Origin of the sequence: Bacteroides xylanisolvens, assembly GCF_018289135.1 — a bacterium.
GTDB classification, from domain to species: Bacteria; Bacteroidota; Bacteroidia; order Bacteroidales; family Bacteroidaceae; genus Bacteroides; species Bacteroides xylanisolvens.
This window is the reverse complement of the sequence record NZ_CP072216.1, coordinates 1,211,098-1,326,440: the sequence shown is the minus strand read 5'-3', so window position 1 is coordinate 1,326,440 and position 115,343 is coordinate 1,211,098. Positions and strand designations below refer to the sequence as shown.

The 115,343-nt window shown below is 40.1% G+C and carries 73 protein-coding genes (2 of these 73 only partly in view); 25 read left to right on the top strand and 48 right to left on the bottom strand.

Translation table 11 applies throughout. From position 1 onward, the window contains the following. From INE92_RS05530 to INE92_RS05440, 19 genes are all read right to left on the bottom strand, one after another. Nucleotides 1-618: the 5' portion of a FecR family protein gene (locus tag INE92_RS05530; protein ID WP_008640446.1), read on the bottom strand. It extends 375 nt beyond the left edge of the window; only the first 618 of its 993 coding nucleotides appear in the window; the start codon lies at nt 616-618; the stop codon falls past the left edge of the window. Nucleotides 619-623: 5 nt separating this feature from the next. After that, nucleotides 624-1,244, bottom strand: a complete 621-nt coding sequence (locus INE92_RS05525; protein WP_004296070.1) for an RNA polymerase sigma factor — start codon at nt 1,242-1,244, stop codon at nt 624-626. Nucleotides 1,245-1,427: 183 nt separating this feature from the next. Next, nucleotides 1,428-3,632 (bottom strand): alpha-L-rhamnosidase-related protein, encoded by a 2,205-nt coding sequence (locus INE92_RS05520; protein WP_195436309.1) that lies wholly within the window; start codon nt 3,630-3,632, stop codon nt 1,428-1,430. Between the two features lie 162 nt (nt 3,633-3,794). Next, entirely contained in the window at nt 3,795-5,654 is a 1,860-nt protein-coding gene (locus INE92_RS05515) for a right-handed parallel beta-helix repeat-containing protein (protein ID WP_229096939.1), read from the bottom strand. Between the two features lie 35 nt (nt 5,655-5,689). Then, the gene (locus INE92_RS05510) at nt 5,690-7,786 is read right to left on the bottom strand and encodes an aceric acid hydrolase (RefSeq protein WP_149958475.1); all 2,097 of its coding nucleotides are present in this window, start codon (nt 7,784-7,786) and stop codon (nt 5,690-5,692) included. 140 nt (nt 7,787-7,926) lie between these two features. After that, nucleotides 7,927-8,661 (bottom strand): DUF5131 family protein, encoded by a 735-nt coding sequence (locus INE92_RS05505; RefSeq protein WP_149958473.1) that lies wholly within the window; start codon nt 8,659-8,661, stop codon nt 7,927-7,929. A gap of 421 nt (nt 8,662-9,082) precedes the next feature. Next, complete coding sequence (locus INE92_RS05500) at nt 9,083-11,032, bottom strand: protein-disulfide reductase DsbD family protein (protein WP_149958471.1); 1,950 nt, start codon at nt 11,030-11,032, stop codon at nt 9,083-9,085. 57 nt (nt 11,033-11,089) lie between these two features. Beyond that, nucleotides 11,090-11,581 carry a hypothetical protein gene (locus INE92_RS05495; RefSeq protein WP_008640454.1) on the bottom strand — a complete coding sequence of 164 codons (492 nt, stop codon included), beginning with the start codon at nt 11,579-11,581 and terminating at the stop codon, nt 11,090-11,092. A gap of 107 nt (nt 11,582-11,688) precedes the next feature. Continuing rightward, nucleotides 11,689-13,533, bottom strand: coding sequence for a S41 family peptidase (locus tag INE92_RS05490; protein ID WP_032849474.1), 1,845 nt, complete (start codon nt 13,531-13,533; stop codon nt 11,689-11,691). A gap of 29 nt (nt 13,534-13,562) precedes the next feature. Then, nucleotides 13,563-16,100: a PL29 family lyase N-terminal domain-containing protein gene (locus tag INE92_RS05485; protein ID WP_032849505.1), complete on the bottom strand. Its 2,538-nt coding sequence runs from the start codon at nt 16,098-16,100 to the stop codon at nt 13,563-13,565. A gap of 81 nt (nt 16,101-16,181) precedes the next feature. Next, nucleotides 16,182-18,407, bottom strand: a complete 2,226-nt coding sequence (locus INE92_RS05480; protein WP_008775748.1) for a hypothetical protein — start codon at nt 18,405-18,407, stop codon at nt 16,182-16,184. A 21-nt stretch (nt 18,408-18,428) separates the two neighbouring features. Further along, nucleotides 18,429-19,484: an Omp28-related outer membrane protein gene (locus INE92_RS05475; RefSeq protein ID WP_004313102.1), complete on the bottom strand. Its 1,056-nt coding sequence runs from the start codon at nt 19,482-19,484 to the stop codon at nt 18,429-18,431. Nucleotides 19,485-19,493: 9 nt separating this feature from the next. Next, nucleotides 19,494-20,612 (bottom strand): Omp28-related outer membrane protein, encoded by a 1,119-nt coding sequence (locus INE92_RS05470; RefSeq protein ID WP_008640461.1) that lies wholly within the window; start codon nt 20,610-20,612, stop codon nt 19,494-19,496. Nucleotides 20,613-20,617: 5 nt separating this feature from the next. After that, nucleotides 20,618-21,715, bottom strand: a complete 1,098-nt coding sequence (locus INE92_RS05465; RefSeq protein ID WP_008775750.1) for an Omp28-related outer membrane protein — start codon at nt 21,713-21,715, stop codon at nt 20,618-20,620. Between the two features lie 35 nt (nt 21,716-21,750). Continuing rightward, on the bottom strand, nt 21,751-23,355 hold the full coding sequence (locus tag INE92_RS05460; RefSeq protein ID WP_149958469.1) for a DUF6029 family protein: 1,605 nt from the start codon (nt 23,353-23,355) through the stop codon (nt 21,751-21,753). 33 nt (nt 23,356-23,388) lie between these two features. Further along, complete coding sequence (locus tag INE92_RS05455; RefSeq protein WP_008640464.1) at nt 23,389-23,877, bottom strand: TlpA family protein disulfide reductase; 489 nt, start codon at nt 23,875-23,877, stop codon at nt 23,389-23,391. Between the two features lie 34 nt (nt 23,878-23,911). After that, on the bottom strand, nt 23,912-24,805 hold the full coding sequence (locus INE92_RS05450; protein WP_212701980.1) for a Calx-beta domain-containing protein: 894 nt from the start codon (nt 24,803-24,805) through the stop codon (nt 23,912-23,914). Between the two features lie 37 nt (nt 24,806-24,842). Beyond that, complete coding sequence (locus INE92_RS05445) at nt 24,843-26,426, bottom strand: RagB/SusD family nutrient uptake outer membrane protein (RefSeq protein WP_229096942.1); 1,584 nt, start codon at nt 26,424-26,426, stop codon at nt 24,843-24,845. A gap of 20 nt (nt 26,427-26,446) precedes the next feature. After that, nucleotides 26,447-29,416 carry a SusC/RagA family TonB-linked outer membrane protein gene (locus tag INE92_RS05440; protein ID WP_149951759.1) on the bottom strand — a complete coding sequence of 990 codons (2,970 nt, stop codon included), beginning with the start codon at nt 29,414-29,416 and terminating at the stop codon, nt 26,447-26,449. Between the two features lie 936 nt (nt 29,417-30,352). Between INE92_RS05440 and INE92_RS05435 the strand changes: the two genes are divergently transcribed. The 7 genes from INE92_RS05435 to INE92_RS05405 all read left to right on the top strand — a co-directional run bounded on the left by INE92_RS05435 (nt 30,353) and on the right by INE92_RS05405 (nt 35,651). Further along, nucleotides 30,353-30,841, top strand: a complete 489-nt coding sequence (locus tag INE92_RS05435; protein WP_149944646.1) for a hypothetical protein — start codon at nt 30,353-30,355, stop codon at nt 30,839-30,841. A gap of 84 nt (nt 30,842-30,925) precedes the next feature. Beyond that, complete coding sequence (locus INE92_RS05430; protein ID WP_149944647.1) at nt 30,926-31,306, top strand: hypothetical protein; 381 nt, start codon at nt 30,926-30,928, stop codon at nt 31,304-31,306. A gap of 165 nt (nt 31,307-31,471) precedes the next feature. Beyond that, complete coding sequence (locus tag INE92_RS05425; protein ID WP_015531187.1) at nt 31,472-32,629, top strand: PDDEXK-like family protein; 1,158 nt, start codon at nt 31,472-31,474, stop codon at nt 32,627-32,629. Nucleotides 32,630-32,650: 21 nt separating this feature from the next. Continuing rightward, a complete protein-coding gene (locus INE92_RS05420) occupies nt 32,651-33,553 on the top strand; it encodes a helix-turn-helix transcriptional regulator (protein ID WP_015531188.1) in 903 nt (300 codons plus the stop codon). Nucleotides 33,554-33,621: 68 nt separating this feature from the next. After that, complete coding sequence (locus INE92_RS05415; RefSeq protein WP_015531189.1) at nt 33,622-34,746, top strand: hypothetical protein; 1,125 nt, start codon at nt 33,622-33,624, stop codon at nt 34,744-34,746. 171 nt (nt 34,747-34,917) lie between these two features. Further along, nucleotides 34,918-35,016 (top strand): DUF4372 domain-containing protein, encoded by a 99-nt coding sequence (locus tag INE92_RS27235; RefSeq protein ID WP_229096887.1) that lies wholly within the window; start codon nt 34,918-34,920, stop codon nt 35,014-35,016. Nucleotides 35,017-35,198: 182 nt separating this feature from the next. Continuing rightward, on the top strand, nt 35,199-35,651 hold the full coding sequence (locus INE92_RS05405) for a hypothetical protein (RefSeq protein WP_015531191.1): 453 nt from the start codon (nt 35,199-35,201) through the stop codon (nt 35,649-35,651). Nucleotides 35,652-35,698: 47 nt separating this feature from the next. On the opposite strand, the gene INE92_RS05400 is transcribed toward INE92_RS05405, so the two are convergent. From INE92_RS05400 to INE92_RS05385, 4 genes are all read right to left on the bottom strand, one after another. Then, nucleotides 35,699-36,103: an ASCH domain-containing protein gene (locus INE92_RS05400; protein ID WP_015531192.1), complete on the bottom strand. Its 405-nt coding sequence runs from the start codon at nt 36,101-36,103 to the stop codon at nt 35,699-35,701. After that, nucleotides 36,081-37,136 (bottom strand): hypothetical protein, encoded by a 1,056-nt coding sequence (locus tag INE92_RS05395; protein ID WP_015531193.1) that lies wholly within the window; start codon nt 37,134-37,136, stop codon nt 36,081-36,083. The genes INE92_RS05400 and INE92_RS05395 overlap by 23 nt, the downstream gene beginning before the upstream one ends. A 261-nt stretch (nt 37,137-37,397) precedes the next feature. Next, complete coding sequence (locus INE92_RS05390; protein ID WP_134993444.1) at nt 37,398-39,161, bottom strand: response regulator transcription factor; 1,764 nt, start codon at nt 39,159-39,161, stop codon at nt 37,398-37,400. A 374-nt stretch (nt 39,162-39,535) separates the two neighbouring features. Then, on the bottom strand, nt 39,536-40,153 hold the full coding sequence (locus tag INE92_RS05385; RefSeq protein ID WP_004308227.1) for a DNA polymerase ligase N-terminal domain-containing protein: 618 nt from the start codon (nt 40,151-40,153) through the stop codon (nt 39,536-39,538). A 221-nt stretch (nt 40,154-40,374) separates the two neighbouring features. Between INE92_RS05385 and INE92_RS05380 the strand changes: the two genes are divergently transcribed. The 5 genes from INE92_RS05380 (at nt 40,375) to INE92_RS05360 (ending at nt 50,537) form a co-directional block, all read left to right on the top strand. Beyond that, nucleotides 40,375-42,843: a glycoside hydrolase family 95 protein gene (locus tag INE92_RS05380; RefSeq protein WP_015531194.1), complete on the top strand. Its 2,469-nt coding sequence runs from the start codon at nt 40,375-40,377 to the stop codon at nt 42,841-42,843. A 13-nt stretch (nt 42,844-42,856) separates the two neighbouring features. Next, nucleotides 42,857-44,059, top strand: coding sequence for a glycoside hydrolase family 88/105 protein (locus INE92_RS05375; protein ID WP_008771002.1), 1,203 nt, complete (start codon nt 42,857-42,859; stop codon nt 44,057-44,059). Nucleotides 44,060-44,079: 20 nt separating this feature from the next. Further along, complete coding sequence (locus INE92_RS05370; protein ID WP_008775763.1) at nt 44,080-45,546, top strand: glycoside hydrolase family 140 protein; 1,467 nt, start codon at nt 44,080-44,082, stop codon at nt 45,544-45,546. A 129-nt stretch (nt 45,547-45,675) separates the two neighbouring features. Continuing rightward, complete coding sequence (locus INE92_RS05365; RefSeq protein WP_195435699.1) at nt 45,676-49,536, top strand: family 78 glycoside hydrolase catalytic domain; 3,861 nt, start codon at nt 45,676-45,678, stop codon at nt 49,534-49,536. Between the two features lie 113 nt (nt 49,537-49,649). Further along, entirely contained in the window at nt 49,650-50,537 is an 888-nt protein-coding gene (locus INE92_RS05360) for an SDR family NAD(P)-dependent oxidoreductase (RefSeq protein WP_015531198.1), read from the top strand. A 79-nt stretch (nt 50,538-50,616) separates the two neighbouring features. Here INE92_RS05360 and INE92_RS05355 read toward each other — a convergent pair whose 3' ends face one another. The 22 genes from INE92_RS05355 to INE92_RS05250 form a co-directional block, all read right to left on the bottom strand. Beyond that, on the bottom strand, nt 50,617-51,408 hold the full coding sequence (locus INE92_RS05355) for a patatin-like phospholipase family protein (RefSeq protein ID WP_004306221.1): 792 nt from the start codon (nt 51,406-51,408) through the stop codon (nt 50,617-50,619). 201 nt (nt 51,409-51,609) lie between these two features. Further along, nucleotides 51,610-53,574 (bottom strand): 6-O-methylesterase, encoded by a 1,965-nt coding sequence (locus tag INE92_RS05350; RefSeq protein ID WP_008640513.1) that lies wholly within the window; start codon nt 53,572-53,574, stop codon nt 51,610-51,612. An 83-nt stretch (nt 53,575-53,657) separates the two neighbouring features. Then, complete coding sequence (locus tag INE92_RS05345) at nt 53,658-55,025, bottom strand: glycoside hydrolase family 28 protein (protein WP_008775768.1); 1,368 nt, start codon at nt 55,023-55,025, stop codon at nt 53,658-53,660. A 200-nt stretch (nt 55,026-55,225) separates the two neighbouring features. Continuing rightward, nucleotides 55,226-58,060, bottom strand: coding sequence for a glycoside hydrolase family 78 protein (locus INE92_RS05340; RefSeq protein ID WP_015531201.1), 2,835 nt, complete (start codon nt 58,058-58,060; stop codon nt 55,226-55,228). 291 nt (nt 58,061-58,351) lie between these two features. Continuing rightward, on the bottom strand, nt 58,352-61,672 hold the full coding sequence (locus INE92_RS05335) for an MGH1-like glycoside hydrolase domain-containing protein (RefSeq protein ID WP_134993054.1): 3,321 nt from the start codon (nt 61,670-61,672) through the stop codon (nt 58,352-58,354). A 31-nt stretch (nt 61,673-61,703) separates the two neighbouring features. Further along, nucleotides 61,704-62,627, bottom strand: a complete 924-nt coding sequence (locus tag INE92_RS05330) for a glycoside hydrolase family 43 protein (RefSeq protein ID WP_015531202.1) — start codon at nt 62,625-62,627, stop codon at nt 61,704-61,706. Nucleotides 62,628-62,832: 205 nt separating this feature from the next. Further along, the gene (locus INE92_RS05325) at nt 62,833-63,501 is read right to left on the bottom strand and encodes a DUF3826 domain-containing protein (RefSeq protein ID WP_004300481.1); all 669 of its coding nucleotides are present in this window, start codon (nt 63,499-63,501) and stop codon (nt 62,833-62,835) included. Nucleotides 63,502-63,503: 2 nt separating this feature from the next. Then, nucleotides 63,504-65,243 (bottom strand): thrombospondin type 3 repeat-containing protein, encoded by a 1,740-nt coding sequence (locus INE92_RS05320; RefSeq protein WP_008770997.1) that lies wholly within the window; start codon nt 65,241-65,243, stop codon nt 63,504-63,506. A gap of 326 nt (nt 65,244-65,569) precedes the next feature. After that, on the bottom strand, nt 65,570-66,424 hold the full coding sequence (locus tag INE92_RS05315) for a DUF6261 family protein (protein WP_004311799.1): 855 nt from the start codon (nt 66,422-66,424) through the stop codon (nt 65,570-65,572). Nucleotides 66,425-66,871: 447 nt separating this feature from the next. After that, nucleotides 66,872-69,064 carry a RagB/SusD family nutrient uptake outer membrane protein gene (locus INE92_RS05310; protein WP_151939976.1) on the bottom strand — a complete coding sequence of 731 codons (2,193 nt, stop codon included), beginning with the start codon at nt 69,062-69,064 and terminating at the stop codon, nt 66,872-66,874. A 12-nt stretch (nt 69,065-69,076) separates the two neighbouring features. After that, nucleotides 69,077-72,463 carry a SusC/RagA family TonB-linked outer membrane protein gene (locus INE92_RS05305; RefSeq protein WP_195435702.1) on the bottom strand — a complete coding sequence of 1,129 codons (3,387 nt, stop codon included), beginning with the start codon at nt 72,461-72,463 and terminating at the stop codon, nt 69,077-69,079. 29 nt (nt 72,464-72,492) lie between these two features. Beyond that, complete coding sequence (locus INE92_RS05300) at nt 72,493-73,929, bottom strand: DUF4992 family lipoprotein (protein ID WP_008640536.1); 1,437 nt, start codon at nt 73,927-73,929, stop codon at nt 72,493-72,495. A gap of 170 nt (nt 73,930-74,099) precedes the next feature. Further along, the gene (locus INE92_RS05295) at nt 74,100-74,993 is read right to left on the bottom strand and encodes a sugar phosphate isomerase/epimerase family protein (protein ID WP_212701979.1); all 894 of its coding nucleotides are present in this window, start codon (nt 74,991-74,993) and stop codon (nt 74,100-74,102) included. A gap of 301 nt (nt 74,994-75,294) precedes the next feature. Then, nucleotides 75,295-77,568, bottom strand: a complete 2,274-nt coding sequence (locus tag INE92_RS05290) for a GH92 family glycosyl hydrolase (RefSeq protein WP_004313672.1) — start codon at nt 77,566-77,568, stop codon at nt 75,295-75,297. 7 nt (nt 77,569-77,575) lie between these two features. Further along, nucleotides 77,576-78,544: a 1,4-beta-mannosyl-N-acetylglucosamine phosphorylase gene (locus INE92_RS05285; RefSeq protein ID WP_004306232.1), complete on the bottom strand. Its 969-nt coding sequence runs from the start codon at nt 78,542-78,544 to the stop codon at nt 77,576-77,578. Nucleotides 78,545-78,560: 16 nt separating this feature from the next. Beyond that, a complete protein-coding gene (locus tag INE92_RS05280; RefSeq protein ID WP_009039639.1) occupies nt 78,561-79,889 on the bottom strand; it encodes an MFS transporter in 1,329 nt (442 codons plus the stop codon). Between the two features lie 97 nt (nt 79,890-79,986). After that, nucleotides 79,987-82,170, bottom strand: coding sequence for a DUF4838 domain-containing protein (locus tag INE92_RS05275; RefSeq protein WP_195435706.1), 2,184 nt, complete (start codon nt 82,168-82,170; stop codon nt 79,987-79,989). 177 nt (nt 82,171-82,347) lie between these two features. Beyond that, a complete protein-coding gene (locus tag INE92_RS05270) occupies nt 82,348-83,634 on the bottom strand; it encodes an IS1380-like element ISBf12 family transposase (protein ID WP_009040242.1) in 1,287 nt (428 codons plus the stop codon). Between the two features lie 288 nt (nt 83,635-83,922). Beyond that, complete coding sequence (locus tag INE92_RS05265) at nt 83,923-85,056, bottom strand: DUF1735 and LamG domain-containing protein (RefSeq protein WP_008022210.1); 1,134 nt, start codon at nt 85,054-85,056, stop codon at nt 83,923-83,925. A 31-nt stretch (nt 85,057-85,087) separates the two neighbouring features. Beyond that, nucleotides 85,088-86,224 (bottom strand): glycoside hydrolase family 18, encoded by a 1,137-nt coding sequence (locus INE92_RS05260; RefSeq protein WP_134993051.1) that lies wholly within the window; start codon nt 86,222-86,224, stop codon nt 85,088-85,090. A gap of 25 nt (nt 86,225-86,249) precedes the next feature. Next, on the bottom strand, nt 86,250-87,824 hold the full coding sequence (locus INE92_RS05255; RefSeq protein WP_015531208.1) for a SusD/RagB family nutrient-binding outer membrane lipoprotein: 1,575 nt from the start codon (nt 87,822-87,824) through the stop codon (nt 86,250-86,252). 11 nt (nt 87,825-87,835) lie between these two features. Then, entirely contained in the window at nt 87,836-91,147 is a 3,312-nt protein-coding gene (locus tag INE92_RS05250; protein WP_212701978.1) for a TonB-dependent receptor, read from the bottom strand. A gap of 377 nt (nt 91,148-91,524) precedes the next feature. Here INE92_RS05250 and INE92_RS05245 point away from each other — a divergent pair, with 377 nt between their 5' ends. The 6 genes from INE92_RS05245 (at nt 91,525) to INE92_RS05220 (ending at nt 101,112) form a co-directional block, all read left to right on the top strand. After that, on the top strand, nt 91,525-92,760 hold the full coding sequence (locus INE92_RS05245; protein ID WP_004314041.1) for a site-specific integrase: 1,236 nt from the start codon (nt 91,525-91,527) through the stop codon (nt 92,758-92,760). Nucleotides 92,761-93,384: 624 nt separating this feature from the next. Further along, nucleotides 93,385-96,189, top strand: a complete 2,805-nt coding sequence (locus tag INE92_RS05240; protein ID WP_151923315.1) for a SusC/RagA family TonB-linked outer membrane protein — start codon at nt 93,385-93,387, stop codon at nt 96,187-96,189. Nucleotides 96,190-96,206: 17 nt separating this feature from the next. After that, nucleotides 96,207-97,757, top strand: coding sequence for a SusD/RagB family nutrient-binding outer membrane lipoprotein (locus INE92_RS05235; RefSeq protein ID WP_004313625.1), 1,551 nt, complete (start codon nt 96,207-96,209; stop codon nt 97,755-97,757). 27 nt (nt 97,758-97,784) lie between these two features. Continuing rightward, complete coding sequence (locus INE92_RS05230) at nt 97,785-98,924, top strand: glycoside hydrolase family 18 (RefSeq protein WP_195435708.1); 1,140 nt, start codon at nt 97,785-97,787, stop codon at nt 98,922-98,924. Nucleotides 98,925-98,932: 8 nt separating this feature from the next. Then, nucleotides 98,933-100,132 carry a DUF1735 and LamG domain-containing protein gene (locus INE92_RS05225; RefSeq protein WP_009039644.1) on the top strand — a complete coding sequence of 400 codons (1,200 nt, stop codon included), beginning with the start codon at nt 98,933-98,935 and terminating at the stop codon, nt 100,130-100,132. Nucleotides 100,133-100,155: 23 nt separating this feature from the next. Beyond that, complete coding sequence (locus INE92_RS05220; protein WP_195435719.1) at nt 100,156-101,112, top strand: DUF4999 domain-containing protein; 957 nt, start codon at nt 100,156-100,158, stop codon at nt 101,110-101,112. Nucleotides 101,113-101,775: 663 nt separating this feature from the next. Here the strand turns inward: INE92_RS05220 and INE92_RS05215 are convergent. Further along, the gene (locus INE92_RS05215) at nt 101,776-102,768 is read right to left on the bottom strand and encodes a FecR family protein (RefSeq protein ID WP_120070481.1); all 993 of its coding nucleotides are present in this window, start codon (nt 102,766-102,768) and stop codon (nt 101,776-101,778) included. Nucleotides 102,769-102,932: 164 nt separating this feature from the next. Between INE92_RS05215 and INE92_RS05210 the strand changes: the two genes are divergently transcribed. The 7 genes from INE92_RS05210 (at nt 102,933) to INE92_RS05180 (ending at nt 113,319) form a co-directional block, all read left to right on the top strand. Then, on the top strand, nt 102,933-103,541 hold the full coding sequence (locus INE92_RS05210) for an RNA polymerase sigma-70 factor (RefSeq protein ID WP_008640553.1): 609 nt from the start codon (nt 102,933-102,935) through the stop codon (nt 103,539-103,541). Continuing rightward, nucleotides 103,538-104,164 (top strand): YhcH/YjgK/YiaL family protein, encoded by a 627-nt coding sequence (locus INE92_RS05205; protein WP_008640554.1) that lies wholly within the window; start codon nt 103,538-103,540, stop codon nt 104,162-104,164. Before INE92_RS05210 ends, INE92_RS05205 begins: the two co-directional genes overlap by 4 nt. 8 nt (nt 104,165-104,172) lie before the next feature. Then, entirely contained in the window at nt 104,173-107,343 is a 3,171-nt protein-coding gene (locus INE92_RS05200; protein ID WP_015531214.1) for a UvrD-helicase domain-containing protein, read from the top strand. Then, entirely contained in the window at nt 107,340-107,957 is a 618-nt protein-coding gene (locus INE92_RS05195) for a radical SAM protein (protein WP_008640556.1), read from the top strand. The genes INE92_RS05200 and INE92_RS05195 overlap by 4 nt, the downstream gene beginning before the upstream one ends. Before the next feature lie 4 nt (nt 107,958-107,961). Next, nucleotides 107,962-108,969, top strand: a complete 1,008-nt coding sequence (locus INE92_RS05190) for an energy transducer TonB (RefSeq protein WP_233476927.1) — start codon at nt 107,962-107,964, stop codon at nt 108,967-108,969. A 30-nt stretch (nt 108,970-108,999) separates the two neighbouring features. After that, nucleotides 109,000-111,879 carry a PD-(D/E)XK nuclease family protein gene (locus INE92_RS05185; RefSeq protein WP_015531216.1) on the top strand — a complete coding sequence of 960 codons (2,880 nt, stop codon included), beginning with the start codon at nt 109,000-109,002 and terminating at the stop codon, nt 111,877-111,879. Between the two features lie 153 nt (nt 111,880-112,032). Then, the gene (locus tag INE92_RS05180; RefSeq protein WP_009040242.1) at nt 112,033-113,319 is read left to right on the top strand and encodes an IS1380-like element ISBf12 family transposase; all 1,287 of its coding nucleotides are present in this window, start codon (nt 112,033-112,035) and stop codon (nt 113,317-113,319) included. Between the two features lie 254 nt (nt 113,320-113,573). On the opposite strand, the gene INE92_RS05175 is transcribed toward INE92_RS05180, so the two are convergent. Together INE92_RS05175 and INE92_RS05170 are read right to left on the bottom strand one after the other, a co-directional pair. After that, nucleotides 113,574-114,707 carry a hybrid sensor histidine kinase/response regulator gene (locus INE92_RS05175; RefSeq protein WP_004300451.1) on the bottom strand — a complete coding sequence of 378 codons (1,134 nt, stop codon included), beginning with the start codon at nt 114,705-114,707 and terminating at the stop codon, nt 113,574-113,576. 19 nt (nt 114,708-114,726) lie between these two features. Beyond that, nucleotides 114,727-115,343, bottom strand: the 3' portion of a protein-coding gene (locus INE92_RS05170) for a UDP-glucuronic acid decarboxylase family protein (RefSeq protein WP_004300450.1). Its footprint extends 313 nt past the window's final position; only the last 617 of its 930 coding nucleotides appear in the window; its start codon lies beyond the right edge, outside the window; its stop codon occupies nt 114,727-114,729.

The following is a 115,343-nucleotide window of genomic DNA, read 5'->3' as shown; positions in this document are numbered from 1 at the left end:
ACATACTACTATATCCTTATTCTCCGGGTAATCCTGTACATTGAAAGAAGTTCCCAATACATGAATTGCCGGTCCACTTAAATTGACTATAAAAGGACGGTTCTTATTTTTGGCTACTACGAAATAGGCTTCTCCTTCAAGATAAACTTCCCGGGTGTTCAAAGCAAACTTCTTCGGGTATCTTAGTTTCGAATCAGAATTGATATATACTTTTGTTCCGTCCTGAAACATGATTTGTATGCGTTCGCCTTTATCCACCACTACTTCTTCGTATTCGGAAGTGCCGAACAGGTCGACTTTTGAATTCAGTTGCATATAAAGTCCGACAATTAAGACAACAGGTATCAATACGGCTGCAACTCGGAAACAGATACGCTTCAACTTCTTGATACGAATGTTCTTCCGTATCTGTTCTAATATTTTCTTTGAAGGAATATCATGGTCTACATACAAGTCTGCAAACTCATTTTTTATCAGTTCGGAATCCTGTGTCATAGCAGCTTCAAGATAGTCGCTACCCTCTTCCGTGGCAAACCACTCTGCCACATATTTTGCATCTTCCGGGCTGGCAATTCCTGCCAGGACTTCTTCTATTTGTTTATCAGTAGGTCTATTCATTTTTATCACTTTATTAAATGGACACTCAGAAAGGTCATTAGTGTGGTGAATGCAACAATTATTAACATCTTACTTAGATGGATACGGAGAAGTTTCAACGCTTCCGAATAATGCGTCTTGATAGTATTTACGGATAGATTCATCCGTTCCGCAATTTCCTGATTTGTCAGTTCCTCTTGTACTTTCATCAAGCAAATATCCCGTTTTTGCGCAGGAAGCATATCCACTGCTTTATAAAAACTGGACATCAACTCTTTTTTCTCCAGTTTTTCTATCAGATTATCTTCGTAAGGCGAAGCGGCTTGTGCCATCTCATAGTTCTTTGCAATCGCGCTGTTTTCATTACGAATCAAGTTCAAGACATGATTTTTTGTCATCGTAAAGAGATAGTTCTTTAGGCTGATTCCCACACGTAGTTCTGAACGAAATTCCCACAAACGGCTAAAGACATGTTGCACTACATCTTCTGCCATATCAGAACTCATTAAATAACGATAGGCTAATACATATAATAGTTTATGATACCTTTCATAGGCTTGGGTGAAAGCTCCTTCATCACCTTGTTCAATCAAGGCGAAGAGTTTCTCATCATCTGTATCAGTATATTGGTCAATCTTGTTTTTCATTCTTCGGATTTTGTTTACTTGTTTCCAAAAGAACTAAATGTTTCTCTCTTTATGAAAAGCAAATGTAGCAAATTCCTTAGAAAACCTAGAGGTATTTACGAAAAAAGTCCCCGATTAACAATTCCTCTTTTGAAATGAGGAACCGTTAATCAAGGACTACTCCACTAACTAATTAACAATGTATTATAAATGATAGGTAACAATTCTTTCTTCGGGTGAATCGATCCAGAGGCGCCATACTCCTTCCGACACTTTCTCCGGTGTTCCGATATTTGCTTTAGGTGGACGACGGCTTTTGATGGTCAGATAGCCTTTCCCTTCTGTTGCTTTCACTTTCATCGTTTTGCTGTTCATATAGACATGGATATTGCCATTTGGAGTGGGGACAGTGCCTTCCATCCATTTCAATCCTCCCAACACAGGAGCAATAGCAAACTCTTTATATCCTTCTTTTACAGGTTTCACTCCCAGATAATATTTGCCCAACAGGTAGATAGGACTCGCTCCCCAGGCATGGCACAAACTCTTTCCATAAGGACGGCCATACATGGCAAGATGTTGCGTTCCGGTTTCTTCCGGGTTATATTTTTCCCAGAAGGAGGTAGCACCTTCCTTTAACATTCCTCCCCAATAGGCTTTCATTTCTTTCATTACAGCATCCTGTTCGCCAAGAGCACAAAGTGCTTCCAGTTCGTAAAAACGCATATAGGGAGTTGTTATTTTCAGAATACTGTCATTTAGCAAAACAGACTGTTTGATGGCTTGTTGCTTATCTTCATTCAAATATTGAAAGAAGACAGAAAACATATTCGCATAACGGGTGACCGCATCACTTTGCTGACCGTTGACGCAGTTATGTACAAATGCCTGTTTCTCGTTATTCCAGAAGGCAGGTTCTAACTTTGCTTTCAAAGCAGCAGCCAGTTTCTCGTATTTCTGTTTGCCATTGGCATCTCCAACCAATTCTGCACACAAAGCCATCGTTTCCAGACTTCTGCAAAATAAGATTTGTTCAAAAGAGAGTTCACCTTTCTTATCCAGATAGCCGTCTGCCCAGTCCACAAATACCCAGTCACCGGTCATACCTTCTACCATGCCATTCTTATTGGTACGTCCCAACACGTAATCCATCATTGTTTGCATACGTGGATACAGTTGGTTGACAAAATGGCGGTCGCCACTATACATATAATAGTCATATACGCTAAGGAACCAGTAGAAAGTATAGTCCATGATTGTATTACTGTGGCTGGTCACAGGGTCCTTGCCACGAAGTAACCAGATTGTACGTTTGACGGATTCGTTATCAAAGAAAAGATAATAATTCATCAAATAACTTTGGATGGCATCGCCACTCCATACCCAACGGTCACGTTTGATACCGTCAATGAAGAATTCGCGGGTAGTGAGATGCATGGTGTATGCACCAACTTCCCAAATACGATTCAGTTCTTCATCATTGCAACGAAAATTTCCGCGGTATTCTTCAGGAAGATATTCATATTGCATGGAGACTTCTCCAATCTGTACACCCGGCTCGTGAGTTACATAGACATAACGGAAGGCTTTGCTGTTCTCCAATGTATATTCGTTTTCAGAATTACTCAAAGGAGAAGTGCTGCGGATAGCAAGGTCGGTCACTTGTCCCGGTTCGAGCAAGAGTTTGTTCAATGTTTCGCAATATGCTTTATCTTTTGCTTCTTCCGGGCTTTCACCATAATAAATTTCTATTTTTCCTTTTCCGGAAAGATTCTTCAATGTGATAAATCCGAATGTTTCTTTTCCAAAATCATAAAGGATACCTCCTTCGGGCTGTTCTGTCTTCGTAACAGGTTGCTGCGGTTCACGCATCAGACTGAATTGGGAAGGACGTTGGGTAGCTCCGTCAAAGTTCCAGCATCCGGCATCCATATAGATAGTGGCAGATGTGTCACTCGCTTTTCCGCTCTCGTCAATCCATTCTTTATCTTCGTAAGTTACACGCCAGGAAGAGTCTGAATTCACTGTTTTTCCCTTCACATAAATAGTGGGAGGAGTTGCCTGATTCCAGACTTTAATGTTCAGATTATGTTTTCCGGCCGGAAGCAACATGGTTTCCGGCATACCGAACTGGAGCTTTCCATCCAGTTTGACGTTGTACTTTCCTTCGGCAGCAATAAAGATTTCTTCCGGCTCGGAAAGATTCAGTTGTTTGCTGAATTCTACGACAACATAATGACTGTCCGTTTTCCAAAAAGGAGGGAAAAATGCACCTCGTTCCGTACGACGGTTATTCATTTGATTTCCCAGCCAGATTTCGTAGTCTCCCGGATACCATATCCAGGTCTGGGCAAATGTGCTGCTTGCCAAAGACAAGGCACTAAGCAATATCATATATTTCTTTTTCATTTTTCTTTCTATTACTAACAAACTGAATCGTAAGAAATAATTCGTTCCACAGTGGTTGACGTTTAGTTCCACATCTGTTTCCCTTTAGTTCTACAATTGTTTTCCTTTAGTTCCATATCTGTGGAACGAATCACGTATTACAGTTAAATGACTTGTCAATACCTACTGGATATTTAGTAAATCCTTATATCCTGCTTCCAGTCCCGCACGTTCACGAATAACACTATCCACCTTCGGGCCATTGTTTTCCCATACATTTCCCGGGCCATTGGCATTTTGCAGATACTTCTCTCCTTCTGTCCAATTATCACGTACAGTAATAAAGGAAGAACCTTCATCCGTATAAAGATAGAACCAGTGATTAGGATCGTGTACATACCCCGGCTTATAAATACTATGCACGCAATTCTCCGTTACATAACTTTTCGGCTGCGAACCGAGTGTGTAAATACCTGCCACATCATACATGTGTTTCGCATAATGATGAATCAGATTGGCATGTACTCTGTTATTACGCATACAATTCACAGTTTGCGTCCATCCCCAACCAAGACTGATGCCACTATAAGGCACTTCGCTGATTTCATTATGCTCGATATTGATATCCTCCACATATCCCGCAGCAATGGCAAGGCATCCCCAATCTTCATTGCCTATTTCCGTGAAATAGCAATTATTGATTTGTTGCTGTGTGCATACTTCCCGACGATCAGCAGGGTCGTATGGCAAATGCGTTTCATGGGCAGCCGGAGAAAAACTACCGACTAACAGACCATTTCCGGCAATATCGTGGAAGAGACAGCCACGAACAACACCGCCTTGCACCGCTTCTTCATAATCCAATCCGGTTGATCCTAAATGCTCGAACCGGCAACGTTCGAAATCAATCTGCCTTGCAGCAACCACACGAACAGCAGCTGCGGGACGTCCCAACCATCCTTGGTTATCCAACGGATGATTCAAGTAGTTCCGTTGCATTTTCGGATCAATCCGGTAACCATCTGTCAGATACATACCTGCCTGAAGAGGTACATGTCCTTTTTCTGACGGACGCATCCATGTAGTATAGGAAAAAGTAATTTTCTCAAAACGAATATGACGCACAGGACGATCCAAGGTTCCTTCCACCCGTACTAATGTCTCAACAGCAGGCACGATCACTTCCGCCTCCTGCATCTTCTCTCCTTCCCGTGGATAATAATATACTTTACGGGCATCTATATCATGATACCATTCTCCGGGTACATCCTGCAATTCGCGGGCATTTGTCAGATAGAAAGCAGAATTATGTCCGTCCGTCGTCACCATCGGACGCGGCCAGGGATGCTCAAACTGAATCCGGCTTTCCGGTTGATGAAAACGTATTGCTGCGCTGTCTCCCTGCACTTCAACTGAACGAATCCGAAGATTGGCAACACACCACATCTGGTGTAATACCATCTCGGCATATTTAGCTTTCAAATTCCCTTTATTATCAATAAGTCTGCGAATGGAAACTACAGGTACATAAAGAATTTCATTCTTCTCATCCACACTGCAAATGCGATTCATCTTTTCGAAATCTTCCACATCACGGGCACGAACTGCCTTTTTTCCATTCACCCACAACTGGCGGAAATCCAATGGACGTCCATTAAATACCGGTACATCTGCTACCCAAACTTTCCCTTGCTTCTTCCAGCCATTTATGCTGATTCCTCCACTCAATATCACCTTTTCATCGCCTACCGAACGAATGATTGTGGGCGATTCTTTGGTTCCGCTATCTTCCGGACGGATAAAAACCGGTTCATGGAAGGCATACGTTCCACCTTCCATATAGATCGTGATTCCACCTTGAATACGGTTATCCTCTGTCCTGCGCCATTCTCGTGCTTGTCGCAAGGCAGAAGTCAGCGTGGCTTTAGGAGATTGACGAGTTCCGTTGTTGAAGTCACTGCCCTTGGGAGAAATCCATATCTCACCGGCCAATAGCCAGTGACTGCACAAGATACATATAGCCGTTAAAAATAACTTTTTCATGATTTTTTTCATTTCTGTATACTAAACAATCCGGATTATCTGGCAAGAGGCATCCATACAGTCATTTCTCCCTTTCCTCTGTTTCCCCAGGCATAATAAGGAATCAAGCGGATATTTACTGTCTTTTCAGCCTGAACAACTGGCCGGTAAAGCACTCCTTCCCACGAAGTTGCAGATGCCAGACGTGCCATTCCTTCAAGTGCAACAATCGGACTGCCTTCAATTGTGATTTTCTTCGGAGTTAGTTTTATATCAGTGGGAATCAATACGTTATCAATCTTTTCCCCGTTTGCAATATCCATACTTTCCAGACAGTAAACCAACGGCCCGCGCTTCACGACCACCTGATTACGAATCTCCTCTGCTAACGGATGAGCTTCGAGCAAACGGACAGGCATATCCATCACCAGCTCCACTACATCCCCCTTCTTCCATGTACGATTTACTTCCGCATACGAATTTGCCTTTGCATTGGTTTGCAGCGGCTGTCCATTCACTGTGAGCGTAGTCTTTTCGCACCATTCAGGAATACGTAAGAAGAGCGAGAAAGCACCTGCTTTACGAGGAACTCTATCCAACGTTACACGTACCTTTCCTTCCCAGGGATAATCCGTCTCTTGTGTTAATGTCAGTTCTCCTTTGTCTTTCCAAGTCGTAGTCAGCGTATTTGCACCATACAAGTTACAGTAAATGCCTTCCGGACTCAATGTGTAGGCGTAATTCTGTGCCTGACACAATGTACGCAATGTATTCGGCGGGCAACAGAAACAACTGATATATTCCGTCCGTTCTTTCGGCCAACGAAGCGTGTAAGGAAGATCGGCACTGATACGAAGCGGATTGGTATAGAAATATTTCTTTCCGTCCAGACTGATACCGCTCAATACGCTATTATAAAGACAAGTCTCTACAAGGTCAGCATATTTCGCATCCCCTGTCACTTCCAGCATACGCCAGTTGAAAAGCATATTTCCGATATTGGCACATGTTTCATTGTGCGCTGTACTATTCGGCAACTGATAAGGACGTCCGTAGCTCTGATGTACCTTCTGAATACTATCCGGCTCATAGCAAGTCCCGTCCGGTGATGTTCCATCATAAAGAGCACCGCAAGCTCCGGTCACATACATCTTCCGGGTGACAATATCATTCCAGATACTAGTCAGATTTTTCATCAACTGTTGTTCACCTGTCTCAGCATATACATCCGCTACTCCTGCATACAGATAATTTGCACGTACGGCATGACCCATTGCACGATATTGGTCGCGGAAAGGAATACGATCCTGATTATCATCCGTTCCGTTTTCCACCATACCGCGAATATCAATCAGGTTCTTCGAAAGTTCCAGATAACGGGGATTTCCTGTGGCACGATACATTTCGACCACTCCCATATAATGTGAAGGGCAAATGGCATTACGAGCCAGTTCGGCAGAAGCCGTTTCGTAAAAGTGGCAAAGAAAATCCGTTGCTTTTACGGCAGTATCAAAAAGAGTAGTCTTTCCGGTGGCACGACGATGCACAATACCCGCCATCATCAGGTGTCCCAGGTTATATGTCTCAAAGTTCAGCCGATTAGCAAAAGCTCCTTTTTCATTCTCGTCACCTACTTTCGTTCCGATGACCGTTTGTTTATGCTGATCCCCTAATGCATGAGAGTCAATACCTTTATTCAGTTCTTCGATAACAACAGGCGTATGTATATAACCATCTGCACGTTGGGCTTTTACGACACAAGTAATAAAGTTATCCATTAACTTATCCAGTTCCGGATCTTTGTTGACAGCATAGACAGAAGCCACTCCTTCCATCCATTTATACATATCTCCGTCATGGAACGGAGGTCCCCAATGTTCACCCTTACACACACCAGCGGCAATCTCAAAATTACGGAAACCGTGAGAGATCTCCGGCGTGTTCCAAGTGTTCCACATACTTTGCAGGGAAGTCCGGCTAAATACCTGAAAGCGATCTCCCCAGAATCCATCTGTCCAATGTACGGCACTGATTCCGGTATTCGCCATCTTCGCAAAACGGCTCTGACTCATATCCGTCAATCCATTGCTTTGCGCAAGTGCTCCCGTAACGGAGGCGGAAGCTAAAAGAAGTAACAGTTTTATCTGTTTCATTAATATGGATAATTTAAAATTTACACAATATCTTTATAAAAAGACGTGATTATCCGTATTTTGTACTCAATAAAACGAAAGCGAAGATTGCTAAGCAACCCTCGCTTTCAGTAAAAAAGATCTGTATTAATCTTTATTTCTTATTTATCAGGTGTATAATTCAACTCCGCCTTTCTCGCCTGCGAATGTTGAAATTGTCGTGCAACCTTATACTCATGTCCGTCTTTTAATAAATAACTCCCTGTCTGCTTAAACCAAAAACCGACATTCGCATCTATACATTGCTGCCGGATATCCAATACCCACTCGTAATCACATACTCGGACTTCTTTGCCTGACTCTCCTCCTGCCACTACCTGTTCCACCCACTCTCCCAGCTCACCTCTGAAATCAATCCGACTAAGAAGCGGCTCGCAGATAATGATTTTATGTTTAATAGGGATTTCTTTATAAATAGGTAAACGATAATCCACTCTATCTTGGTTCTCCATCGTGCAGCAGATGGTCACATTGTCATAGCCATCTCCCCAATCGGGAGGCAGACACTGTTGCAACCGGTCTATCCGCTTAGTGATAAAGAGGAAACGAAGATCCTGCCGTATCCGCATCATCTCCCACGCTTCGGCACGCCATTCATCCGCATCTTCAATGAGAAAATCTGAAGTAAAACAGGTATATACCAAATTTCCCGAAGGTATCTTATACATACCATTCTTTTTACGCTGCAAGGGCAAATCGAACTTTTCTGTCTTTGTCACCACCGAACTGTCTTTTCCATATTTACCATCCGTCCGGTATACATAGCAATGTCGGCAGCCTTCACTTAATTTGTGACAGCCGTGCCATAGATTCCACATTGAAGCTTTTTCACCCATCTTTTTTTTTCTTCAAAAATATATTTAATATTACATATACATAACTATAAAAAGAGTGCACCTTATTCTTTATCAGAAAAAAGGTGCACCAAAACACAAACAAAACAAACAATAGAGCGACCTTCACAGGCAGCCGATCCACGAGGGATCTTTATCTTAATCTGCCCATCTTGACAAGGGCAACATTCACATTTTCAGATCATGTAATTCAGAGCATCACAGCAGAAATTTTCGCCCTCATGCTGCTTATATGTCAGACACAAATATTATTATACAATTTGCTCTATTAAACCCGATGTCACTTTACAAAGATAACACTATTCTATGTATTTCTATGAAAATGCCCAAAAAGAATTATTCTTTTTCTCATTCCAAACTTTAGCTATAAGCCATAACATACAAGCTGAATGTCTAATATCCATCATTTCACATATCGCTCCAGCCCTTCCTGCAGGAACTCTATATATTTTGGAATATCTTCATTGTATGCATAAGATTTATTCAACGGATTACCGTCATTATCCAGCAATACATAAAAAGGTTGGGCATTTGCTCCAAACTTCACCCGTTGCAGATAGCTCCATTTATCGCCTACTGTTCGTAAAGTGCGTTCCGTTCCATTCTCTACAACATTTATAGGCTCATTCAATGGAGTTTTATCATCCACATACAAAGAGATAAGTACATACTTATCATTGATGATACCACCCACTTTACTATCTGTCCACACAGCCGCCTCCATCTTACGACAATTCACACAACCATATCCGGTAAAATCGATCATCACAGGCATTCCTTGTTGTCGTGCATACTCCATACCTATTTCATAATCCTTGAATTTGGGGTGGACCTCATTCGAATATAAATTAAAGTCTTGTGTCATCACAGGAGGAGCAAATGCACTAACAGCTTTCAAAGGTGCCCCCCAAAGTCCGGGAATCATATATACAGCAAATGCTAAAGAAACAAGCGCAAGAAAGAAGCGCCCCACGCCTACCCTGTTTTCATCACCGTCATGCGGAAACTTGATCTTTCCCAATAGATATAACCCCATCAGTCCGAAAATCACAATCCATAACGCAAGGAAAGTTTCCCTATCCAGGATTCTCCAGCCATAGGCTAAGTCCGCAACCGACAAAAATTTCAAAGCAAAAGCCAGTTCCAGAAAACCCAATGTCACTTTAATTACATTCATCCACCCTCCTGACTTAGGCATTGATTTCAGCCACGAAGGAAAAAGAGCAAACAGTGTGAATGGTAAAGCCAAAGCGATGGCAAAACCTAACATTCCGATAGCAGGAGCAATCACGCTACCTGTCGTAGAAACCTGTACGAGCAGAAAGCCGATAATCGGCCCTGTGCAAGAGAAAGACACTAGAGATAACGTAAATGCCATCAGAAAAATGCTTAATAGGCCACTCGTCGCTTCCGCTTTGCTGTCCACTGCATTGCTCCATTTAGAAGGTAAAGTAAGTTCAAATGCCCCAAAGAAAGAAGCTGCAAAAACAACCAACATCAGGAAGAAAAGGATGTTGAATACGGCGTTTGTTGATAAAGCGTTCAATGCACTGGCACCAAATATTAAAGTAATTGCTAATCCCAGTGTTACATAAATCACGACAATTGAAGCACCATAAGTCCATGCATCCCGAATCCCTTTCTTCTTATCCTTGTTTCTTTTCAGGAAAAAACTCACAGTCATAGGAATAATCGGCCATACGCAGGGAGTGAACAAAGCCAATAATCCGCCAAGAAATCCAGTGACAAAGACATACAACCAAGATTTATCCTCTTGAGAATGTTCTTCACCTAACACCTGCAATTCATTGATTACCGGTTTCCAAAGATCACTTTCCGATTGCTTCTCTACCACATTTACCGGAGCCTCTTCTTTCCCTTTTGCAACTATTAAATCTGCTTCTGCTTTTTTCCCATATTTAAAAGGAATTTGAGTCGGAGGTAAACAGCTCTCATCGTTACAAGCTCCAAACTCCAGAAACCCATCCATAAAGTAATCATTTCCTGTAAATTTCACTTTTTGGATAAACTGTACCGTATCTTCAAAATAGCGCACATTCATCTCGAACATCTTATCATAGATGCTGATTTCTTTTCCAATAGGTTGCAATTTACCCATTGTTTCTACATGATTACTCGCATTGATGTTAAAAGTAGCGGAAATAGGCCCATCATCCCCTAGCCCGGTCGAATACACATGCCATCCTTTCTCTATCGAAGCAGTAAACACGATTTCCGCTTCCGTTTCAGATGTCATTTTCAACTCATTTTTGAACTTTACAGGCTCTTTGATTTGTGCTTGTATATTCCCGATTGTGTACCAACCTACTAATAAAAATAAAATAATTCTCATTTTCTAAGTTCTAAATTATAATCTATTATACAACAAATTTATTTCACTGTTCATATTCTATTGTGGTCGTTGGTCCCTTATATCTTTCAGCATCTCTATATATTCTGGAGAAGGATTCTTATTAGAAGTATCTGCATTTGATGGCGGGGGTATCACTTTGATGAATAAGAAGATACAGAATATTACCCAAATAAGATTTATTGCTAAAAAAATCCAAACTTGTTTCATACGTTGTCGTTGTTTTTCTTTAGTTTCATTACGATATTTATCAGCAATAGACAAATATCGTCCATCGCTAACAAATAATCTATGAGCAGCAAAAGTGAATATAACAGCCAAAAGTATACCTAACTCTTCATTGTTTTGTACTTCCAATGAATGTAATACTCCAACTATTGGGCCAACAAAAACAAAAGTAAACAATGAGGTCGGTAGTAATAACCCTGCTACTTCTGGCGACCGCTTTTCTCCCCACAATCTAAGCTGCCATATATATGTTCGATAAAACAGATATTCATATATCTCATATATTTGTTTAAGTATATTCATTCTCAATACATTTATGAAGCAAAATGGGGATGCTCTCACTAACACCTTATCGAGAAGCATCCCCTTTAACTTAAGAGAAAATTTATTTCACAAGAGATTTAGTCTTACTAATATAAGTTTTCTACTTCCGGCTTGTTGTAAATGAGCGAGCCAAAAGTTCCTATTGAGCGTTTCACAGACACAGACGGTAATCTTTGAATTTCATCCATTTGTGGACGTTCCATTTTCATCTTTCCACTGCGAACTTTAGCTTTGCCTGTATTGGGATCCACTCCTTGAATATCACACAAAGCATACCATAATGGTAAATTGAAATCGAAGTTATCCCAATCTCCAAAAGCATACGGAAACGCATTATCAATATCATCCGTATAGTCTGCATTTTGATTATTCAGCATTACATCTGGCTCAATTCCATCGGCATAATCCCCCCAATCCTTTGCATTGAACGAACGGAAAGTAATCGGAGCAAATTCGTAATAAGAGTTACCATATTTATACTCTTGCACCTCCATACCAACATTTTTTCCTTCAGTACGACTACCAAATAGTTTTACAGGGAAATCAATTCCTCTTAATCCACTAATTACCAATTCACTGGAAGAAGCTGTCTCTTCCGAGCAGATAATCCGTATGGAATTCAAACCTAAATCATCTCCATCACCAAACCGAATATACTCATCTGCACCAGAACTACGTTGCATCCTCATGAAAACATCAGAACGATGTGAAGAACCTGCAATAGAAGCTGATAAATAGCGTGACAATTCAACCGCACCTCCGTAATTATAACGTAAATCCAAGATTAAATCGGTAATACCTTCCGTTTTGAACTGCTGTATCATATATTTTAACTCTTCCGCATAATTCAAATCAAAACCTTGATAAACAAGGTAAGCCACATTCAAATTACCTTCTTTTTCTTTTATAAACATAGAATAAAGTACCGGATTGTTATTATAAGTACCTGTCGTCAAAATAACACTTCCATCTACCAATTCATATTTTTGCAAATCTTCATTAGGCACATAGCGTCTATATCCAATATTGAATGATTCTCCTCCACTTGCATAATATAATGCATTCATGTATTGCTGGTAGTTGTTTTTATTCAAAGTTACCCCATTCACAGCAACAATTACATCACCGCGTCTTAATCCAGCTTTTGCTGCAGGAGAATCAACAAATACATATCCAATAGACAAACCGATTGTCGTTCTATCTGCCATATAGGAAGAGAAAAATGTTCCTAATCCTGTTCCTACCATGCTTGTAGCACGAGTTGTGGCACGAGTATCGCTAGAACCCACTTTTTCAATATATGAATAAATATAACGTTGACCGGCATTCACAGAATATGCACGGGAAATTCCTCCATCTTCTGTATTTGTTTTCATCTTCAGAAGGTAGGTAGATAAAAAGTTATCATACGAAACATTTTTGCAATCAACTTCCAGTGTATTATACTCATCCTTGAATAGATAATGTTCCTTCAAATAGTTATGCATAAATTCGTTTAAAGCAATATCCGCAGAAGATACGTCACCAGATCCTGATTGTGTTATAGTACATACAACTTCAGGTGTTTTATATCCCTCAACTTGCACAAGTACTGTCAGTATTCGTTCCTGTCCGGCTTCATTTTTATCAACTTTTACCCTAAATCCTCCTTTACCGGCAGCAGAATTACCACTGGTATTAGTAATAGCCGCCCAGTCCGATCCTGTAGAGTATTGTAAAGAAGGAGTCCATTTTCCAGAAGCAGTAAACGAGATCTCAACAGTCTCCCCATAAAGTGAAACAGTCTTTTCCATTTCACTGCTAATTGCAGTGATTCCATTATCCGTACCGCCAACTTCTCCTCCGTCATCACTATCCGAACAATTACTGAAAGCAATCAGACACAAAGCAAGCAATACTACACTATAAAAGCTATTAAATAAGTTTTTCATCTATTATTTTATTAAATTAGAAATTAAAATTATTGCGTCGGAGCATCTACTACAGTTTTAGAAACCTCGTAAAAACGTCCTTCTTCATCTATCCAGGTAACATTGATATTAGTTGGCAATGTTCCATAAGTACTTCCCGAATAAGTTGTTGTTTGTTTTACACCATTTTGCATCACATACCTGATTTGTTCATCATACATACCAGTCAGGTAATCTGCTGGCCCTGCAAATACATAAAAGACTTTGCAGGCAGACTTCGGTTTCACAGTATAAGAAACGGTGTAGAATTTGTCTTTTTCTATCTTGTCAATTGTTACTTCCGGAACACTGGCATTCCACAAATCGGCGTCCCTTTCTTTTCGCACATAAGTCGGCTTTGCACTTGTATATTCCTTCTTTGTCACAGTCGAAGAAGGATTACCATCAGCATCAACTGCTATCATGAACAGTACATATTCTGAATTAAATGCAATATCCTCAATCACCAGTTGATGATTCTTCAGTTCAGCAGCAACAATTTCAGTAACATTACCATTCATAATTAATGCTTGCTTTACTGTTTCTTCATTTCCCCAATACGGATAGCTTTTGAAATCACTCAATTTCATGTGGACATAACGGAATTTCACCGGATTTCCGGTCGGGGTCAGTGTTAGTGTTGTAGACACGGTTCCTGCCTCTATTGCCACATCCACCGAAATAGAAGAATTATAGGATATTTCCTTGGAATCAGCTTGCACTTTGACTAATGACCCGAGTTGTCCTTTCTCATTCAATGCTACTGCAACCAAAAAGCCTTTTGTTCCCGGTTCTAAAGAAGCTCTTTCAAAGTTTTTTGCCTCTTTGGAAGAATCTCCGTTTGTAATAAGATAGGAAATAACCTCTTTGTCAGTGCTATAATTTGCCAAAGTCTGTTCTTTCATATAAGAATAATAGAACTTATAACAGTCAGTTCCCGGAGTAATGGTCGCACTAACACTTGAAACTGTAGCAACAATATTACCGATATTTATGGTTGCCGTTCCGTCATACGTTAACGCAGGAACGGGAATCTCCACCGCTACTAGTTCTTCTGTTTTATACCCCTTTTCTTCTTTATAAGGGATAGCCCAAAGTACGTATGTTGTTCCTGGTATTACTTTCGGAAGAAAATCCAACACTTTTCCCTCCAATGGCCCATTATAATCCGAATACTGTTTAGTTCCGCCACCATAAGCCAAATCGTCAATAACCCCTTCTGGTGAATAATTGGACTTATCTACAATCCCTGTGTAAAAAACGTCACAGCCCTTTCTAATTGCAGAAACCGTTGCACCTTCAAAAGTAATATCCGAAACCTTCAGTTCTACAGTTGCAGCAGTCTTAATCACGCTGGCAATCACATCATCAGGCAAATATGCACTACCAGCCTCAGATGAAGGTACTGCCCAAATCATATACGTCTTTCCAGCTTCGGGATCCTTACCTATCAGTTCAGCCAACGGCATTTTATCAAGAGCCTCTGTCTTCATATACATACGGGCAGTATATCCGTTTACTAATTCTGCTACAGCCTCTGCACTATATTCATTGATTTCCAATACTCCCAAATAATACATTTCTATGCCATTCATCAAAGTAGTAGAAACTGTCTGCCCCACAGTAGATATAACTATAGGAGCATCCCCTATGATTACGGGAATCTCTGCGATAATACTCTGTCCGTTGGATGCAACAGCCATTATAGCTACTTTGCCACTCGTCTCTGCATACTGATTTTCTGCCACAGGAGCAGTAATAGTCAGCCCTTTTCCTGTCAGGGAAGCTTGCCAACCATCAGGTTTTGTTACGGTATACTTCGAAATTCCACTCATTTCAACTGAAATCAATTTCTCCTCACCGTTCGTAAAGTATTGCTTTCCGGACAATATATCACATTTCAGTTCCTTAGATTTCGACAACTTTAATATTGTGCCATCTTTCAGAGTAAAATACGCATAATCATCATCCTGACTAACTCCACTAAAAAGAGAGGTATCTCCCGTTCCTTCTCCGGACGCGTAAACACCGGTAAGTTCCCAAGTCTTGCCACCGTCCGTAGAAATCTCCCACTCTTTCGTATTCGTATTAATGCGAATTTTAGGAGCGGCAGCCGTTACAGGCATCATTTTTCCTTCTCCATCTTTCAAGAATGTCTTTTTACCGTCTGTACTAGTTATTCCCCAATAATAGATACCATCCTCTTCGTTCTTTATCACGGTTATTTGCGGAGCATCCTCCCCATTTTCACCATTACGAATAGTTACTTCTGTCTTATCTGAAAACTTAATTGTATAACTTCCGTCTTCATTCTCCAATACAGAAGCGATTGATTTATTTTGAGATAAAGCATCTGTCAGTGTCTTCAATGTGGAAATATCCGTCTGTACACTTTGTAACGAAGCTTCCAACTTATCCATGCGGTCTTCCAGACCGGAAATTGAGTTTTTTAAATCATCGTCATTATAACATGACGACAACATTACCACACATACTGCCAGGAAACATACATATTTCCCCATACTACATAAAAAATATTTTCTTCTCATATCCATGATAATTTAGATGATTAGAGAAAACCGCACGACAGACTTTCACGCTATCGTGCGGAATAATTGCGCCAATACTATTTATTTGGCGTGAGGATGTTTACCCAGTTTTTTCAAATCAAGATAAATAGTACTTCCGCTCATCATCGCACCAGGAGCACTCTTATCTACTTTCTCCTTAATAATCGTATTTGCAGGAATCTGTCTATCTTTCTTTATAACTTGTGGTTTTGTTGTTCCTATCATACCCTTTACTGATTTCGGAGCATCCGGGAACAATACAGAAGGATCAGTAATGATACCTTTATCTTTATCATAGAATACAGTATAAAGATCACCAATAACTTCATTGCCATCACTATCTGCCCCAATTGGTACACATAAAGCAACTAAACGTTTGGCTTCACTTGTCTTATCGTATGATTGAGTCGTTGAATTTACTGTTGTCAAGCCATAATCCAAACAATGTTCCTTCCATACATCCATACACTCCTGATAGGTATAATCACCACTTGCAGAATACGTATCTTCAAGAATTGTATGATAAACTTTAGCCACATCCTTTATAATGGAAAACTGGACAGTGAAATTATTCATTTCACTCATATATGCACGTAATTCCATAGTTGGATTCGGACCTGCCACAATTGCTTCAGTAGTAGCTTTTACAATCTTCACATCCGTCAACACACCATTCCAGTCTTCAGCCATATATGCGAACGTATATTCAGTAGCCGGGTCCAATCCTGTCCAAGTAAAGCTTTCCACTCCTCCTGTTGCATCAGCAGGCCATACATTAGAGTCTTCAGACAGTAAATAATTGATTAATTCCGCTTTATTAGCATCTTCCAGTAAATCCGGTGTCATAATATACTGATGATAGAATACAGCCGTTTTCTGATTATAAGAATAATTCAGTTTCAGACTTGTACGTCCCGGATCAGTGATCGTTATATCAATATCAGCTTCAGATGCATCCGGAGTATCAGTAATACGCGCTTTGGTAGAAAATGAAGCATGCTTTACTTCTTTGGATAACTGCCCATACTCATTACGCCCAATGTAAGCCACGACATAAGGAGCATCAGGAAGCAAATCAAATTGGAATTCTGTACCTTTATAGGAACCTTTTTGAGCGAAATTCGTATTTTTCACACCCCATCCCTCCTGGTCTAAAGTTCGTGCCAAAGTGGTCATGGTTGCTTCATCTGCATTTTCATAAGGAGCCCAGTCAGAAGCTTTAAATATACGATAAAACATGGCAACGCAATTGTCTTTCATTTCCACATTCAAATCAACCATGGAAGCACCAATCCTACTAATTTGTAGATTACATTCCGGCAATTCTGCATTCGGGTCTATTTCTTTCAAATGAAAGTCCTGACGGACATATTCACCCGGAGTCTTGTTCTCATCCAGCCCGATGCTGGTAGCGGTTATCATTCTTTTCGCATCTGCTGTATAACCAAAATCCACCGTATAATACAATTCCTCTTGAGGAACCTGTGCATCTTCCGCTTTTTGAATCCAGTGTCTCATAAAGTCTATATACATCGACTTTCCATACGTATTTATAAATGCATCAATAGGTTCTGAATCTCCACAGAACTGATAGAAATACTTACTGTCCGTATTGGGGAGATATTGTATACCAACTGCATGATAACTTGTAGTAACATCAATATCCACACGAGGAGTGCCTATCACACTCTGAACCGGCGTCTTCAAATAACAAATTTTCATGTCTGCAGGCGTCTGTCCGCCCTCATCATTGCAGCCTACCGTTATAATCAAATATTCCGCTCCCGGCACTATTTCTGATTGGGAATATTTAGAATTTACCCAGTCAAATTCAGTATTCGGGTAACTGTCTCCCAATGTTTGCCTATTGAATGTATAAGCACCCGCCCCCTCAGAATTATAGATAGCCTCCATTATCAAATCTTCCACCTCTTCCTCTGTTGCTTGTACTCCTGTCCCTACACTTTCGAATAAGTAATTGTACATACGACATAAAGGATATACATCCAACCGATAAGATTGGACTTTAGAACCCGGAGTACACTCAAATACAAAATTATGTTCAGTGTTACTGGTAACTTTTATACCTACTCCACGTTCGCCACCGTCCACTTCATTCTCAACCCATCTTATTGGTGTCGGATTTGGAGGAAGCGGAACATCCGGATTCACTGGTACATCAGGTTCTACACCCGGTTCATCACTATCCGAACACGAAAGGACCATAGGACTTATCACAAAGATAAATCCCAACATGAGTAATAAACTAAATAAATTCTTCTTCATAATTAAAAGTGATAAATGTGATTAATCATTTACATATTCATAATCGGCATCGCCATCAATAGCCTTGCAGACAGCCAAATTATTTACATATCCGTTTTCATCGGTAACCAATGCATAAAAAGAAAGATTCTCCGCATTCCATCCTTCTTCCATTATAACAGTATAACTTATGCTTTTCTCTTTACCGGCTGCTATATGTCCCAATTTATCGCCATCAACGGTAGCAGACAGTAATTTACGTACCACATGGTTATGTGTGTAATCACGATAAACTCCCCCGTCATTTTGTTGATATTTCAATCCGTTTTCTACCGCATATAAAATCAAACGATATTCAGCGCCTTTTTCCGATTTAACGCTTACCGTCACATCAGCCTGTCCGTTATATTGTGACTGGATGGCCACTCCGCAAGACGCGGGATACTCTTCCAAAGACTTATTAAATACAGCTCGCATGACACTATAATTTTCAGACAATCCCATTGCCTCACGCATATCGACCACACATGAAGGATAACCGGAGATAGCAAACTTTCTGGAAAGGATCGAAGACTGTTCGATTGTCATCGGATCGGCACTTGTCCCATCGACATGGAATGACATCAGATAAACAATTCCCTCATAACTCGAACTTATCAGATAGTTCAGGCGTGTCATTCCTGCCGGACACATAGCACACCAAGTTCCGGTAAACTCCATTGCACAAATGCGTCTTACAAACTTAGAAGGTGTACCCGGTGCGGCACTCGCAACAACCGTTACCAATTTGGATACATAGTTGCCATAAGATGCCTCAAAAGCGTAGGTTCCGGCTTTAGAAGTAGAAAAGGTATTTCCATCCAAAGTTTGTCCGTCCATCACGGAACGGATGATTGCATCAGCAGTTACATCTATTCCCGCATGCATTACCGTAAAGGTTATAATATCCTTTCCGTCCGCAGTCAACGTATTTTTATCGACACTCAAAATCACTTCCGTCTGCTCCGAATCATCGGAATTGCCTGAACAAGAAATCCAGCATATTCCCACACAGCACATACAGACCAGCAATATTATTTTATAGACATTTATACACATAACTCTTCTTTATTCGTTATACAAGTAATCTGCTGATTCTCCAAGTTTACACTCATTTACATTGTTACACGTATAAGTCTTTCCTCCATCCAAAGTTGTCAGCATCGACACTATCACACGCATATTATCCACATTCCATCCCGGTTCCAACTGATAAGATCGTTGCATGGTAGATTCCACTCCCGCATTTACTTCCCCATTAAAACGGTCGCCGTTCAATGATGTGGACACCACTGCGCGCACCACATTATTATGCGTATAATCATTCGCGCCATTCGTTTGAAAGTATTTGATTCCATCCTCTACCAGATAAATCAAACAACGATAAGTGTTTGTTACGTTGGAAGTTAATTTGCCAGTAATCTTCACTGTACGGTCAGAAGCATTATACACAGACTCAACAGCTACCCCACAAGAAGCCGGATAGTTACTTAATTCTTTCTGAAGCTCTTCTTCAATCTGGCTCTTGATACTGATCATTTCTTTAGTACCCTTACGCAGATTGTAAAAGAAACGGGGCAGTCCCGAGAAATTACCGAGAATATTAGTCCGGTAATTATTGGTAGCTGCTGTACTCATGGGATCCGTCATTCCTCCGAAATCCATGTGGAAAGAAGCGATAGCCAATCGCCCCGGTTGTTCAGTCTGAATTGCTTTCAATGTAGTGCTAAGCGCCGGACAGGCCTGGCACCCGACAGAAGTAAACTGCATCCCCAGTAATTTATGATAATAGCTGGTTCCTCCTGATACGGGAGCAACCTGAACGGTCACTTCATTTTCACTGACCATTGCTTTTCCTTCATAATAGCGGGCTTTAAAGACATACGTACCCGGCACTGAAGTGCTGAAAGCACGAACACCATAATCCAGGTTTTCCTCTCCCGATTCCTTTACCAAAATCAGGTTCATTGTGCTTTCTTCACTTACATCTTTTGTACCCAGTTTGACCGTGAAGGTCACTTTTTCTACTCCATCTGCCTGTATAGCCGTCTTATCAGCTGTAATACGCAAAATGCCGTCATCCGTCCCTCCATTCTCCGTTTCGTCCGAATTGCCGGAACAGGATGACAGCATTGCTAAACAAAGGATCATTACAATTGGTAGAATTGTCGAGTATATTTTTTTCATAAGCCTCAATCATTATAGAGATAGTCTATGCTACCATTGATAGAACATTCGGTTATATTATCCACCATATATGCGTCATCCACTTTACGCAATGCATAAACCACTACACGCGATGTGGCAGGATTCAGGTTCTTTGCATTAGAAATGCTGAAAGTTGCGGCAGTGTGCTCCTCGTTTGCCTTCACAGTAAACCGTCCGTCGGTTGACATCGACAGGTAATTGTTGGAAATAGCTCTTACTGTATAATCGTACGAGGTCTCATTTCCTCCGGATGCCGTCAAACCATCAGTCACCAAGACATAAACAAGGTCATATTCTCCTCCCAAGCTCGACTTCAGTGCGGCATCCACCGTAATCTCACCCATAGAAGAATTATAAGATGTATTTACCTTAATTCCGCAGGTTGCCGGATATTGTCGGATTTGACTTTGTAAAGTCTGTTTGATAGCACTCACGTTCCTGTCTATCGACATGACTTTCAAATCATAGATACAGGTAGGAAAACCGGACGCTCCAAAACGGCCCATGATTGTGCTTGTCTGTGACAAATGGAACGGGTCAGTGGCGGAACTGCTGGAAGAATGAAAAGCCATTTTTACCATACGTCCCGGCATCAGTTCTTCCACTTTCTTTAATGCCGAAGTCATGGCTGGACAATAGGTACACCAAGTTCCCGTCATTTTGAAGACACCTACTTTACGATAGAAAAGTTCATAATTCTTACGATTCTGTGCGGTTACGGAAACTTCATCCGACTCCCAGTCCAGGTAATATGCCTTAAACTTATGTGTCCCGTTCTCTACTGCCGAGAACGTATTGGTCCGTCTCTCCAAATAATCACCGGTAGTTACATCTTCAAAATATACATTCTTCATATATTCGGAAGTCGTCAGTACTTTTCCATTGGCATCAGTCACCGTAAAAGTCGCCATATCTGTTCCATTGGCTTCAATCTTGGCTTTATCCACAGTCAAAGTAATAGGTCCTGTCACTTCGCCGTTATCCGGCTCTTCACCATTGTCGTCAGAATTGCCGCTGCACGCTGTAAAACATCCGCACAAGCATATCAGACTTGACATAAAAAACATTGTAAATTTTCTCATATTCTATATTCTAATTAATAAATGTTTCGATGAACTCAAAATGAAGTAGTTATAGTCAGGTTAGCACCTGTATATTTAGGAATCGTCCGGCAAACTCCACCAGAGCAGACGTACCCTTCCTTGTTACGACCATAACTCAAGGCTATACGCGTACGTGATTTGGCATAACTGGCTCCCACATTGTAATAATGGATTTTATCCTTGCCGTGATTATACATATCACTTCCGTAAATGCTCCATGCCGGAGCAAAATTTATCTCCAACAGAGCTGCCATCCAGTCCTTCTGATCTTCTTTTGTAGTTAGATATTGCAACTCCATGCGAGTTGAAAAAGAAGGCGTGAACTTATATTGTAAATCTGCTACAAAAATATTCGACAGATTAGTCGTTTTATTCGCTCCGTACGAAGGGCTATATTCTTGCATGGAATAAAGCAAGTTCATTTTGAATGACTTTGTCCATTGCTTTTCCACATCAACACTAAAGTCACGAAATGCCAAGTTACCTATCTGGGCTGTTCCTTCTTTTTCTAAAGCATAATAGGTAGAAAAGTTAGCATGTAATTTCAAACCGCGTTTACCTCCAATGACTGTTCCTCTTTTGAAATGATAAAAGATATCCAATTGTCCGCCCATCTCACCGCTAACTGCATTTGTCACATCTCCTATTTGTGGAGTATGAGGATGCAAGTTGGTCAACATATAGGTATATTGCGTACTCATAGCCGGGACATAATTCAACAGATTCGAAGTCGAACCATTACCGGCAATAATCTCACTATTCATCCATTCCAAACGGCGCCCAGTCAGATTTACCCCCAACCCATTGCCGCTATATCCCAGCTCCAGCAATTGCGCATTGGCACGTTTCCTTGCATAAAGTTTGTCATCATGGATGAAATTATAATATTTATTGCCACCGTCCACATATTCACCTTTCGCTGTAAATCCGGAGCGTTCAAAATTTACCCGTCCCGAGAAGCCATTCGAATAAGGTTTTCCCCCTTCTTCTTCGAGGTCGATATTGATTTTCTCATACCGGTTCAATGCCCCTCCTTCGATACTCAAGGATGTATTTTGCCAACCAAGCATTTCAGATAAGGAGAAACTTACATCTACGCCACGTACTTGTGTATCGGAAAAGTCCATACCAAAACGTGGAGTTCCCCAAATGGCCTTCAACCTTACAATATTCTTGTAATTGTAGGTAAAACGTGCTCCCATCACCGCATTATTCAAACCAAGCATACGGTCCTCCCAACTACGGAATAGCAGTCCACTCCCAAACTGCTCATAAAATGTACCCGCTGTTACGGAAAAATCCTTGTCGGCCCAAGATACGTAATAGTTGGTTAGTTTTGCTTTCTCCAATTCTGTCGGGTATCCCACCAGTACCGGTTCATAGGCTTCCAACTGTACACCTACGGCAAACTTACCTTGATAGTAATCCAGTTTCAGATAATTGTTCGAACCGAAATGATCTTCCGGAGATTCTGCTTTTGTCTTACTATCATCCTTGTAGTAAATCGTATTCGTTTCAAAGCTCCCTGTCAGATAACCTTTTTTGTTATCTTGCTGCGCATAGGTTAGAGTAGACGCTAACGCTACTAAAGCCAACACCTGAATTCTTATTCTAGTCATGTCATTGCGTTTATCTATGAATAATAACAGTTTCTATTTCTGTAGTTTTTTTATCGCTTTCAGTAGTTCCAGCTCACTTCCCGGCGCATACCCGGTGTGTGAATAGACAATCTTCCCATCTGCATCCACTACATATACCTGTGGAGTCAGGCTCACATTCATAGCTCGCATGAATTCCTGATTTTTATCATACAACATGATAAAATCATCCCATCCATGTCCCTCTGCCAATGCACGCGCTTTAGCAGTAGAACGGCTGTCATCTGTCGAAACAGCTACAACACGGAATTTGGCTTCTTCCAACCAATCGGGCAATTGTTCATTTATAGCGTCCAATTCACGAATACAAGGTTTACAGGTTGTTGCCCAAAAAGAAATAATCATAGGTGTTTTGTGATTAACCAGGGAGGAGGTATTTACCTGTGCTCCTTTCGCATTTTCAACCTTGACTGATGGTATTTGTGCCATGGTACAAGTTAGAAAAGCGAACAACAACGTAATGCAGACAATTAATGCTCTCATAAGTTCTTTTATTTGTTATGTTAATAATCTTGTTTTATCTGATGTGTTCCATCTTACAGCCAAATAGCCTGAATTTCTGTATTTGTATCAAGCCGTCCTTATACATATCGCCTATCAAATTGGCATTCTCGAAAGTGACAGTTTTAGTTTCAACATCATATTCTCCGCGATATACGTCAGAAGTACTTCCGTCCAAAGCCAGTCTCCTGAAACGAATAGTATACGGGCCATAAGAAGCGACATCTTCACCCGGCACAATGGACAGGTAGGTTTTCTGCGCCTCCGAATCATATTCATAATGCAACCGCCAACTAAATTCCCATTCAATATCATTATCCGGATCAAATCCATTCTTATTCGAGCAGACCAGATAGTGTTCGTATGCCTCCGTGCCTTCTTCCGCTGTATTTACTCTAACGGAGAATCCCACTGGCACATTGGAAACATTGGTGGCAGAGGCCGTTCCGGTAAATACCCAAGTTCTTGAAAGCGTTTCATAAAAACTGGAATCATTGTCTTTGATAGTCACCGTCAGTCGCTTGTTCTCACCAATAGACGCCCCTTTCACATCGGCAATTTCAACATCAAAAGAACGGTCGTCATTAACAAGCTTGTCATCAACGGTCTTAAACTCAAAATTCATTGTTTCCTGCCCGGCAGGAATAAGTAACGTTTTGGTTGTGACAATATAGTTTTCATCCTCTTTGGCATTATGATCTTTTAATTCGAACGTCACACGGATAGTTCCGGTATGTTCGCCCGTCACAACAACAGGCACAGTACACAAACCGGCAGATTCTTTCACCGTCATTGCAGTTTCCTGCAAGTTTACCGTAGCCGCTCCGGAATTAAACTGTTCCTCATCGTCCGAACAGGCGGCGATCAGAACGGCACATAGAAGAAGGGTGTATATTTTCAGATAGTTCATTTTACTCAAGTGTTTGATAATTTACGTTATTCATTGATTAATATCCCGGATTTTGCTGACCTGCCAATTGAGGGTTGGCATCCATTTCTGTTTTAGGAATAGGCCAAAGCATCCGCTGGTCATCCATAGGTTTATCCAGTCCGTCAGTACTTGCTTGTCCCGGGAAAAGCACCAGTCCTTTGCTTTGCGGTTTTCCACGCTTCACACCTTTCCCCCAACGTTTCAGGTCCATCAACCGGTATCCTTCACCTACAAGCTCACGTTCCCGTTCGTTCATGATTTCATTTAATAAAGCTTCTTGATCGTAGGTTGCATCAGTCCATCCCTTGATTCGCGCTTTTTTTAATGCATTCAAAGCGTCATTACCCTTTTTCACTGCAGCTGCCGTTCCAATCTTTGCATTAGCTTCAGTGGCAATCAGATACATTTCAGCAATTCGGAATGGTTTCGGCTGATTCAAATAGCGTGTTTCGCTTCCTAATGCATTGTAATATTCATTGCCCGGATATTTATTAAAGAAATAGATGTCTGCCGCATTACCTGACGATACGGTTAAGTGATATTTTCCGAAATAAGTCTTTAGCCGGATATCTTTTTCATTGTATAAGTCAATCAGTGTTTGTGTAGGAATATAATCCTTCTTTGTAGTCGGATAACCGATAAAAATAGTCCCCAGAGGTACACCGGCATCGTCGGCACTAGTCATGGCAATCTGCCAGATGGTTTCCGTTCCCTTGTCATTCTTCCATACACTTTCAAAATCTGTTGCTGTGTTCGATAATGGATATCTGTTCGAATTAACCAGGTCACCTGCATATTTGGCTGCATTTTCATAGTCGTCCATTTGCAGGGCAACACGCGCTTTCAAGGCAGTCACTACATCTACCGTGATATAATTCCCACAATTCTTGGGAGCCGTGTTGACTGTCACGTATGCACCATTAATATACCTGTCATAATCAGCAATGCCATTTTTTGCAGTCTCTATACGTTCTTCGGCTTCTTCGAGGTCCTCCAATATCTGTTTGTAAGTATCTTCCAATGAAGATCGTCCCGGATATTGGGTAGCAGAAAGTTTAGGCTCATATTTTACCTGAAGCGGCAGTCCCGGAGTACTTGCTGCGGTAGCTACATCGTAATCGCGGCAAAATAAAGTAGCTAGATAAAAGTAGCAGTATGCTCTTGTAAAATACGCTTCCCCCTCATACACATTGATCTGTTGTCTCTGGGTTTCAGTCAATTCGATTTCCGGATTCTCATCGATCTTACCGACCCCGTCAATAAAGAAGTTGACACGTCCGATAGCGGCATAGTAGTTCGACCAGATTGTTTCTACGGTAGAGTTGGTGCTCTCGAAAGTCCAACGGTGCAACTCACCATATTTATTAGAGAAATCCGCCACTGCATTAAAGGCATCTGCCTGAACTTCCGGAGCTAATACATAGCTTCCTCCTGTCAGTCCTAAATATACGGAATAGATACCGGCACGTGCTTCTTCAAAACCGACTATGGTCGTTAACGCTTCTTCTGTAGGAACAGCATCGTATGGCATTTTATCCATATCACAAGAAGTCACCCCAAGTGTCAGTATAGTCAATGCTATCATAGATATTTTCTTCATATTCACCATTCTTTATGTTTTTAGAAAGTTAGTTCGACTCCGAAAGAATATTGTTTCGTATTGGGATAGTTACCCAATTGGATATTACTGTCTACTTCCGGGTCATATCCTTTATATTTAGTCACTGTGAGTAAATTACGTCCTACAAAGTAGATTCTGGCGTTACTGATTACTCCTGTTTTCTGAATCAGTTTGGCCGGAAGGGTGTACCCGACAGTCAGGTTTTTCATACGCATAAATGAAGCATTTTCCAGTAAATGCGTATCAAACTGCATCGGGGAGTCGGGAGTGGCAATTCTGGTTATATCTCCCGGCTTCTGCCACATGGTAAGCATTTCTACAGTTTGATTGTCCGAACCTGCAAAAGTGGGATTCTCTGTAAAAAAGCGCTCATTATTCAACATATACTGGCCTAGCATAAAAGAGAAGTCGGCACTAACAGAAATCCCTTTCCATCCGAACTGGGTGCCAAAGCCACCGGACCATGGTGCATAGCGTTGTTTGCCGACAAAAACTGCATCTTCTTCGGAGTAACTCTTAGTCAGATTTCCATTTTTGTCGTACCACATATTATATCCGTCACGCGGATCGACTCCTGCCCATTTCACATAGTAATATTCTCCCCAAGGTTTGCCGACCTTCATTTTTAAACCAGTATCGGGTAAGGTATATTCATCCAATCCGTTAAACAGTTTAGTTATTTCATTCTTATTATAATTCAGGTTTCCGGAGACACTCCATGAGAAATCTCTCGTTTTCAGAATATCCACTCCCAGAGTAATATCGAAACCACGATTACGCATACTTGCTACATTTTCCACACTACTACCATGTCCGGTAGTGTATGACAATGGATAACCCATCAACATATCGTCCGTCTGACGGTTATAAAATTCCAGTTCTACAGAAAAGCGGTCAAACACTCTTGTACTGATGCCTACATTCAGTGTTTTCATGCTTTCCCATGTCAGGTTATCATTTCCGACGGTAGAAGGAGCAATACCCGGTTGTCCGTTATACAGCAAACCGGAGCCGACCAATGCCAACGCATTATAGGCGCTGATACCGGAATTACCAGTTGTTCCATAGCTCACTTTCAACTGTAAACTGTTCAACCATGAAACGTTCTGCAGGAAATTCTCTTTTTTCATATCCCACATGGCTCCCAAAGAATAAAAGTTTGCCCACTGGTTGTTTTTGGCAAACAGAGAAGAACCGTCCCGCCGTGCTGCCAAATCGACATAATAGCGATCAGCGAAACTATAACTGATTGTGCCGAAATAAGAATTGAAAACCTTGTCATACATCGAATGTATCGGCACTTCTGACTCTGCTCCAGCTGCCATCAGCATCATTCGTGAATCTACCATTTTTTTAGAAGTTGCCGAGAAATTCTCATTCTTTGTGATAATGGACTCCTGACCGGCCAACACGGTAAAAAGATGCTTGTCTGACAGACTGAACTTATATTCCGCCGTATTGGTGAAAGTAAATGAATAATAACGTTCGAAAGATTCGGACGCCACCCCTGCCCCTTCAAAGGGGCCTTCCGGATAGGCTTTATGGGAGTTACGATAATCAAAGGCATCTACTGCCTGCGAGGTACGTATATTCAATCCTTTTATTGGGTTTATATTAAAGAAGGTATTGCCATTGATACGTACCGTACTCCGGTCATTCGGTTGAAGTTCTGCCAAGTAATACGGATTATAATATCCCATATCGTCAAAATAGTCCAATCGTTTTCCATAGCCTGCAAAGTTGCCTTCTTCGTCTGTCAATATCTCGTTTATTGTTTGGTCAGGACGATAAATACGGGCAGCATACGCTTTATTATAAACGCTATTAGCTTCCGTTCCGAAAGTTGTCGTGTTATATTTCTGATAGGAAAGGTTCACGTTAATCCCGGCTTTCAGCCAGTCGGTCACCTTTACTTCCACATTACTGCGCAAAGTCTCACGGCGCAATGAGGAATCATCCATAATCCCCTCTGTATCATAATGTCCAAATGAAATATAATAGTTGATACCTTCGGAACCACCGACCACATTTACATCATATTGTTGTGTAGGAGCTGCATCTCCGAAGAAGACATCCGCCCAATCTGTAGATATACCATTATCTATATAGAACTTTTTCCGTTTTTGAAATGTAGTATCGTATGCTTTTCCCGGGTCCAGCATTTCCTGCAGGTTAAGCCATTGTTCGGTATTCATCATCTCTATGTTATCCCCAGTCATTCTCGACCAGCCATATTGCGCATTGATACTAACACGGGCTTTCTGTCCCATTTTTCCTTTCTTGCTAGTCATTATTACTACCCCGTTAGCAGCACGAGAACCATATATAGCTGTTGAGGAAGCATCTTTCAATACGGTCATGCTTTCGATGTCGTTCGGATTTAATGCTGTAAATGCTCCGGATGATATAGGTGAACCGTCGAGAATAAAGAGAGGTTCTGTATTTGAATTGATCGAGCTGACTCCACGCAATCGCATTACAACACTTCCACTTGGTTCTCCACTGGGAGTAAATACTTGTAAACCGGCAACTTGTCCTTGTAATGCATCTCCGGCATTAGCAACCGGTCTATTGGCTATCTTGCTATTATTTACCGTTGTTACCGAACCGACTACTGACCCTAGTTTCTTTGCTGATCCGTAACCTACCACAACAACTTCATCCATCAGTTGTGTATCAGACTTTAAGATAACTCTAACAGTCGGCTGAACAGAAACCGACTCCGTTTTCATACCGATATAAGAGATTTGCAATATTTTTGCTGAATTTGGCACATTCAATAATGTGAAATGCCCGTCTATGTCTGTTATTGTACCTAAGTTAGTGCCTTTTACAACAATTGAAGCCCCTACAACAGGTTGTTTGTCATCATCGGAAATAACTATCCCCGTGACTTTCTGCGTTTGAGCTGTTATCAGCCCGATACCTATAAAAAGGTATCCAAATAGCAGCGCTAATTTTTTCTTCATAAATCTCTTTTTAAATTATTAAATAGCCCTAAAACATTTAAACTCACTTTTTACACTTAGATAAGTTCTATCAGAACTTAATTATAATCCATTGTTTTTGTAGTGTTTTTACATCAAATATGTAATTCTGGAAAGAAATGTTGCTTGATTTTACTTTTTCAATCAATTTAGATGACTATTCCATAAAAAAAATATGTCTTTTCGTTGTTTTTTGCAAAAAGAATATATACTTTTGTTCCATTATATAATACCAAACCGGAACTGTTAATAAATACAATCCGAAAAAGAGATATAATTTGTATTTTAAGAACTATATATTTATTTTAATAAGAATAGAATATAAAAAAGCACTAAGTTCTGATAGAACTTAGTGCTTTTTCGTTTTATGGAGCTACTATTAGCCATTTTACTTGGATTTCCTTCCTATTCTACTTTTCAGTTACATTATAATTATATTTTAAATCTCCCTCAAACATAAAATAAAATCAGAAATATAAAAGAGGCTCATTTAAACTATGTTAAATAGACTTCATCTAAAATTTCTTCATATATGACACTCTGTATATTTCTTTATATAGATAAAAACAAGTAAATATACAACAGTACTATTTATTTACATCAAAAACAAACAAGTTATTTTATGATTTCAAAATTTCGAGAGATTTATTCTAGCTTTATCTCTTGATTTTAAGGAGCACCTCGTTGCATTAAAACCAACGAGGTGTTTCTCGGTGTGCAACGGGTCGTTCCTTTAAAAGGAACGACCCGTTGGTTTAAAACCAAAACCCACTTATGTAACTATCTGAAAAGCAAATCATTACAAAAGCGTTCTCCCGGCCTTTCTTTTTAAGTAAAATTTTCAACAAAAGAAAACGGATACCAATATCAAACACGGTACTCCACTGATAAATATTTTACAAATCAAATCTAAAAACAATGGTTACAGTTACTTTTCAGATCAAGCCCTATCTAGCGGCTTACATGTACATGCGCTACAAAAATCACCTCGACGTACCTCCAGACCGCTCTTCTTCCTCACTTTCCGCGATCCATCTTCTCGACACCCAGCCCATCTACCACTTTCTCCACCAGCTATCCATTCCCCACCCTCCCAACGCCTCATGGCACGAAACCGGAAATATTACCTTCACCCTCCCCCATCCCAGAAACGGCAAAAATCCAAATGTATATAATTATATAGGTCATAACAGTGCACTTATCATTGAAAAAGCAATGGAAGTAGAAATGAGGGCCGAACTTTATGAATTTCTACTGGAAAATAAATACTGCCACGGCATCATGTTCAAAAAATCAATGGAAACTTTTGTCGAACATTATAATATGGTAGGGTTAGTGGAAGAAGAAAGTTTGATGAGGGCATTTCAGAGGTGGAGAAAGATGGTGAAGGAGGAGAAAAATAGGTGATTCTTTTATAGGGTGTCACATAAAATGAGACACCCTGCTTTTACTTTTGCACCAAACTTCATTAATAATCAAAACAAAAGTAGTATGGCAATAAAAAAAGTATCAAATGAGTTTATGGCTAAGGTCCTTAACGATGTAGCTTGGAAAGCCTTGTCTAACACAAGTAATAAAATCCTTTTTCATGAGGAATGTATTGAGCATTTTAAAAATTATTGGGATTGGTCAGAACTTTCAAGTAATACTGATCTAAAGTTGAACTATTATCTTATTGACAAGTTTATCGATTTATGGGATTGGAGTGAAATAATCAATCGATATTATGATGATGCGTCACTCTATACTATCGACTTTCTTGAAAAATATGTTGATAGAATACCCACCAACAACTTGCAAAATTCATATTTATGGTATTCCATCGTAAAAAGACGGATGAAAGAATTGGCTTTTGAGATTGTTTCACAATAATTATTCACTACGTGAACAAAGAGGAAAAATTGTCTTGCTAAAGCTACCAGTAGCTATAAACGTTGAAAATATTTCAACGTTATATAAATATCAATTAAATCAAAATTATAATATAGAAAACGAGGCAATCTTTTCGTATTTTTGTATTAACAAAATAGTTTAAATATGGAATTGAATGATCTTTTAATGGAAATAAGCAAGATTTGCCTTATTGAGCAAGAGCGAATGAAGCATAAGCAGCGAAAAGGCGATTGTTTTAACGTTTTCAACACTCTTGGATTACGGTCTAACGAAGTTAGATTGCATTCCGCATTCCTTGCAGAATTGTTAAATCCTGACGGAAATCATGGCCTAAAAGATGCTATGCTTAAAGAATTTCTTGCAGCCATTGGCTTAAAACGAGATTATATATCTAATTGCAATACCAATATAGTCGAACGATATATTGGTGAGCGGACAGAAACTACTGGTGGACGGATCGATATAATCTTGGAAGATGGTGAATATGCTATTATCATTGAGAATAAAATATATGCTATTGATCAATACCATCAATTACTGCGATACAATAACTATGGTAAACAACGTTTTCCGAAAGGCTTTAAGTTGATTTATCTTACACTTGATGGTCATGAGGCAAGCAAAGATTCATTAGGAGACAATGAGATTGACTATCACTGTATCTCGTACAAAGGACATATCCTAAATTGGTTATCAAAGTGTGTGATGTTAGCATACGACAAACCTCTGGTACGAGAGACAATTTCCCAATATATTACACTTATTAAACAAATCACAGGACAAGATATGAATAAAGATAGTAGTGATAAAATCGTAGATTTAGCCATCAATAATATGGAAGCAGTAGTTGCCTTGATGGATAACAGAGCTGAAATAAGTAGCAAATTAAGAACAGAATTCATTTTTAAACCGTTAAAAGAATTCGCAGTTAAAATGGGGATGGAATTTAAGCTCATCAAAGAAGGAGACGAAAGTCCGGCTCTAAAATTCAAAATGCCCCAATGGTCCCATTACATAGTCATTACAAGAGATGATGGAAGAGATTCGGATTGGAAGAACCTTTATATCGGTATTTCACAAAGTTCACTGCTGGGGGCTAAAGAATTACCAATACGGCAATTATCATGTTTTTCAGAATGTAGTAATACGTACTGGCCTTATGGATGGGAATGGATTCTATACACCGATTGGCATTCCACCAGTAGCTACTTACCAATACGCATAGGAGAGGTCTCAAATTGGATTATCTCCAAAATCAGACAAATCATAGAAGAGATAGAAGATAAAGGTTTGCCTATGTAACAATCCGAGAAACTACAATTTATGTCACTCATACAAAAATATATTTGGGTCATAGAAACCATTTACCGGACCCGTCAAATCTCATTAAAAGAACTCAGTGAGAAATGGATGGACACGGAAATGAGTGGCGGCTCATCTATATCGCGCCAAACATTCGACCGCTGGAAAACAGGTATTTTAGATATATTTGGGATAATTATCGATTGTAATCTGAAAGCGGGTTACAAATACTTCATATATAATCCTGAAGTGTTAAGAGAAGGCGAACTAAACAAATGGTTGCTCGATTCATTCTCCACTATCAATACCCTATCACAAAGTATTACACTAAAAAATAGAATTCTCGTAGAAGAAATCCCCTCAAGTAAAGATTTCTTAAAAGACATAATCGGGGCCATGCGAGATAATAAGATAATAGAGCTGACTTACAAAGGCTTCCAGCGGCATCATGCCTGCACCTTTCCTATCGAGCCTTATTGTTTGAAGATGTTCCAGAAACGATGGTATATATTGACCCATAGTATCAATGATGATGAAATACGACTGTACGCTATGGACAGAATAGAGAGCGCCAGTGTGACCGATACATGCTTCACTTTGCCAAAGGACTTTGATGCTAAATCCTATTTCGCTTCTTTCTTTGGAATTGTGCTTGATAAGGATATTAAGGAAGAAAAAATCGTGTTACGTGCTGACAGATATCATCAACATTATCTTCGCACACTTCCACTTCACCCTTCACAACGGGAAATATACACTTCTGATGAATATGCAGATTTCGAATTGCATCTTCGACCGACATACGACTTCTGTATGGAGTTACTAAAAGTTGGCGCAATGATTGAAGTATTAGAACCCCAATCACTTCGTCATCAACTTCATGGCTGTATTAAGGATATGTGGAAAATATATGAAAACGATTAATGAAAGTCATTTAAGTGTTGATAGTTAGTACCAAAGATTGCATTTTAATTCTTATAAAATAAATAATAATGAAAGTATACACTCACTTCTATCTAATGGATGAGAACACTGCTATAGGTTTTCGATGGAGGACATTGTTACAATATGGTAATTCATGGGAGGTTATCGGATCAGTGGTAATGAAAAATCCAGGTGGTGCCAAATTTAAATCCCCCACCCACCAAGCAATTGACGATGCCGAAACGTTAAGACAACTCCGGCACTTTGACGAAAGTAAAGACAAGTGGTATGAATTTGGTAGTGATACCACAATTGACTGTGTAGGCGATCTCTTTGCTTTCTACTATGATCTGCCAAGCCGTGAAGATTTGAACGGTGTGATACAAATTTTTAATCTCTTCTATATCAAAGAAGCAGATTTAAGTAAGGCTTTGGTATATTCAGAAGCAACCAGCAATACATTTCGTTTTGCAGATGAAGAAAATGTGACCAATTACGACATAGAGCACCTTGTTCCTCCAGTCTACCTTGGCTTTGGAAATTTGGCTTGGCATAAAAGATATAACCAAAAGGCTGAACAGTTTTTCAATGCCGCTATTAATAAGTGTGGAATGAAATATCTTGACCCTATATTCCAACACAATAATTTTACGCATCCACTTTATCTCATGCGTTATGCAAAGAATAAACCCAAGTATATAAGGTATCGGATGAAGTTCAAACAGAATACGTTGATACCAACAGGCGTGGAAAATGCTATCTCTGATGCAAGATCAACCTTAAGCAAACATATACCTAATATGGAAAGAGCTAAAAGGCAAGAGCAGAGACAAAAGATCGCAGATGAAGTTTTCAACCATTTGAAAAATCAAAAAGGGTATCAGGTGGTAGCAATAAAAGGTAAGAACGGTATTTCACTGTGTAATGGTGCTGTACGGCTTGTTATTAATAGTAACAAAAATGAAGCCGTACATCTATTTGTTAACTGTGGGACCAAAGGCATGAGTAAAGAAAGCATGAAATCTTTTTTCAACAAAATGGAAAATTCGTTTGGATTCCAGCGAGCATATGATATACAAAAATACGAAAATAGAATGCATCTTTCATTTGCAAAATTGACAAGCCAAAATCCACTTGAGAAGATAGAACAAATAGTATCATTTGTAGAAACATCGTTATCTAATGAAAAATAAATATCTTTTTCTCGATTTTGACGGTATACTCAATTCTAATAAAAATTATCGAACATTGCAGATGTTGGGTATACCTACACGAGATGAATATGGTACTATCTTTGATCCCCAATATGTAGAATGTTTGCGTGACATTATAGATATATTTGCTGGAACCTGTTATTTGCAAAAATGTTCGGTCAACTCAATAATCGTGAAAGTCTCCGTTACTTGATTTTAGCTTTGGAAACACATCAAAGAAAGCGTTATCATTTTGGGGTTGGGGCGTGAACTCATAGCCAAAACTACGCTTGTATCTGCCAATCAAAATCGAGATTAATCATGAGCCGAATGCATACATATAGAGCGTATGACTCATGCAAGGAACTTTATTGGATTAATCTTACAGGATCTTTCCTTGTCGTTAGAACGAAGTCAGACCTGAAGTGCAAGTCTGTAAATGAAAACGTAGAATGTCGGAAAATATCCCTTCTAATGTCATAAATAGATATTTCTCTAAAGAAACTGACATTTCTAATGACATAAGAAGAGCATTATTAACAATAGGGGTTAATGGAAAATATGAGTACTATGAATATTGGTGGTCTTTTTGGTACGTTAGCAATGCAAATAAGAGATGTTTAATTGATAAATTTAGGGAGCTTGAATATTATATTTATAGCGATTGTAAACTATACTTCAAAGAATTGGTATTAAAACTAATAGATAATTCTCTAAGAGATATTATTGAAAATTTTGTTCCACCCCATAATATGCCAAATTGGAAAATACAACTGATAAAAGACCCAGCGTTACTTGATAAAAACACTTCTCATTATATAGCAATTCCTGAAGATAACTCATACTGCTACTTATTAAAAAGTAAACGTCCAAGGGATATTGATGGGAGTATTAAAATAAAATAACAGAATAGGCAAACCAGGATTATCTAAAAAGACAATCCTGGTTAAATTTAGTAGTTCGAAAATAGGAGAGCAGACTCATTTGGATCAATATACTTAAACGATTGGGGAGCAGCAAAAGCCTTAAATAATTCGAATGGATTAATTGGTTCTTCATAAAGACGTGGAGAACTGATTTTCAAGGCATACCCATGTGTACGACCTTCAAAGTATTGGTCAAAAAAATCCTTAGTGATACCTGAATCCTTATGAGTCTGGTCCCATAGTGTACTAGGGGTATCATTTAGAATATTCTCTACTGTAAATTCCCCAACAATCATCCCAACAGGCTTTGTTGAATAGACCACTACTTTATCTACACTCCTTGTGAAAATAACTTTTCTATATTCATATTTTTTCTTTCCTGTAAAAATTTCCTGTACAAATTCAGGTTTAATCGATAATAAGACTTTCATTTATTTTTCCTCTTGATATTATATTCTTAAATTGTTCATCATTTATTTGCATAAATCCCCAATAGTCACCAGCCGAAAGGCCGACCTGTTCAATAAGTTCACCACGGGTAACTCTTCTATCAAATGCAATATTATAAGTCATTTTTATAAGAGTCATCCCATATTCTGTATACCATTTCCGTAGCTCATTTTCATTAAATATACTATAAGCGTTTGCATATTTGATAAATTCCTCTGTAGATTTAAAATCAGAAGCCTTTTTTATTTCTTCTACAATACAGATAGAAGACACAACACTACGATAATATGCAGCCCCTTTTTCGTCTTTCATTCGATAGATTAAAAGAATATCTCCTCTTGACAATTGATCAATATTCCTCATTTTACACAAATAAATCTTATGTATGCTATTTGTGTAAGCAATGTCTCGCACAAGAAAAGATTTATCACGTTCCTCATTATCTAAAATTGAATCAGGAAAGAGCGGAGTATGATATTCAGGTTTTATTGATAGAATAAACTTTCGTACTTTTGAAGTATGAATATAAGGATAATCATACAACAAATCTCCTGAATATACTTTCATAGACTTTACAAATACAAACTCCGGTTCATCCTCATGACCTTTAGTTCCATATACAAGGAATCCATATCTCTTTAACAACCTTATAAGCCCTTCATGTTTCCTGTATATCGTCACATATATTTCATCCGCATCAATATGAAGAGCAGCTACCACTATTTTTTTTACAAATTGTTCTCCCAACTTAGTATTATGAGCTTCTATTTTAAAAGTTCCAACTTTTAGTCTATTAGCTGCAGGCATTGGCGGACATACATCTGTTATATCTTCTAATTCCTGTTTTAAATATAGAAAAGCTTGCAACATCCCTTCATTATTCTTTTGAATAAAAGCCTTTGCATTATCTTTCTTTTTCTTATTATACCACTTAGAAAATTCGGGATAATCTTCCTTTAAAGAATTAAAAAAGGGATCAGATAAACTGATATTGCAAAAACTTTGTTGCTCCATAGCTTTTCTTTATTACTTATACGTTTGTTCTATTATTCTTGTTATGCGATACAAATTAACGAAAAAACTTCTAGAAGTAAAAGGAGAAGATAATAAATCTTCTAAATGAATAACATCCAAAATCTAGAATACCTTTAAAATATTTGATAAAAAAGACTTTATCTGTTTTAGAGGTGATAGTGAAGCAAGATGATAGAAAATGAACATAGTACATATTTTAGTTTATATCATTTAAACTGAAAATATGTACTATATATTCTTTTACCCTATAATACTTTTAATGTAATCCGTAGGACATACATGATAGAAGTCTTTGAACTTCTTTCCAAAATATTTAGCATCACAATATCCCAGCATTCCTGCAATTTCCGAAACAGTGTACTGTTGGGAGGCTAGCAGTTTAAGTGCCCTGTCCATTTTGAACGAATAGATATAATTTTCCGGAGGATTCCCGGTTATCTCTCGTATCCTGCTATAAAAAGCAGTACGGCTCATTCCTATATCAATACTTAATTTATCTATTGTATATTTATCAGTAGAGAGGTTCTTTTCCAGGATTTTATTGACTTTATCCATAAATATCTGATCCGTATTTTCTGTTTCCATTTCTTCTTTGGTGGGGACCATTGGAAAAACAGCATCTGACAAAAACAATTTGACCCGTTCACGCAAAACCATGCGGTTTTCTACAAGCATACGTATGTTTGCCCTTAGCCTGCAAATGCTTTCTGTTCGTAATTCCAGACGATCCGCCCCACTTCCTAAATGGGACAAATAACTTTCGTTATCAAAGGCCCTTATCAAAAGGACAACCGGTATATACCCTATCATTTTATCTGTTTTGATCCGGAAACTAAGTGCATCTCCATTTGTTCCGTTTACATTATCGTCAATAATGATAGCATCAGGATTTTGGCGGACTACTGTATCCTTCAGCAAATCAGGATCTTTCAAAACTGAAATCTGAAAATACCGCGATAAAGCTTTCCTTAAATAATTCCTGAATGCCCCGTCCGCCATTACCAATAAGATATGGGATGTATCTTTTGTTTTAGCATTCGGGGTATCATCTTTATCACTTTCAGAAGATTTTTTAGCCTTATTCTTCGTATTTGTTGAAGAATGTTTGATAACCGAACATTCCTGATTCCGGCAATGACAATCTGTTGGAATGACAATTTGGAAAGCAAATGATTTGCCATGTCTATATCCGTTTATTTTTCCACCATGCAGGCGAATGATTTTTCTTACAGTCCACAAATCACTATACCCATATATAGGAAATATGACCGGAATAAAAGGAAACATTTTCCCTACTCTTTTGTCTGCTATCTCACAATTAGTAATCTGCAACTGCCAGGAATCTGTTGTATGTGTTATATTGATTGATATGCAACAACCTAAATCGGAACCCAAAATTAGTTTGCTTATAAGATGCTGAAGCGCTGCCGTCATAATGTTTTCATTGATTCTGCAACTGACGCAATCCGAACATTCGCTGACAGTCAGTTGTATACGGCGCGAATCAGCATAAGGTCGACATTGATTGACAATAGAAGTAATATAAGAAGAGAGTTCCAAATTTGCCGTTGATGTCTTAGGAAGTATTTTTTTGTTTACCTTATTGAGGGTTACAATATTCTGATTGCAATATATGATGTATTCGGTATATCCCAATGCCTCTTCTACTTGTTGGGAAAGCGATTCGGGAAGATTACCGGTTTTAAGTTCTTCCAATTGATTTCGTAACAATATCAACGGGGTATACGTAGTATGGAGCATGTTCATAGCTATCTTAAGTTTTTCATGTGACAACAACTGAACATTATACTCTACCGCAAGATACGCAAACAAAACAATAAATAGCCCAATGCCGAAACTCTCTACAGGAACTGCATAACCAAGCAATGACAAATCAGGCAAAATTACGCCAATAGCTTGTTTACTGTTTACTAAATTGGCTCCACTATCTATAGAAAGTAAAGCGCGAAAGTTTAATAATAAACTCAGGTAACAATCATTCATACTTATATAGGATTTGATTAATACTTACATTTTCAGCAAAACACGTTTGATGACCTTTTAACGTGTCTAAATCCGGCACAAGTATAAACTTTTCAACATCCACATATGAGGTGGATTCTAACAAAAACAATGGGTATTTTCTATCAAAAGTGGTAACAATATCGTTTGTTACCGAAATCTCAAGGGATAGATTCTAAAATCATCATTTCATTTGGTAAAACATAGTAATTGTAAAATATTTTATCACAAAACAATACAACCACACGAACATATAGTTCCACTTAATCATTAAAATAATGAAATAAGTAGAATTATCAAGCCGCGTATATAATTTGAAAATAATAGACTTCTGATAAGTACTGTCAGATCATAGTTTACAGGAATACCTCATCATAAGACGGAATAATCTTTGCATCGTAAACGTGAGTGGCCGCAAATACATCGTCTTTCTTTATCAACAACCAGTCTTTATCCTGATCATCCATATTGGTATGTATAAGGACAAATAGCCCTTTGAGTTTATGCCCGTGTAACTTGAATTCAAGTATTCCATTTTTAATAGCAGCGGAAATGTTACGATTATTACCAACGTAAGCATAGGTTCCACTATCCCATATTTCCACCGTACCTGCTCCATAGTTACCTTCCGGTATAACTCCTTCAAAGTGCGCATAACTCAAGGGGTGGTCTTCTACTTCTATGGCCAACCTCTTATCTTTTGGATTCATGGAAGGTCCTTTAGGCACCACCCAACTTTTTAATACTCCATCCACTTCCAAACGAAAATCGAAATGAAAATGACTGGCATCATGCTTCTGAACAACAAAAACAGGCATTCGATTGGGAGTTTCCACCGTATCCGCCATCGGTTCCGGTGTTTTACCGAATTGCCTTTTTGCCCGGTACTCTTTGAGGTTAATCATAGAGGCTTCAACCGCCTGCTTTTCTACCATTTTGATGTTTTTTCCTTCATCGGGAGAATTCTTTGCCATAATCTGTATTTTTTAGGTGAATAAAAAAACGAATGATTCAATGTGACAACAATCAGTATATCTGTTTGTTTGTCGAAATTCATCTATTTTAATGGCTTTAGAACTGCATTTAAGTTTGCTAACTTATTTTTAGTCTTCTCCCTTTCTTACTGCCTGCATAGTGGGTACAAAAATCCCTTTCAATCGTCCTTTTATAAAAGTATAAAAGCAATTGGAAGGAAATGAATAAAAAGAGATTAATCGGATATCTGTTCGTCACGATGTCTGTTGGTTGTATTCAGGCGCAGGAACAGAAGTCTTCTGTACCCGAATACAAGCTATGGTACGACTGTCCCGCACAGGTATGGACCGAGGCATTACCCCTTGGGAATGGTCGTTTGGGGGCCATGGTATATGGAACACCAGGCACAGAACAAATACAACTAAACGAAGAAAGCATTTGGGCGGGACGTCCCAATAATAACGCCAATCCGGATGCACTGGAATATATTCCGAAAGTGCGTGAGCTGGTCTTTGCCGGAAAATATCTTGAAGCACAGACACTGGCCACAGAGAAGGTGATGGCAAAGACTAATTCAGGAATGCCATACCAAAGTTTTGGTGACCTGCGAATCGCTTTTCCAGGTCATACACGTTATTCCAATTATTACAGGGAATTAAGTCTGGATTCCGCACGTGCAATCGTACGTTATGAAGTAGACGGAGTGCAGTATCAACGCGAAACGATTACTTCATTTACCGATCAGGTAGTAATGGTACGACTGACCGCCAATCGTCCCGGACAAATTACTTTCAATGCACAACTCACTTCCCCTCACCAGGATGTTATGATCGCTTCTGAAGAGGGAAACTGTGTGACACTCTCGGGAGTCTCTTCCTTGCATGAAGGATTGAAAGGAAAAGTAGAATTTCAAGGCAGATTGACTGCTAAAAATAAAGGTGGGAAAATAGCTTGTGCCGATGGAATACTTTCTGTTGAGAAAGCCGACGAAGCGGTTATCTATGTATCCATTGCAACTAATTTCAACAACTATCAAGACATCACCGGTAATCAGACAGAGCGGGCAAAGAATTATTTGGCGAAAGCAATGGTTCATCCGTTCATTGAATCGAAGAAGAATCATGTTGATTTTTACCGACAATATCTGACACGCGTTTCTCTTGATTTGGGACGAGACCAATATGCGAATGTAACCACCGATAAGCGTGTGGAGAATTTCAAAAACACCAATGACACACATCTGGTTGCCACCTATTTTCAATTCGGACGTTATTTGTTGATCTGTTCTTCCCAACCGGGAGGACAACCCGCCAATTTACAAGGAATTTGGAATGACAAATTATTCCCTTCCTGGGATAGCAAATATACTTGTAACATCAATTTGGAAATGAATTACTGGCCTTCGGAAGTAACGAATCTAAGTGAACTGAATGAACCGTTATTCCGTCTGATAAAAGAAGTGAGTGACACAGGTAAAGAGACGGCTAAGATTATGTATGGAGCCAACGGATGGGTGTTGCATCATAACACGGATATATGGCGTATTACAGGAGCAGTTGACAAAGCTCCTTCGGGTATGTGGCCCAGTGGTGGCGCATGGCTTTGCCGACATCTTTGGGAGCGTTATCTATACACCGGAGATGTGGAATTCCTGCGTTCTGTCTATCCGATACTGAAAGAGTCCGGACGTTTCTTTGATGAAATTATGGTGAAAGAACCCGTACACAACTGGCTGGTAGTCTGCCCCAGTAATTCACCGGAGAATGTACATTCGGGAAGTAACGGGAAAGCTACTACAGCTGCCGGATGCACCATGGACAACCAATTGATTTTCGATCTTTGGACAGCAATTATATCTGCTTCTCAAATACTGGATACAGATCAGGAGTTTGCCTCTCATCTGACACAACGTCTCAAAGAAATGGCTCCCATGCAGGTGGGACATTGGGGGCAATTACAAGAGTGGATGTTCGACTGGGATGATCCGAAGGACGTACACCGTCACATTTCTCATTTGTACGGACTCTTCCCCAGCAATCAGATTTCCCCTTACCGTACTCCTGAACTATTTGATGCAGCACGTACTTCTCTGATTCATCGTGGCGACCCGTCGACCGGGTGGAGCATGGGATGGAAAGTTTGCCTTTGGGCACGCCTGCTTGATGGCGACCACGCCTACAAGCTGATAACTGACCAGCTGACTCTCGTACGCAATGAAAAGAAAAAAGGAGGCACCTACCCTAACCTGTTCGATGCGCACCCACCATTTCAGATTGATGGAAACTTTGGTTGTGCCGCGGGTATTGCAGAGATGTTGATGCAAAGTTACGATGGTTTTATATATTTGCTTCCTGCGCTGCCTACCGTTTGGACAGAAGGTTCTATCAAAGGAATTATTGCCCGTGGAGGTTTCGAACTTGATTTGAGTTGGAAAAACGGGAGAGTCAGCCGGCTGGTTGTCAAATCTCATAAGGGAGGAAATTGTCGTCTACGTTCGCTCAATCCATTAACCGGGAATGGCTTGAAGCGTGCCAAAGGTGAAAATCCGAACCCTCTTTATGCAGTCCCCACCATTCCGGAGCCATTGATTAACGAAAAGGCCAACTTGAACAAAGTGGAAATTGCAGAGACATACCTCTATGACCTACCTACCAAAGCAGGAAAAGAATATGTATTGATTGGAAAATAATAACTCGACCGATATGAACAAAAACTTATTGAAACTGATTGTCGCCTGTGGAACTGCTTGTTTCCTAGCTTGCGCAGCACCTCAAAAAACAGAAACGGAAAAATGGAGTGAACGCATGGCACGCTCCGAAATGAAACGTTTCCCCGAACCCTGGATGATTGAAAAAGCTAAAAAACCACGCTGGGGATATACCCACGGATTAGTAGTGAAATCCATGTTGGAAGAATGGAAACATACCGGGGACAGCGTATATTATGAGTATGCCAAGATATATGCAGATAGTCTGATCGATGCTGACGGACATATCAAAACCATGAAATATCTTTCATTCAATATTGATAATGTCAACGGTGGAAAGATTCTTTTCGATCTTTACGCACAGACTGGAGACGAACGCTACAAAATAGCCATGGATACTTTGCGTAAGCAAATGGCAGAGCAACCCCGTACCAGTGAGGGAGGATTCTGGCATAAATTGAGATATCCTCATCAAATGTGGCTGGACGGAATTTTTATGGCTTCTCCTTATCTGGTTCAATATGGTGCTACTTTTAATGAGCCCGCTTTATTTGACGAAGCAACAAAACAGATTCTTTTGATAAATAGCAAGACTTATGATCCTGCAACAGGGCTTTTTTATCACGGATGGGATGAAAGTCGCGAACAGAAATGGTCAAATCCTGAAACAGGTTGCTCTCCTAATTTTTGGAGTCGCAGTATCGGATGGTATGGAGCTGCTATTGTAGATGTACTGGACTTCCTGCCACAGGAAACAGCCGGACGCGACAGCATTATACAAATTCTGCAGGGATTGGCAAAAGCGATTGTGAAATACCAAGATCCTTCATCCGGAACCTGGTATCAGGTAACCGATCAGGGAGCACGTGAAGGTAATTATTTGGAATCATCTGCCACTGCCCTGTTTATCTATACGCTTGCCAAAGCTATCAATAAAGGATATATTGGCAACGAATATATCGAACCGACACAAAAAGCCTTTGACGGAATGGTAAAGACATTTACCCGTTTGGAAGAGGATGGCAGCTATACAATTACCAATTGCTGTGCTGTTGCAGGATTGGGCGGAGATTCAAAAAGATATCGTGACGGCTCATTTGAGTATTATATCAGTGAACCGATTATAGAAAATGATCCGAAATCGGTAGGTTCATTCATCTTGGCTGCTATTGAGTATGAGAAAATGACTAAAAAATAAACTAAAAACGATAAAATACAATGAGAAAATTCAAGATTATTCCCCTTTTGTTGCTGCTATTGACAATGGCAACTTCGGCTGCAGCACAGAAGAAAACACAAAAGACGTATATCCCCTGGGACAACGGCAAACTCATAGTTTCCGAAGAGGGACGTTACCTGAAACACGAAAACGGTGCTCCTTTCTTTTGGTTAGGAGAAACCGGTTGGCTATTGCCCGAACGCTTGAACCGGGATGAAGCCGAATATTACCTGGAACAATGCAAACGTCGCGGATACAACGTGATTCAGGTTCAAACGTTGAACAATGTTCCGTCTATGAATATCTACGGACAATATTCGATGATTGACGGATACAACTTCAAAAACATCAATCAAAAAGGCGTATACGGTTATTGGGATCACATGGATTACATCATCCGTACAGCAGCAAAGAAGGGACAATATATCGGCATGGTCTGCATTTGGGGAAGCCCGGTGAACCGGGGCGAGATGACTGTAGAACAGGCAAAAGCATACGGCAAGTTTTTGGCAGAGCGTTATAAGGACGAACCGAATATTATCTGGTTTATTGGTGGAGATATCCGTGGCGACGTGAAAACTGCTGAATGGGAAGCTTTGGCAACCTCTATCAAAGCTATCGACAAAAATCACCTGATGACATTCCATCCACGTGGAAGAACAACTTCCGCAACTTGGTTCAATAATGCTCCTTGGTTGGATTTCAACATGTTTCAAAGCGGACATCGTCGCTATGGACAACGTTTCGGAGATGGTGACTACCCTATCGAAGAAAATACGGAAGAGGATAACTGGCGTTTTGTAGAACGCAGCCTGGCCATGAAACCCATGAAGCCTGTGATTGACGGTGAACCGATCTATGAAGAAATACCTCATGGTCTGCACGATGAAAACGAACTGTTGTGGAAGGATTATGACGTACGTCGTTATGCTTATTGGTCTGTATTTGCAGGTTCTTTCGGACATACTTACGGTCATAATTCCATCATGCAATTTATCAAACCGGGTGTAGGTGGTGCTTATGGTGCAAAGAAGCCTTGGTATGATGCTTTGAATGATCCGGGCTACAATCAGATGAAGTATCTGAAAAACCTGATGTTGACTTTCCCGTTCTTTGAACGCATACCCGATCAGTCTATCATCACAGGACAGAATGGAGAACGTTATGACCGCGCTATCGCTACACGTGGAAATGATTATCTGATGGTATACAACTATACCGGACGTCCGATGGAAGTTGATTTCAGCAAGATTAGCGGCGCAAAAAAGAATGCCTGGTGGTACACCACGAAAGATGGTAAACTGGAATACATCGGAGAATTTGATAACGGAGTGCACAAATTCCAGCACGACAGTGGTTATTGCAGTGGAAACGATCATATTCTGATTGTAGTGGATAGTAGTAAGAACTATGTGGAGAAGGCCTGGACAGAATTACCAAATGCACAACAAAAATGGGCTAAATAATTTTGTATTATTAGGCACAGATTACACGGATTTTACGGTTTTCAGAATGACAGATAGGTAAAACAACAGCGTTAATCCGTGCAATCCGTGCCTAATTTTATTATATAAACGAATTATGAAAACATACTTATGAATAAAAGAATAGTATCATTTTTCTTTCTTCTGCTCTTTGCAGGTTCACTATACGCAGCCATAGGTATCACTGACCTGCGAACGGAGCAGTTGAAAAATCCGGCAGGTATCGATGTGCGCCAACCCCGATTGAGCTGGCGCATCGAATCGGATGAACAGAATGTGATACAAACTGCGTATCACATTCTTGTCGCATCTTCCCCGGAGCTATTGGAACAAGGAAAAGGAGATATTTGGGATTCAGGAAAGATTGAATCTGACGCTTCCCAATGGATCACTTATCAGGGAAAAACATTAAAATGTAATGCTCCCTACTATTGGAAAGTGAAAATAGACACCAACAAAGGTGCAACGAATTGGAGTGTTCCGGCTTTCTGGATCACCGGACTATTTAATGAAGCGGACTGGCAAGGACAATGGATCGGCTTGGACAGGGCCGCTCCCGGAGACAGCGAAACACGATGGAGCCGTTTGGCAGCCCGTTATCTCCGTAAAGAGTTTGCAGTAAAGAAAAGTGTGAAACGTGCCACAGTACATATCGCCGGAATGGGATTGTACGAGTTGTTTATCAACGGACAACGCATCGGCAATCAAGTACTGGCACCTGCTCCTACCGACTACCGGAAAACAATTCTGTACAACACATACGATGTTACTTCACTGCTTCAAACAGAAAATGCTATTGGAGTAACTCTCGGAAATGGTCGCTTCTATACGATGCGTCAGAACTATAAACCGTATAAGATACCGACTTTCGGTTATCCTAAACTCCGGTTGAATCTGATTGTGGAATATGCAGACGGCAGCAAAGAAACGATTGCTACAAACACTTCATGGAAATTGACTACTGAAGGTCCTATCCGTAGCAATAATGAATATGATGGCGAAGAATATGATGCCCGTAAAGAGCTAGGAGCCTGGACTCAAACCGGATATGATGACAAAAACTGGATGCCGGCCCAACGTGTCAGTATTCCTTCAGGAACATTGCGCGCACAAATGATGCCGGGCATGAAAGTTACAGAAACCCTGAAGCCCGTTTCTATTAAAAAGCTTGGTAACAAATATATCCTGGATATCGGTCAGAATATGGCGGGCTGGGTACGTTTCCGGATAAAAGGACAGGCTGGCGATAGCATCCGTCTCCGTTTTGCAGAAAGTCTGCAAGACAATGGCGAACTTTATACAAGAAACTTCAGGGATGCCCGTTCTACAGATGTATATGTTGTCAGCGGACGCGAAACAAAAGATGCTACCTGGGCACCTCGTTTTATTTATCATGGATTCCGTTATGTAGAAGTCAGCGGTTATCCGAATGCGAAGGCAGAAGATTTCGTTGCCGAAGTAGTAGAAGATGAAATGGAGCATATCGGTACTTTCAACTGTTCTGACGAAACTCTGAATAAGATTATCCGTAATGCATTTTGGGGAATCCGGAGCAACTATAAAGGGATGCCGGTTGACTGTCCGCAACGGAATGAACGCCAACCATGGTTGGGTGACCGTACCATGGGCTGTTGGGGAGAAAGCATGCTTTTCGATAATTACGCCATGTATACCAAATGGACGCGTGACATCCGTGAAGCACAACGGGAAGACGGCTGTATTCCTGATGTAGCCCCAGCATACTGGAACTACTACTCGGACAATGTGACTTGGCCTGCCGCTTTACCAATGGCCTGCGACATGCTTTTCACAAACTTTGGAGATAAACGTCCGATCGAAGAGAATTATCCGGCTATCAAGAAGTGGGTATCTCATATCCGTGAATACTACATGACAGAGGATCTTATCATCACCAAAGATAAATATGGTGACTGGTGCGTTCCACCCGAATCACTGGAGTTAATTCATAGCAAGGACCCTTCCCGCAAGACTGACGGAGCTCTGATCGCAACCGCTTATTATCTGAAAGTATTACAACTGATGCACCGCTTTGCAAGCCTGCAAGGGCTGAAAGCTGACGCAGAAGAATGGGAAGATTTGGAACATCGCATGAAAGACGCATTCAATGCCCGTTTTCTTCACGTAAAGGAAGGTACCTCTCCCGTACCGGGACATACCTTATATCCGGATAGTATTTTCTATGGTAACAACACAGTTACTGCCAATATCTTGCCACTTGCTTTTGGTCTAGTGCCAAAGAACTATATCAATGAAGTAGCTAAAAATGCCGTAACTTCCATTATTACAACCAACAAGGGACATATAAGTACCGGAGTGATCGGCGTACAATGGTTATTGCGTGAATTGAGCCGTCGCGGCCATGCCAATGTAGCTTATCTACTGGCTACCAATAAAACATATCCTTCCTGGGGATATATGGTTGAAAAAGGTGCTACCACTATTTGGGAGTTATGGAACGGTGATACGGCAAATCCTGAAATGAATAGCGGTAATCACGTGATGCTTTTAGGTGATTTATTACCGTGGTGCTTCAATAACTTGGCAGGTATCCGTGCGGACCGCTGGAAGTCCGGTTACAAGCATATCGTCTTCCAGCCGGCTTTTGAAATTCAGGAGTTGAGTAACGTGGATGCATCGTACATAAGTATCTACGGAAAAATAACCAGCCGATGGACAAAGACTCCCACACATTTGGAATGGGATATCGAACTTCCCGCCAATACGACGGGGGAAGTACATCTTCCGGATGGACGGAAAGAAAAAATCGGATCAGGAAAATATCATTTCAGTGTAGACATTCCCACCCGGAATACGGCTATTCTGACTGATGAATTTCTGTACGAAAACGCTTCTTTCCCCGAATGTCACGGAGCTACGATAGTAGAGCTGAAAAATGGTGATCTCGTAGCCTCTTTCTTCGGAGGAACCAAAGAGCGCAATCCGGATTGTTGCATCTGGGTATGTCGTAAACCTAAAGGCTCTAAAGAATGGACCGCCCCCAAACTTGCTGCCGACGGTGTGTTTTCACTCAAAGACTCACAAGCAGTATTAGCTGGAATCGATTCAACCTGTACCCCGGTGAAAGATGCAAAAGGAACACTTATTGCCCGCAGAAAAGCTTGCTGGAACCCAGTTCTTTTCCAGATTCCCGGAGGTGACCTGATTCTGTTTTATAAAATAGGTTTGAAAGTGAGCGACTGGACAGGATGGCTTGTCCGTTCACGCGACGGAGGAAAAACCTGGAGCAAACGCGAAGCGCTTCCGAAAGGTTTTCTTGGACCTATTAAGAATAAACCGGAATATATCAATGGGCGTATCATCTGCCCTTCCAGTACGGAAGGAAGTAACGGATGGCGTGTCCATTTCGAGATTTCCGATGATAAAGGCAAGACCTGGAAGATGGTCGGACCACTGGATGCCGAGTTATCTGTCCCCACCCAAAATCGTAAAAAGGGAGGTGTGAATGTGGATGACCAGGAAGGCGGAGAAGCGATCGAAGGAGAAGGAGCCAAACCTGTTTATGCAATACAACCCAGTATTTTGAAGCATAAGGATGGAAGATTACAGATACTCTGTCGTACACGTAACGCACAGGTAGCAACTGCGTGGAGCAGTGATAATGGTGACACATGGAGTAAAGTTACGTTGCTGGATGTCCCGAATAATAATTCCGGTACGGATGCCGTGACAATGAAAGACGGTAGACATATCCTTATCTACAATAATTTCTCTACATTGCCCGGAACTCCGAAAGGTCCGCGTACTCCGCTCTGTGTGGCCGTTTCAGAAGATGGTATCAATTGGCAGCCTGTTCTTACATTAGAAGATAGTCCGATCAGCCAATACTCTTACCCTAGCATTATTCAGGGGAAAGACGGGAAGCTGCATGCCATTTATACATGGCGCCGTCAACGAATTAAATATGCAGAGATAGATCCGACGAAGTTTTAAATATTGAACGATCATCTGAATGAAATCGACCGCTCCTTTGCCCGCAAAAGAGCGGTCGATTCTTGTATTTATCCATTTTATACTTTACATTTGCCAATAAATAAAAAATAACGATGGCAGATAATTACATAGAAAGACAACAGGAACAATACGAAGCCCGAAAAGCTGCTTGGAAACAAGCACAAAAATATGGTAAGAAGAAACTAACAGCAGTACGTCCGGCTGAATCGAAGTCTCACACTTCAACGGTTTCAAAACCGGAGGATTCAAAAAGAAGAGTATTTATAACAGGCGGAGCGGAAGGAATAGGCAAAGCAATAGTAGAAGCTTTTTGCCTAGCTGGAAATCAAGTTGCCTTTTGTGATATAAACGAAACATCGGGACAGGAGACTGCGAAGGCAACCGGGGCTATGTTCCATAAGGTCGACGTAAGTGATAAAAACGCACTTGAAAGTTGTATGCAAACCATTCTTGCCGAATGGAACGATATTGATATTATTGTCAACAACGTCGGTATCAGCAAATTTTCTTCTATCACAGAAACAAGTGTAGAGGATTTCGACAAAATTCTTTCTATTAACCTGCGTCCTGTATTCATCACTTCCCGGCTGCTTGCCATCCATCGTAAAAAGCAGCCCTCTCCCAACCCATACGGCCGAATTATAAATATCTGCTCTACACGTTATCTGATGAGTGAACCGGGAAGTGAAGGGTATGCAGCATCGAAAGGTGGTATCTATTCTTTGACTCATGCATTGGCTTTGTCTTTATCCGAATGGAATATCACCGTAAATTCCATTGCTCCGGGATGGATACAGACTCATGATTATGATCAACTCCAACCGGAAGACCATTCACAGCATCCTTCACGCCGGGTAGGCAAACCGGAAGATATTGCCCGCATGTGTCTGTTTCTCTGCGAGGAAAACAATGATTTCATCAATGGAGAAAACATCACTATTGACGGGGGAATGACGAAAAAGATGATTTATATTGAATAAAAATCTATCACTTTAATGAATACTATCGTATTTGTTAAGGTCTTTTGGGCACGATAACAAATACGATAGTATCCACTATTTATTGCATTAATATTCTTCGAGCAACTTCCACTCCAGTTTTCACTATCGAAGCAGCATGATGGAACTCCAACATATCATACGTATCGCCGGAAATTTGAATTAAGATATCCGGCTGACAACGTTCTATCTGATAACGGGTGATTTGCTGCATCATCATCCTGGAAGATTCTGTCAACAGATTATAAGGAGATACTTTCTTTTTCTTTCCGGTATCAATGGGTGCATTCACATCGACAGCTATCAGAATGTCTCCTTCAGTGCGTTGCACATGACTCAATGGAAGAGGATTCAGAATACCTCCATCAATCAATACCATACCGTCTTTTCTTAATGGGCGGAAAAGCATAGGGATAGAAATAGACGCACGGATAGCTTCATGTAAGCTCCCTCTGTCAAACCTGACTTCCTGATCGCGGACAATATCCGTAGCCATCGCTACATAAGGGACAGGCAGGTCTTCAATATTCATGTCCGGAATAATTTGTTTCAGTTCTTTAATAAAACGGTCACCTTTCACTAATCCATCCCGGCTTAAGGTAAGATCCGCCAATTCCCACATCTTGCGTTTGTCCCAACTATACAGCCATTCTTTACATTCTTCCATTTTTCCTGAAGCATACATTGCTCCCACCATTGCTCCCATGGAACTTCCTGCAATGGAAGTAATCTCAAAGTTGTGACGAAGTAATTCTTCAATTACTCCTATATGTGCTATTCCACGTGCTCCACCCATGGAAAGGACTAATGCTACTTTTTGCTTATCCATATCATATACATTTCTGTTAGCCATCTACAAAATAACACATTTTCTGCGAAAAAGATGTTTAGTAATCGTGAAGAAATAAATTATAGCAGTGTTTTAGGGGAACTAAAGCATAGCTTTAGATATGATAAAGCTATACTTTGTCAGTTGCAAAGCATAGCTCTATTATATTCTTCTATTATCCCGGAGATTTTCCGGTTATGTAGGAGGTTAAGGGTTTACCCTCATTTATTTCTTTCCTTGAGCCTTCTTTTCTGCGTTTCGCTTATTCACGTAATCTTTGAACATCTGCCGCCAGTTGCGACCATGCTCATTGAAATACTGTTCGCATTTGGTTTTATAAATTTCGAAGATAGCAGAAATCTGCTTCATATTCTTGTAGTCAATAGCCTGTTCGCGAGCCAGTTTCAACTGTTCCAGAACAAAAGTCGTTTCCTCCTCCGTCATATTGGGCACGATGGCCTGATAACCTTTCAAGGTAAAAGCAACTTTACCTACCGTGTATTTATCCAGGATTTGTTCAATCTGTTCTTCCGTCAATACTCTGTGTAAATCTTTCATTAGCCTTTCATGCACTTCTTTCGGCATAGCAGAATCTGCAATCATTTCACGGTCGAGCTTGGAAAGCGGTTTGCCTGTCAGAGGATTGATACCCTCGGGGATTGTTGTATAAGGGTGCTCATTGTGCCAGTCACGCACTTTACGAAGATGATTATAAATGGCAGTTACTGCAAAACCTGCTTTTTTATCATCGTTCAACTCTAAAGAAGCTACCCAGTCGATGGCTTTCTTTTCGAGAGAAGCATCTGATTTTAAATTAGCAAAAGCCTTCTTGTCAAAATAAGCAGCTACCTTGTCAAAAGAACGGATGGCGCCTTCAGGAAGCAAAGCTCCTTTTTCACCAAAACTATACATAGCGGATTCCGGTTCAATGGTGACCTTGCTTTCATCCAACATCTTTTTATCCAATTTGAATACTTCTGCGAAGAAGTCATAAACAGCATTCCGCTTATTCGGGCCAAAGTCATGTTTCTCTTTGGGAAGATGTACATTCGTTACTTTATCTTTTGCCTGGTAGAATCCGTAAATTCGTTGCAGATAAGGAAATTCAAGAGTAGGAACACTGGCCGTCCAGTCGCCGCCATCCGATACGATCAGTTGTGGACGAGGAGCAAAAGTAGCGGCTAATTCCGCATTACAGGTTCCTCCTGCAGATAGTTGAATAGGCATTCCGCTTTCGCAGGGACAACCACCGTCGAAGTGAGAAGCCAGGCTCACCACCGGAGCTGAAGCGGTGAAACGATCATCTAATACGCTCAACAATACAGTATGGGTACCTCCACCCGAACCGCCATTCGTACCGATACGGCTGGTATCAATGTCCTTACGGGAAGCAAGCATGTAGTCAAGAATCAGTAAGCCGTTCATTGCCTGAATAGTGTGCGCCGCACTACTACGGTGTGCCGCACTGCCCACTTGCAAAGCCGACTCTCCCCATCCGAACAAATCATAGTCTACACAAACAGCTCCCATACGTGCTAAAGTTCCCATACGTTGTTGTTGGTCTTCCCGATAACGTCCGCCACCAAAATGTCCGTTAGGGCAGATTATCAACGCATGTTTTCCTTTCGATTGGGGCGTATAGATAGAACCGCAAACGTATAACCCGGGAAGTGTTTCAAGCGCGAAATTCTGCACGGTATAGCCATCAAACTTACGTATCTTTGAAAGAATAGGTTTGGATTTGACACATTGAGCCAACAAAGGATCGATACCTAAACGCTGACGTACCTCTTTTTTCAGAGAATCGGCACGAAGTTGAAAGGACTGTTGGTCTGTATAGAGTGTATTCAGATAAGCCAGCATCTTCTCTCCGTCTGCATCTGTACGACGTGGATACTCGTATGCTTTCAGCTTATACATATTTCCTTTCTGCTTAACAAATTTATAATCGAAAGGTGCCAATACATTCGTCAAGGATTCTTCCACGGAATAAGGACGAATACGGAAATCGGCATAAGGCAGCACTTTTCCCACCGTATCAATGTCATATTTCAAACGGACTCCGAAACGGTTCTGTATATCCGTCAGTACTTCATTCAAGGGACGGGCAAATTCTGTCTCGTATGTTTGCGTCTGGGCTTCGGCCGAAAGAGATGCGGCAAGAAGCATAGTAAAAAGGATTCGTTTCATTTATTTTTAATTTATGTAAGTTGTTTTTTCACCACAGATTACACAGATTTTCACAGATTTATTATTCTTATAATTTAGTCGAATTAAAAATCTGTGTTAATCTGTAGTATCTGTTGTGTGCTTTTAATTACTTCACCATTGACGATTACGTCATCCATCGTGATACGTTCACAATTTTCGAAGATACATTTCTGTTTCCCTCCCTGAATATGAATATCACGCAAAACAATGTCAGATATCGGCGCTTCTTCCAAGCCCACTATTTTGATCGGAGTCTTTACGTTTGTCACAGTCATTCCGCTGATATGTACGTTACGGAATATCGGAGTGCGTTCACTCTTAGGTTCGGCAGGCATTTTACTGTATTTCAAATTCAATACGACAGCTTCCTGTTTAATGTTGCTCATTACGACGTTGCTGACACGAATATCTTCAACGACTCCTCCCCTTCCACGGGTTGACTTAATACGAATTCCACGATCTGTTCCGTCAAACACGCAATTGGAAATAGTAACTTTACGCACACTCCCACTCATCTCGCTGCCGATAACAACACCTCCATGACCGGAAAGCATGGTACAGTTGGTGATAGTGATATTCTCGCAAGGTACTCCCAAACGACGGGCCTGCGCATCTCTTCCCGACTTGATTGTGATGCAATCGTCTCCTACTGATATATGGCAGTCGCTGATATGTACGTTGCGGCAGGATTCCGGATTCACTCCGTCCGTATTTGGTGAGGGCGCATTATCTATGGTGATCCCCTTTATGGTTACATTGTCGCAAAACTCCGGATTGACCGTCCAGAAGGGAGAATTTATGATTTTCACTCCTTCAATCTTTACTTTCTTACAACGAACGGGCTGAATGAACGGAGGACGGAAAAAGCGACGTTGCAATGTATTTACATAATCCTTGTTCGTTTCAGCATAAATTGCTGTCGTATCATTTGCTGCATCCCACATTGGCTGATATTTATTCACATCACGCATGCCATTGTCTTTCAAATCAATCATGACACGAAAGAACTCCATCCACCATTTCTTTCCTTGTCCGTCCAAAGTTCCTTCTCCTTTGATCGTAATATTCTCGGCATCTACCGCATAAATCAAAGGCTGGAAACTTTTCATCATCACTCCTTCATGACGAACCTCGACAAAAGGAAGATAGTCATCAAAGTTATCGGAAAAGAGCAAGGTAGCTCCGGCTTCCAACTCCAGTGTAATATTACTTTTCAGATGGATACTCCCCGTCAGGTAAGTTCCGGCAGGAAAGAAAAGAGTACCTCCGCCACCACGGTTCAGACGGTCAATCGTTGAATTGATTAGCTTTGTATTAAGAGTCTTGCCATTTGCTTTTGCACCGGCCTTCAGCATATCTACACGCTCGGCACGAAGAACTGTGGTTGCACAGAAGCAAAGAAAGACAAAAAGAGTTGTTCGTAAATTCATAATCGATATTATTAAAGTATATTTCATCGTTTCCTTCTAAAAAATCATGCTAATAGAATCTTTTTTTCTTCCCAATGTTTGAAGACAATCATTGAGATGTTTTTTTCAAACATGCTACATGATTAAAATAAAGATGCTGCATGATTTTTTATACGAATACATTGTTTTTTAATTCTACAAATATATACAAAAAGGTTCTTTTATTTTGCACAAACCAATTGATATGTTCCGCTCTGTATTTCTTTCGGTTCTTTTCCGCCCGGGAGATAAACAACAGCGGTAGTATTCACCGGAACAGACACGTTTAAAGTGAAAGTCCCATTCTCACAAGTCCAGTCCACATTAATGGTACCGTATAAAGTTTCATACGACGCTTTGACATATTTCAAATCTCCCACAGGTTGGGGAGCGATGATGAACTTCTGATAACCTTGTTTTGGAGTGGTAGAAGGACGAATACCGACCAGTGAATTAAAGAACCATTCATCAATCTGTCCCATCATAAAGTGATTCCAGGAAGAACCTTGACGGGGGTCCCATTGCTCGGTCAAAGTTGTAGCGCCGAATTTTAACTGGAAACCATATCCGGGAGCTTCTTCATGATTGAACATTTTATAAATAAGTTCATGTTCTCCATTACGCGCCAATGTCTGAATCAGATAACGGTTTCCCACATCACCGGTAGTCAAACGGTTGCCATGTGCTTCCACATCTTTTATCAGATTCGCGAATACTTTCTCATTCAAATCTGCATCCGGTCGGTAGTTATCTTGTTCATCTGCATCCTGCGTCATTTGGAGGAACAACGGAAGCGCATTACTGCATTGGCTTCCTGTACCATATTGTGCCGTATCTTTATGAAGAAAACATTTATTAAATGCAACCATTATCTCCTGTGCCAACGAAGTGTAATAACGAATGTCAAAGTCATTACCCACCATTTTCGCGGCTTGTACCAAATACATGACTGTCATGTAATAATGCGCAGTAGCCACCAAAGGAACGGGTGTATTCCGTGAGAATCCCGCACGAAAATCTCCGTAATCATACCAGTCTCCCAATCCGAAAGAAAGAATACCTGTATCTGCACGAGTCTTGAGATAATCCACGTAACGACGCATATTCGGATAATATTTCTTAATCAATGAATCGTCTCCATAAGTCTCATAGTACATAAAAGGGAAAATAACCAAAGACCCACCCCACTCCGGAGATTCGGCAAAAGCATCCATACCCGGACCTTCAAAAATCACGTATTCCGGAGCAGTTGTCGGCATGGCTCCGTTGGAATGTTGTGCATCTGCCATATTCTGCATAATCTGCGGAGCGTATGCTGTCAAATCATAGTTATACAACAAACCCGGACCATTCAGATGTACCTGTTCCAGCCACCCAAGTTTCTCACGATGCGGACAATCCGTAAACACAGACTGCATATTGCTGCGAACCGCTTTCTCGATCAATCGATGGGCAGCATTAAATATCCGGTTGGATGATTCGAAAGTGGAAACTTTCTTGGCTGAATTATATACGAAACAGGATTGAATATTCTTTAATACAGGCAATTTCTGCGGATTCTTCTGTCCTTTTAAGACAGCACCCTCTACCTGAATATATCTAAAACCGTAATAAGAGAAACGAGGGTGCCAGATTTCATCGCCTTCCCCTTTCAGAATGTATTCGTAATAGTGTTGACGCCCTGTCTGACGCTGATTGCAAGCACCTTCCTCTGTCAATGCTTCGGCTACAATCAAAGTTACTTTCTGACCACGTTTGCCACGTACTTTTATTTCCGGAAAGCCAGCCAAATTCTGTCCCATATCCAACACAAAAGCAGAAGGATCGACTGTTCTCTTAGTTGATACAGAAGCTGATGCAACTTGGTCCGCATTTAGTTTGGTTACCTTTTGAATATCATACCGTTCCATGATTTTCACTGGAGCCGCCATCTGTGGACGAAGTATTCCTTTAGGAGCTTCCTGTATGACTACCGGACGCCAATGACTGTCATCAAAGCCAATCTGATTCCATCCTTTCTGTTCACGACGCGCATCATAATCTTCTCCTCCATATATGCAATTGAAGGTTACCGGACTAAAATCATATTTCCAATTATTATCGGAATGAACCGTCGTACATGTTCCATCTTCGTAGTTAATAACCAGCTCAAATAAAAGTGTGGGAGGACCAAAGCTGATCTGTAATTTGCGATAACGCCCCCCCTGCACATTATAGAATCCATTCCCCAATAAGATTCCTACGACATTTTCACCACGCCGCAATTGTTCCGTCACATCGTATGTGTTATAGTAAACAGTTTTATCATAATCACTCCACAATGGGGCAAACTCACTGTTACCCATCTTTTTGCCATTCAAAGAAAACTCATAGAATCCCAGACCACAAACGTATGCCGTTGCCTCCACTATTTTCTTGCCCGGTTTACGGTTTGCACCCCCTTCTTTCGCATCTCCTACCTGGAATGTTCTTCTCAAACAAATACTTTTCTTTGCCAAAGTGTCCACTGCTTCCCAAGCAGCTTTCACTTCCGGTTTCTTCAGCTCTCCACCGTGGAACTTACGCCCTTCCGGTAAATGAGCATTTTGTCGGGTAATAGCTCCAATCCACTGCCCCGAAGATAACCTTTCGGGTACTGCCCGGAATTTCGCTTCATTGCTCCACTCGGAAGGTGTATCTGTTTCATCCCAAACACGAACGCGCCAACTATAATTAAATGAGTTATCAGGACGTATATCTGCCCCCTTTGTAGAAACTAACTGGCTCTGCGAAGAATAAACCTTCCCACTATTCCAAACGGAACGCCCTGTAAAAGCTTCCCGAATATCAATCTCATAGGCAGATTGTCGTGTCCCATTTTCCGGCGATTCCATCACCCAGCCCAAACGGGGTGAACCTTCGACCACTACCAGTCCCTCCTGCATCTCACAGGTAAGACGACTGATGGTTATATTCTTCGCCTGTACAAAACAAGACAAACAAATTAGCAATGAAAGAAGAATCTTTTTGAATTTCATTTTTCAAGTATCTTTTATTTGTTCGATAAATGAGAATTTATCGGTTAAATGGGAATTTTGCAGTTAGGCTGAAAGCCTTACAATTATATATTTATTGGGGTGCCCTGAAAGGGCTTAATTATATAGCGTAGGGCAACGCCCTACGAAAAAAACACACCAGCCACAAGCCCTGAAAGGGCGGAACCATATACAATTATGCCCTTTCAGGGCGCAAATTCAGATTGTCGCTTTTACGTAGGGCGTTGCCCTACGCTATATAATTAAACCCTTTCAGGGCACTCCGCAAAATTATCATTTAAGTGCATTTTCACAAACGATTTTTGTCAATGTATTCGCCTGCCCTACTTCCTTACCATCTACAAAAATGCGCAATCCTTTTCCGCAATGATAGCGATCACCATTCTTATCCCAAAGAATCGTCAGATTATGACCATGATATAATACATTATCCAGGCAGAACCAATCCCACTTGTCGGCAGGAATTAAGGGGTTCACTTCAATCGTATTATCCAAACGTGGACGAAGTCCGATCAATCCTGTAATTATCAGGTCGTTGAAAGTGGAATGGTTATAATAACGGCTACGTTCCTGATCTCCTTTCAGCCAATAACCGGTCACCTCATCCAAATATTCACCAATATAGGGACGACCACGATGATACTGTGATTCCACATACAATTCCATCTGACGGAAATATACACTGTCAGACAATACAGTCTGCGGATAATTATTCATAAAGTTAGCCATTGCTGTCAATGTCTGTGCGGAAGCAAACGGCCAGATAGCACCGTCCCATTCACATTTGCCTACTCCACGTGTACGGAACTCCGGATGACGACGTTCTGCAGTTGTCAATCCATAAGGAGCAGAGAAGCCTTTTTCATCCATAATTTCTTTCCAGGCAATTTCATACTTTTGGGTGGTATCCGGCAGGTTGAAATACCAAGGAATATATCCGATTGCTTCACGCACATTCGCGGAAGAGTCCGTACGCATCGTCTCAAAAAACTGATGACGTGTATTCCACAATTCATTTTCTACCAGATTTTTCAAAGTATCTGCTCTCATGCCATATTTCATAGCCATCCCCTCATCACCGGAAAGAATTCCTATACATGAAAGTGCTTTAGCATTGCCATACATATAACTATTGATTGTCGGCCGGGCATATTTCTTCCTCCGTCCGCCACTGATTGATTCTTCCATACCATCCTGTACGTCACCCTGCCAATACAATCCGTTCTTCAAACGGTTCGTACGTTCCCAACGCTGGTATTCGGTTTCCAGATCTTTCTTCATATCCAGCAGATAGTCCTTATCACCATCTACCATGTAACGAGCCAAAACAGCATCTGCGTTCCATGAGCTGAACTTATCCATTTTCTTCATCGGACCGCCATCATTGCCACGATACCATGTATGAATAATCTGATCCAAATATTTCGGATCACGCAACCAACGGCTTTCATAAATGTGATGTCCAATAGCACAAGCAATCAAATTATATTTATCAGAATAAGAACGCTGAACGAGAAACTCGGTCATGCCATAGCCAACAGGAGTCTCCTTGATATGCTTACGCAATGACCACCAACGATAATAATACATTTCTTCAAAGTTATGTTGCGGACACTCGAACAAAGGAATATTTTCCTCCATCCATTCCGAAGCCTTTTCATTGGGAATTGCCTGAACAATATTTTCGTCTTCCATACCGTTGAAATAGTCTGCATAATGACTGAAGTCAGCATACTTTAAAAAAGCAGAAGACGCATCTTTATCTGCAGAAGATGTTTTCACATTGGCAATGCCATATTCAGCCAATAGATCTTGCGCACCTGCATTCGGCAGATCATAAGTCTGGTCGGCAGGAGTATCTACAGTCGGGAATGTACGAGGTACGCCAGTACGGAATACGATTCGCTCCACAGCAGCCACGGGCGCATAGAACATACGCAGCCCTACTCTCTTGCCATCTACATATACTTGAATATTACGATCAACAGTAGAAAGGACTGCTTCTACATGATAAACCTTTCCTGCTTCATATTTCATCATATTTGCAAACCGGGAGCCGCCTTTCAATCGGAAAATGCCATCATCAGTAAGTTCCATACGAGAACAGGCTATTCCATTCTCATCCAGAAATTCAATCTGGAGTGTGCCTTTATTATTCTGGCCGGCTTTCAAATCAAATGATACTTTCAATTCTTTAGAAGCCGGAATTTTACGTTCCACTTTGGCATAATCAAACGGATCTTTATCCTGCAACTTCAACCATTGATCCTCCAAAGAAACAGGGGCCCAAACCGGGGAATAAATATTCCAGTCAGTCAGTTCCGCAATTGATTTATTTTTAGAGAAATCATCATCCGCATGTGCTGAAGCATTTATTTCCACCGGGACAGGAATACGGGAAATCCACATATCTTCCTTGTTCACACTGTAAGAAACCCACAAATCACCATCGGCAGGTACTCCATTACCTTCCTGAATACCACGCGGATATTGAGGACCGTATGATTTATAATTTCCTCCATAACGCATGGGAGTGATTTCACCATGCACCAGATTCAATGTTGTATATTCCAATCCATCTTTACTCAAAGATATAGCCAGCGGCCAACGAAATTCCGACGGATTATATACAGTAGCGTATGTACCATCACTTAAACGCTGTCCCCAAATTTTCGCGTTGCTATTGACGAAACCTTTTGCACGAAGCACAGGCTCTGCCCAAGTATGTCCGCCATCCTCACTGATAGAGGTAAGCGCATGTTTCCAAAGACTGGCAATACGTCCATCCGGCAATGTATAACAATTGAATGCTTTGTATCCTTTCTTCAGCGGGAGAATAGGATCTTCACGGTCGGCTTCTTCCACCCACTGCATCATATACAGCGGATTGTCAAGAATTTCCTGGCAAGCCTTCACAAACTCACGATCCTTGCTTTTCTTAAAATACGGATAATCAGTATTCTTTTCATTAAATCCATGATTATAATAAATGAAATAGATCGGTCCGTAAGAACCGTCTTTCTTTATTTCACGAACCACCCGGCCAATACCGTTTCCATCATTGGGATCATCTTTTTTATCCAAAGCAACTCCATAATTTCCCATTGTAATCAGCTTGCCGGATTTAGAAACATAGAATCCGACACGCTGGTGCATAATGGCAATCAGATCTTTGGCCTGCACACCCGGACGAGACTCTTTGGTGTATCCATCGGGAACTTGATAAGGAGGAAACACAATTTCCGGATTTGTCCAGCGATATCCATCCTTCGATGTCATCAGAAAAGTCTGTGAAGGCGGTACGTGTTCGTCAGAAGGATCTGCCAGGTATTGATAGAAAAACTGTCCATTCCAATAAGCCAGCATCGGCTGATGATTATACGTCCATCCATTGCCGTTCGAAGCATCGGGATGTTCACGATTGGCACGTACCAACTGAATGTTATGTACTCCGACTACCGGAGACAGTTGTCCGTCGTGACAAGCAGGGTTCGATAATTCTTTTCCTGTATAATGAATTCTATCTTGTGCAAAGGCTGTAGTAGTCAACCAACCGGCAGCCAGTACAAAAAGAATTTTAGCAGAGTTGTTCATGATTTATTCTGATTTAAAATTGTTTCCGGATTTATTTCTTTTCTTCCAGCAATGCTTTTACGACTGATTCCGGAGCCGTAAATATGGTTCCATGCTTATGCCCCACAGGGATGCTTACCTCTTCTGTTACATCTGTAAAGTTCCGGAAATCCTTCGTACGCATAGCGCCATATATTTTTTTCTTATATACATCAAAATAGATTAGATAATCGTCTCCCACTTTCTCTACAGACGGTCCTTCTACAAAGGATTCAGTGAAAGGCTGGGATGCGGGCGAATAAGGACCGGTCATAGAATCGGAAAAAGCGATTTTCAGATTACGTTCCGGTCGGGTGTTATCCTTGAGCACCATTACATAGTCATTCTTTGCCCGTTTCACGATAACGGCATCAATGGTGCTGAATCCCGGATCGTACAAAAGTTTTGCTTTCGAAACGGTTTTAAAATCTTTTGTAGTGATATAGTATAAACGATGATTATTATTCTCTTCTTCTATCCCCTTTTCGAAACGTCCGGGGACACAGGAAGCCCATACGACCATGAACTGATCGTTCTCGTCGTCATAGAAAATTTCCGGAGCCCATACATTAATGGTAGTCGGTTCGTTTACCATTACAGGAATCATCTGTTGTTCCGACCAATGGATCAAATCTTTAGAATGTGCGTAGCCAAATCCTAAATCACCTTTCCAACTTGTAGTCCAGACCAAATGGTAGGTTCCATCCGGAGTACGTACCATCGAGGGATCCCGCATGAGCTGGTGCTGTCCCAGTTCCGGCTTTAGCCAAACTCCCGGAATACTGTCCCAGTGAATTCCGTCCTCACTATATAAGTATCTTAACCCCTCATCAGCCGGTTCATGAAACGAAGTGAACATGTAGTAGTCTTTGTTCCCCCCACAAGAAGCCAGAAACAGAAGACTTATTGCGGCTAATGTATTTCTTAACTTTTTCATTTCTATATTCTATATTTGTATCTTTTATACAGAGGAGACGATGGAAAGCGCCGTTTGTACTCAAATATACTAGAAGAATCAATAGATTCAAAATTTATATACGATAAAAGGGCGACTCTCCGAGCCACCCTTTCCACCATCAAACAAACTAACCATTTACAATGGGAAAGAATTTCACTTCTTTTTATAGTATCTTATTTTTTAATTATATAGAACCTCCACGGGCTTTTATACGTTTATACCATTCCTCTCGTTCTTTCTTCAGGTCATATCCACGTTTAGCCAGATAGTTGTTGATACGTCCTTTGTATTTTCCGAAAGCAGCGTGTTTCTTATTCGAATTTTCTGCATCCAACGCAAATTCACGAGCCTCTATCAACCAAGCATAGATTTGAGCTTTTTCTTCTTCTTTCAAAGTAGGAATCATGTCCAGATGTGAGTCATAAGTCACTTTTACTACTCCATAAGTCATGCCATCCTTAACGGCTTCTATTTGCTTTTCATCAAGAAAGAGAGATAAATTGGCAGGAAAAGCGAAATGTGAACGATATAGCGCCGCATCTTTTTCATTTTCCGCAGCTTTCAAAGCTTCATTTTTAGCCTCACCAGTCAACCCGGATTCTTTTACTTTCTTGACTTTCGCATCCCGCACCTCATAAATATCATTTAATTCGAAGTAACGATTGGCTATGACATTGCGAACATCTTCGGCTATTTTCGCATCTGTAAGTCCGAGTTTATCAACGATCTTTTGTGATCGGCCGACAATAGACTTTACATATTCAGGATCACGATTCTCTTTATTTAAGTCGACTGCCTGCGCAGACATCCAACCGGAAATAAAAAGCAATGATAGTATCAGTATCTTTTTCATAATTACATTAATTTTCCTTTTTCAGCCAATGTATCGTAGTTGTTCTTCATATCTCTCCAATCTACTTTATGCTTTGTGCTGATACCGTTGATATATTTTTCAATATTCGTATATCCGTCACCAGTACAGTCTTTATTGGCATCACTCGGATCGTTCGGATTTAATCCGTTAGCAATTTCCCATTCGTCCGGCATACCATCTTTGTCTGTATCAACATAAGGAGTACCTTTGTATTCAGGATACCCCCCCATCTGGCGAACATCAGTAATAATACCCTGCTTATAAGAATCTTTCGGCAAACGACGATACTTGAACTGTCCGTCTTCCCCCATTGACTTAGGAGACAAACCTGTCAAGTCACCATAAGCGTCTTTAGGAAGTTTCTTTTCATAATAAGGAATACCTGTTCTTACTTCTTCAATCACACGTTCGTCAACAATATCACGACAAGGAATATTCGCACCTACATGTTTCAATACATAGTCATAAGCATCTTTAGCCCCCATGATATTGATATACGGCATCTCGAACGGCTGGTAGCTACGCATGTATTCAGTATATCCGTCAGTGTTCGGTTGAGTTTCAATCTGAATACCGCCATTCCAGTTGTCTTTAGTTATTTCAGGATAGCCTTCCATTATATTTCCGTCGGCATATACTCGCCCATATTCTTTATGATCCAGCTTACTACGTCCTGCTTCCGGTTTCAAGATACGATGTCCTACATTGGAATCCTTAGGAGTAGCAGGTCCCGGTTTGTAGTAGTTGTTAATCATATTGAACATCGCGGTATAATCACCACCATCAGAAGAACGGTGCACCCAATTGAATACTACATTATTAACGAAATTGAATATGCCATTCCAGCCGATAGAAGGATTACGTCCGGAGTTACTAGCCCAAAGGTTACGGGCAAATGCACAGTTCTCACCACCTAACGTACTACCAAACGCATGATTGTATGTATCTAACGCTTTTGCCGAGATAGTATTTTGAATAGTTACGTTTACAGTAGGAAGTTTCAAGTCTTTGCTTTCATATTGTCCTTCACTCGGGTCGTACATGTGGCGATAGAAAGAAATGTTTTCATCCAATCCCCACGTACAGGAGCAGTGGTCGATCATTATATTACCAACAGGGTTACCTCCGAAAGAGTCATCACGATGCCATACTTTCGTTTCTCCACGACGGAAACGCATGTGACGTACAACAACATCATGTGTATCTACCCAAAATGACTCGCCGGCAATACAAACACCGTCTCCCGGAGCTGTTTGCCCTGCAATGGTTACATAGGGAGCACGGACGATAATCGGAGATTCCAGACGGATGATACCGGCAACATTAAATACGATAATACGTGCACCACCAGTTTCACATGCTTCACGGAAAGAGCCCGGTCCACGATCATTCAGATTTGTGACAGTTATCACTTTACCTCCACGACCACCGAAACTGTACATACCACCACCTTCAGCACCTGGGAATGAAGGGATATCAGCCTGTGGCAAATCGTACGGACGACCAGCCCAAGGAATATATGGACGTCCTTCTCTAGCTTCTTTTTGTACTATCGGCAACGCTTTTGCCCATGCTTCATCAGAGCGTTTCCGCTCTTCAGTCATCATTTTTGTATAGTTTTCTTTGGCTTCGCCAGATATTTGTGGGTATTGCGCCCATGCAACGGTCGGAGTCAACATTGTTGCAGCAAAAACTGCTAAAAGTACCTGTTTCTTCTTCATTTTTATTTGGTTTTGTGAAGTTGTTAATTCAAAAATACAATAATAAGACGAAAGAAGAAAAGATTTGTAATCAGTGATGATGATCTTTTATCAAATGCGGGGGAGAGAAACGACTTTCCAGTCTCCAATGGTCCGTGTAGTACTATCGAGAATCACTTTGCTGAAAAGTGTCTTTTTCTGCCGGTCATTTCTCTATCGGAAGAAAAAACGACGAAGGAAGGAATGTGTCACACACGAAATCCGAATAACCGGAATAGCTTGGTGTAAAAGAAAAGAGGGAATCTTAAGATTCCCTCTTTTCACATTTTCTCTTCTATTAGCTGCCGTCAGAGAGCCGGATCGGGAGCTTCGCCACTGTCGCTGCCACCGGAAGGAGGAGTTACTCCACCGCCTTCATCAGGATCGGGAGCTTCACCTTCACCAGGCGTTATCGTTCCGTTGCCTCCGGAAGGCTTTGAGGGAGCCGTAATACCTTTACGACGATTATAAGCAGCTTTTGTTTCGGCTATGACTTGGTTGAGAGCAGTAAGAAACGCTGAAGCTTCCGTTATGGAGGGAGTCAGTATATTGACAGCGGTTATGTGCATCACCAAGTCATCGTAGAGTGAATCAAGCTGCGCACGCACAGTCTTTGAGTCCGCAACCGATTCTGCTGTACGAGTAACGGAACGGGCGTCTGTCAGTGCCGAATAGTTTTTATTGGCGGTTTCGAGTGCCGTTAATATGGCATCCAAATTGAGTGCCGTAACGGCGGTTTTCACGGCTTCCTTGCGGAAATCAAGCAGTAGTCCGCTGATGGCTGCCGTTTCCTCCATATTGCGCATGCGTGCCAGTCCGGTATAAGGGCGCACCGTGATTTCCAAGGTATTATATGCATCTCGTTGCGCTGCCAACGGTGAGTTTTTGGCCGCACGGACAGTAGCCAACAAATAACTGACATACGAATCGCGTTCGGCATCCAGTTTCAGTAAATCCTTTGTTTCGGCGTTGGCCGTGGAACGGTTCACCAGGTCTTCCATTTGTACCAACTTCGGCTTGATGCTGTTCACGATGTTTGTTACTGTCAGTTTGGAAATACTTCCTGCGGTGAGGAGTGTCAGCACACGATTCATGAAATTGGTGTACTCAGTGTTGTTCAGTTGTGACAGTGTGATACCGTCTGCTTTTTGATAACTTCCCATAATTTTTTCTTTCGGGATTCATACTTGTTCTATCTATCTCTGAAAAATTCGAAGTCCGGACAAGCCCGCGAAATGGTTGCTGTAAATTCGCGGACGTTTTGCATACCTGTGAAAGCATTTTTTAAAATTTGCAGGCGTTTTTCAAGCTTGCAAAAGCGATTTAAAAAGTTTTCCGGCATTTTACAAGCTTGGGAAAGCGTTTCTGGAAGTTTGCAGGCATTCAGCAGGCTTGGGGAAGCGTTTTGAGAAGTTTGCGAAGGCAAAGATAACTAAAATCAGCTGATTTAACGAACAAAAATTCACCAATTCCTGCCGTCTTCTCAAAGAAAAGAGGGAGGAACCGGTGAATTTCTATGGTTTTCGATGCCGAAGCATCCTGTGATTCATCTCCGATGTAATTATCCCTGCACCGAAATGCAGGGTTCTTATCGAAGGAAGTTGAGTTTTTTATTCAGCCAGCGGGTCAAAAGTACCGTTTGCGCCACCGTTGTTGTAATCTCCCCAGCCGATGGTTTGCAGCAATGTACTATTATTACCCTGGATACCTTGATGGAAACCAAGGATATAATACCTTGGAAGGAACGCGATATACAATGGAGAATGGCTATCATCATAAGAATCGCCTTTCTTTGTCTTACGGGTCAAATAATTTGAATAAAATTCTTTCAGCCTATCCTGTTCGCTGGCAAGATCCTTTCTCAAATCCATTGCAGCCGGACGGGTAATTCCAGCTTTTACTAACGGATCGTCGTCAACATTTGTTCCACCAATGCCACCGTTTACAGTTGTACGGAATTCAAGATTCTCGCGACGTTGTCCGTTGAGTGGCTTAAAACCAAGATATGTACATGTGTTTCCACCCCAGCCAGTCAGTTTCCAAGTAGCAGGCGCACCTTCAGGAAGTTCTATGCCGCCATCAAACAACATCCAGCGACGCATATCATCGAAACGTTTTCCTTCGTATGCCAATTCAATTTGACGTTCATACATGATAGCTGCCATACATTTAGCTTGGTCACCGTCCAAACCTGCTTCCAATCCATAATTATTTTCAGCTTTATAACCAACACGAGCACGGATTTTTTGTAATTGATCAACGGCAACTCCCATCTCACCCGCATTACATGCTGCTTCTGCATAATTAAGTAATACTTCCGCATATCTAATCTCCATATACGGCGCGGCAGAACGTGTGAATCCCCCGGACTTTTCATCATAGACATAACGGGCAATAGCATTCACATCTCTGTCATCAGAGCGTTTACGTACATAAAAACCTTTTACATCATTAAGGAGACCATCAGCGCCATAGGTCACACTGCTATTGGCTTCAATATCATCTACATAAGCTGCATCCGTATACCAGGTATAGTTCCAAAGTTCATAATCAGGACCATTGTGCGGGTATCGGTTCCCTTGTGTCGTAGGATTACCGACAAACGACCAACGAACTCCCGGGAAAGCGAATGTACGATAGAAGCGCGGATCACGATCGACGAAAGGAAATTCGCGATAATAAGGTATATCTGATTTAGTTAACGTATTGTATGTTTCACAAGTTGCAGGTATCTTGCCGTCAGACATAGGAAACATATCTACCAACATGGCGGAAGGTGTTTTGCCACCTCCTCCTCTAGCATTGTACGGCCGGATGCCATTTTCCCATGTATTATTCTTACGATAATCAGGAACTCCTTCCGTCAGCGTGTTGTGTAGCGTTACAAATACAGCTTCTTGACTCGGCACTTCAGTAAAAAGATTAGCCCAACCGGAAGCGTTCACACCGGGATTACTTTCATTAGCCAAGCCATATCCGGCAGCTGTCAGCACGTCAATAGATCTTTTTATATCATTGTAAGCCTGTGTCCAACGAGACAAATCATTGGAGCGATTAAATAACGGACTGGCATATAGTACACGTACTCGACCCAACAAAGCCACTGCTGTACCGGAAGTAACACGACCGTAATTATCACCAGACATCCATTGTCCGGCTCCCGTAAAAGGTGCTAACAATGTTTCAGCTCTCTCCAAATCGTCACAAATAAATTTGAAACAATCCTTTGCGGAAGAACGGGGAACAACAGAACTTTCAACAGGTTCCTGTACTTCCGTAATGATGGGCACACCACCATACCATTTCACCAAATTATAATAGCACCATGCACGAAAGAAGTAAACCTGCCCTAACAACTCATTCTTTTCTTCCTGCGAAAGCGTGCTTCCTTCAATGCCTGCAATGACATCATTAATATTACGAATACGTCCATAAGCGGAAGTTATAGGATCACCTTTCGTTCCTTCAAAGTAATCAGGTACAGGATTATTTCCGGTTTGATAAGTCAACGGCTTGAGTGGATCGACAAAAGCACTGAATCCACTATATTCTTCAGTCGACTTAGATTGGTCGTCTGCTAAACCGGTACTGTTATACATTGAACTGGGAGTAGCCTTAGGATCTGGCAGACATACTCTATAAACATCTGCTACACGTCCCAGTGCACCACTCCAATAATTATAAGCATCGGCAGTAGTGCTGTCAAAGTTCTGCTTGTCTTGCATGAACTGGTCGCTACAAGAAGTAAACGCAGTCATTGCAAAAAAAGCTACGCTGATACGGAATATATTTTTTCTTTTCATTTTACTGTTCTTTTAGAATGTTAAATTGACACCAATCGTGAATTTACGCAGTGTAGGATAATTTCCATAAGTAGTCATCGGATCAATAAAATTATCCGGATAAGGATTATAGAAACTTAATAGATTCTGTCCTGTAATGTTGAAACGGCAACTTTCGATACCTATCATTTTTGTATATTTTGACGGTATACGGTAAGCTAATGTAACGCGATTCAGTTTGACACGTGTTCCGCTTACTCTCCAGAAAGAAGAAGTTACTGCATTCACGCTGCCCCATCTCAAGTTCGGATATTTACCATTGCGATTGGCTTTCACCACTACATTACCTGCTGCATCTACTACATCGTTATACACAAACATATTGTCTGTAGTCCAGAACGAAGACATATTTGCATATTCCAAATCATTATACTTATTTGCCGATGTTCCTTGGTTTCCTAAAGAAATTGCATCATCAGGCAAGAAACTATAACCACCCCAGCTCGCATTAAACTGAGCTGTCAAAGAAAGCCCCTTCCATTCTGCGTTCAGGTTCATTGTCATACTGTAAGGATTGCTTCGGTTGGACAACCGCACCTGGTCATCTTCAGAGCTAACCACCCCATCCGGTCCGGCGTATGTACCATCATCTTGTCTGGCTCCACGCACGTCTTTATAAATCAACATACCCGGTTTTACATCTTCTTTAACGTTACCCATATAGGAAGTGATATTGTACTTGGCAAAATACTCGTCAATATCCTGATAGCTGCGGAACATACCGATACACTGCATACCCCAGGTGCCTTGATCCAAACGGTCACCCTTCTTATAGCTCTTATAAGTAGGCTTCTGATCCCAGTCTCTTACCAAAATCTCATTATCACTATACCCGGTGTTCAACTGAATTTTATACTTAAAATCCTTACCTATCTTGTCTCTCCATGTAGCAGACAGTTCGACACCATAAGTATTCAATTCTCCATAATTCACTTTCGCAGAATTAGCTCCCACTGTAGATGGAACAGAGGCATTATAACTAAGCAACATCTCACGGTTCCATTCATAGTAAGCGTCAATATTGAATGATAAACGATTATCGAGAACATTGAAATCAAGCCCCAAATTACCTTTATAAGATTTATCCCAATGAGCATCCCGATTGATTGCTGCATTGTTTTTATTCATTGTGAGGTGACTACCGGCATTGGCCTCTGTACTAGTGCCAAATACTGGCCCTTTATCCTTATCTGTTCCGTAAGTCTGCAACCATTGCCATGCTGTTGTATTATCACGACCGGTCAAACCAAAAGATGCACGCAACTTTAAGTAATCAATCCATGTAACGTTCTTAGTAAACCATTCTTCTTGTGAAACCACCCAACCAGCAGATACTGACGGGAAAAATCCCCAATAATTTTCAGGAGCAAACTTGGTGGAAGAATCCGAACGAAGCAGGAACTCCAGTAAATATTTGTTATCATAAGAATAATTCAAACGACCGATATAAGATAAATTACCCGACTCAAAACGAGTGAATTCTGTACTAGGAGTACTATTCCAGTCTACCGAATTAGATTGTCCTGTCGTAAATTCGTATGGGTTAGTAACCATACCGTACAAATATTCTGTTTCTGATTCAGACTTTTCAATGGAGAATAAACCTCCTACAGAATGTAGTCCGAAATCCCTATTATATGCTGCAGTAAAGTTCATCTGATAGTTATCCGAACGAGTCATGGAACGAGACAAATATCCAGTAATATCACTTGTACTGGAGTTAACCACCGGTTTTCCACTATTTGCCAAATAAAAACTAGTATTTTCAAATGCACTGTTATCCGCTCCTTCAATTGGAGTATACAAATGTTCTCCACTACCAGAACGAGTCTCCAAATAATAAAGATTATAAGAAGTACCATAATCATTTGTCTTATTCGTATTGACACTCTTCGAATAAGTAAACTTCAATTTCAGTCCTTTCAACCATTTATTCCATCCGAAATCGTATTCCAACCCGGCATTAATATTCATGTTTGATGTCATGTTTCGTTTATAGTCGCCATTATTCTGAAGTACATTGAAATTGTAATTCTGAATATTACTTACCGATGAATTAGTAGGACCGTAAGCAGCTACCGCATATTCACCCACATATTCGGGAATATAATAAGGATGTGTCAACAGCGTATTGTAATCTTTCTCTGCAGACGAACCTCCGACCTGATTCAGAGGAGTATTTTTCTTTCCATAATCACCGGAGACCTGTACATTCGCTTTTATCCACTTGCTGATTTTCACATCTACACCAGCACGGTAATTCCAACGATTGTAATCCAGCTTACCTAAGTTACCATCCTGATCAAAATAAGAAATTCCGGCAAAATAACTGGCTTTTTCAGTAGCACCGCTCAGGTTTACACTATGCTGCTGCGTCAATGCGGATTCCCAATATTTATCCAGTAAATCATAGTGCAAACTTTTCATGGCATTCAACTCATCCTGCTGAAAAATAGCTCTTAACGGATCAATACTTGTCTCCGTCGGGTCAGCCATACGTACTGCATTCCATAACTTGCCATACTCATACGCATTCAACATCTTAGGACGAGATACTTCATCTGTAATACCAAATGTTCCATTATATGAAATTTTAGGCGCACCTAACTTTCCCTTTTTTGTGGTTACCAGAATAACACCATTTGCTGCACGAGCACCGTAAACTGCTGCAGAAGCATCCTTCAAGATAGAAATACTTTCCACAACTGATGGATCTAAGTTGTTAAACGCTTCCGCACCCAAATTAGTATAAGTACTTCCCACTTTTACTTCCGTAGGATAAATGTAACCATCAATAACATACAATGGCTGCAGGTTGGTACCTCCCATTTCTTCCAACTCACCATTCTGACGAATAGTAATCGTAGCGTTTTGTCCCGGACGAGTATCACCTCCGTTTACAGAGATACCATTTGCCAAACCGCTCAATGTACTGGCCAAACTTCCACTTGAAATATCCTGAATATCATCAACGGGAACAGTGGCGATAGCACCAGTCAAATGCGCTTTCTTCTGCGTACCATAACCCACAACTACAACTTCATCCAATTGCTGCGTATCTTCCTTCAAGATGATCTTTGTCAATTTGAATGGAGCAGAAAAACGTTGTGGTACATATCCTATATAAGAGATTTCCACTTCCTTACCATCAGGAACATTCAATGTGAAATTTCCATCTAAATCCGTTATTGTTCCCACTGTTGTTCCTACAACCTTTATGGCAGCTCCAATAATAGGTTGCTCGGTCTCATCCAGCACAACTCCTTTGAATGTTTTAGTATTCTGTGCTATTGTCGGCAAAGCCATCACAAAAGCTAGAAGCAGGCTGATACTGATTCTATATATATTCTTATGTTTCATCTTTATCGTATTCTAGATTTATTATCTTTTTAATTTAACCAACGCGGGTCGCCACTACCATGAGCAAATACTTCGGGAGCACTCGGAGTAAAATCACCGTTTGCAGCATCAGCGAATCCCGGATCCACGCCATAAGCAGAATTGCTCTTATCACCATCCGCACGATTTGAAGTCTCATCCAGTGGCAATGCGCCATTGTACCAATAACAGTTATTTTCAAAAGTTGCAGCTACCTTTGTACCCTGCATTCTTATACGACGATTGAAATTTCCCGAAAATGAGTCAATAAACAAATTGTTCTTTGAAATTACCTCATTATGTGTCTGTGACCAACCATTGCCATTAAAACTCTGTCCGGAATAGGAGAGATTATAGAATGTATTGCTTATAAATGTCATCGATCCTCTTGACCAACCATCATAACTGGTTGTTTGTCCACCTCCATAACGTAAAAAACGAGAACCGTTTTGGTTATGACTATAAATCGTAGAGTTACTTATTTCGAAGTCTTTCACAATCGAACTGCTAGAGTTAAAGTTTATCAGGTCAGCAGCTTGATAGCAATCTATTACACAATTTCTGATTGCAAAATTTTGAATACCATACTTCTTTCCGTTAATGTGAACTAAGTATTTTCTAACAGCCTTGATATTGCAAGATTGAATAACCATAGGATTAGTTACTTTTCCATGATCGGTTCTCTTTGTATCCAATATCTCTTCCGGAACATCACCAAACTTTAAAAAAGCCCCATCTGTCACTACATCACAATCAAAGTTGATAAACTTCAAGGCTAATCCTCCACCACAAGTAATAATAGAAGCCGGAGCAGTGAATTTCACATTCGCATTCCCGCGTGTTTTATTTCCGCGCAACTGTACATTATTTACGCCAAAGTTCAAATCTCCTGAAATATAATACGTCCCTCCTGCTTCCAGTTCGAAAGCAACTTCTGTATCTTTTCCCGTAGTCACCGGATGTTCAGCAAAATATGTAGTCAAGTCTGTACCATTAGGAACAAGCGTTGCGGCAACAAGTGTAGACCAACTGATTTCAGTGGCGGAAACGGAAGCTGTATTATTCAACTTTTCATTCCCCAATGCTGCAATCTCAACCTTATAGTTCGTATCTTCTACCCAAGGACATACTACAGCCGTCCCGTCTACAATACTGTCCTTCACTACAGCTACAGGATGATCAGGGTCATCTACAATGTACATAGAAAATTTATAACCACCTGCCCCCATAACAACAGACCAAGTAACTTTTACATTATTTTCAGTTGTAGCCAGTTTTTCAAAAGCCACATCCGATGCTTTCGGCGAATCCAATTGCGTATTCGTCACGCCACCGGAGAAGGTTTCTTCATCAAAACCATCTCCAGCGCAAGAGCCCATAAATAAAATCATCGATAAACAAGCTATGCTCCCGACAACTTTCATTTTAATCTTCATCTTACTCTTCATAGATTAAATTTTAATTTAAACAAAAATAATACATTATATCTTCAAAATCTAAAAGTTCTTTTAAGGAAAGACGTGCAATCAAAAAATATGTAATCACTTAAAAGAATAAAAAAATAGATTTTGCACTTTTTTCTCTCTCTTTGTAATATTAACTATATCATAATATCCTCCTATCTCTGTTGAAACACTTCTTTCAAATACTTAATATTCGTACCATAATTCTTTTTCACGTTCCGCACGTCATTCTTGTCACGCGAACGTTCTACCACCAGCCATCCACTCCATCCCATCTTATCCAGTGTCCTTTTCACCTTATTCATATCCAATCGTTCATTATAAGGTAAAGTCACTCCATCTGTGTCCGTACAGTGAATCTGGCAAATCCTCTTTTTCCCCAGAATCTTCAACTCCTTGCACAAATCCCTTCCATTCTCCAATGCATTTTGAAATTTAAAATAGATCTTGATTCCGGGAGAATTAATTTCTTTCAGTAGTTTCACATCTCCTTTTGCATCCAATTGAGTTTCAATACCAATCACCACTCCTTCAGAAGCAGCCATATCTCCTATCTCCTTCAAGCGTTTTACAACTTCTGTCCGTAGTGCCGGAATCTTTTCCCATCCGGCTTTGATTCCTCCCAAAGGAAGAAAGGCTACTTTGGCATTCATCACTTTCATGGCACAAAGGCAATCCTGAACTAAATCTTCATAGTTAGCCCGCTCCAGAAAAGACTGTCCATAGAAACCGGACATAGCAATAGAAGAAACTTCTAATTGATATTTTTGAGCAGTTTCACGAAATAATTGCTGGAAATGGGGCTCGCGCAATTTATTATCAAACATTTCCCTCTTGCCAAGGCCACCCATATCCAATTCTACACCGTCACCATTCAATTCATGTACCAATTGGAATGAACCGATTTTCTGACGTTTCAGAATCATCCAGTCACATACGGCTATTTTATAACGTTGTTCCTTTTGCTGCGATCCGGCAATTGCCAATAGAGGAAAACACTCTGCAAGTATCAATATCCAAAGGATATGTTTAAATAAATTTCTTCTCATTTTTTATTTTATTGCATACGATTTACATAGTAGACGTATGGAATAGATTTTTGTAATCACCTATAAAACAGAGAATAACTAAAAATACTACGGAGTATAATTTAATAAAAGTAAGATAGTGACGGTATCCAAGACAAATAGTGACGCTATCTTGGTCCGATACCGTCACTATCCCGGGCATATACCGTCACTATTTTCGAAGAAGTAATAACAGAAGTAAATGTAAAAAAATGGGCTGCCGGACTATTAGAAGTCCGACAGCCCTGTCAACCCAAAAACGATACCTATGAAACACTGTGTGTTATTTCAAATCAAACTTTAAATATTTGCCGTGAACAAGTTCATCATGTGTGATATGATATTTATTGAACTTCTTGCCATTCAATAGTACCTTATTAATATATAAAACTCCTGGTTGAGTACGATTGGTTTCAATCACCAATTCGTTTTCTTTATACCATTTCGGATCTAACCGGATCGTTACCTTATTAAAGACCGGAGTCGTCAATGTATATTCGGGCAGTCCGGGACAATCCGGATAAAAACCGATCATATTGAAAATAGCCCAGGAAGACATCGTTCCCGTATCATCATTTCCTGGAATACCATCAGGTTTTGTTGTAAAGTACTTATCTAATAAACGCTGCGTCTCTTTCTGCGTACGCCATTCTTCACCTTTAAAGTATGAGAATAAATGAGCATAAGCAATATCCGGTTCATTTGCCGGGTCGTAAAGTCCTTCGTCAAAAACCATTTGTAGTTTATCGATAAAAGGTTTCTTTCCCCCCATTAATTTCGCCAAGCCATATACATCATGTGGTACATAGAACGTATAATTCCAGGAACTACCTTCATGGAAACCGGGATTCGGTTCAAAGTTCTCTCCTTGTCTCGGATTAAACGGGCTATAAAACGTTCCATCGGGGAGAATCGGACGGAAAGTACCAAATTCTTTACTATAATAATGTTTGTATCCTAAAGAACGTTTATAGAACATCTCTGCATCTTTCTTTTTACCTAAAGCAGCTGCAAAACGAGACAATGCAAAATCGGCAATATAATATTCCAATGCATGAGAGACGGAATTGTCATACTGTTCACGAAGGGGTACATATCCTTTAGACATATAATCATCATTATCAGGACGCATCAAGTTTTCCGCCCCCGGTAACGTAGCAGATTTGTACATTGCCTCATAAGCCAAATCAACATCAAAGTCACGCAAACCTTTCATCCAGGTATCTACAATTACCGGAATACTCGGATCACCTTCCATTGTCAATGTTTCTCTGCCATATAATTCCCACTTAGGCAACCATCCATGTTCACGATACATATCAAGCATTGTGCGCACCATTTCCATCTGACGTTCCGGATAAACCAAGGTCAGCAATTGATGAACATTGCGGTAGGTATCCCAAAGAGAAAATACGGTATAGCGATCACCTTTGGTTGTCAGGATCTTATCACTTTCCATTGCCGGATATTCTCCGTTTACATCCTGCAAAATATTAGGATGAATCAGCAAATGATAAAGCGCTGTATAAAACACAGTCTTTTGGGCATCTGTACCACCTTCCACTGTTATGCGTGACAAGTCATGATTCCATTTGGAACGTGCTTCCGCATGAATCTTCTCAAAATCCTTTCCAGCCTGTTCACGATCCAGATTCAAACGGGCATTTTCTATGCTTACAAAAGAAACTCCCATTTGTACTTCTACTTGTTCACCTTCTTCTGTATCGAAGGAGAAATAAGTACCAATGTCATCTCCTGCTATTTCTTTTCCGTAGCGAGTATAAAGTTTATACTTTCCCTGATCCTTATCCCATTCAGCCTCAACCCCCATCATCGGACGTTGTTTCTTCCAATACCCTGTTGCAGAAGGATTCTTCTTAACCCGCAATACAAAGTAAATGGGGAATACAGCTTGAGGATTATAACAAAATGTACCAAGTAGTTTGACTCCTTCCACTTCGCTATCGCTTACACGACGAAGCATAGCGCCACTCTCATTCGTTAACCCCTCACCCAGATTCAGCAGGATGTGGCTTTTCCCTTTTGGGAAAGTAAACCGGGCAATACCGCTACGCGGAGTAGCCGAAACTTCTGTTTTTACATTATATTTAGTCAGATAATTAGAATAATAGCCCGGTGAGGCCTGTTCATCCTTATACTTACTACCATATTCTTTATAATCCACATTCAGTTCTCCGGTAGTAGGCATCAATAATAAAGAACCTAATTCCGGACAACCGACTCCACTCAAATTCACATGAGCATATCCGGTAAAGAAACAATTTGTATATTCATAAGGCGTAGACCACCATCGGGCATCTTTATCGTATGTGTTTTCGGAAGATCCCATCACATTGAAAGGAACCACAGACATCATACCATTGGGGCAAATCGCTCCCGGATTGGTCGTTCCGAAATTTGTAGTTCCGATAAAAGGATCCACATAATCTATCAAAAGACTTTTATCCGTATTTTTAAGGGGAGGGCTCCCCCCTTCCCCCGCATAGGCGGAAAGAAGGGAAAAAGCAAGTGTGTAAGTTAATATAATACGTTTCATATCTTTATTAAATGATACTCGTTCGTTTCGTAAAATCAATAATCTCTTTTATATATCCGAAGGCCATACCTACCACAGTATCTGCCGCACCATAATAAACAGCAACACGTTCACCATCTTGCAAAGCAGCACAGGGGAATACGACATTAGGAACGTCACCTTGAAGTTCGTAAGGAGCAGCCGGACCAAGCAGATATTCACGTGTACGGTAAAGAACTTTTTCCGGATGATCTTTATCCAATATGGCAGCTCCCATAGCGTAACGGAAACCATTACAAGTAGTGATTACACCATGATAGAACAGCAACCAGCCTTCATCTGTAAGGAAAGGAACTGAACCTGCACCAATCTTCGTACACTGCCAAGCGCTTTCCGGGAAAGGAGTCACTTTCATTACACAACGGTGTTCACCCCAATATTTCATATCCGGACTATAGCTGATGTATATATCGCCAAACGGAGTATGTCCATTATCACTGGGACGACTCAACATCGCATACTTGCCATCGATCTTCTGCGGGAAAAGTACACCATTACGATTGAAAGGCAAGAAAGCATTTTCGCACTGGAAAAACTCCTTAAAGTCAAAAGTATAGGCAATACCAATCGTAGGGCCATGATAGCCATTACACCAAGTCACCCAATAACGGTCTTCAATCCATGTAACACGAGGGTCGTATTTATATTCCGACTCAATCATTTCCGTGTTACCTGCTTTAAACTGAATAGGTTCATGATTGATATCCCAATGAATTCCGTCCTTACTAAAACCTGCAAAGATATTCATCTGTACAGCTTTGTTATCACAACGGAATACGCCTGCAAAACCATCCTCAAAAGGAACAACAGCACTATTGAAAATACTATTAGATGAAGGAATATGATAACGTCCGATAACTGGATTTTGTGAGTAACGCCACATAACGTCCGTACATCCGACAGGACGATCTTCCCAAGGAATTTGAATTTTATTCATAATCGTTGATTTTATATTATTTATTTTTTGAGTCATCATACGTGAAAGGTATGAAATAAGTAATCAGAAAAGCTGGAATAGTTGCAATTAACACATAGATAAAGAAATTACGATATCCTAATAAGTCACTAAGATAACCACTAACCATTCCCGGAAGCATCACTCCCAGATTCATGATTCCTGAAGCAAATGCGTAATGTGACATTTGATGTTTGCCTGGAGCAATCTGTTGCATCATAAACAACGTCAGTCCGACAAAACCAAAGCCATAACCAAAATATTCCATTGTTATACAAGTTCCGATCAGATATACATTAGTAGGCTGTGCAACTGCCAAAAAAGTATAGGCTACAAACGGAAGATTAAAAATACAGCAGAGAGTAAATAGTGTCTTTTTCAATCCGAACTTAGAAACATAAATACCTGCCAACAATGAGCCTAAAACGAAAGCAGCGGAACCAAAGATACCATTTAGCGTGCCGATCTCTGTTAACGACAGTCCTAAGCCGCCTACATCCCTTGAAGCACGTAAAAACAGCGGAGCTATTTTCATGATAAAGCCTTCTGCCAAACGATATAAAATAATAAAACAGATGTAATAAAGAATATGCTTTTTAGTAAAGAAGTTAGCAATTACTGCTACCAATTCGTGTCCAACCTCCGATGCAGTTTTCTTTGTTGTTGACGGAACCTGTGTAGAAGGTAACATTTTTATATGATAAATACCGATCAGTACCATTATTGCCGCAATTACGCCGAAAATAATCATCCATGCAGATGAATACGCTCCTTTGTTAACATCTATCGAAGCACCTTCTATTGCTCCGAAGTGCTCTGCCAATGCTCCTGCCATAGCAACTAATCCTCCATTAGCAACCAATTTGGCTACATTATAAAAAGCCCCTTGAACTCCGATATATTTTGCCTGATCTTCCTTGTTCAATTCAGCCATATATACACCATCACAAGCAATATCGTGCGTTGCTCCACTAAAGGCAATCACTGCCATCGTAGAGATACTTATAGCGAAAAAGTAATCAAAAAACAAAGAAAAGGCTACTACTCCAAACAATACACCACTCAATAATTCTGTAATCAATACGAAGAATTTTTTCGTCCGATACATTTCAAGAAAAGGACTCCACAAAAATTTCAGTGTCCAAGGCATCATAATCAGAGAAGTCCAGAATGCAATTTGCGTATCCGAAATTCCAAGATCCTTAAACATGAAAACAGAAACCAGATTAATAGCAATAAAGGGAAGTCCCATTGCAAAATAAGCAGTAGGTACCCAGCAAGCCGGGTTAATAGTTTTTCGTTGAGAAGCAGTTTTATTCTGTTGCATAAATCATAGTATATAGATGAAAAAAAACATTTTTCTGACCCATCTATATATAATACAACTAAAAGGGGGAAACTACTAACGTCTCCCCCTACTTTTTTTATTTTATTATCACTTCGTCTATAAAGAACCACGAAGGATGGCCTACACCATAATGCCAAGTCGGACATTCTTTCGTTCCGGTGACTTCTACTTTTACATAACGAGTTTTTATCGGTTCGGCTGATTCAGCCTTGACTCCACGGAATTTTACCTCACCGGTACGTTCTTCCGGTAAATCAATCGTTTTCCAATGCGTATAATGTTCACCGTCATCAGCGTATGAATAAACCACCTTTAGAGGAAAAAGAATCCAGGCCCCTATTTGATGAAGAAAATCTGTTTCCACACTTTGTATCTCTTTCGCTTCGCCCAAATCTATAACGAATGCACCATCGGTTCCTTCCCAACCAATCCAGCTATCAACAAAGGTTGCTCCACCAAACAAACCGTCAACCAATGCTTTTTTTCCTAATGCCGCATATTTTCCCGTAGGAGGAATTAGATAAGTAACTTTTGCACCCAAAGCCAAACTTTTTTCTTTCTGCGGCATGTAACGTTTACGATACAATTTGCAATAGTCTACCGGTGAATTGGAACGCTCATTCAATGTAGGAACTTGAAACTCTTTCACGCGTTCCTCAAAAAGGTCTAACTTTTTATTGATATCTACCAAATCTTTTTCTGTCTCTGTTCGTGCAATCTCCAGTTCTGAATACTGAATTGGCAGACGTGCCCGTTGAACTCGTTTTAAGAAATCGGGATCTGCTGCAACAGCCTTTTCAGCCAAATCAAATAAATGATTATAACGACGCATCAAAGCAGGCTTTAGCATGCCATACTTATGTGATACGGGTGAATCATATATCCACAACCGCTGTCCACTACCGATTAATGCGCCTTCCATTATCTTTATGTACTGATAAAGATATGGCGCTGCTTCACCATAATATCCATGCAGAAAATGTTGCATCAATGAGTCTACATTAACTTCTGGATTCCACATTAACTTTGACACTAAATAAGCACGAAGTTCTGCAAAATCTCCTCCCCTGCTCCCTGCTATTTGAGAGAAATGCATGGTGGCATGATTCTTTTTGAAAAGACGGATATTGTCCTGTAAAATATGGAAATTAGGAAATGGAGCCAGATAATTATCAAAGTTAATACCGTAATCCCACACGAAAATATTATTGGTAATCTTAGACCATCCTTCCATGGCTTTCACAAACTCTTTTCCCGAAGCATTCTCCGTCAAAGTTACTTCACGGTCACAGTCAATATCACACAACATAATATTCACATTTGGCAAAGGTTTCACACGCTTCGGAGGATTCATTGTATATAGATAAGCCAATGTGGAAAACTCTTTATCCGGAAAACGGGCAGCCAACTTATTCAGAAAAGTGATGATGCTTCCTGATAATGCTCCTTCATAATCATCAATTGCCTTACAAGCATCACACGTACAATTTGTATAATTACCATCATTCTGACTTACAGACATGATATGCTTATCTGGATTTGCTTTGAAAATAGAATCAACACGTTGAGCTACAATCTCAAAAACCTCCGGATTACTCAAACACCACTGACTGGCCTTTCCCGGGTGGCGTTTTCCTTTGAAGTAAGAATAATATTCCGGATGTTCTTTCCCATAAATGGATGAAGGCAGAAGCTTATCAAAAGTATGCACCCAATAACCGGCAGCAAACACTTCATTCGGTTCCTCTAAACGATTCCACCACTTATAAATAGAGTCTGTATGGATAGCATAACATTGTGTCTGACGGTAACGAAAGCCCGGATTCTCGACTTTATTAATGAAGGGTAAGTTCACCGTTTTTGAAGGGGTAAGAGAATATTCATTCTCTCCCCAATAATCGATACCCCAATATTGCTCCAATAAAGTAACAACCCCATATACAACACCGTTTTCTTTACCAGATATTTTTAGAATACCGTCTTGAGTAGAAATAGAGAATCCGTCCTCTGTTACTTCCGCCGGAGATTGACCACCAATGAGAATATCTCCTTTTCGAGGAGTTTTATCATTTTCAATAGGAAGTGCAACTCCCGAAATTTCAGTAAGAAAACGTTGTAAGAATTGTGCTGACGTCTTACTATTTGGCATCTTGTCCTGCACAATGATGCGAGCACTACTTTTGCCATCTTTTACGAGTGTTATTTGTGCTGAAACAGTACCACATACCACCAGCAAAACAGATAATAACCAATGTTTCATGTTTGTCCTCAAATCCGCAACTAAGCCCTTGAACGTCCTTATTGCGTTTACACGTCCTCTCATTACTGAATTTGCAGATAATTTGAACTTGAAGCACCCACTTCTGCCTACAATATCCCCTTACCCCACAATGTGACTTGAGGCAATACACAATATCATTCCCATAAGTTGTAGGCATTATCCAAAATCAGTCTGGAAAACATCTGCGTAAGCATTATTACAGGTATAGATGTTCAGCACATACCGCCTTGATGTCCTGATCCACTTGGCTGGTACAGAGATAAACCTGAAGACAAACGCTTTTATGCGACTTGTTGCATTGAGCCCGAACTTCTTTACGTCAAGTCTTTGAATAATGGCCTTGTAAAAGTTACGGATAAGTGCTGTAAGAAGAAGGAACACTGTGTTCTCTGCCATGAAGGATTTGGGCAATCTGTCCCACCCGAAACCATTGTTCATATCATCGAAGATACGTTCCTTTCCTCCACGAAGGTTATAGAACTCGACAATTTCTCTTACGGAAGAATCATAGTCGTTAGTCAGGATACAACGGTATGTGTATTCTCCTTCCCAAAAATCCTGCACACCATCCATCCGTTTCTGTCTTTGAATCACAAGTCGATATGCCTTACCTTTCCACTTCTCAACAAGGATAGAGTTCAATTCAAACTCAATGCCATTGATTTCCTCAGTTTTCCAGCCTTTGAGAGCAAAGGTGTCATTGTAGATCGAACTGCAGCGGTTAGCACGGATATAGAAGGACTTGCAGTGTTTTTCTATTTCCTCCACGATTTCCTCGGAACATGATCCACAATCAGCTCTGAAGCGATTGATAGTGAGCCCATTCTGTTCAAATCTCGCAAAGAACCTCTTCAGCGTGTCCTTCTGATGGAAACGAACATTTGTGTTACCATCGCTATTCTCTATACCGACTATCAAATCGCCAATAACCGCCACGCCAGGGCGATAACCAAGGAACTTCTTGTATGTAGGCTTTGCATCATACTTCTCTGTCTCTATGAACTGATGGTCGAAATCAACATCATACATCTCACCCTCTTTCAGTTGGCCAGATGCAAATATACAATTGAGCAATAAAGTATTGAGAGTGTCAGCCGTATTGAAATCGTAGGTCTTGCCCATATCTGATGTGTATGAAATGTTTTCTTGCGTCAACTCCTTTATCGCCCTGAGGATAGTATCAGAGCTACAAGTGCGAAGTGTCGGATGAAGCGAGAGGTGGTTCATCAAATGAGTAGTGACATCCTCAATACATGAACCGCTACAGAAGTAGATACTCATGAGAGAACGGATGATTTCGCTGTACTGATAACCGAACGATCTACACCTTAGACCGAGGGTTGAGTCGATTACAGATGATAATGTGGAGTCAAATTGCTCCATGATTGAAAATAATCCCCCAAAAGGAGTGAGTCTCTCAGATTTAATTTGTATCTTCGCCATGTCTATCGTCGGATTCTCTTGTTTTTTTTGCAACACTAAGATAAGTGAAAATTCTGACATGGCAAAATCCTGAGCAACTTTTTGTTGCTCAGGTACTTAAAAAGTTTAATTTATAATAGTGTTGCGGAATTAAGGTTTGTTAGAATTTAAGTTTATATGAGCATTTACTAGAAGTACAATTCAGGAGAATAAAGTTCTAATAAATTATGGATACTTTAACATATAAAAAAGAGGATATGCCTCTGCGACATATCCTCCTCTTTCAATGATTTATTAGCCTAGAACATTTTATTTATCAAATCGGATATTATGTTCCCACCTTTGAAGCGCACCATTAGATGTTGCATTGTGTCCGTTTCCTGTAGCATCTCTAAAGGAAGTGCCATCTCCTTCATCCATTGGCCAAAGGGCAATCAAATTAGGATTCTTAGGATTTACTTCAAAATACATATTGTTTGCGATCTCCGATTCTGTACGAGCTACTTTCCATAGGCGAACCTGACTCATAGCACAATTATTACGGAAATAGCTACCACTATCCACTATTTTCATAAAATCAAAGCGTACGCTTCCACCTTTCGGTGCAGGAGGATCAAAGAAGGTATCTTGTTTTCCATTCCTATAAATGGTAAGTGTTGTTCCATTATAAACGAAAGCCCAATGATACCAAGTGTTTGCTTCCAAATCACTGGCTGTTTGTTTTTGACCTCCCAAAGACTTTATCTGTAGATAATTGTAAGGCCTATTGGCATCTCCAAAACGGATATAGATTTCATGATCATTACTTCCGGAAGTGAAAATAGCCTGATTATTTATACTATAACCATCCATACGTACCCATGCTTCCAATGTCCATGCATCTACTGTAATTCCCCAATCCGTTTCAGGAAGTGTTGTTACATTTCCGGCATTACCACGTAATACAGGAACAGAAACATTCAAAGGCTTAGCTAATACATAAATAAATTTACTTTGAGCTTTTGATTTTACAATATTACCTTTTATAACATTTCCTAATGTAAGAGGAATGGCATAAGTAATACCATTAGTCACAAAATCATCCACATGAAGTCGATAATTAGCACTAATTTCACCTGCCGGAATTATCACTGTCGCATTCTTTGGAAGCATATCGGCTGGCAAGACTTCATATTCCGTACCGCTAGTTGCATTGTATTCAGCCAGTAATTCAGGAGAGAACTGGATTTCCACTTCCACATCTTCCATAACTTTTTGAGCTAAACGCACAACAACGTTAATGTCTGCACCATCATCCATGGTAACAGTAGTAGCATTGTTTGTACCAGCCGCATCTGTTATGTAAAGGCTGTTTGACTGTGCCTTGTATTCTGCATTCTCACATCCTATAAGAAAGAATGCTGACAATGCAATCATAAGACTTGATAAATAGATATATTTCATAATTTTCATTCTTATAAAATTCGTTTAATCATTATTCTTCGTTGGCAGCATTCATGCGATCATAGAAATTCCTATATATGTTTGTAATTCCCTGACGCAAGAAATAATATTCCGGTGAACCATCATAATCGCCCTTACCTTGTGCATAGTCAAAGCCTACACGATAAAGACCACATCCACCAATTAACTGGTCTATTTCATAAGGTTTTCCATTAACAGTATAAGTATTTTTATATACGTAGTTTGACATACCCAGGAATCCTCCTCCAGTATTAGCATACGATTCAAAATTCTCGGTAGCTATGGTTCTACGGACAATTTCATCCGGAGTAATAATCCCCTGTTGTATCCAATCATCCATATCACGCAACACGCCTGTCATTCTATAATCTGCCATTCCACCATAAGCTTGCAATACAAAATAGTCTACATAGTATGAAAGCCATTCTTTATCCATACCTGTTCGGATTCCAACCTCACCGTCAATCAAGAAAAGAAGGCGTTTCTCTGGCATAGGGCGATCTCCACGATCGCGGTTAGGATCCATAGCACCATGTCCAAACCAGTAGGAAAGTTCCTCGACAAAAATAGTTCTCTGTACTTTATTTGACCAAAGCGGACCAACTCCCATTCCACCACCAGGCTCATAATCCCAGTCATAACCATCATATCCACATTCAAGACAAGCTTTATAAATATCCTCTGCATAGGCTTTAATTGCAGGTCTCACCTTTTCCGGATCACTACTGGTTCCAGCTTCGTGATAAATTTCTTTATCTGGAAGGTCGTCGCCTATATTTTGAGAAAATAAGGTAACAACAACCTTTGTGCCTTTCACTTTTTGTACATATTCCATATCAGCCTTTCGCTCCGAAGTTAATTCAAATTTCGGATGCCCACCCCAGTTGGAAACAATGGTTACAGAATCAGGTAGACCTCTCAAGCTATTTTCACCGGTAGGGGAAGTTCCTGTCCAATTGTCGAACCAAACGAACACTTGTGGAAGTCCCGGTGTTTCTTTCCACTTGCGCAAAGCAGCATAATACTCATCAGTTTTAATTGTTTGATTCAAATCAACATCATTAATAGATTCCACATCCGTACATCCAACGAAGAATATAGCGGCAAATGCAAATCCGAATGCATTTTTTATATGCTTTATATTCATATTCTATATTTTATCAGGTTAAAAATTAATTCTTTTTCGCCCACCACAAATCTGTAGCTCCGGTGTCCGGACCACCTAACATAGTTGCAATAGCTGCTTCTACATTGGCTGAGTTACTAGATTTTTCCGTTGTAGGATATGGTAAACGACGTACCATACGTTTACTATCAATATCACCGATATAACCAACAGAGCTTAGATTATCTCGCGCCGTAAACAATTCAGGATAACCAGTTCGGCGATAATCACACCACGCTTCGATTCCCAATGGATAGTTGGCAATCCATTTTTGAGTAATAATCTTCTGAAGTTTATTACTTCCGTTTTCCCATGCAACAGTAGGAACATCAGTAAATGAAATATTATTTTGAGAGTTCCATCGATCTGTATACCCTTGAGGAACAACTGTACTTGAAAGATAATCACCAATCTCTACGCCATATTGATTCATTGAAATTTGAATACCTTGTTCATAGTAACTCTTAGCTGCCGCTGTTCCACCTGCAATCCATCCTTGTAAAGCCGCTTCAGCTTTTAAGAAATAAGTCTCTGCCGCATAAAAAACTGGCATAGGAGAAGCATCTGTTACAGCTGGTTTAGAGTACCTTGCAGCACTACCTTCAACGCTTTTACTTGTATCTTTAATACCCATACGTACACCACGATACTCTCTATACGAAGTCGAAGTATTCATATATTTGCTGATACGTGGATCATTATATCCATTCATGTATGCAGAAAGTGTTGCATTGATAGCTAAATCACCCCAATCTGAAGCAATCCAAAATGGGTTATATGGCATAGATGGAAAAAAGGCATTATCATCATTAGATTCTATTACTCCGCCATCAATCGCTTCCGCCATCATTTGTTTGGCATATTCTGTATCTTCAGTATTAGAAGCGATACGTACGGCCATACGAAGTTTTAAAGAGTTAGCGTATTTGATCCATTTGCTAAAATCACCATTATATATGATATCATATTCGGCAACAGGTACCTCTTTTCCTTCATTTTCCTGAACAAATGCCGAAAGTACATTGATACTACGTGTCAAATCATCAAACATATTATGATAGAGTGTTTTCACATCGTCATATGCCACTTGGAATTCTCCTTTTCCCATTTCAGAGTAAGGGATAGGACCATAAATATCAGCTACACGAAGCATAACACCGACCCGCAGAATAGATGCCCACGCATAAATATATCCGGTACCTCCTGTAGATTCTTTTATTGTCTGGAAATTCGGATAAAACTCTGTAAACATATCTTTATAAGGAACATCTACCCAGTCAGCACTAGGATTGAATGTTCCAAAATTAGTACCATTCCAAGGAGCAGTTGTTGCAAAATACCCGCCATACTGCCCTACCATTTGTTCAGTGTGTTGACTGTTATTTTCCTGACAGGCATTCAATAAGCGAGTCATAGCCACAAACAACGTACCGACCCGTTCCGTCGGAGTCATATCTTCGGGATACACGTCTGTTGGATGTGTGTTTAATTCGTCAAAGTTTCCCGTACATGAAGCGAATAGCAGAGTAGTAGTGAAAGCTGCCACGCTTACAGTCTTAATTATATTGAATCTTTTCATCATTCGTTGCTTTATTAGAATTGTACTTTTATACTAAATCCCATGTTTCTCAAGCTAGGTTGCATGAAATAATCCACACCAGTATAGAATGTACTGGTAGATGACGCAACCAATTCAGGATCGAACGGTGCCTTACAATATATCATGCCCAGATTATTTCCGATTAAACCTAATGTTACATCAGCAATGTTATACAACCACTTTTTAGGGAGTGTATATTCAAGACTAACCTCCTGCAAACGAATATTGGTTGCTTCATATACATAGTGGTCACCTTCACCAGTACCAGCCGCTACTATGCCGAGATAATCCTTAGCGGATACATTTCTGTTATTGATGGTTACTCCTCCAGCCTGACGAAGTTGTGCGCTATATTCGGAAACACCACAACGATCAAGGAAAGCTTGTGTATTAGATACAACCAAACCACCAAAACGTCCGCTTAACAATATATTCAGACGTAAACCTTTATAAGTAAATGAGTTTCTCCATCCTAAATTAACCTTTGGAAGCAATGAACCGATTTTCTTATATTCGGTTTCCACCATACTTGGCAAACCTGTCTTGGCATCCAAATAGATATAACCATTATTATCGCGTTTAAAGTCACGGTTGATATACAGGTCTCCCATAGAACCACCTTCTGTCAGGCGTACTACCGGTGAAGTAGAGCCTCCTAATCTTGCTTTGTCTACATAAGGCATTTCAATCGGTTCCCCCGTAATTCTGTTTGTAACACCATCAGCCAATCTTTTAATTTTATTCTTATTATAAGTAAAAGTAAAATTACTGGACCAACCGAAATCACGCCACTCATTTTTATATCCTAAGGCCATCTCTATACCTTGGTTCTGTACACTACCTGCTTGGATGTTAACAGCCGTATACCCAGAACTTGCCGGAAGAGGCGCAGCGAATGTTTGGTTACGTGTATCAGAGTTGTAATAAGTAATATCAAAATTCAATGTATTCTTGAAGAAACGCATATTCAATCCCGCCTCATAAGATTTAGTAATTTCTGGTTTCAAATCAGAGTTTGGATACAAAGATTCTGCTTTATATTGGTCAAGCTGATCATCATAAACATAACGTACCTTTGTCAAATATGGATCATAGGCATTACCCACCGAAGTGAAAGAAAAACGTGCTTTTAAGAATGAGAACCATTCAGGCAAATCAATAACTTCACTCAAAATGCTTGAAAGACCAATAGAAGGATAGAAAAACGGTTTATTTCCTCTTTCTGAAAGAGCCAGAGAAGAATCCCAGTCAGCACGTCCGGTGAGACTTAAGTAGAGAAAACTTCTCCAGCCTATTTCCGCATTAGCAAAAACTGATTGTGTCTGACGCTTTAAACCATCAGCATCTACTTTATAATAACCACTGCGTGTAAGGTTTTCGATGGTAAAATGATTAGTTACATTGTTCAAGTCTCCATGCAAAGAAGTCAACTCCATACGAAGATCCTTAATAGAAGCACCCAAATTGGCCGTTACATTAAATTCATTGAACGTTTTATTGAAGTTCGCCAATACATCAGCATACACTTGTCTGTCTAGACGGTTTTCTTCTTTATATCGCCCTTTTGGACCGGCAAAATTACCGACCGTACCTGCGTGGAATTTTTCGGTGTATTTACTTTCGGTGTTATCGATGCTCACACGTCCTTGTACATTTAGCCCTTCAATGATATTATATTGTAGACTAGCAGCCAATTTATAACGTCTTCTATCGTTCTCACGATTCATACGATTCATAATCCAATAAGGATTTTGAGACGAAACACCGCCTAAATCACCATATGACCAATACTGAGTATTTACACCCGACAAATCATCATAACGTTCGTATACAGCTACATCAGAAAAATCTTCGCCACGTGGGAACAAGTACAAAGAAGTAAGTGGGTTAAAATACTGCCCTTGCGATACCATATTCTTATCGTTTTGAATAATATAGTTAGCACTTGTATCCAAAATAAACTTATTATTCAAGAAGTTGGTAGTATTACGGAATGAGAAATTATATCTATCATAGTCATTATTGGGCATAATGCCTGTTGCATTAGTTGTGGCTACAGAGATATAGCTTTGACTCTTATCATTACCTGTAGAGAGAGAAAGTGCATTGGATACATTGCTTCCTGTATTAAAAAAATTTGCAGGATCGTATCTCTTATCAGTTTCTAATCCCCAGCTCATCATTTCACCTGTCATATTACCATAAGTATTTTGAAACTTAGGCATCATCATAGGATCACTGAATGTGGTATTATTACTATAAGTCACGGTTGTCTTATCAGCACGTCCCTTCTTGGTAGTAATTAATACTACTCCATTAGCTCCTTCATATCCATACAATGCAGCTGCAGAAGGTCCTGTCAACAACGACATGCTCTCAATATCATCCGGATTAATGTCAGCTATTGATTCACTGCTCGGTTGTGTAGCCATAGCTCCATCACCCCCGGAAGAAGCACGATTATACATTGGAATACCATCAATCACATAGAGAGCGTTATTATTCTGCGTAATAGATTTAGCACCTCGCATTACAACCTTTACACCACCGCCTGGACCTGAAGCACTAGAATTAATCTGTACCCCTGCTGCTTTACCAGCCAGTGCTCCCATAAAGTTAGTACTCTTTACAGTTGTAAGTTCATCCCCTTTCACCTGTTGTACATTATACGTCAATGCTTTCTCTGACCGCTTGATACCCAATGCAGTAACAACTACTTCATCCAATACTTGCGTATCTTCTCCTAGGGTAACTTTCAAGGGTTGTGCGTTGGTAAGTGTGATTGCTTGGGAGGCATAACCGATATAGGATACTTCAAGTACATCACCTTTAGCTGCTTGTATTTTGAAATTTCCATCCATATCAGTGATAGTACCATTTGAAGTTCCTTTTACCAAAATACTAACTCCAATCAATGGTTCTCCTTTTGAATCAGTAACAGTACCACTTGCAGTAATTGGTGTTTTTTTCTGCTGCTCTTCTTTATTACTCTTCGCAGAAAGTACAATATGATTATCTACTATTGAAAAACTGACATTAACTCCTCTGAATAACTGATTCATTACATTATTCAAAGATTCTTTTGTTACCTTGATAGATATGACACGATTTATATCGACATCATTTGTGTTATAGACTACTGACATTGAAGTTTGTTTCTCAATTTCTTTCAAAGCAGTGTTCAAGGGTACTTTCGATAGATTAAGAGTGATCGTTCGTTCTTGCCCATAAGCTGAAGCAAAACACGAAACCAACAAAAGGAAGAATAACAAGTATGAAAACTTGTGTTTTATAATTTCTTTCATCTTATTCTTTTTAATTAGAAATAGTTTTTAGAGAATTTGTAATTAGAGGCGGTAAATGAGATTACCGTTTTCACACAAAGGTTTCATGTATCTCTGTTTCTCATAATTAATAAATTTAAAGGTTATACTTAAAATAAATTCCATAAGCGCTTATTCAATAGTAATACATTTTATGTTGTAACCTTACTAAACGAAGATAAGATTTTTTTCGAAAAAAATAGAATAGAAAGATTCCTAATTGAAAAATAAATACTCAAATATTTGATAAATAGAATCTTATGTACTTATTAAAATCAGGCTGATTTATTACATTTGCATACATTTTGCATACAATATATGTATGCTTTACCTATTGTATAGATATAAATATTCATTTTATGTTCAAATATTCAAAAGATGGAATTTCGGTTTTAACCATATTAGATACCAGAAGAGCAAAAAAGAGTGGACAGTTTCCTGTTAAAGTTCAAGTGGTATATAGAAGAAAGCAAAAATATTACTCAACTGGGAAGGAAGTGTCAAAAGAAGATTGGGCAAGGTTATTAAAAGTAAAAAGCCGGTTATTGGCAGAAATTCGATCAGATATAGAGAGTAGTTTTTCAACTATTAAGCAACAAGTTAACGAACTGATACAAAAAGGAGAATTTAGTATTGAAACATTAAGCGCCAGGTTAGGAAGGCAGATGAATGATATGACTTTGCGCAGTGCTTTTCGCTTAAAAATGAAAGAACTGGAAGCCAATGAACAAGCAAACACTTACTTAAATTATCAAAGTGCTTTAAAAAGTTTAGAAGATTTCGGAGGTTCCACTATACCTTTGGAAAACATTACAATTGATTGGCTTAAACGTTGTGAAAAATTTTGGATATCAGAAGGTAAAAGCTATTCAAGCATAAGTATTTATTTCCGAGCTTTAAAGTGTGTCTTAAATCGTGCTGTACATGATGGTATCATAAAAGAATCATCTTTTCCTTTTGGAAAGAATAAATATGAAATTCCTGAAGGGTGTGGACGTAAATTAGCACTTACTCTTTCTGAAATAAAAAAAGTAATGTCTTATCAATGTGAAACAAAAGATATAGAAGAATTTAGGGATCTCTGGGTGTTTTCTTATTTATGTAATGGCATTAATTTTATGGATTTATTATTTCTTCAGTATTCAAATATTATGGATGGAGAAATATGCTTTGTACGCTCTAAGACATCTCGAACTACCAAACATAACAAAGAGATACATGCAATCATTACTCCTGAAATGTGGAATATTATTCAAAAATGGGGTAATCCAAGATTAAGCCCGCAAACGTATATTTTTAAATATGCTAGAGGAACTGAAGATGCCTTTGAAAAGATTAGATTGGTACGGCGTATTATAACCAAATGTAACAGAAGACTTAAAAAAATAGCCCAAGACATTGGAATTTTTCAGTTGACGACTTACACGGCAAGGCATTCTTTTGCTACAGTATTAAAACGTGGAGGTGCAAAAACCTCATATATTTCTGAAAGCTTGGGACACTCTAACTTATCTGTAACCGAGCACTATTTAGCATACTTTGAAAAAGAGGAAAGAATAAGGAATGCTCAATTATTGACTAACTTTAATCTCTAGATTAATACATTTGCATGCAAATTGTATGTACAATGAAAAATGGACCAATAATTGATATAGGATAAAAGTGAGTATAATATTAAAAAACGCATATTCAGATTACCTATAATTTAGAATATGCATCTTGTTATCAGGAGTGTTTTGAAAACCGCAGGGATTTCCACTTTAGCCAAACATAATTCAAATAAAAAAGGATAATATTATTGCAAATTATTCTTTTTATCGCCCGCGTAGTGATAGAATAGTATCTAATATTGACAATATTAATCAAATGAAAAGATTCCGTTCTTTGTATTATCGGCACTAACTAGAAGAAAACAACTACTATAAAACAAGTTATTATTATTCTTTAAATGATTTGTTAGGTTCCATTTAAAGAATCAAAATGTTCCACACCGAGAAACGAAGTGATTCTCGGTGTGGAACATTCCTGAGAAAACGTCTTTTATCGAATATTCATACCGCATATATGAATAAAAACAATTTAATTACTGCATATTCATGTGCAATCTTACTAACTTTTTCTTTCATTCATTGATTTTGCTCAATTGTATTTAGCCTGATATCTTAAAAATAGAACATCTAATCTATTTATCTAACAAGAATTGGATCTAGAAAAAGTATATGAAACTGATTTTCTCCCAAACAATCACGCTTGCCAACGCACAACCTATAAAAGTAACCTTAGGAGAAGATACGCAAGTATTGGACGAAGTAGTTGTTACTGCATTGGGTATCAAGCGTGCAACTAAGGCGTTAAGTTATAATGTACAAGAGGTAAAAGGTGACGAATTGACAGCTGTAAAAGATGCCAATTTTATGAATTCACTATCAGGAAAGGTTGCCGGTGTTCAGATTAATAGTGGTGCAACCGGTGCTGGTGGTGCCACACGTGTTGTTATGCGTGGTATGAAATCTCTGACTAAAGATAACAATGCATTGTATGTAATTGACGGTGTACCTATTTTTAATACAGGAAAAAGCGGTGGCGAAGGATTATTTGGAGAGATGGGAGGATCAGATGCTGTTGCTGACTTAAATCCGGACGATATTGCTAGTATTAGTATGATGACCGGTCCTTCTGCGGCAGCATTATATGGTTCTGCTGCGGCAAACGGTGTTGTTTTAATTACTACTAAAAAAGGCCAAACAGAGAAAACTACCATAACAGTATCCAACAGTACTACTTTCTCTAAAGCATATATTATGCCGGATATGCAGAACCGTTATGGTACAAGTTCCGGATTATTCAGCTGGGGAGAATTGACAAACCGTCGATATAACCCATCTGACTTCTTTGAAACAGGCTCCAATGTTATCAATTCGGTAGCATTATCTACAGGAAATACCAAAAACCAGACCTATCTTTCTGCTTCTACAACTAACTCCGGTGGAATTCTTCCGAATAACTCCTATAACCGTTATAATTTTACGGCACGTAATACCACCCATTTCCTGAATGATAAACTTACTCTGGATATCGGTGCACAATATATCGTTCAGAACAACAAAAACATGGTTTCTCAAGGACAGTATTATAACCCTCTCCCATCACTGTATCTATTCCCTCGTGGAGACAACTTTGACGAAATTCGTTTGTATGAACGTTATAATACTAACTACGGCTATATGGAACAATATTGGCCTTATGGTGATGCAAGTTTGTCATTACAAAATCCATATTGGATACAAAATCGCATCAACCGTACTTCCAACAAGAAACGTTATATGATGAACGCTTCTTTGAAATGGCAGGCTACAGATTGGCTCAATGTTGTCGGTCGCGTCAATCTGGACAATTCCGACTACCGGAATAAAAACGAAAAATCAGCTTCTACATTAACAACATTCTGTGGTGTAAGTGGTGGTTTTGAAGATGCCATGCGTCAGGAACGTTCTTTATATGCCGATTTCCTGGCTAATATAGATAAAACATTTGGTGATTTTCATTTAACAGCCAATGTTGGTGCTTCCATATATCATACTTCAATGGATCAGTTATATATTGCAGGTGACCTGGTTATCCCCAACTTCTTCCAGATCAACAATATTAATTTCTCTGCCAACTATAAACCGGATCCTACCGGATATGAAGATGAAATTCAAAGTATTTTTGCCAGTGCTGAATTAAGTTGGAAAAATCAACTGTATCTAACTGTAACCGGACGTAATGACTGGGATTCAAAACTCGCATTCTCCAAACAAAAATCGTTCTTTTATCCGTCAGTCGGTTTATCGGCTTTATTATCAGAAATGGTTAAACTACCAGAGGTGATTTCTTATGCTAAAATACGCGGTTCGTATACAGTGGTAGCCTCTTCTTTCGATCGTTTCCTTACTAATCCGGGGTACGAATACAACAGCCAGACACATAACTGGGCGAATCCGACCGTATATCCGATGGACAATATGAAACCTGAAAAGACTAAATCCTGGGAAATCGGTTTGAACTTGAAATTCTGGGGAAATCGTTTTAATTTAGACGCTACTTACTATCGTTCTAACACACTGAACCAAACATTTAAGGTAGATATCCCCTCTTCTTCCGGATATAAACAAGCGATTGTACAAGCTGGTAACGTGCAAAATCAGGGTATTGAATTAGCTTTAGGATTCAGTGATAAATGGGCAGGATTCGGATGGTCTTCTAATGCGACCTTCACTCTAAACCGTAACAAGGTGAAACGACTGGCAAGCGGTAGCGTGAATCCCGTGACAGGAGAAGCTATCCAAATGGATGAAATGAATGTGGGTTGGTTAGGTAAAGAGAATGTAGCTCCTCGCGTCATCCTGACAGAAGGAGGTTCCATGACTGATATCTATGTATACAACCAGCTGACAAAAGACAATAACGGTAATATAAAAGTCGATCAGAATGGTAATCTGGGTATCACTTCATCAAACACTCCGGTAAAAGTAGGTAATCTGGATGCTGATTTCAACCTCGGATGGACCAATCATTTCACTTATAAAGGAATTGATTTAGGAGTTGTATTATCAGCCCGTGTAGGCGGATTAGCTTATTCGGCTACTCAAGGTATTTTAGATTATTATGGAGTATCCGAAACATCTGCAACAGCTCGTGATAATGGTGGTATACCTATTAATAACGGCAAAGTTAACGCCCAAAAGTATTACCAGACTATTGGTACGGGTGAAGGTGGCTACGGTCGTTATTATCTATATAGTGCAACCAATGTACGTTTGCAGGAATTGAGTCTAAACTATACACTTCCTAAAAGATGGTTTAAAAATGTGGCGAATGTTACTTTGGGTATTGTAGGACGTAATTTATGGATGATTTATTGTAAAGCCCCATTTGACCCGGAATTGTCTGCCTCTACCTCCAGTAACTATTATATGAATGTAGACTACTTTATGCAACCCAGCTTGCGTAACTTCGGTTTTAATGTGAAAGTTCAATTTTAAAAGAAAAAGCTAATGTTATGAGAAAATATTTAAGAAATATCACAGTCGGTGCCGCTCTGTTGTTACTGGCAGGAAGTTGTACCGATAAATTTGAGGAGTATAATACGAATCAATATCAAATTCATGATGCAGACCCTGCGACTTTGATGAAATCTATGATTGAAACAATTGTGAATATTCAGCAGAATGACTCTCAAATGCAAGATCAGATGGTGGGACAGTTAGGTGGCTATCTATGCTGTTCTAACACATGGAGTGGTACAAACTTCAGCACATTCAATCAGAGTGATGCCTGGAATGCTACCCCCTGGAACACTCCGTTTGAAAAAATATATGGAAACTTTTTCCAAATACAAGAAGCGACAAATTCTACGGGACATTATTATGCTTTTGCGTGTATGATACGTGCAATAACAATGCTTCGCGTTGCGGATTGTTATGGACCGATGCCTTACAGCCAAGTAAAGAAGGGTAATTTCTATGTATCTTATGATACCCAGGAACAGGTCTATACCAGTATATTAAGTGATTTAGCCAATGCAGCCGATGTTTTGTACAACTATTATGTAGAAACAAATGGTAATGCCCCATTGGGAGCCAATGATCCGGTTTTTGATGGAAATTATTCAGGTTGGGCTAAGCTAGCCAATTCAATGCGTTTACGTGTTGCAATGCGAATCAGCGGAACATGGCCTGGCATTGCTCAAGAGGCAGCTGAAGCAGCAGTAACACATAAAGCAGGATTGATTGAAAGTAATTCGGATAATGCTATGCTTTCTTGTGGCACGCAGAGTAATCCCTATCAACTGGCAGCTGTAAGTTGGGGTGATCTGCGTGTGAATGCAAATATTGTAGATTATATGAATGCATATGGCGATCCACGTATGCCGAAGTTCTTTAATAAGTCTACCCTTGCCGGGAAAACAGATAAATATGTAGGTATGCGTACTGGAGATGCTGATTTTAAAAAGGCAGATGCAGCAGGATTCTCTATTCCTGCATATACGGCAACTTCTAAATTAATGGTTTTCTGTGCTGCAGAGACAGCGTTTTTACGTGCAGAAGGAAAATTGCGTGGTTGGAATGTCGGTTCTAAAACAGCAAAAGCCTATTACGAAGATGGTATTAATTTATCAATGGAACAATATCAGGTTTCAGCCACTGAATACATGAAGATTGACGAGGCTCCTGTCGTATCACATGAAAGTGATGTTGTGCAAAATGCTACTGCTACAATTACCAATACTGTGAGTGTAATGTGGGATGACAGCGAGGCTGACAACGTAAATGGAAAGAATTTCCAACGTGTCATTACTCAAAAATGGATCGCCAATTATCCATTAGGATTGGAAGCATGGGCTGAATATCGCCGTACAGGTTATCCGGAACTTTATCCTTGTATCGACAATCTATCAGATTGTGGTGTGAGCAGCCAACGCGGTATGCGTCGTCTAAGTTTCCCTTATACAGAGGCACAAAACAATAAAGCCAATTATGATCTGGGAGTAGCAGAACTAGGCGGTGCTGATAACGAAGCTACTGACTTAAAGTGGGCTAAAAAGAACTAATTTATATAATGCATAAAAAGGACTTTTATGAAGAAAATTTATTTATTATACATTGTACTCATATCACTGGCAACGACCTCATTGATCGGTTGCAGTGACTGGACGGAGTCAGAAGCAAAAACTTTTCCCGAATCGATCGTATCGGATGAATATTATGCGGCCTTGCGTGCCTATAAACAGACAGATCACCAAGTTGCATTTGGTTGGTTTGGTGGCTGGAGTGGTGAAGGTGCCTATATGAAAAGTTCTTTAGCCGGTATTCCTGATAGTGTAGATATTGTTTCTATTTGGGGAAATTGGTCGAACATTACAGAAGCTCAAAAAAAAGATCTGGAATTTTGCCAACAAGTTAAAGGTACTCGTTTTACCATGTGTTTTATTATCAGAAGTGTAGGCGATCAAATTACTCCGCAGAATATTCGTGAAAATTGGGAAAATATGGGATTTTCATCCGAAAAAGAAGCTGTGAATGATTTTTGGGGATGGCCTTCCGATGAATCAAATAAGGAAGCAATAGAAGCATCCATTCGCAAATATGCAAGCGCCATTGCCGATACAGTAAACAAATATGGTTACGACGGCTTTGATATCGATTATGAACCTAATTTTGGCAACTCCGGTAATATCGTAGACGAAGACGATAGAATGTTTGCATTTGTTGATGAACTAGGCAAATATTTCGGTCCGAAATCAGGAACTGGTAAATTATTAGTTATCGATGGCGAACCACAGAGCATAACAGGTAGACCTGAAGTCGGGTTATATTTTGACTATTTTATCATTCAGGCTTACAATAATAGTAGTCCTGGCAGTGATTCTAAACTCGATAAACGTCTTATCACAGGCGGCGTAGCAGGTGCAGGACTTGTTCAGACGTATAGCAGTGTCATGTCTGAAGAACAAATCACGAAGATGACCATCATGACCGAGAATTTCGAGGCTACCGATGCTGCTATGGACGGTGGATATGATTACACTGATCGTTATGGTAACAAAATGAAATCTCTTGAAGGAATGGCACGCTGGCAACCAAGTAACGGATTCCGTAAAGGTGGTGCAGGAACCTATCATATGGAAGCAGAGTATGGAACTTCACCAGAATATAAAAATATACGCCGTGCTATTCAAATTATGAACCCGTCATCACATTCATTACTTAAAAATTAATGTAAACTATGAAACGTATGAATTATATAAAAATTTTATGCTTCTCCGCAGTCATAACAGGCTTAGGAAGTATAGTAAGTTGTGGAGATGCAAAATACGATACTTTAGATACACATGCTTATATTGAAGAAGCTCTTTCCAGTACAAGTCAAAAAGTGACCGTACAGGCTACTGGAGAAAGTTTTACTACCCTAAATGTGCATCTTAGTAATCTTTCTTCTACAGATAATCATTATAAATTGGTTACAGATCAATCAGTACTGGACACTTATAACCATATTAATGGAACCGGATATATAATGTTGCCCAAAGATTATTATACGTTGCCGGAAACGATTACTGTAAAAGCAGGACAATATGCAGCCGATGCCCTCTCCATCGCTTTGAAAGCTTTCAGTCAGGAAATGATGAAATCGGGAGAATCATATGCACTGCCTGTAAAACTAGTATTGCAAGATGGAAGTATTTCACCGATGGAAAATACCGGAACCTTTGTTATTTTGGCAGAAAGTATTATCGAATTTTCAGCTCCAATGTTTGTTGGCGCTCCTAGTTTAAAAGCTAATAAATTCACAGAATCTCCCGAAACGTATTCACAATATACGATAGAGGTTCGTTTTCAGGTAGCCAACACAGCTGACCGTGACCGTGCAGTCTTTAAAAACGGAGGAGATGATGCAAACTTCATCCTTTTACGTTTTGAGGATCCTCAAAGTGACAATGAAAATTATAAGGCACATTCATTAGTACAGATTGTAGGACGTAACCGGCTTTATTTGAATCCAAGTAATTCTTTCAAGCCAAACGAATGGCAACATTTAGCATTGGTCTGTGATGGTTCCAACTATCGACTTTACATAAACGGAGTTGATTCGGGTGTGTTGAGTATACCAACAGGAGCAACAACTTTCTCTGATGTAAATTGGTTCTGCTTAGGTGATGATTCTTATAGTAGATGGGGAAACTGTAAAATTTTGATGAGTGAAGCACGTATTTGGTCCGTAGTTCGTTCCGCTTCTCAAATTCAGAATAACATGACGCAAGTTAGCCCTAAATCTGTAGGTTTGGAAGCTTATTGGCGATTCAATGAAGGACAAGGTAATGTGTTCGAAGATGCAACCGGTAAAGGTCATACTTTGACAACTTCTGCTACTCCTACCTGGATTGACGGTATTTTATCTACAGATAAGGCTACTGAATGGAAATAGTAAAAATTAAATTGTATATGTATATGAAAAATATATTTCAATCACTATCAATAGCAACTCTACTCGGCTTGTTTGTCCCATTCATTTCGTCCTGTAGTGATGATGAAGAAGTTTTTAACGAGTGGAATGCTACGTATGTGTCTCTACAGAGAAATGACTATTTATCGGGGAATGTAAAAAAGTTCAATCTGACTCATGATGCGAATGGAATCGGAGGAGATGAAATTAAGATGGCTTTTACTGTAAAAACACAGAAAGCAGTCTCTACAGATATGGTTATCGCATTAAGTGCAAAAAGTGAAACAGAAGGGCTTGATGCAAGCCAGATCGTTTTAAGTTCCTCACAGGTTACTCTCAAAGAAGGACAGATGACTTCTGAAGAAATCACTGCAACGGTCGATCCAACGATATTCGCCAGTATCATGGAAAAAACAAGTTTCTCTTTCAGTGTATCAATCAGTAATGTAACTACCAATGATAAGAACACTGTCATTAGCAGTAATTTAAGTATCTTACCTGTCATCATTAATAAAGCTGCCTACTGTAATCTAAAAAGTGGTACTCCTAGCAATAGCCAACTTATCAGTAATCGTGTAGGTTGGATTGTTAATGTGGAAGAAGGAGTAGACGGCGCGCCTAATAATTTAATTGATGGCAGCAAGACTGGAACTGACGTTGCTCTAAATAATAAAGGCTTCTGGTTCACCGTTGATTTAGGAGAAACTAAGGTTTTAACAGGCATCAAAACGAATCACTGGGGAAATGCATATGCTCCTAGAGAAGTGGAAATATTACAGTCTGAAAATGGTATGACATGGAAATCATTAAGTTCATTAGCAATACCCGGTAGTAGTACACAAAACATCACGTTCATCTCTCCTATTACTACGCGATATCTAAAATATCAGATTATCACTATCTCTACAAACGGTCGTACGGATGTTACAGAATTTAATGTTTACGAACCCAAAAGTGAATAAACATAATGAATAGGTAACATAGAAATGATAAAATAGAGGGTAATCCAATGGATTACCCTCTATTTTAGAAACATACTTCACAAACATACTTCCAGACTATCAATCTATCTCCCAAAAGAATACTCCAGATCTCTACTTGTTAGTTCATCTTTGTACATCTTTCTTATGACTTATGGTTTTGAATTAAATTTCTCCTACTGAATCTTTACGCTATTATCCGGTTTCAGCCGTTTCAGTTTTGTTCGTAAACGCCTTGATAAAGAGCGACATTGATATGTCGGGTTAAAGTCGTCGACATGCCGGGTTAGTAAATCAGAGTCTCTATTCGCATAAAACGAAGGCTATGTTTCACTCAAACAGCGGCTCTATTGAAGGTAAATAGAGACTCTAAAAAAGAGACTATTTACATCTCCTTTTTGTTTTCAGGTTCGCGTTCAGCCAAAAGCACCGATGAAAAGGAACTTTTTAAGTAGACTGAAAGCTGAATGCGGTTTTTAACTAATTCTATTTAGATGGGCTCACCACGGTGAAGTTTGTTCAAAACTGCACCAAAACAAAATTTTCGATCAAACACTTGTTTCTCTAATGATCTAAGAAAGCCATAAAGGAAAGGGGGATTCTTAATGAGTTAAGAATCCCCCTGTAAAAAGACTTATTTATATCTTATTTCTTCATCACCCGAATAATCCGTCCGTCTTTCTTATAAGAAAAATGATTTGTATGCATCAAAACATTCAGTATTTCATCAGCAGTGCTATCAGTAGAGAATTCACCGGTAAACCGTTCTGATTTCAAAGCATCATCCTTATAGATAAATTTAATATCATACAACTTCTCCATAATATTGGTTATTTCCAATAAAGAATGTTGCTTGAATTCCAACTTACCTTTCATCCACAGGAGCACATCCGTAGGCTGGTTATATTCAATCAACTCTGCCTGATAAGTATCCGTATTCACATTCAATGTCTGTCCCGGTTTCAGTAAATAGCCATTCTCTTCCGTTCGTGGAGAATCCACCCGCACCAAACCTTGAAGCAAGGTAGTCACTACCCTATTCTCTTCTTCACGCGCACGCACATTAAATTTCGTACCAAGCACACAAGTCTTGATTTGTTTACTGTTTACGATAAATGGAGCATGTTTATCATGGGAAACCTCGAAATAAGCTTCACCCGACAAATCGATTTGGCGATCCGAACTCCAGAAAGAATTATGATAAACTAATTTAGAAGATGCATTCAGCCATACCCTACTACCATCCGGCAGTACAGTCTGTGCTCTCTGTCCGGCAGCAGTTATCACCTCATAATCTGAAAGTTTATTGGAAAGTAATCCCCAGGCAATTCCACCGGCAAAAACAAGTCCGGTAAGAAAAGCAGCAGACACAGTAGCATAACGTCCCCAACGGATTGAGATATTTTTCCGTTTAGTCTTTTTCTCCTTTTCTCTGATAGCCGACTTAAATTTATCTAATGACGCCTCTGTATCTATAGCATTCATCACCGCTATACGTTCACCTACAAAAAGAGTATAATAAAGTTGCTCTAAAGTTTTCCGATTCCCCGGTTCTTCCTCGCACCAAGTTTCCACCCGGGCAGCTTCTTCATCATTACATTCACCCTGCAGATAATTCAACAAGATAGTTTCATCCATGCTCATTTAACCTTTTTACAATAAAAAAACTATAAAACCTTTGTAGTAATACAGTTGTGAGTACAAATATACTAAACGAAAAAAGAAAAAAATATTTTTTCTCGCATTTTTATTTCATTTATCTACTTCTTTCATTATTTTTGTCTTACATAAATTAAAAGAGAATGCCACAATCTCCGATATATTTGGATATTAATAATAATAAGTCCGTCATCACTGCCTTAAAAGCAGGAGAGGAAAAAGTTTTTGACGTCGTCTACAGACATTATTTCCGTAGGCTATGTGCTTTTTGTTCTCAATACGTAAGTGAGCAGGAAGAAATAGAGGAGATTGTGCAGGAAACAATGATGTGGCTGTGGGAAAACCGTTGTACTCTGATGGAAGATCTGACACTCAAAACTCTTCTTTTTACGATTGTCAAGAACAAAGCCCTCAACCGTCTTTCCCATTTTGAGATTAAACGAAAAGTACATCAGGAAATCGTAGATAAATATGATAGTGAGCTCAATAACCCGGACTTCTATTTGAGTGATGAGCTTTTCCGTCTATATGAAGAAGCATTAAAAAGACTTCCGAAAGAATATCTCGAAGCCTACGAGATGAACCGTAATCAACATCTGACGCATAAAGAAATTGCCGAGAAACTGAATGTATCTCCACAAACGATTAATTACAGAATTGGACAAGCTTTAAAGCTATTACGAGTAGCTTTAAAAGACTATCTACCTTTATTCATACTTATTTTCGGACCTAATTTTTTCGAACAATCATGAAATCAAACTTCGTATTTAGTAGTTCAAGCCTGTTTATCGGACTTTTTCTTTTCTTCTTCACAGAAAATGTATGTTCACAAGAATCTGCTGACAACTGGACTCTTAAACAAGCCCGCCAATGGACACAGAAGCAAGAATGGGCGAACGGGCTGAAGGCAATGCCTCATAAGACAACCGATTATCAGGAGTTTGCCTCACAATATCACAAGAACAAGAAAGTGTGGGACAAGACTTTCCAATGGCTAGCTACCCACGACCTCGTAAATATGCCTGCCGGACGATACGAAGTAGATGGTGAACATTGCTACATCAATGTGCAGGATGCAACAACACAAGATGTCAGTAAACGTAAAATTGAAGCACACCGCCACGGCATCGATTTGCAATATGTAGTAAAAGGTACCGAACGTTTCGGAATTACTTCAGCCGAATATGCGGAGCCTATCACCGAATATAAACCGGATGTTACTTTCTACAAAGCCAAAAAAATAAAATATGTAGATTCCACTCCGGACACATTCTTCATGTTCTTCCCTAAAAACTTCCATCAGGCATTAGTAAAAGCCGGGAAAGAACCGGAAGAGATACGAGTAATCGTTGCTAAAATCGAATATATCCCTTAAACAAAAACATGAGTGAACTTTTAGTCTATAAAGCCTCTGCAGGTTCGGGTAAAACATTTACCCTGGCCGTGGAATACATCAAACTATTAATTTTCAATCCCCGTGCCTACCGGCAAATTCTCGCTGTAACCTTTACCAATAAGGCAACAGCAGAAATGAAGGAACGTATTCTTAGTCAGCTTTACGGCATACAGATAGGTGATAAAGATTCGGAAGCCTATCTCAACCGTATCAAAGAAGAGACAGGAAAAACAGAGCAGGAGATACGGGAAGCGGCAGGCATTGCCCTTAGCTATATGCTGCATGATTACAGCCGGTTCAGGGTAGAGACTATCGACTCATTTTTCCAATCTGTCATGCGTAACCTCGCACGGGAGCTGGAACTTAGTCCGAACCTGAATATCGAGTTAAACAACACCGAAGTTCTTAGTGACGCCGTAGATAGCATGATCGAGAAACTAGGTCCCACTTCCCCTGTCCTCGCATGGTTATTAGACTATATCAATGAGCGAATTGCCGATGATAAACGTTGGAATGTATCAGACGAAGTTAAAAGTTTTGGACGCAATATTTTCGATGAAGGCTATATTGAAAAAGGAGAAGGACTTCGGCAACGACTGCGTAATCCGAACACCATCAAAGAATACCGCAAACAACTGAAAGCTCTGGAAACGGAAATACTGGAGCAAATGAAAGGATTCTACGACCAATTCGAAGGAGAACTAGATGGTCACGCATTAACTGCTGATGATCTGAAAAACGGTTCACGCGGAATCGGAAGTTATTTCCGTAAACTGAATAATGGCGTTTTAAGCAATGATATCCGTAATGCCACAGTAGAGAAATGTCTGGAAGATGCCAAAAATTGGGCAACCAAGACTTCTCCCCGTTATGCGGATATCATCAACCTGGCTAATTCCAGCCTTATACAAATTCTGGAAGATGCTGAAAAGTTGCGTTCCAAGAATAATTTGTTACTGAATAGTTGCCGGTTATCCTTGCAACATCTCAATAAAGTGCAACTTCTCGCCAATATCGACGAAGAAGTACGTCAGTTGAACCACGACAACAACCGTTTTCTGTTGTCAGACACGAACGCCCTGCTTCACCAACTGGTGAAAGACGGTGACTCCTCTTTTGTATTCGAAAAGATAGGGACAAATATCCATAATGTCATGATAGACGAGTTTCAGGATACCAGCCGAATGCAATGGGGCAACTTCAAACTGCTTTTGCTCGAAGGGCTGTCTCAAGGAGCAGACAGTTTGATTGTAGGAGACGTCAAACAGTCCATTTATCGTTGGCGGAATGGTGATTGGGGAATTCTCAACAGCCTGAATGACCACATCGAGCATTTCCCGATCCGCGTCAAGACGTTAGCCACCAATCGGAGAAGTGAAACGAATGTCATCCGGTTTAACAATCGAATCTTCACAGCTGCTGCCAACTATCTGAACGGAGTGTATAAACAGCAATTAGGCAAAGATTGTGAGGATTTGCAAAAAGCCTATGCCGACGTTGTGCAGGAATCTCCCCGAAGTACAGAAAAAGGATATGTAAAAGTCTCTTTTCTCGAACCCGACGAAGAACATGATTATACCGAACAGACATTAATTAGCTTGGGAGAAGAAGTGCAACATCTCCTCACCTCCGGAGTACAACTGAATGATATAGCCATCCTGGTACGAAAAAATAAAAGCATTCCTCGAATCGCCGACTACTTCGATAAGGAGCTACACTATAAAGTGGTATCAGACGAAGCCTTCCGCCTTGACGCCTCTCTTGCCATTTGTATGATGTTGGATGCACTGCGATTCCTTTCCGATGAAAATAATAAAATAGCACGTGCCCAACTGGCCGTAGCCTATCAAAACGAGGTTTTACAGAAAGGACTGGATTGGAATACTCTCCTACTCCTCCCTGCCGAGAATTATCTTCCCGCCGCTTTTCTTGAAAAGACAAAGGAACTAAGGTTAATGCCTCTCTATGAGCTTTTAGAAGAACTTTTCAGCATATTCGAGATGAATCTTATCAAAGATCAGGATGCTTATTTATTCGCTTTCTTTGATGCGGTGATCGATTATCTGCAAAGCAACTCTTCCGAGCTAGACGGATTCATCCGGTATTGGGACGAAACATTATGCAGTAAAACAATTCCGAGTGGAGAAGTAGAAGGTATCCGGATTTTCTCCATACACAAATCCAAAGGATTGGAATTCCATACCGTACTCCTTCCTTTCTGCGACTGGAAACTGGAGAATGAAACCAATAATCAGCTTGTATGGTGTGCCCCGCAAACAGCACCATTCAATACATTGGATATTCTTCCTATTAACTATTCCACCCAAATGGCTGAATCGATTTATGGTAACGACTACCTGCAAGAACGTCTTCAACTTTGGGTAGATAATCTCAATCTACTATACGTTGCTTTTACCCGCGCTGGAAAAAATCTCATTATCTGGAGTAGAAAAAGTCAAAAAGGTACCATGTCCGAACTATTGGCAAACACCCTACCGATAGTAGCCCAAGAAGAAGGGATTGACTGGGAAGAAGACTGTTATGAGCAAGGACAACTATGCCCTTCCGAAAAAGAAAGAATCAAGACATCCACAAACAAGCTAACCCAGAAACCAGAGAAACTCCCTATTCGGATGGAATCCATGCGGCATGATATTGAATTTCGTCAGTCCAACCGCTCTGCTGACTTCATTCAGGGCATTGAAGAAGAAGATTCGGACGACCGCTTTATCAACCGCGGACGTATGTTACATACTTTATTTTCTGTCATCGAAACTGCAGAAGATATCGATCCAGCCATCGAACGGCTTATTTTTGAAGGAGTTATCAGAAATGACGAGAAAGAAAAAGTGGCTCGTGAAGTTGCAAAGAAAGCTTTTTCTTCTCCTGAAATTCAAGATTGGTATTCCGGAAAATGGACACTGTTTAATGAATGTGCTATTATCTATAAAGAAAAAGGAATTTTGCAAACCCGTCGTCCGGATCGTGTAATGATGAAAGACGATCAGGTTGTTGTAGTCGATTTCAAGTTTGGTAAGGAAAATCCTAAATATAACAAACAAGTGAAAGGATATATGCAACTTCTTACCAAGATGGGATATAAGAATATCACCGGCTACTTGTGGTATGTGGATGAAGAAAAAATAGAAAAAGTATGAAAGCTGTTCCTCTCATCGGCATTGCCCGCCATCGACTAACGATTGACGGTGAAGGAGTTACAACATTAGTTGCTTTCCATGGCTGTCCGTTGCGTTGCAAATATTGTCTCAATCCAACTTCTCTACAGCCTGATGGCGTTTGGGAGAGATACGATTGTAACCAACTCTATGAGGAAGTACGCAAAGACGAACTTTACTTTCTGGCGAGCTGCGGAGGAGTCACATTTGGAGGTGGAGAACCATTATTACAAAGCGAATTTATCAGGCAATTCCGCCAACTCTGCGGACCGGAATGGAGAATCACTGTCGAAACCTCTCTCAATGTTCCGCAACAGAATGTAGAAGAACTGATTTCTATTATAGACAATTACATAATCGACATCAAAGATATGAATAATAACATCTATCAGCGATATACCGGAAAGAATAATGAAAACGTCTTAGGTAATTTGCGATATTTAATCGGGAAAGACAAAGCCAAGCAAATCGTTATTCGGACACCACTCATCCCTTCCTATAATACGGAGAAGGATATTGACCAAAGCATAGAACTTTTGAAAGAAATGGGAATCACCCAATTCGACCGATTCACCTATAAAACCCCTAATGATTAATGCCATGGCAAGAGGAAAACAAACCTGTAAAATCTTAAAAGAGATTCGTCGGCAGATAGCCGAAGCGAATGATATTGAATTCATCACCTCTGAATGTCAGTATCAGGGAGATTGTTTGGGTACTTGCCCCAAATGCGAAGCTGAAGTTCGATATTTGGAGCAACAACTTGAACGAAAACGCCGTGTAGGTAAGGCCATCGCTCTGTTTGGACTATCAACTGGTATACTTACAATAATACCTCCTACTTCATTGGACGCAGAAACACTGCAATGCCCTAAAATGAATTGGACCATTACTGCTGACAGCCTGATACAAGAAAAAGACATGAAAGGGGAAGCCCCCTTTTATGGTCCGGAAAAGCTACCGGAATTTCCCGGAGGAACAGAAAAATTTATAGAATTTCTGAAAGAAAATCTTCGTTATTCAGAAATAGATAGTATTGCTAATAATACATACACTGATGTAAAATTCACTATAGATTATGACGGACAAGTTATCAACCCTAAGATTACCCGCAAGATACACCCCAAAGTTGAAGCTGAAATATTAAGGGTCATGTCTCTCATTCCTCGTTGGACACCCGGCATGTTGGCAAATGAGACAGTACAAGTGACATACAATCTGATGCTTTCATTCAGTGCGATGTATGGCCCGGAATTGAGAATCACTTATACTCGTATAAACTATCCTGACGTTTACGAGAAAGTACCTGTTATGCCCGATTTTCCTGAAGACCAGCAAGCTCTCATGGAATTTCTTGCAAAAAAGATTCAATACCCTAATACAGGAACAGAAGGTAATGGTGTACAGGGGCGTACTATTATTCAGTTCATCGTTGATAAAGAAGGAAATATAGTCAAACCAAAAGTTTTACGTGGCGTAGATCCTTATCTGGATAAAGAAGCTTTACGCGTCATTAATCAAATGCCTAAATGGAAACCGGGAGAACTGGAAGATGGTACTAAAGTTGCTGTTTATTTCACCGTACCTGTTATGTTCCGATTACAATAAATACAAGAATCAGAAAATAGTTTAATCAATATGCAATCATTTCTCCAACTAGTCGCTCATGATTTATATACCAAGATAGGAAACGACCTGTCACGTACGGTACTCGTTTTCCCTAATAAACGTGCTAACTTGTTCTTCAATGAATATTTAGCAGGAGAATCCGATAAACCGATCTGGTCACCAGCTGCCATGAGTATCAGCGACCTGTTTCAGAAACTATCCGTACAGAAAAGCGGCGATCCTATTCGATTGGTCTGCGAACTTTATAAAGTGTTCAAAGAGGAAACACGGAGTCAGGAAACATTGGACGATTTCTACTTCTGGGGCGAATTGTTGATTAGTGATTTTGATGATGTAGATAAGAATATGGTCGATGCCGACAAATTATTCAGCAATCTACAAGATTTGAAAAATCTGATGGATGACTATGAATTCCTTGACAAAGAGCAGGAAGAAGCCATACAACAGTTTTTTCAGAATTTCTCCATTGAAAAACGGACCGAACTAAAAGAAAAATTTATTTCCCTTTGGGACAAGCTAGGTACTATCTACCATCGTTACCGTGCGAACCTGACAGAGTTAGGCATTGCTTACGAAGGCATGCTCTACCGGAACGTGATCGAACAACTCGATACCGACCAACTCAAATACGACAAATACATATTTGTCGGGTTCAACGTTTTGAACAAAGTAGAAAGTGACTTTTTCAGAAAACTGAAAGATGCGGGCAAGGCACTCTTCTATTGGGACTATGATATCTTCTACACCCAACAAATCAAAAAACATGAGGCCGGAGAATTCCTGAAACGTAATCTCGAGGAATTTCCGAACGAACTCCCGGAAAGCTTTTTCAACACCTTTAAAGAACCGAAGAAAATACGTTATATTTCCGCTTCTACCGAGAATGCCCAAGCACGTTTCCTTCCCGGATGGATTAAGGCGATAACAAACGATCATTCACAAATTACCGTAGAAAAGGAAAAAGAAAATGCTGTAGTGCTTTGTAATGAAGCTCTGTTGCTTCCCGTACTTCATTCCATTCCGCAGGAAGTGAAGAATGTCAATATCACCATGGGATTCCCATTGGCTCAAACTCCTGTTTATAGCTTTATCAATGCCGTAATGGAACTGCAAACCAATGGTTACCACTCCGATACCGGCCGATTCACTTACGAGGCAGTATCCGCCATATTGAAGCATCCCTATACCCAGCAATTATCATCCCATGCCGGTCCCCTGGAACGTGAACTGACCCAAACAAACCGTTTTTATCCACTTCCGTCAGAACTTAAACAGGATGATTTTCTAACTACCCTCTTCACTCCCCGTAATGGTATAAAAGAACTATGCGATTATCTGATCGAATTAATCAAAAACATTTCAACCATTTATCGGAAAGAAGGAGAATACAATGATATCTTCAATCAACTATATAGAGAATCGCTCTTTCAAAGCCATACCAAAATCAACCGTCTCTACAGTTTGATTGAAAGCGGAGAACTAAATATACGCACCGATACTCTGAAACGACTGATTACCAAAGTACTGACATCTTCTAACATTCCTTTCCACGGAGAACCTGCTATCGGAATGCAAGTCATGGGAGTATTGGAAACACGTAATCTGGACTTCCGGAATCTCATTATATTGTCTCTCAACGAAGGACAACTTCCAAAATCCGGAGGAGATTCCTCTTTTATTCCCTATAATCTCCGGAAAGCATTTGGCATGACCACTATCGAACACAAAAATGCAGTGTATGCCTACTACTTTTATCGACTGATACAACGGGCAGAGAATATCACGCTACTCTACAATACTTCTTCGGACGGTCTCAACCGTGGAGAAGAATCCCGCTTCATGCTGCAATTACTTGTAGAAGGTCCACATGATATCACTCGCGAGTATCTGGAAGCCGGACAATCTCCGCAAAGTACCCAAGAGATACGAGTAGAAAAAACACCTGAAGTACTAAGACGAATCTATCGTGCTTACGATAGCACTCATCCAAATTCACTGGTTCTCTCTCCTTCCGCCCTTAATGCTTATCTGGATTGCCGGTTGAGATTCTACTACCGCTATGTAGCGGGCTTGAAAACACCGGACGAAGTGAGTGCTGAAATTGATTCCGCTCTATTCGGAACCATTTTCCACCTCTCCGCCCAATTGGCATACACCGACCTGACTGCAACCGGAAAAACGATACAGAAAGAAGATCTTGAACGCTTATTACGCAATGACGTGAAGCTACAAAGCTACGTTGACCAAGCCTTCAAAAAAGAATTATTCAAAGTTTCTCCCGAAGAAAAACCGGAATATAACGGCATACAACTTATCAACTCCAAAGTAATTGTTTCCTATCTGAAACAATTGCTGCGTAACGACCTTCAATATACTCCTTTCGAAATGGTCGCTATGGAAAAGAAAGTTTCAGAAGAGATTACTATACAAACAGGACAAGGACCGTTCACTCTCCGTCTGGGTGGCACAATCGACCGTATGGATGCAAAAGAAAGTACCCTGCGGATTGTTGACTACAAAACAGGAGGAAGCCCTAAAATACCTGCTAATATCGAGCAACTGTTTACCCCATCGGAAACACGCCCGAACTATATCTTCCAGACTTTTCTGTATGCTGCTATCATGAGCCGGCAACAATCGTTAATGGTAGCTCCTGCTCTGCTCTACATCCACCGGGCAGCATCGGAAAACTATTCGCCTGTTATTGAAATGGGAGAACCTCGTAAACCGAAAATACCGGTAAACAACTTCGCTTTCTTTGAAGATGAATTCCGTGAACGCCTGCAAACATTATTAGAAGAAATATTCAGCGAAGAAGAGCCTTTTACGCAGACAGAAGATACTAAAAAATGTTCGTATTGCGATTTTAAGGCTATCTGCAAACGATAAACCGAAAATAGAATATACCCTTAATTCCGCAACACTATTATAAATTAAACTTTTTAAGTACCTGAGCAACAAAAAGTTGCTCAGGATTTTGCCATGTCAGAATTTTCACTTATCTTAGTGTTGCAAAAAAAACAAGAGAATCCGACGATAGACATGGCGAAGATACAAATTAAATCTGAGAGACTCACTCCTTTTGGGGGATTATTTTCAATCATGGAGCAATTTGACTCCACATTATCATCTGTAATCGACTCAACCCTCGGTCTAAGGTGTAGATCGTTCGGTTATCAGTACAGCGAAATCATCCGTTCTCTCATGAGTATCTACTTCTGTAGCGGTTCATGTATTGAGGATGTCACTACTCATTTGATGAACCACCTCTCGCTTCATCCGACACTTCGCACTTGTAGCTCTGATACTATCCTCAGGGCGATAAAGGAGTTGACGCAAGAAAACATTTCATACACATCAGATATGGGCAAGACCTACGATTTCAATACGGCTGACACTCTCAATACTTTATTGCTCAATTGTATATTTGCATCTGGCCAACTGAAAGAGGGTGAGATGTATGATGTTGATTTCGACCATCAGTTCATAGAGACAGAGAAGTATGATGCAAAGCCTACATACAAGAAGTTCCTTGGTTATCGCCCTGGCGTGGCGGTTATTGGCGATTTGATAGTCGGTATAGAGAATAGCGATGGTAACACAAATGTTCGTTTCCATCAGAAGGACACGCTGAAGAGGTTCTTTGCGAGATTTGAACAGAATGGGCTCACTATCAATCGCTTCAGAGCTGATTGTGGATCATGTTCCGAGGAAATCGTGGAGGAAATAGAAAAACACTGCAAGTCCTTCTATATCCGTGCTAACCGCTGCAGTTCGATCTACAATGACACCTTTGCTCTCAAAGGCTGGAAAACTGAGGAAATCAATGGCATTGAGTTTGAATTGAACTCTATCCTTGTTGAGAAGTGGAAAGGTAAGGCATATCGACTTGTGATTCAAAGACAGAAACGGATGGATGGTGTGCAGGATTTTTGGGAAGGAGAATACACATACCGTTGTATCCTGACTAACGACTATGATTCTTCCGTAAGAGAAATTGTCGAGTTCTATAACCTTCGTGGAGGAAAGGAACGTATCTTCGATGATATGAACAATGGTTTCGGGTGGGACAGATTGCCCAAATCCTTCATGGCAGAGAACACAGTGTTCCTTCTTCTTACAGCACTTATCCGTAACTTTTACAAGGCCATTATTCAAAGACTTGACGTAAAGAAGTTCGGGCTCAATGCAACAAGTCGCATAAAAGCGTTTGTCTTCAGGTTTATCTCTGTACCAGCCAAGTGGATCAGGACATCAAGGCGGTATGTGCTGAACATCTATACCTGTAATAATGCTTACGCAGATGTTTTCCAGACTGATTTTGGATAATGCCTACAACTTATGGGAATGATATTGTGTATTGCCTCAAGTCACATTGTGGGGTAAGGGGATATTGTAGGCAGAAGTGGGTGCTTCAAGTTCAAATTATCTGCAAATTCAGTAATGAGAGGACGTGTAAACGCAATAAGGACGTTCAAGGGCTTAGTTGCGGATTTGAGGTATACCAATTAAATAAGGGCACGATTTACATATTCATGCAAACCGTGCCCTTATTATTTCTAGTCGTATTATCTATAGTTATCTTATTTCTCCAACAATGGAATTGAGAAACTAAATGTAGACCCGTCTCCCTTCTTTGAAGTAAACCAAAGTTTACCGCCATTTTTGACAACAAAGTCCTGACACAATAACAATCCGAGTCCCGAACCTTCTTCATTGTTTGTACCAAAGGTACTGAAATGAGTATCGGTATGCAGCAACTTCTTCTGATTTTCGTCATCAATACCGCAACCACTGTCTTTCACACTTACGATTGCCATACCGTCTTCTTCTGCCAGTGACACCACTACTTCCGAACCTTCATTGCTAAACTTAATCGCATTACTGATTAAATTACGAATCACCGTCTTAATCATGTCAATATCAGCACGAACAGCCACATTCTCTACAGGCACATCTTGTACTATCTTAATATTTTTCAGACTGGCCACCATCGTAAAGATTTCACTTACGCCCTCTACGACTTCCACCATATTAATATCCTGATAAACCACTTTCAGTTTACCAATCTGGCTCTTCGTCCATTTCAGCAGATTATCAAGCAATGAGAATACATCTTCTGTTGTCTGATTAGCCATTGTCAGCAATTCATACATCTCATCACCAATTGTTTCGCTTGGCAGATTCAGAATCAGCATATTCAGCACCATCTTGATAGATCCCATTGGTGAACGCAAGTCATGTGCAATCACAGAATAGAGTTTGTCGCGTCCCATGATCGTCTTACGCAACTCTTCCGTTTGTGCAACAATGATTCTTTTCGCTGCAACCAACGAAATCTGGTGCGTCACACGAATAATCAATTCTTCTTTATTGAATGGCTTTGAAATAAAGTCATTACCACCCACCTGAAATCCTTTTACGATATCCGCCGTACTATTTAGAGCAGTCAGGAAGATAATGGGAATTTCAGCCATTTCGGGGTCTGCTTTCATTTGTTGAGCTACCTCAAAGCCACTGATATCCGGCATCATTACATCCAGTAATACAAGATCCGGATTTTCCTTCTTCACTTGTTCCAACGCCTGTGTTCCATTACCGGCAGTCACAATTTTGAATTTCTCGTTGGTCAAAAGTACCTTTAATAAAAGGACGTTTGATATTACATCGTCCACAATAAGGACTTTATATTCAGAAGGATTAATTTCCATATTCATAATTTTCTTTTTTTATGCTTCAGACATTTTTAAAATATTCAATCATACGCTTCAGCCCCTCTTCAAGTTCAACAGTAGGCTGCCAGCCCAATTTCTCTTTAGCCAATGTAATATCCGGTTGGCGTTGCTTCGGATCATCATCCGGTAAAGACTTAAATACAATCTTCGAAGATGAACCGGTCATACTAATGATCCTTTCCGCCAATTCCAATACCGGAAATTCATTCGGATTCCCCAGGTTTATAGGACCTGTAAACTCGTCCTCCGTATTCATCATTCTTATCATTCCTTCAATCAAATCATCAATATACTGGAAGCTGCGTGTCTGCTTCCCATCACCATATATTGTTATATCTTCATTATTCAACGCTTGAAGAATAAAATTAGAAACAACCCGTCCGTCATTCGGCAACATTCGCGGACCATACGTATTAAAAATACGGATAATCTTCACACGCACATTGTTCTGACGGTGATAATCCATAAATAATGTTTCTGCGCAACGCTTTCCCTCATCATAGCAAGACCGGTAACCTACCGGATTCACATTTCCCCAATAGCTTTCCGGTTGCGGATGAACGATTGGATCTCCATATACCTCACTCGTAGAAGCTTGCAGAATCTTGGCATCCAGTC

Bases quoted from the DNA above. Each gene is read 5' to 3' on its own strand.
- INE92_RS05525 (WP_004296070.1), bottom strand. From the start codon at position 1,244: ATGAAAAACAAGATTGACCAATATACTGATACAGATGATGAGAAACTC.
- INE92_RS05520 (WP_195436309.1), bottom strand. From the start codon at position 3,632: ATGAAAAAGAAATATATGATATTGCTTAGTGCCTTGTCTTTGGCAAGC.
- INE92_RS05515 (WP_229096939.1), bottom strand. From the start codon at position 5,654: ATGAAAAAGTTATTTTTAACGGCTATATGTATCTTGTGCAGTCACTGG.
- INE92_RS05510 (WP_149958475.1), bottom strand. From the start codon at position 7,786: ATGAAACAGATAAAACTGTTACTTCTTTTAGCTTCCGCCTCCGTTACG.
- INE92_RS05505 (WP_149958473.1), bottom strand. From the start codon at position 8,661: ATGGGTGAAAAAGCTTCAATGTGGAATCTATGGCACGGCTGTCACAAA.
- INE92_RS05500 (WP_149958471.1), bottom strand. From the start codon at position 11,032: ATGAGAATTATTTTATTTTTATTAGTAGGTTGGTACACAATCGGGAAT.
- INE92_RS05495 (WP_008640454.1), bottom strand. From the start codon at position 11,581: ATGAATATACTTAAACAAATATATGAGATATATGAATATCTGTTTTAT.
- INE92_RS05490 (WP_032849474.1), bottom strand. From the start codon at position 13,533: ATGAAAAACTTATTTAATAGCTTTTATAGTGTAGTATTGCTTGCTTTG.
- INE92_RS05485 (WP_032849505.1), bottom strand. From the start codon at position 16,100: ATGAGAAGAAAATATTTTTTATGTAGTATGGGGAAATATGTATGTTTC.
- INE92_RS05480 (WP_008775748.1), bottom strand. From the start codon at position 18,407: ATGAAGAAGAATTTATTTAGTTTATTACTCATGTTGGGATTTATCTTT.
- INE92_RS05475 (WP_004313102.1), bottom strand. From the start codon at position 19,484: ATGTGTATAAATGTCTATAAAATAATATTGCTGGTCTGTATGTGCTGT.
- INE92_RS05470 (WP_008640461.1), bottom strand. From the start codon at position 20,612: ATGAAAAAAATATACTCGACAATTCTACCAATTGTAATGATCCTTTGT.
- INE92_RS05465 (WP_008775750.1), bottom strand. From the start codon at position 21,715: ATGAGAAAATTTACAATGTTTTTTATGTCAAGTCTGATATGCTTGTGC.
- INE92_RS05460 (WP_149958469.1), bottom strand. From the start codon at position 23,355: ATGACTAGAATAAGAATTCAGGTGTTGGCTTTAGTAGCGTTAGCGTCT.
- INE92_RS05455 (WP_008640464.1), bottom strand. From the start codon at position 23,877: ATGAGAGCATTAATTGTCTGCATTACGTTGTTGTTCGCTTTTCTAACT.
- INE92_RS05450 (WP_212701980.1), bottom strand. From the start codon at position 24,805: ATGAACTATCTGAAAATATACACCCTTCTTCTATGTGCCGTTCTGATC.
- INE92_RS05445 (WP_229096942.1), bottom strand. From the start codon at position 26,426: ATGAAGAAAATATCTATGATAGCATTGACTATACTGACACTTGGGGTG.
- INE92_RS05440 (WP_149951759.1), bottom strand. From the start codon at position 29,416: ATGAAGAAAAAATTAGCGCTGCTATTTGGATACCTTTTTATAGGTATC.
- INE92_RS05435 (WP_149944646.1), top strand. From the start codon at position 30,353: ATGGTTACAGTTACTTTTCAGATCAAGCCCTATCTAGCGGCTTACATG.
- INE92_RS05430 (WP_149944647.1), top strand. From the start codon at position 30,926: ATGGCAATAAAAAAAGTATCAAATGAGTTTATGGCTAAGGTCCTTAAC.
- INE92_RS05425 (WP_015531187.1), top strand. From the start codon at position 31,472: ATGGAATTGAATGATCTTTTAATGGAAATAAGCAAGATTTGCCTTATT.
- INE92_RS05420 (WP_015531188.1), top strand. From the start codon at position 32,651: ATGTCACTCATACAAAAATATATTTGGGTCATAGAAACCATTTACCGG.
- INE92_RS05415 (WP_015531189.1), top strand. From the start codon at position 33,622: ATGAAAGTATACACTCACTTCTATCTAATGGATGAGAACACTGCTATA.
- INE92_RS27235 (WP_229096887.1), top strand. From the start codon at position 34,918: ATGTTCGGTCAACTCAATAATCGTGAAAGTCTCCGTTACTTGATTTTA.
- INE92_RS05405 (WP_015531191.1), top strand. From the start codon at position 35,199: ATGTCGGAAAATATCCCTTCTAATGTCATAAATAGATATTTCTCTAAA.
- INE92_RS05400 (WP_015531192.1), bottom strand. From the start codon at position 36,103: ATGAAAGTCTTATTATCGATTAAACCTGAATTTGTACAGGAAATTTTT.
- INE92_RS05395 (WP_015531193.1), bottom strand. From the start codon at position 37,136: ATGGAGCAACAAAGTTTTTGCAATATCAGTTTATCTGATCCCTTTTTT.
- INE92_RS05390 (WP_134993444.1), bottom strand. From the start codon at position 39,161: ATGAATGATTGTTACCTGAGTTTATTATTAAACTTTCGCGCTTTACTT.
- INE92_RS05385 (WP_004308227.1), bottom strand. From the start codon at position 40,153: ATGGCAAAGAATTCTCCCGATGAAGGAAAAAACATCAAAATGGTAGAA.
- INE92_RS05380 (WP_015531194.1), top strand. From the start codon at position 40,375: ATGAATAAAAAGAGATTAATCGGATATCTGTTCGTCACGATGTCTGTT.
- INE92_RS05375 (WP_008771002.1), top strand. From the start codon at position 42,857: ATGAACAAAAACTTATTGAAACTGATTGTCGCCTGTGGAACTGCTTGT.
- INE92_RS05370 (WP_008775763.1), top strand. From the start codon at position 44,080: ATGAGAAAATTCAAGATTATTCCCCTTTTGTTGCTGCTATTGACAATG.
- INE92_RS05365 (WP_195435699.1), top strand. From the start codon at position 45,676: ATGAATAAAAGAATAGTATCATTTTTCTTTCTTCTGCTCTTTGCAGGT.
- INE92_RS05360 (WP_015531198.1), top strand. From the start codon at position 49,650: ATGGCAGATAATTACATAGAAAGACAACAGGAACAATACGAAGCCCGA.
- INE92_RS05355 (WP_004306221.1), bottom strand. From the start codon at position 51,408: ATGGCTAACAGAAATGTATATGATATGGATAAGCAAAAAGTAGCATTA.
- INE92_RS05350 (WP_008640513.1), bottom strand. From the start codon at position 53,574: ATGAAACGAATCCTTTTTACTATGCTTCTTGCCGCATCTCTTTCGGCC.
- INE92_RS05345 (WP_008775768.1), bottom strand. From the start codon at position 55,025: ATGAATTTACGAACAACTCTTTTTGTCTTTCTTTGCTTCTGTGCAACC.
- INE92_RS05340 (WP_015531201.1), bottom strand. From the start codon at position 58,060: ATGAAATTCAAAAAGATTCTTCTTTCATTGCTAATTTGTTTGTCTTGT.
- INE92_RS05335 (WP_134993054.1), bottom strand. From the start codon at position 61,672: ATGAACAACTCTGCTAAAATTCTTTTTGTACTGGCTGCCGGTTGGTTG.
- INE92_RS05330 (WP_015531202.1), bottom strand. From the start codon at position 62,627: ATGAAAAAGTTAAGAAATACATTAGCCGCAATAAGTCTTCTGTTTCTG.
- INE92_RS05325 (WP_004300481.1), bottom strand. From the start codon at position 63,501: ATGAAAAAGATACTGATACTATCATTGCTTTTTATTTCCGGTTGGATG.
- INE92_RS05320 (WP_008770997.1), bottom strand. From the start codon at position 65,243: ATGAAGAAGAAACAGGTACTTTTAGCAGTTTTTGCTGCAACAATGTTG.
- INE92_RS05315 (WP_004311799.1), bottom strand. From the start codon at position 66,424: ATGGGAAGTTATCAAAAAGCAGACGGTATCACACTGTCACAACTGAAC.
- INE92_RS05310 (WP_151939976.1), bottom strand. From the start codon at position 69,064: ATGAAAAGAAAAAATATATTCCGTATCAGCGTAGCTTTTTTTGCAATG.
- INE92_RS05305 (WP_195435702.1), bottom strand. From the start codon at position 72,463: ATGAAACATAAGAATATATATAGAATCAGTATCAGCCTGCTTCTAGCT.
- INE92_RS05300 (WP_008640536.1), bottom strand. From the start codon at position 73,929: ATGAAGAGTAAGATGAAGATTAAAATGAAAGTTGTCGGGAGCATAGCT.
- INE92_RS05295 (WP_212701979.1), bottom strand. From the start codon at position 74,993: ATGAGAAGAAATTTATTTAAACATATCCTTTGGATATTGATACTTGCA.
- INE92_RS05290 (WP_004313672.1), bottom strand. From the start codon at position 77,568: ATGAAACGTATTATATTAACTTACACACTTGCTTTTTCCCTTCTTTCC.
- INE92_RS05285 (WP_004306232.1), bottom strand. From the start codon at position 78,544: ATGAATAAAATTCAAATTCCTTGGGAAGATCGTCCTGTCGGATGTACG.
- INE92_RS05280 (WP_009039639.1), bottom strand. From the start codon at position 79,889: ATGCAACAGAATAAAACTGCTTCTCAACGAAAAACTATTAACCCGGCT.
- INE92_RS05275 (WP_195435706.1), bottom strand. From the start codon at position 82,170: ATGAAACATTGGTTATTATCTGTTTTGCTGGTGGTATGTGGTACTGTT.
- INE92_RS05270 (WP_009040242.1), bottom strand. From the start codon at position 83,634: ATGGCGAAGATACAAATTAAATCTGAGAGACTCACTCCTTTTGGGGGA.
- INE92_RS05265 (WP_008022210.1), bottom strand. From the start codon at position 85,056: ATGAAATATATCTATTTATCAAGTCTTATGATTGCATTGTCAGCATTC.
- INE92_RS05260 (WP_134993051.1), bottom strand. From the start codon at position 86,224: ATGAATATAAAGCATATAAAAAATGCATTCGGATTTGCATTTGCCGCT.
- INE92_RS05255 (WP_015531208.1), bottom strand. From the start codon at position 87,824: ATGATGAAAAGATTCAATATAATTAAGACTGTAAGCGTGGCAGCTTTC.
- INE92_RS05250 (WP_212701978.1), bottom strand. From the start codon at position 91,147: ATGAAAGAAATTATAAAACACAAGTTTTCATACTTGTTATTCTTCCTT.
- INE92_RS05245 (WP_004314041.1), top strand. From the start codon at position 91,525: ATGTTCAAATATTCAAAAGATGGAATTTCGGTTTTAACCATATTAGAT.
- INE92_RS05240 (WP_151923315.1), top strand. From the start codon at position 93,385: ATGAAACTGATTTTCTCCCAAACAATCACGCTTGCCAACGCACAACCT.
- INE92_RS05235 (WP_004313625.1), top strand. From the start codon at position 96,207: ATGAGAAAATATTTAAGAAATATCACAGTCGGTGCCGCTCTGTTGTTA.
- INE92_RS05230 (WP_195435708.1), top strand. From the start codon at position 97,785: ATGAAGAAAATTTATTTATTATACATTGTACTCATATCACTGGCAACG.
- INE92_RS05225 (WP_009039644.1), top strand. From the start codon at position 98,933: ATGAAACGTATGAATTATATAAAAATTTTATGCTTCTCCGCAGTCATA.
- INE92_RS05220 (WP_195435719.1), top strand. From the start codon at position 100,156: ATGAAAAATATATTTCAATCACTATCAATAGCAACTCTACTCGGCTTG.
- INE92_RS05215 (WP_120070481.1), bottom strand. From the start codon at position 102,768: ATGGATGAAACTATCTTGTTGAATTATCTGCAGGGTGAATGTAATGAT.
- INE92_RS05210 (WP_008640553.1), top strand. From the start codon at position 102,933: ATGCCACAATCTCCGATATATTTGGATATTAATAATAATAAGTCCGTC.
- INE92_RS05205 (WP_008640554.1), top strand. From the start codon at position 103,538: ATGAAATCAAACTTCGTATTTAGTAGTTCAAGCCTGTTTATCGGACTT.
- INE92_RS05200 (WP_015531214.1), top strand. From the start codon at position 104,173: ATGAGTGAACTTTTAGTCTATAAAGCCTCTGCAGGTTCGGGTAAAACA.
- INE92_RS05195 (WP_008640556.1), top strand. From the start codon at position 107,340: ATGAAAGCTGTTCCTCTCATCGGCATTGCCCGCCATCGACTAACGATT.
- INE92_RS05190 (WP_233476927.1), top strand. From the start codon at position 107,962: ATGGCAAGAGGAAAACAAACCTGTAAAATCTTAAAAGAGATTCGTCGG.
- INE92_RS05185 (WP_015531216.1), top strand. From the start codon at position 109,000: ATGCAATCATTTCTCCAACTAGTCGCTCATGATTTATATACCAAGATA.
- INE92_RS05180 (WP_009040242.1), top strand. From the start codon at position 112,033: ATGGCGAAGATACAAATTAAATCTGAGAGACTCACTCCTTTTGGGGGA.
- INE92_RS05175 (WP_004300451.1), bottom strand. From the start codon at position 114,707: ATGAATATGGAAATTAATCCTTCTGAATATAAAGTCCTTATTGTGGAC.